The organism is Nonomuraea sp. NPDC049714 (assembly GCF_044465295.1).
In the GTDB taxonomy this organism is placed as follows: domain Bacteria; phylum Actinomycetota; class Actinomycetes; order Streptosporangiales; family Streptosporangiaceae; genus Nonomuraea.
This window is the reverse complement of record NZ_JBITLM010000011.1, coordinates 55566-166653: the sequence shown is the minus strand read 5'-3', so window position 1 is coordinate 166653 and position 111088 is coordinate 55566. Positions and strand designations below refer to the sequence as shown.

Sequence of the window (111088 nt, the reverse complement as noted above, 5' to 3'; positions counted from 1 at the left end):
TATCAGCGCCTGGAGGAGACCCCTCCCCAGCCGGCGACGGGCTTCACTCCCGCCGCGGGACTCCAGGATCCGCGGGCGGTGAGTCCCGAGGCCTGACGGGACGTTGAACGGGGTGGCGCGATCTCCTGGGTCCGGTGATCCGCGTCTACGCATGCGGTCGCCCGGCCGGTAGCCTGGAGCGGGTCCCTTGACCTGCCCAGATCGCGGGAGGCCGGCTGCGAGCTGAGTGCCGGGACGAGGCGGTGGAGATGACGAACGAGCGTCGGTCGGTTCTTCGCCGTGCCCTGCGCATTCTGGACATCTTCCAGGACGCCGAGGATGGCCTGAGCCTCTCCGAGATCAGCCGCCGGTCCGGCGTACCGCTCACCACGACCCATCGCATCGTCGGGGAGTTGCAGGAGTGGGGCGCGCTCGAACGCGATGACTCCGGTGACTACCGGATCGGGCTGCGGCTGTGGGAGGTGGCCGCCCTCTCACCCCGGTCCGTGGGGCTGCAGCGCATCGCTCTGCCGTTCATGCAGGATCTCTTCGAGACGGTGCACCGCGGCGTGCACCTCGCCGTCCGGGAGCAGGACCAGGTCGTGTTCGTCGAGCGGTTCGTCAGCCCGGAAGTGGCCAGTGATCGCCCTCGGGTGGGCGGACGTTATGCCCTCCACGCCACCGCGGTCGGGCTGGTGCTGCTCGCGCACGCGCCGCCCGAACTGCAGGAGGAGATCATCAGCGGGCCGCTGGTGGCGTTCACGTCACGGACCTACACGAGCGGGCGCGAACTGCGGCAGGTGCTCGCCGACGTCCGGCGGTCCGAATACGCGATCAGCGACCGGCAGATCAGCCCGAAGTACGCCTCGGTCGCCGCGCCCATCTACGGCCCCGACAACAGCGTCGTCGCGGCGCTCTCCCTCATCGTGCCGTACGTCGAGCCGCACGGGCCCAGCATCGCGCACTTGGTCCAGGCCACCGCGCGCGGGATCTCACGCGCTCTCGGAGCGCCTCCGAGGCAAAATCGCTCGCAGATACCTTCCGATATGCGGAAAGACGGGTAGTCGTTGCGGCGATGTGACGGGAGTCTCATTTTGGCCGGCTGGGGGGCTGTGAGCCGGCCGGATCAGATCTAGGAGTGGATCGTGCCCGTCACCGCGTTCACCTCGTCTTCCCTCACCCGTAGGTCCTTGTTCATGTTGACCGCTGCCGCGGCGGGCTCTTCCCTGCTGGCCGGGTGCGGCTCGGACGCCGCCACCACGGGCGGCGGCGGCAAGAAGACCACGTTCCTGAGCTACCTGCCGCTGGAAACCCTGTCGCTCACGCCCGAGTTGCTCGCGGTCTCGGGCGGCCACTTCGCCAAGCACGGGCTGGAGGTGACGCTGCAGCCGGTCAAGGGATCGCCGCAGGCCATGCAGACGCTGCTGGCGGGCACCGCGCCGATCACCCGCCTGGGGCAGATCGACGTCATGTCCGCGATCGCGGACACCGGCCAGCCGATGGTCAACATCGGCACGCTCACCCGGGCTTCGACCCTGCGCTTCGTGTACAGCAAGAAGAAACACCCGCTGGAGAAGCCCGAGGACTTCGTCGGTCAGACGATGGGTGTCCCGTCCGAGGGCGGGACCAGCGACAAGGTGGTCTCGCTCGTGCTGGCCGGCGCCGGACTCGACCCCGAGAAGACCAAGCGTCAGGTCGTCGGGCTCACCCCGGGGACGTTCAACCTGGTAGAGCAGGGCCGCATCGTCGGCTACGTGGTCAGCCTCGACACGGCCAACATCCTGGCCGCCCAGAACCCCGACGTCGGCGTCTTCGAGCCCGGCGAGTACGTCACCTGCGACTCGCAGGTCTACGTCACCACCAAGGACGCCGCGAAGAAGGACGCGGAGATCCTCAGGGCGTTCATGGCGGGCATCCACGACGCGCTGGCGGCGATCGTGGCCGACGACTCACTCGACGAGACCGTCAAGCAACTGCGCGGCACGTACTCCTTCTCCACCCTCGACGACGACAAAATCGCCAAGGCGAGCCTGACCATGCTGCGGAACGCCTGGACCGGCAAGGACCCGAGCAAGCCATTGCTCGTCACCGACGAGACGGTCTGGACGTCCGGCTACAAGGAGCTCACGGACGCCGGAGTCGTCAAGTCCGGCGGCGCCGCCGCCACCTGGTTCGACAACAGCCTCCTGCCCAAGACCTGAGCCGGACCGACCCAGACCTGGAGGAACCGGATGTCAACCCAGTGTGCATTTCCCCCACGGCTGCGCCCCGCCACCCCTGGTGCGGAGATACAGCCCTCAGCCGAGCCGTCCCCGGCGGCCGAACCCGACCTGATCGGGATCGGCCGATGACCCGGCGGCTGCGCAGCGAAGTCCCGGTCGGCAGCCCGCGCTGGGCCACCAGACGTGCGCAATGGCGCGCGCTCGGGCTGACCGACGACGATCTCACCAAGCCCAAGATCGCGATCGTGAACTCCTCGTCCGGGCTGGCTCCGTGCTTCAGCCACCTGGATCCCATCGCCGCCGCGGTCAAGCGATCGGTCGAGGCGGCGGGCGGTGTGGCGTTCGAGATCCGTACGGTCGCGCCGACGGACTTCATCATGAGCGCGGGCGCGGGCGGCGGTTATGTCCTGTCCAGCCGCGACCTGCTCGCCAACGACATCGAGGCCGTGGTCGAGGGCGCCCAGCTGGACGGCATGGTCTGCCTGGCCTCGTGCGACAAGACCACCCCCGGCCAGTTGATGGCCGCGGCCCGGCTCGACGTACCGGCCCTGATCCTCTCCTGCGGCTACCAGAGCTGCGGGGTGCTCGACACGGGGGAGCGGGTGGACATCGAGGAGGTCTTCCTGCGTGCGGGTGGGCTCAAGTTCGGCGGGATCACGTTCGACGGCCTGTGCGACCTGAGCGCACGCGCGATCACCGGGCCCGGCGTGTGCACCGGCATGGGCACCGCGAACTCCATGCACGTCGTCGCCGAGGCGCTCGGCATGACCCTGCCGGGCTCGGCGCCGGTACGGGCGAACAGCGAGCCGATGTGGCGGGCCGTCGAGGCGAGCGGCGAGGCGATCATCGGGGCGGTCCTCGCGGACCGCCGGCCGCGTTCGATCCTGACGCCTGCCGCGTTCGCGAACGCGGTGATGTCGGTGCTCGCGGTCAGCGGCTCGATCAACTGCGTCAAGCACTTGCAGGCGATCGCCCGCGAGGCGGACTCCGAGGTCGACGTATACCGACTTTTCGAGAATTATGCCGACACGATCCGGCCGCTGTCGGCCGTACGGCCGAACGGCGAGGACACCATCGAGGAGTTCGAGGACGCCGGCGGCGCCCTCGCGGTCCTCAAGCAGCTCGGCGACGCTCTCGTCGGTCAGGCGGTCACCGTCACCGGGGAGACGATGGGGGACAGGGTGGCCGGTGCGGTGGTGAAGGACGAGCGGATCATCCGGCCGCTGAGCGATCCGCGCGCCGGCCATCCGACCGTGGTGGTCGTACGCGGCTCGCTCGCACCCGACACGGCCATCGTGAAGCTGTCGGTCACCGAGGACCGGCCCCCGACGTTCGAGGGCGCCGCCCGCGTCTTCGACGACGCCCCGTCGGCGATCGCCGCCATCGAGGGCGGCGTGGTACGGCCCGGTGACGTCCTGGTCCTGCGCGGGGTCGGCCCGGTGGGTACACCCGGCATGGGCATGGCCTCCCAGACCGTCTTCGCGCTCAACGGGGCCGGCCTGACCGAACAGGTCGCCGTGGTGACCGACGGGCAACTGTCCGGGCTGGTCAACAAGGGCATCGTCGTCGGCGAGGTCTCGCCCGAGGGCGTACTGCCGGGTCCGCTCGGCGTGGTGGCGGACGGCGACAGGATCTCGATCGACCTGCACGCCCGCCGCGCCGACCTACTCGTCGACGACGCGGAACTGGCTCGGCGCCACGCGAAACGGGCCCGGCATCAGGTCCCTGGCGGGAAATCCGGATGGCTTCCCGTCTACGCGCGTTCGGTCGAGCCGCTTCCCCGCGGCGCGACGCTCCGTGGCAACGACCTCCCCACGACCCGACCCTGACCTGTCCACGCCGCGTCGAAACCTTCAGGAGAAGGAATGCCGCACGAGCTCACCGAGCTTAAGATCAACACTGTCACCAAGCCGGGCGGTGATCCGGCCGAGGAGCTGACCGCCGACGTCTGCGTCGTCGGGGCCGGCATCGCAGGCCTGTCCGCCGCCATTGAGGCGCGGCGGCTCGGCCGATCCGTCGTACTCGCCGACGCCCTGCCGGTTCTCGGCGGCCAGTGCGTGAACTCGCTCATCGGGCTGTTCTGCGGCGTGTACGGCAACGGACCGGAGTACCGGCAACTCACCCACGGGATCTTCGACCCGATGTTCGCGGACCTGGGCAGGACCGACGACATCCACTTCAACAAGGGCCACACGATCACCGTGGCGTACGACGAGGTGGTGCTCGGCCGGTGGGTCGAGAACCTGGTGCACTCCCTGGGCATCCAGGTCGTCCTCGGCGCGTCGGTGCTCAACGTCGACGCGAGTGACGGCCGGATCGACGCCACCACCTTCGCCACCCGGCACGGCCTGGTCCGCGTCCGGGCGGGCGGCTTCGTCGACGCCAGCGGCGACGCCTCGCTCACCTGGGAGGCCGGCCTGGCCTGCCGGGTCCCCGAGCGCACCGTCTGGGGTTCGCAGCAGATCCGGCTGGAGAACCTGCGCGAGGAGTTCAAGCCCGACCCCGCAGAACTGGTCGCCCGGGTCGAGGAGAAGGCGGCGGAGTACGGCCTGGTCCGGCGGGACGGCCTGGCGTTCTTCTTCCCCGGCCGGAACACGGCGGTGATGAACATGACGCACGTCGAGGCGCCGCTGGAGGCGGTCCGGGCGTCCAGGGCGCAGATCGAGGGACGGGCCCAGGCCGACCGCGTCGTGGAGTTCTTGCGCAAGGAGTTCCCGAAGGCGTTCGGCGCGGCGAAGGTGCGCACCTACGGCTTCCCCGGCCGTCGGCAGACCCGCTGGATCGCCGCCCTCCACCAGCTCTCGGCGGACGAGGTCCGCACCGGCTTCCGCTTCGAGGACGCGGTCGCCCGTACGGCCTGGCCCATCGAGTTGCACGACCGGGTCGAAGGATACGTGTGGGAGGTGTTCGACTCCGATCACGTCCATTACGTCCCGTTGCGCAGCCTGATCCCCCTGGGCGCGCACAACCTCGTCGCCGTGGGCCGCTGTGTGGACGGCGACGCCGCCGCCCTGTCGAGCGTCCGGGTGATGGGCCCCTGCGCGGCGACGGGACACGCCGCGGCGCACGTGCTCGACCTCGCCCGTGACGGCAGCGTCCAGGAGATCGACCGGGCCGAGCTGCGCGGACGACTGCACGACAACCTCGACGGTTAGGAGCGCACCGTGAGACTGGCGGACGATGAGAAGGCGATGCTGGACGGCGCCGAAGGGCCGGCGGTCGCCGCCGCGATGGACCTGTTGGTCCGGTACGGCGAGGCGCTCGGCGCCGAACGTCTCTGCGACATCCGCAACGTCGCCGGGACCATGACGCAGCCGTCGCCGGTGAAGGCCAAGCTGGTCCGCGAGGGCGGCTGGAACAAGGCGTTCTCGGTGCTCAACCTCGACAGCGACGACGACCTCGAGATCCCGCAGATGCGAGTGCCCACCTGCCAACTGCAGCAGGGGTTCGGCGAGGACGCGCTGGGGGTGGCGCCGTACCCGCCGAGCATGATCGAGCTCCAGGGGGACGCCGAGTCGTTCTACGGGGCGCACGGGGTCAACATCCTCGCCACCTGCACGCCGTACCAGGTGGGCAACCTCCCGGTGCGCGGCGAGCACTGCGCCTGGATGGAGTCGTCGGCGGTGGTCTACTGCAACTCCGTGCTCGGTGCCCGCACCAACTGCGAAGGCACGGCCTCGACGGGGGCGGCGAGCCTGACGGGAAAGATCCCCTGCTGGGGGAACCACCTGCCGGAGAACCGCCACGGCACCCACCTGATCGAGTCCGCCGTACCCGTCGACGGATTCCTCGACTGGGGCATGTTCGGCTACTTCGTCGGTGACATCGTGCAGGAGAACCGGCCGGTCGTCACCGGCCACCTCCGGCAGCCCGACCTGGCCGACCTCAAGCACTTCGGCGCGGCCACGGCCTCGTCGGGCGGCGTGGAGATCTATCACATCCCCGGCATCACGCCCGAGGCGGCGACGCTGGAGGCCGCGTTCGGCGGGCGCGCGATACCGGAGAAGATCGTGTACGGCGAGCGCGAGCGACGTGCGGTCTACCAGAGGCTGAACGACCAGGGCCAGTCCACCGACGTCGACTTCATCCTGCTCGGCTGCCCGCACGCCTCGCTCGACCAGATCGCCAGGGCGGCTCGCGCACTCGACGGCAAGAAGCTCAACCCGGGCACCGAGCTGTGGATGATGACCCCGCGTGCGCTGCGCAGCGTCGCGGACCGCAACGGATACACCGAGATCATCCACAAGGCGGGGGGCCGGCTGCTGACCGACTCGTGCCCGGCCATGTCCAAGTCCGCGCCCACCGGCACCCGGGTGTTCGCCACCGACTCGGCCAAGCAGGCGCACTACCTGCCGGCGATCCTCGGCATCGAGGCCTGGTACGGCACCCTGGAGGACTGCGTAGACGCGGCCGTCACCGGAACCTGGCGAGGGGAACTGCAATGATCATCGAGCTCCGAGGGCGCGGCATCGTGCCCGGCCATGCCGAGGGAGAGGCCCTGGTCTCGCACGAGACCATCTCAGGCTGGGGCGGCATCGACCCCGCCACCGGCACCGTCATCGAGCGCCGCCACGAACTGTACGGAGTTTGCTTCACCGGGAAGGTGCTGGTCTTCCCGGGCGCCAAGGGCTCCTCCGGATGGTCCGCCTTCTTCCAGAGCACCCGCCTGCTCGGCACCGCCCCGCTCGCGATGGTGTTCACCACGCTCTCCACCAAATCGGCGCTGGGCGCGGTCGTCACCCGGGTCCCGGCCGTCTCCGAGCTCGACCAAGATCCCGTGGAGGTCATCCACACCGGCGACCGGGTCACCGTCGACGCCTACCGGGGCATCGTCACGGTGGCGGGCCGGGTTCGTCGAGGAGCCGGAGATCGGACGGGCTGATGGTGGCGGTGGCCAGCAGCGTGGTGATCAGGTTGTGGTTGAGCGCGTTGCCCAGCGGCGGTGGGATCTCCTCCTCCCGAAGTCCGGGCACGTGGGCGCTGAGCCGCAGGCGTGTCCCGGTGACGATGTGGGCCGCCCGTTTGGCGGTCCACCGTTCTTCCGGACGGATGCGGCGGAGCTCGCGGAAGACCTGGTCCCAGCTCAGCGGCTGCGGCCAGGGCTCGGGCCGGAGGTAGCGCTGGCCCAGGCAGACCAGGACCAGCCGTTCGGTAGGGGTCAGGGGGTATCCCGCCGGTTCGCGGGTGTCGGCCTCTTGCCGGCTCTGCACGACCGGAGCCGCCGGCCTCATGACGATCCGTACTTCGAGCAAATGCTCTCGTTCGGGGGCGACGATGAACAGCGGTGTGTACGCCACGGGCAACGCCACGTGGTGCTGAGTGAGCACCAGCTGCCCTCCTGGAAGGCGGATCGGCAGGTGGCCGAGGTTGTGCAGCACCCACCGCCCGTCCTGGCGGCTGATGGACCCTTGCTGCCGGCTGACGTAGGGATCGTCGGGGGCGACGCAGACGTGGACGTCCGGCTCGCAACGCCCGAACACCACATCGAACCCGGCGTCGGGCGCGACGCGGATCCCGCCGTTGGTTCCCCGGACGTACAGGGTGCCCGGAACGGCCGGGTGGAGCCCGTCGGAGAGGTCGCCGAAGTCCTTCGGCAAGAAATCCACCTTGCTCGCACTCCTGCGCCTCGTCACCGCCATGCCGCGATCTTCTCCACCCGCCTCGGGGGAGTCAACCGCAAGAGATGTCATACACCCGTTACCCCTCAGTAGGGTTGTGGAAGATCTCCTGCACGGCATCACAATGGCGCATGGCTGACTTCACACCGCTCAGGCCCGGTGACCCTGAGCAGATGGGTGGCCTCGAACTCCTCGGCCGGTTGGGCCAGGGGGGCCAGGGCGTCGTCTACCTTGCCAGGACCCCCATGGACGTGCGCGTCGCCGTCAAGTGGCTGCATCCGTCCGAGGACGATGAGAGCGTCGAACGCTTCCTGCGGGAGGCGGAGGTCGCCCGGCGGGTGGCGCCGTTCTGCACCGCGACCGTCCTGAGCACGGGCGTCGAGCAGGGGCGGCCGTACATCGTCAGCGAGTACGTCGAGGGCCGCTCGTTGCAGCGGGTCGTCCGTGAGGACGGCCCCCTCGCGGGCGGGGACCTGGAGCGGCTGGCCATCGGCACCGCCACCGCGCTGGCCGCCATCCACGAGGCCGACGTGGTGCACCGGGACTTCAAGCCCGGCAACGTCATCATGGGCGCCGGCGGTCCGCGCGTGATCGACTTCGGCATCGCCCGCACGCTCGGCCCGGCCACCATGACCAGCAGCACGCAGATCGGGACGCCGGCGTACATGTCTCCCGAGCAGATCATGGGTCACGGCCTCGGCCCCGGGGCCGACATATTCTCCTGGGCCGGCACCATGGTCTTCGCCTCCTGCGGACAGGCGCCGTTCGGCAACGACGGGACAGCCGCCGTGATGCACCGGGTGCTCAACGATCAACCTGATCTGGGCTTGCTCGACGGACGGCTGGGCGACCTGGTGCGGCAGTGCCTGGACAGGGAGCCGAAGAACCGGCCGACGGCCATCGAGGTCATCACGCGCCTGGTGCGGAACCCGGAGTCAGGCACGGACCCGCTCGTGGCGGGAGCCGACCAGGCCACGCCGGACAGCGCTCCGCGTACCGGCCGGGCGAGGCCGTCACGCACGTCGTTGCTCGTCCTCGCCGGGACCACGATCACCGTGGCGGTCGTGGCGGCCGCGATGGCCGTTCCCGGCTGGCTGCGACCGCCCACGCAGGCCGCCGCCAAGCCGGCGGCCACGCCGTCGCGGGAGGCGACCGCGGCCCCGCGGATCACCCCCGTCAAGATCCCGCTCCCCGGCGGTGCGATCACCCTCTACGAGCGCCCGTCCGACCCGATCACGCTGACCGCGTACGAGGTCCACGACGACAAGCTCGACGACGACGTCGACTATGCCAGGCAGTCGTTACGGGGCGCATTCCACAAGTATCCGGATAACGTGGATTCGCTGGTCTCTCCCAACGGCCGCTATCTCGCAGGCCGGCCGGAAGACTACACCTCCGACGACTACGACTCGATCCTCATCACCGACCGGCAGGCCGGCTCGAGTTTCCGGGTCAAGACCGTACGCGAACCGATGGACACCAGCATCCGCGCCTGGTCGAAGGACAGCTCGAAGATCCTCCTCAACCTCAACCAGAAGACCGAGGACAAGCAGGGCAAGAACGTCTGGACCACCAGGGGCTTCGCCGTCCTGGATGTGGCCCGGGGCCAGGTCCGGGTGGTCGAGGTGGCCGACGACTCGATCCGGGACGGCGACTTCGGCTGGGACGGCGACGAACAAGGAGTGATCGCTGTCTCTGGGAAGGACGAGGTGCTGCGCTTCTTCGACGCCTCCGGCGACCGTACGCGAGACATCCCCGAGGTCGGACCGCTGGCGTCCGGCACCGTCGACCTCTTCTCACCCTCAGGCAAGATGTTCGTGACCGACTGCCCCGGCAAGGACGACAGCGATCACTGCATCTGGGACGCGGGCACCGGCAAGCGGCTGGACACCTTCTCCTCCGACTGCGACAAGGTGCTCGGCTGGTACGACGAATCGCACCTCTACTGCTGGGAGTACGACAACGGCGCCGACGACGAGGTTCGCGTCGTGGCCTTCGACGGCAAACTGGTGCACAGGCTGCTGGAGGCGGCGGACAAGCTCGAGGTCGCCCCTTACTTCACGATCAACCCCGCCCCTTCGTGATGCCCAGACCGTCTTTCTAGTGCGTGATCCTGATGACGGCCTTCTTCCCCTGGACCGCCAGGACCTCGAAGTCGAGGCCGTCGACGGTGCTGGGGCCTCCTTGGTCCGGCGTCTGCTCGGACATGGTCACCTGCATGCCGGACGCCGTGCCGGTGCTGAAGGTGACCGAGTCGTCCTCGACGGTGACCTTGACCGGCCACAGGCCCCACGTGTCGTTCAGCTTGATGGTCTGGCCGTCCGAGACGAGCACCTCACAACGCGCATCCCGGCAGGCCCGGAGCTTCGTGCCGTTCTTGGCCTTCGGGAGGGGTGTCGCCCGTGGCAGGGGAGTGGCCGGCGGAGAGCTCGCCGTAGGGGATGACGACGCCGGAGCGGCCGGTGACCTCGTCGGGGCGGCGGCGGGTGAGGCCGTCGGCTCCGCTCCGGAGCCGCAGCCGGCGATGAATCCGGAGAAGGCCACTGCGCCGATCACTGTCACCTGCTTGATCGATCTGCCTGGCATCGCGTCTCCCTCGCTCGCTCGGTACGTCGGCCACCCAGTATCGTGCCGAGGCTTCGGGACCCCTCCCGGCGCGATGCCGATAGAAAGGCCGCACATCTTTCGAAGGGGAAGACCATGTCCAGGATGACCATCACCGCCCTGACCCTCGCGTGCGCCATGGTCGTGACGCCTGTGGCGGCCGCTGCCCCGGCAGCCGCCACCGCCCAGCCCAGCTACCGCGGCTGCTACGACGGGAAGTGCAAGTTCACCTTCTCCGATTCCGTCAGCTTCCGCATCTCCAAGAAGCGCTACGGCTTCTCGAGGGTGTACGTGTCGAAGGAGTTCGTCGGCGGCATCTTCAACGCGGACATGGTCGTGGTGCGGGCACCCGGCCTGACCTCCTCGCTGGGCGAAGGCGCTCGGGGAAACATGCGCAGCAACGGCAAGAACACCCTCTCTTTCCGCGTACTGGCCATCACCGGCCAAGGGGCCACGATCCGTTTCACCGGATGAGCCCCGACCGTTAACGGGGTCAGAATGGGCCCCCCGCCAGCACTCGGTCTGCTCGCCGAGCGCCTGCGCGCCGATGCTCACCATCTGTCACCGGTCAGATTCCGTGATATTGGAGTTCGCCCTCGTGACCTCGCGCGGATGCGTCATGGGGTCGTGCCGGCGTGGTCCTGGTCGGCGAGGCCGGTCAGGACCGCGCTGGCCTGCCAGAGTCGCTCTTGCACGGCGGTGTCGTAGGACGGCTCGGGCGTGCGGCGTGGGCGCAGGTCGGCGAAGAACGCGCCGCTCACGTGCGCGACCTCGGGCGAGGTCGCCAGGTGTACGGCGGTGCGCGCGCCCTGGGCGGGGGTGAGCAGGAACGGCCGGGCCAGTGCGGCGATCGGTTTGAGCGCGCGGGGCACGCTGTCGGCGATGATGCCGGTGGCCACGATGCCCGGGTGCAGGGCGTTGACGGTGACTCCGGTGCCGCTCAGCCGCCTGGCCAGGGCGTATCCGCACATGACCATGGCGAGCTTGGCACTGCCGTAGGCGTGCATGGGCCGGTAGGCGCGCTCGGACTGCAGGTCGTCCAGATCGATGGTGGCCATGCGGCGCGGCCCGATCCGGTAGGCCCTGGTGTCGGAGATGGCGTCGGAGGCCACGTTCACCACGCGCGCGGGGGCGCCGGCGATCAGCCGGTCCAGGAGCAGGTTCGTCAGCATGAACCACGACAAGTGGTTGACCGCCAGGTGCAGCTCGATGCCGTCGACGCTGAGCCGGCGGTCGTGGAAGTGCGCTCCGGCGTTGTTGATGAGCACATGCAGGTGGGCGTGGCGTTCGCTGAAGGCCGCGGCCAGCTCGCGGATGGCTCGCTGGTCGGACAGGTCGGCTGCCATGGCGTGCACATCGGTGTTGCCGGTGGCCGCGGTGACCTGGTCGCGCAGCAGGCGGGCCGCCTGCATGCGGCGGCAGACGAGAACGACGGTGGCGCCGCGGCGGGCCAGCTCGGTGACGATCACCTGCCCCATCCCGCCTCCGGCGCCGGTGACCAGGCAGACCCTGCCCGCCATGGAGTCGAGGGACGGGCCGGTCATGCCGCGACCTTGAGGGCCTGGCCGACATGGGTGTCCTCGGCGGCGGCCCGCACCAGGAAGTCGGCCAGGTCGGCACGGGAGAGCCGCGAGGTCAGCGTGATCTTCAGCTCGGTGCCGATGCGATACCGGCCGGTGCGCGGGCCGTCGGTGAGCGCGGGCGGGCGTGCGATCGTCCAGCGGATGTCGCCCGCTTGGCGGATCAGTGTCTCCATCGCGTCTTTGTCGCGCATCCTGCCGCCCAGCAGGGTTCGCAGCGTGATGACGTACGGCGAGCAGTCACGGCTTTCGGCCGCCCCGTGAGCGCTCACCACGAGCAGCCGTGAGGTGGCCTTCGTACGCATGGCGGCCAGGATCGCACGGACCCCGTCGGTGCATGCCGGTGTCCCGGCCGAGCCCGCCAGCGTGCTGATCACCGCATCGCAGCCCTTCACCGTGGCGTCGACGGCATCCTGGTCGGCCAGCTCGCCGACGACGACGTGCAGGTGCTCGTGCGAGATCGGCAGGCGTGCACTGTCGCGGACCATGGCCCTCACCTCGTGCCCCGCTTCCAGGGCCCGCGCCAGGACCAGGCGGCCGGTGGCACCCGTCGCGCCGAACACGGCGATCTTCATGGCTGCTCCTCGCTCCTGAAGGTTGGACGCTCCAATCATCAGAGACAAAGATTGAATGTGTCAACCATTGGAGTTTCCTATTATCCTGGAGGCATGGAGGAAGCCGAGTCGCCGATCTATGACCTCATCGATCTCACCCTGGGCCTGGCCGAGCGCACCCATGCGCTCATCACCGAAGTCCTCGCCGAGCTCGACCTCACCCATGCCCTGGCCAACGCCATCTGGCAACTCGGCGGCACCCGCACCCCGCCCTCGATGCGCGAATTGGCTCGGGGCCTGCGCTGCGATCCCTCCACCGTCACCTTTCTGGCCGACCGGCTGGAACAACGCGGCCTGGTCACCAGGACCGTCGACCCCACCAACCGCCGCGTCAAGATCCTCGCCCTGACCGACAGCGGCCATCAAGCCAGGCGCCGCCTCGTCGAGGCCATGACCGCAGGCTCCCCCCTCGCCCGGCTCGCTCCCGACGAACAGCATTCGTTGCGCACCCTGCTGTCCAAGGCGATGGGCGACTGATCACGACCGCTCGGCCACATGACGCGATGAGCCGGCAGCGGTCGAGAGCCGCTCAGGACGAACGGCTCTCGACCACTCCCGCGTCGCGGCGCCTCCGGCGTTCCCCCAGCGGATCAGCACGGGGCTAGGGGAGGGTCCATTTCTGGTTGGCGCCGGTGTGGCAGGTCCACAGGTGTACGGGTGTGCTGTCGGCCGGGTTCACGCCGCTGACGTCCAGGCATTTGCCGGAGCTCGGGTTGAGCAGGGTTCCGTTGGCCTGCGGGGTCCAGGTCTGGGCGCCGCTTGCGTTGCACGTGTAGAGCTGGATCTTGGTGCCGTCGGCGGTGCCGGCGCCGGCCACGTCCAGGCACTTGCCCAGGGCTCGGAGGGTGCCGCCGTCCCGGGTCCAGCTCTGCGCCGCGCTCGCGTTGCAGGTGTAGAGCTGCACCTGTGTGCCGTCGGCGCTCGCGCCGCCGCGCACGTCCAGGCACTTGCCCGCCAGCCCCACCACCGGACCGGAGCCCGAGGACCTGGCGAAGGTGAAGTCGTCGACGTCGAACAGCCCGGAGCCGGTCCCCGTGAACGTCAGATAGACGTTGGCGGTGCCGGCCGGGACGTTCGACAGACTCGTCGAGACGTCCGCGAAGGTCGTCCAGCTTCCGGTGTTCGGCACCGCCACCGAGCCCAGGACCGGGCCGGTCGCGGAACCCGTACGGATCTGGATCGTGCCGCCCGGCCCGCCCGAGACCACGCGCGCCCTGAACGTGGTCGCGCCGTTCAGCGGGAGCTCGTTGTAGGCGGCCCAGTCACCGGGGTCGATGTGGCCGAGCGTCTGCCCGTTGTGCGCCCCCGCCTTGGTGAACGGCGCCACCCCGCTCTGCGCAGAATACGACTCCGCCTGCACCGCGCCGGTGGCGACCAGCTCCTTGATCCTGATGTTGCGGAACGACACCTCGTCGCCGTCACCGTGGTTCTGGATGCCGATGTGTCCGGCCAGGCCGCGCGCCGGGTCGGTGTTGGTGAAGTCGTTGATCTTGGTTCCGTTGAGGAAGACCTGGAGCCGTTCGCCCTCGACGAGGACCTCGTAGGCGTTCCACTCCGGCGGCGGGTTCAGCGCCGCGTCCCTGGCGGCGGCGTCGGGCCCCTTGAAGCCGTAGACGGAGCCGGTGGTGCGGTCGGGGGTGTCGGTCGCGTCGATCTGGATCTCGTAGCCGTTGTCCACGGCCGACCAGGGATCGCTCGACGGCGGGAAGCCGACGAAGACGCCGGAGTTGTCGTCGCCCGCCATCCGCCAGTCGAACTTCAGCGAGTACGACGAGAACTGCTTCACGTTGTACCAGAGCAGGCCGAGGCCGCCGGTCGAGGTCAGCGTGGCGTCGGCGTTGCTGAAGGAGCCCGGTCCGGCCTGCGACCAGCCGGAGGTGGAGCCGTTGTAGAGGGAGGTGTACCCGGACTCCGGCCGGCAGTCGGCCTTGGCTTGGCCGGCGGCGTACCGGATGCCGCCCAGAAGGTGGCCGCGGAAGGCGGGGTCGGTGTAGGAGGCCACGGTGTGCCCGCCGCCGGTGTAGAACGAGCGCCCGCCCTGGTAGGTCTTGCACCAGATGTGCGGATGGTCGGCTCCCATGCTGCCGCCCGAGTACGACGACTCGTCGAGGGTGGCGAGCACGCGTGCCGTGGAACGCGGGTTGGTGCGGTAGTTGTACCACTCGTCGGTGCGGGTCCAGGTCTGCGGCAGCGCGGCGGTGGCCGCGTGCCCCCGGTTCTCCACCTTGACGGCGGCCTGCTGGATGGCGGGGTGGGAGGCGAAGTAGGCGCCGACGAGCTCGCCGTAGAAGGGCCAGTCGTACTCGGTGTCGGCGGCGGCATGCACCCCGGCGAAGCCGCCGCCCCCGCGGATGTAGCTCTCGAAGGCACCCTGCTGGGTGTTGTCGAGCACGTCTCCGGTGGTGTTGAGGAAGACCACCGCCTCGTATCCGGCGAGGTTCGAGGCGGTGAAGGCCCCGGCGTCCTCGGTCGCGGTGACCGAGAAGCCGTTCGCCGCGCCCAGGTCGCGGATCGCCTGGACGCCCGCCGGGATGGCGTCGTGTCTGAAGCCCGCCGTCTTGGAGAAGACGAGCACGTCGAAGGGGGTGTCGGCGGCGACTGCCGGGCCCGCGGGTACGGAGCACCCGAGCACTACTGCGGCGACGACGGCTGTGCGAAGAATTCTGCCCATGTCACGCTCCCTTGGGGGAGCGGGGACGCCTGACGCGTCCCCGCCGGGTCGCTAGGTGAGGGTCCATTTCTGGTTGGCGCCGGTGTGGCAGGTCCACAGGTGTACGGGTGTGCTGTCGGCCGGGTTCACGCCGCTGACGTCCAGGCACTTGCCGGAGCTGGGATTGAGGATGGTGCCGTCGGTCTGCGGGGTCCAGGTCTGGGCGCCGCTTCCGTTGCAGGTGTAGAGCTGGATCTTGGTGCCGTCGGTGGTGCCGGCCCCGGCCACGTCCAGGCACTTGCCCAGGGCGCGCAGGGTGCCGCCGTCCCGGGTCCAGCTCTGCGCCGCGCTCGCGTTGCAGGTGTAGAGCTGCACCTGTGTGCCGTCGGCGCTCGTGCCGCCGCGCACGTCCAGGCACTTGCCCGCCAGCCCCACCACCGGGCCGCCCGTGACGAGGGTGAAGGCGTCCACGTCGAACAGCGCTCCGCCGGTTCCACCGGCGAAGGTGAGGTAGAGGGAGGTGGTCCCCGCGGGAGGGCTGGAGATCGCGCCGGTCACCTGGACGAAGTTCGCCCACCCGCCGGTCACCGGCACCGTCGCCGAGCCGAGCACCGCGCCGGTCGCGGAACCCGCCCGGATCTGCAGCGTGCCGCCCAGGCCGCCGGAGGAGACGCGGGCGGAGAACGTCTTCACATTGCTGATCTTGTAAGGGTCGAAGGAGATCCAGTCGCCGTTGTGGACGTCACCGACGGTCGCGCCGCCCTCCGCGCCGGACTTGGTGATCAGCGAGACGCCGGAGGACGTCTTGTAGTGCTCGGCCTGCCGGTGCTTGGGCTGGAGGATGACCTGCTCGTGGGTGGTGAGTCCGGCACTGTCGGCGTATTCGGCGTCGAAGACCGCGAAGATGTTGGCGGCCTCGTCGTGCTCGCCGTCCACGGGGACGAGGATCGCTCCCGAGCAGCCGTTCTGCGAGGTGATCTGATGGCCGTGGCTGTCGTGCCCGAGCACGTAGGTCATCTTCGCGCGGGCGCAGTCGGCCGCGCCGTCCTCCGGGTCGGAGGCCGAGATCTGGAACGGGACCACGTCGCCGAAGGCGAACAGCTGCCCGTTCGCGGGATTGGTCACGGTGACGGCCGGGGCGGTGTTGCCCACGCCCACCATCGCGTTCGCGCTGCCCGTGGCCCCCGTGGAGTCGCGTACCGTCAGGGTCGCCGTGTAGGTGCCGTTCGCGGTGTAGGTGTGCGTCGGGTTGGCCGCCGTCGAGGTGCCGCCGTCGCCGAACGTCCACGCGTACGTGATCGCGTCACCGTCGGGATCGCTCGTGCCCGCCGAGGAGAACGCCACCGTCAGGGGCGCCTGACCGGAGGTCGGCGTGGCGCTGGCGACCGCGACGGGAGCGCGGTTGCCGCCCGCGATGTAGTCGAACCTGTAGAGGGCCGAGTTGACGTCGCCGCTGAAGTAGCCGGTGCCGTAGTCCAGGACATACAGGGAGCCGTCCGGGCCGAAGGCCTGGTCCATGACCTGTTTGCCTGCCCATGGGAAGGTGTTGATCTCGCCGGGCGAGCCGTCGGCGGCGACGTGGATCGGCTTGATCCAGCCGCGGCCGAACTCGCCGGCGAAGAAGTGCCCTTCGAAGCTCTGCGGGAACTTGGTGGCCGACGGGTTCGCGGCGTTGTAGCGGTAGACCGGGCCGGCCATCGGCGACTCGGAGCCGCCGCCGAACTCCGGCGGGCTGCCCGCGTCACCCGCGTACCGGATCCAGGCGGGCTTGGCCGCCGGAAGGGTCGTCAGGCCGGTGTTGCGGAAGGAGTTGTTCGTCGGCCCGCCCGCGCAGTTGTACTTGGCCCCGCTGGTGTTCGTCGCGAAGTCCCACTCGTTGTAGGTCTCCGCCGAAGTGTTGGTCCCCGTGCAGTACGGCCAGCCGTAGTTGCCCGGCGCGGTGATCCGGTCGAACTCCACCTGGCCGCTCGGGCCCCGGGTGGCGCTGGACGAGCCGGCGTCCGGACCGTAGTCGCCGACGTACACGGCGCCCGTGGCCTTGTCCACGCTCATGCGGAACGGGTTGCGGAAGCCCATCGCGTAGATCTCCGGGCGGGTTCCCGTGGTTCCGGGCGCGAAGAGGTTGCCGGACGGGATCGCGTACGTGCCGTTCGCGTTCACCTTGATCCTGAGGATCTTACCCCGCAGGTCGTTGGTGTTGGCCGAGCTGCGCTGCGCGTCGTAGGCCGGGTTCTGGTTCGCGCGCTCGTCGATGGGCGAGTATCCGGCGGAGGCGAACGGGTTGGTGTCGTCCCCGGTGGACAGGTAGAGGTTGCCCGCCGCGTCGAAGTCGATGTCACCCCCGACGTGGCAGCAGATGCCCCGGTCGGCGGGCACGTCCAGCACGGTCACCTGGCTGGCCATGTTCACGGTGTGATCGGCGTTGAGCGTGAACCTGGCCAGCCGGTTGACGCCCTTCCACGCGGTCCAGTCCGTACCCGTGGTGGGGGCGTCGCCTGCCGGCGTGGACAGCGGAGGGGCGTAGTAGAGGTAGATGTGCCGGTTCGAGGCGAATCCGGGATCGACGCCGACGCCCTGCAGGCCCTCCTCATCGTGGGTGTACACGGGAATGGTGGCGATGACGGAGGTGTTGCCGGCGGTGTCGGTGCGCCGCAGCGTGCCGTCGCGGGCGGTGTGCAGCACCGACCGGTCGGGGAGCACCGCGAGCGACATCGGCTCGCCCATCTCGGCTACCCCCTTGGCGAGGGTCACCTGCTGGAAGTCGGCCGCGTTGATGGGATGAGCCTGGGCGGGGCCGGCGATCACGGTGAGCGAGGCGGCCACCAGCGTGAGCACGGCGGCGACTCGCATGCGTAAGCCTGAGGGCTTCGAGACTGGCATGGAGGAGATGTCCCTTCCTGACGGTGTGGCGCCAGGCGGAAGCGCAGTGCGGGCGCAAACGCTCGGGCCGAGGGGGGTGGGTCAGGGGGACGCGTGCGCCGACCGCGTCGATGGATGTGCTATGTCCCGGCGTGCCACCGCCGTCAGCTGAGGTGACGTCAACGTGTCACGCGGATCGGCGGGCGTCAAGACACGTGACCGCTCCCATTTCCATGATCACCGGAAGACAGATACGGCGATTCAGGTAGGGGCTTTTGCTTGACGATCGAAACAACTTCGTTCTACCATGCCGAAATATCGGCCTAATAGGTCGGAAATCATCCGAAAGGCTCACTTATGGTCGGGTAAGAAGCCTGCGGCGGTCAGCAGGTCTCCCTCACCGACCGGTGGAAAAGGATCGCCCCAGCTCTCGGGGCGCCCGTTGTTATTCCGCCGCCCGGTTCCCTTCGGTCCGGTCGCCGGTTCGTCCCGTCGCGCCGAGGCGGGGCGGGTCCGCGAGTGCCACCCGGGCAGCATGTCTGGGCGGCGGAGCATTTCCGCGTCCGGACAAGGGGCTCGTTTCCCAACCCAGGCGATGATCGGCATCTTGATGCCCCATCGCCGTCTGGTCCGCGACTGCGAGCACCTGCCGGCCAGTTCCGAGCTGCGAGCACCTGCCGTCCAGTTTCGAATCGCGGGTGCACTGGGCGATGACGGATGTGATGTCCCGCAGTTCTCACCCGTGGCCCCGTCCCGTCCTGGCGGCGGACATGAGCGGCCCCGACGCGCGGCGGCCCGACTGCTACGCCGAGCGATGGGTGCGGACCGTACAGGCCGAGTGCACCGACCGCATGCGGACCGTCGTACCGCAATGTTGCAGCTCTTCAGAGCAGGGCCGATCAGATTCGGTCGCGACGGACCTGCATGGAAAGTGCCGGCGGGACGGCGGTCCATGACGTCCATGCACCTGACCTCGACAGAAGCGGCGAAGCCGCATGTGATGCGCCCCTACCTGACTACTACAGATCGGTATGGGACCATTTTTGATCGTTCTAGTGTGAAATGTGATCGGCGCGCGACAGTAGTGTTACCGGCTTGTTATGTGGTCGTATCACTCTTTGATCACCTTCAGATTGTCCTGGTTCACCTCAGGAGAACAGATGCCCCTTTCGATCAGCCGCTCCATGCGAGCGGCCGCACTGGTCACGCCGGCCTGACCGCCACGGCACGCACCGGCGAAGAAGCAGGCACCTGACGCGATCGGCGTCTCGGCCCTGCCAACGCTCCACCGAACCAGGCCCCGGCACCACTCTCACATCGGCAAAGGAAGAGCTTTCCGAACGCCGACGGCACTTCCCGCCTCGACGTCGACCGTCAGCTGACATCACGCCGATGTGCCCGCGACGACACCGCCGTCCGGCGCCCGGGCACCACCGTGATTCCGTACCTGGAGTTTCAGTGGCGAAAAGTGCCGCTCGCGGCACCTCACGATCGCCACCACGTCGGCCATGCGCTTCCACCCCCCAACGGAGAGGTCCATGCAGACACTCATTCCGATACGCGCCGCAGCATCGGTGCTCGTGGCCATCCTCGTCTCGGCGTTATTCGTCGTGCCGCCCGCGCACGCGGCGCCGGCGAAGACCCCGCCCCTGTCGACGCCGTGGACGAGCCAGGCACTCGACGGAACTCCCCTCCCCGAGTACCCCCGGCCCCAGATGACCCGCCCCGACTGGATGAACCTCAACGGCGAATGGCAGCTGCGGCAGTCGGCGACGAACGACGCGCCGCAGTTCGGCGTCACGCTGCCGGAGCGCGTCAACGTGCCGTTCCCCGTCGAGTCGGCGCTGTCGGGCGTCATGCGCCCCATCAACGACAACCGCTACTACCTCTTCTACCGCCGGACGTTCACGGTGCCCCAGAACTGGGCCGGCCGCCGCATGCAGCTGCACTTCGGCGCCGTCGACTGGGAGGCGGCCGTGTACGTCAACGGCCGCCTGATGGGCACCCACCGCGGCGGGTACGACCGCTTCGAGTACGACGTCACCGACGCGCTCAACGGCGGCACCAACGAGCTGATCGTCAAGGTCTACGACCCCACCGACTCCGGCCACAACGGCAGCCACCCGGCCATCGGCAAGCAGACCCGCAGCCCGTCGGCCATCTTCTACACCCCCGTGTCCGGGATCTGGCAGACCGTGTGGCTGGAGCCGACGCCCACGTCCTCGATCTACAGCGTGGACACGTACCCGAACCTGAGCGACAACACCCTGCGGGTACGCGTCTTCACCCGGGGCAACGTCAGCGGCCACTCCGTCCTGGCCGAAGCGATGAACGGCACGACCGTCGTCGGCACCGCGACCGGCGGGTTCACCGACTTCAGCGTGCCGGTGCCGAACGCCCGCCGCTGGACCCCGGACGACCCGTTCCTGTACAACCTGCGCGTCTCGCTGCGCAACGGCTCCGGTCAGACGGTCGACCAGACCACGCACTACTTCGGCATGCGCGAGGTCGGCACCCGCGTCGTCAACGGGGTGCTGCGGCCGACGCTCAACGGCGAGTTCGTCTACCACCTCGGCACCCTCGACCAGGGCTACTGGCCCGACGGCCTCTACACCGCGCCCACCGACGCCGCGCTCGCCTTCGACCTGCAGAAGCACAAGGAGCTCGGCTTCAACATGGTGCGCAAGCACATCAAGGTGGAGCCCCAGCGGTGGTATTACCACGCCGACCGGCTCGGCCTGCTCGTGTGGCAGGACGTGCCGTCGATGCAGGCCTTCAGCCGCGACATCTCGGCCGCCCACGCCCAGCAGTTCGAGACCGAGGCGCGGGAGATCGTGGACGAGCACCGCAGTTCGCCGGCGGTCGTCGCCTACGTCCCGTTCAACGAGGGGTGGGGCGAGTGGAACCTCGCCGACACCCGCCGCGTCATCCAGAACGTCAAGAGCCAGGACCCGACCCGGCTGGTCAACGGGCACAGCGGCTTCAACTGCTGCGACTCCCTGGGCGACCCGGGCAACGGCGACATGGCCGACTGGCATGTGTACCCCGGTCCCGACGCGCCGTCGCCGTCCGCGACCCGGATCTCGATCCTGGGCGAGTTCGGCGGGCTTGGCCTGCGTACGCCGGGTCACGAGTACAGCCCGCACGGCGGCTTCTTCGCCTACGAGCAGCAGGCCAGCGCCGCCCAGCTCAACGACCGCTACACCGGCATGGTGCGTGATCTGCAGCAACTGGTCGCCAAGAAGGGCCTGAGCGGGTCGGTGTACACCGAGATCACCGACCTGGAGGGTGAGTACAACGGCCTCATGACCTACGACCGCCGGGTGCAGAAGGTCGACACGAACCAGGTGCGCGCCGCACATCAGAATCTGCTGGCCACGGCCAGGAACCAGAACGCGGCGCCGAACCTGATGCCGGGCCACGTCCGGTCGTTCCGCTCGACGACCTCCGGCTCCACCGACCGGTACCTGCGCCACGCGAACTCCGTCGCCCGTACGGACGTGATCGGCACGACGAGCCCGGACCTCGCCCGCCAGGACGCGTCGTTCCGCACGGTACCCGGCCTGGCGGACCCGCGCTGCTACTCGTTCGAGTCGGTCAACCTTCCGGGCCGCTACCTGCGGCATGCCAACTCGGTGGTGCGCATCGACGCCGACGCCGGAGGCCCGTTCGCGGCGGACGCCACCTGGTGCGCCCGTCCCGGACGGTCCGGGAGCGGCACGTCGTTCGAGTCGGCCAACTTCCCCGGCGCCTTCCTGCGGCACCACTCCGACAACGTCTACCTGGCCCGGCCCAGCGGTCCCAACCCGTTCGACGGCGGCGCCACCTTCGACGCCGACGCCACCTGGGACGTGAGCGGCGCCGCGTTGTGGCGCAGCGGTGTCGTCCTGCCGGTGGACGTTCGCCGGTCGCTGCAGGTGCAGACCCGGGGCTTCACCAACCGGTACCTGCGGCACGCCGACAGCCTGGCCGCCACGGAGGTCGTCGACGCCGGCAGCGCCGCGCTGCTGAAGAACGACGCCACGTGGACCGTCCGCCGCGGCCTGGCGGACTCCGGCTGCTACACCTTCGAGTCGGTCAACTTCCCGGGACGATACCTCCGCCACGCCGCCTCACGCGTCCGCATGGACCCGAACGACGGGAGCCCGCTGTTCGCCCAGGACGCGACATGGTGCGCCCGGCCCGGCCTGCAGGGCGGCGGTGTCACGCTGGAATCGATCAACTTCCCCGGCTCGTACCTGCGGCACTACGACAGCCAGGTGTGGTCGGCGAACGGCACCGGGGGCACGTGGAACCGTCCCCAGATGCTCACAGCGGACAGCACCTGGAACCTGACCACACCCTGGACGCCATGACGCGATGAACCGGCGCCGGTCGAGAGCCGTTCAAGATGAGCGGCTCTCGATCGCTCTCGCGTCGTGGTGTCTCCGGCGTTCGTCCCAGCGGATCAGCACGACCCCGTCGCTCGCGTGGGCCACCGGGAGGGATGTAGCAGGCCACGCCGAACTCCGGCGCGTTCGTCTTCCCGAGTACGACGGCCCCCGCGCGCCGGATCAGCCCGTCTTCGGTGGGCACGTGCCCGGCCAGGGGTGCGGAACCGTAGGACGTGGCGAGCCCGGCGGTCGCGTGGAGGTCCTTGATGCCGACCGGGATCCCACCGAGCGGGGTGTGCTCGTTTCGAGCCAACTGCTCGTCGGCCCGGTCGGCCTCGCGGAGGGCGAGCTCGGGGTCGACGGTGACGAACGCACCGAGCTCGCCGTCGAGCTCGGCGATCCGGTCCAGGTAGTGCTCGGTCAGCTCCCGCTGTGATGTCGTGGCTGCGCAGGGCACGCAGCTGTTCGGCGGCGGACAGGTCGTGCAGCCGGCTCATCGCGCTGCCGCCGGGGCCACGATGACCCGGTATGCCGAGCTCGCCACGGCGTCGAGGAAGCCGGCTGACGGGGGACGACGCCCGATGATCCGGCAGTGCATCAGCGGTCCTTCGAGCAGACCGCTGACCAGCTGAGGGTCCGGCAGCTCCGCGATCTCGCCACGTTCGACGGCCCGGCCCAGGGCCAACCGTAGCGAGCGTCCTCGATCCAGGCTCACGGTGCGGAAGACGGCCTCGGCGTCGGCGTCCTCGGCCAGATCGGCAAGCCAGCCGACCAGGCTGTCCATCCAGGGTGCCGACCACGACCGGGCGAGGTCGTCGACGTACACCCGGATGTCGGAGAGGAGCGAGCCGGTGTCGACGTCCGACACCGGCGGCAGGTGTGCGGCCAGGGTGTCGGCGACCAGGCGGGTCTTGGTGGGCCAGCGCCGGTAGACATCGCTGCGGTGCGCCCCGGCCCGGGCGGCGACCTGGGCGAGCGTCAGGGCCGCATAGCTGCCCTCGGTCAGCATGCCCCAGGCCGCCGCGAGCAGCCGGCGCTCCAGATCACGGTCGCGGGGTCGTCCCGGCATCGTTCGCTGCGCCCTCAATTCGCTACAGGTGTAGCGCTACATGGTGTAGCGCTACGTCATGTAGCGAATGTGGGCCGGAATTGAGTGCGTAGCAAGCCCGACCACGCGAGCAGAGCGGCATGGTTCGAGCGGGGCTTGAGGCTTTCCCGGCTACCGGCCCAGAACCGTCCGCGAAAGGCGGTGAAAAGTCTCCGGGCTCGGTTCAACGACAGTCTTGAAGTCATGAGTGCTGGTAACAACGAGCAGCCCGGCGCGGAATCAACACCCGCCCCGCCTGCCTGGCGGGAACTGCTGGGCCCCGAACATCTCGGAGCGGCGATCGTGCTGGCGGGCGGCGTGCTCGTCGGTGCGGTCAATATCTATCTGGCCGCTAGCCTGCTGCCGACCGCCGTGGCCGACATCGGCGGCGCCGGCTTCTACGCGTGGAATATGACGATCTACCTCGTCGCCATGGTGATCGCGACGATGCTGGTCAGCCGGCTCCTGGCCCGGTGGGGGAACGTCGGCGCCTACCGCCTCGGCTTCGCCGTCTTCCTGGTGGGCTCGCTGGCCTGTGCGGTGAGCCCGGCGATGCCGGTACTGCTGGCCGGCCGCGGCGTCCAGGGATTCGGGGCGGGGGTGCTGTCCGGGCTGGGGTTCGCCGTCATCCGCTCGGCCCTGCCGCGCCGACTGTGGACCCGCGGCAACGCCCTGATGTCGGCGATGTACGGCGTCGGCAACTTTGTCGGCCCGGCGCTCGGCGGCCTGTTCGCCCAGTTCGGCTCGTGGCGCCTGGCGTTCGTGGCGATGGCGGTGATCGCGGCGGCGTGCTGCGCGGTCGTGCCCCGGGTGCTGCCGCGCGGCGAACGCAGTGACGCGCGGGCGCCGGTCCCGGCCGTGTCGCTGCTGCTGGTCACGGCGGCCACCGCGGCTGTCAGCCTGGCCGGAGTGCTGTCCGGCACCCTGGCGATGGTGGGCGGCATCGTGGTGGCACTGCTCCTGGTGGCTGTCTTCGTCGCCTACGAGCGGCGCAGCGAGCTGCGGGTCTTCCCGCGTACGACCTACCAGGCCGGCTCACCACTGAAGTGGATCTACCTGACGCTCGGGCTCCTGGCCTTCGGCGTCGCGGTCGAGTCGTTCGTCCCGCTGTTCGGCCAGCAGTTGGGCGGGCTGCCCCCGCTCGCGGCCGGCCTGTTCGGGGCGGCCATCTCGCTCGGCTGGTCGCTGACCCAGCTCGGCAGCTCATCGGCCACCAGGGAGCGCACGGTACGCCGTTTGCGCATCGTCGGCCCGCTGCTCCTGGCGGCCGGCTTCCTCCTCCAGGGGCTGCTGCAGCGCGAGGACACGCCGATCTGGCTGGTGGTCATCTGGGTGCCGGTGTTGTTCATCGCGGGTTCCGGCATCGGCCTGGCCTACCCGCACCTGTCCGTGGCCGCCATGTCCAGCACCCAGGATCCGGAGGAAGGACGCAGGGCCGCCGCGGCGATCGCCACGGTGACGAGTCTGTCGATCGCGTTCGGCACGGCCGTGGCCGGAGCCCTGGTCAACCTCGGTGACCCGTCGATGCTCGACTCGGCACGGTACGTACTGTTCGGTTTCGCGATCATCTGCGCGATCGGCGCCGTCACCGCACGCGCGGCGAACCGTTCGAGCAGCCCGGGTTTCGGATCGCCTGGTCACCACGTGCCCGAGATCACCCGATGACCGTATCGACGCGAGGAGATTTCCATGACTGACGCCCTGCCAGAGATGCCGACCTTTCCGATGGCCCGCGCGACGGGGTGTCCCTTCGATCCGTCGCCGGAGTTGAGCCGACGACTCGAAGAAGCGCCGGTTTCACGAGTGAGACTGTGGGACGGCAGCACCCCGTGGATGGTCACCCGCCATGCGGATGTGCGTGCGCTGCTCGCCGATCCGCGGGTCAGCGTCGACGTGGCGCAACCCGGCTACCCGCACACCAACGCGGTGAGCAAGGCGCGCGACGCACACATGAAGACGCTGATGCAGATGGACGCGCCGGAGCACATCGCCCAGCGACGGCTCCTGACCCCGGACTTCACGGTCAGAAGGATGGAGGCGTTGCGGCCCCGGATCCAGCGGATCGTTGATGATCTCATCGATGAGATGCTCGCCGGCCCGAATCCGGTCGACCTGGTGGAGGCGTTCGCGCTGCCGGTTCCCTCGCTGGTGATCTGCGAACTGCTGGGCGCGCCCTATACCGCCCGCGACCTCTTCCACCGAGTGTCCCGCACGCTCGTCATGGACGAACCCGACCCCGAACAGGCCATGGCCGCCAGCGAGGAACTGAACGCCTACCTGGAGGAGTTGGTGGACGAGAAGAATGCCGAGCCGGGCGACGACGTGTTCAGCAGGCTGGCCGTCGAGCAGTACCGGACCGGCGCGATGACCCGGCGTGAGATCGCCACGGCCGGTCAACTCCTTCTGGTGGCCGGGCACGACACCACCGCGACCATGATCGCGCTGGGCACGACCGCATTGCTGGCGCACCCGGACCAGTTGAGCGCGGTCCGCGATGGCGGCGACCCCGCACGGGTGGCAGGCGCCGTCGAAGAGCTCCTGCGCTATCTGTCCATCACCCACACCGAGGCCCGCCGAGTCGCGCGGGAAGATCTCGAGATCGGCGGCCGGCTCATCCGCAAAGGCGACGGCATCATCGCGGTGAAGAGCATCGCCAACCGAGACCCCTCTGCCTTCCCCGACCCCGACACCCTCGATGTCCACCGCAGGGCCCGCCACCATGTCGCCTTCGGTTTCGGCGCCCACCAGTGTCTGGGCCAGCCACTCGCCCGAGTGGAACTGCAAGTCGTCTACAGCACCCTGTATCGACGCATCCCCACACTGGCCCTGGCCGTACCGCTGGAACAGCTGACCTTCAAGGAGAACGCGGTCTTCTACGGGGTCCGCGAACTACCCGTCACCTGGTAGATCACAAAGGAGAATCTCATGAAGATCACTATCGACCAAGACGCCTGCATCGGCTATCGCGGGGGTCTGGTCGGCCAGTGAAGCGGCACCCATCGCGGTGTTGAGACTGAAGGCGTCACCGACGGCTTCGATGAAATCTTCGCAGGCGACGACGTTCACGTGCTGAAGATCCCGCCCCATCGCTCGCGCGAACGCGTTCGCGCGAGCGATGGGTCCGCACCGCGCGCGGAGTGCGCCGACCGACTGCCGATCTTCGGCGAACGGCAGCTTCGCACCGTGCTGGACGAATACACCGATCATCACAATCGGCACAGGCCGCACCGCTCCCTCGGCCTTCGAGCTCCCACGAGTGGAACGACCGACCCACCGCTACGCCATCGCTCCGGTCCACCGCCACCCTGCCGGCCGGCGACGCCGGCAAGGCACTCCCATACCGGGGCGGGCCTTAGGGTGTGCCACATGAATACAACTACTCAGAGTAGTATTATGGGCACTCTCAGGTATGACTTGCCGGCTTCGCTGGTCGTGGTCCTCATCGCGGTGCCCCTGTCGCTGGGCATCGCCCTGGCAGCCGGGGCCCCGCTGGCGGCGGGCCTGGTCGCCGCCGCCGTGGGCGGCATCGTCGCCGGTTGGCTGGGCGGCTCGCCCGTCCAGGTGAGCGGTCCGACGGCGAGCCTGACCGTGGTCATCGCCGGCCTGGTGCACACCTACGGCTGGCGCGCCACCTGCGCCATCACCATCCTGGCCGGGGCCGTGCAGCTGGTGCTCGGCGTGTTCAAGGCAGCGCGCGCCGCGCTGGCCGTCTCGCCCGCGGTCGTCCACGGCATGCTGGCCGGCGTCGGCATCATCATCGCGCTGGCCCAGCTGCACGTGGTGCTGGGCGGCCGCCCTCAGCACTCGGCACTGGCCAACCTGACTCAGCTGCCCGGCCAGATCCTCGACCTGCACGGCCACAAAGTCATGGTCGGCGTGCTCACCGTCACCGTCCTGCTGCTCTGGGGCCGGCTGCCCAAGCACGTCAAAGCAGTTCCGGCGCCTCTGGCGGCGCTGCTCGTGGCCGCCGGCACCGCATGGGTGTTCGGCTGGAACGTCACCCGCATCGACCTGTCCGGCGCGATCACCGCGTGGGCGCCGCCGCAGCTGCCGCAGGGCGACTGGCACCACGTCGCCGGTGCGGCGCTGCTGATCGCACTGCTTGCCGGGGCGGAATCGCTGCTGTGCTGCGTGGCCACTGACAGCATGCACCCCGGCCGCCGCGCCGACCTGGACCGCGAGCTGTCCGGGCAGGGCGTGGCCAACGTGGTCAGCGGCTTCCTCGGCGGGCTTCCGGTGGCCGGCGTGATCGTCCGCAGTACCACCAACATCCGCGCGGGCGCGCGCAGCCACTGGTCGGCCATCCTGCACGGTGTCTGGGTCCTGCTGTTCGCGCTCTTCCTGGGCGGAACGATCCACTACATCCCGATGGAAGCGCTGGCGGCCCTGCTGGTCTTCATCGGCATCCGGACGATCAGCCTCGGCCACATCAGGAAGGTACACGGCCACAACGAGGTCCCCGTCTACGCGGTGACCATGGCCGGCGTGATCCTCATCGGCCTGGCCGAGGGCGTGCTGGCCGGGCTCGCCCTGGCCGCGCTGCTGGCACTGAGACGGCTGACCCGGGTGACCGTCGACAAGCGCGAGGAGCCCGATGGACGCCTGCACACCACGGTCTCCGGCTCGCTCACCTTCCTCGGCGTGCCCCGCCTGACCCAGGAACTGCGCGCCATCCCGGCCGGAGCCACCGTGGACCTCGACCTGAACATCGATTTCATGGACAACGCCGCCTTCGAGGCTCTGCACAACTGGCGGCAGGACCACGAGCAGCTGGGCGGTACGGTCACCATCGACGAACTCCACGACGAGTGGTACGCGCTGGCCGCCAGCGGTGCCCGCATGTCCCCCGCCAAGAGCCCGCCCAAGCCGGCCGGACGCTGGTGGCTGCCGTGGACCTACCGCGGGCGCCAGGACGCCGCCGCGACCGTCGTCGAGTGCCGGCTCGCCCAGGGCGCTGATGAGTTCCACCGCCGTACGGCGCCGCTGATGCGGCCTATCTTCGCCGAGCTGGCCGCCGGGCAGCAGCCCACTCACCTGTTCATCACCTGCGCCGACTCCAGGATCATGCCCAGCCTGATCACCTCCAGCGGCCCCGGCGACCTGTTCACCGTGCGCAACGTCGGCAACCTGGTGCCGTGCGCGGGCGCGGACCCCGGAGACGACTCGGTGGCCGCCGCCATCGAGTACGCCACCCGCGTCCTCGACGTCCACACCATTACGGTCTGCGGCCACTCCGGCTGCGGCGCGATGGCCGCCCTGCTCGGCGGCCCCGCGACCACGGCCGACCTGCCCCCGTTGCAGCGCTGGCTGCGGCACGGTGACGCGAGCTTGAGCAGGCTCGGTGACGAGCGCCCGGAGGACGCGCTCGACAGGCTGTGCCGGCTGAACGTCCAGCAGCAGCTCGACAACCTGAAGACCTACCGCAGGGTGAACGAGCAGGTCGATGCCGGGACGCTGAAGCTGGTAGGTCTGTACTTCGACATCTCATCCGCACGGGTGCACGTGGTCACGCCCACCGGGCCTGGACATCCGGGCGGGGATCGGCCCGCTACCCGCCACCGAGCCGAACGACGATCAGATGAAGCAGCGGCAACGCCATGAACAGCGATCATGCCCGTAAGAACAGGACTCCGAACACCAGGTCAGCGTCAACGGCCGACTTTCGGGCAGCCACGGGCCGCGCGGGGCAGACGGGCGTCGGCCCCGCGCGGCGTTCACACCAGCAGTTGTCGATCAGCGCGTCACAGTGCCCGCCGTGATCATCGTGGGGGCGTGGCGGGGACGCGGCGGGCGTCGCGCTGGTTGGCGTGCACGCTGGTGATCGTGACCGTGGCCAGGGTCGCGACGATGGCGCCGAGCGAGACCAGCGTGGGGATCTCTGGCACGGCCGGCCAGATGCCGTGTGCCCAGTGCAGGACGAGCTTGACCCCGATGAAGCCGAGGATGACGCCGAGCCCGTGGTTCAGGTGGCGCAGCTTGGCCAGGACGCCCTGCAGCACGAAGTACAGCGCGCGCAGGCCGAGCAGGGCGAAAGCGTTGGTGATGAAGACGAGGAACGGGTCCTCGGTGACGCCGTACACGGCGGGGACGGAGTCGACGGCGAACACGATGTCGGTGGCGAACACGGCAACGATCGCGAGTGCCAGCGGCGTCAGCGCGCGTCGGCCGCCCTCGAGGACCGTCAGGCGGGAGCCGTGGTAGTCGCCGGTGACGGGCATGAACCGGCGCAGCAGCCGGATCGACCGCATGGAGGAGATGTCGACCTCCTGCTCCCCGCCGCGCATCGCATCGCGCAGGATTCGCCACGCGGTGACGATGAGGATGCCGCCGAACAGCAGGAACGCCCATGTGCCGCTCTGCAGCACGGCCGCGCCGAGCGCGATGAAGATCGCTCGCAGCACCAGCGCCCCGACGATCCCGTACAGCAGCACCCGCTGGGCCAGCTCGTGGGGCACCGCGAAGGCTGACAGCAGCAGCATGAACACGAAGAGGTTGTCGACCGACAGCGACTTCTCCACCACGTACCCGGTGTAGAACTCGACCGCTACGCCGGCCCCGAACGCGTACCACGCGTACAGGCCGAAGAGCAGGGGAAGGGCCAGGTAGAAGACCGACCAGGCGACGGCCTCGCGCATGCGGACCGTGTGCGGGCGGCGGGTCATGACGAAATCCAGGACCAGCAGCAAAACGAGACCGGCGACAGTGATCGTCCACAGCGGCGCCGTGCCGATCGTCTCGATCTGGGCAGCCGACAGCAGGCCGGTGGGTGCGGGCATCGAACCTCCTCGAACGCGACAGTCGTCCGAGGTCTCCTTCACCCACCGGGGGCGGCCGCCCGGGGCCGAGGATTCGTCCGTATTGACCGGGCCGGCGCTTGGGAAGTACTCCCCTCGATCTTCCAGAGTAGGCGACATACCGGTGCGGCTCCAGCCCGGGGTTTGACGCCCGTGCGCGGCGAGCCGATAGTGGAGGGAGCACGGAGGGGAGTACCCGCCGTCCGACGTTCCAGCCGTCATCACGGCCTTCGCGCCTGGGAAGGCCCGGCGGGACGGCCCTCGCGCTCCGGCGGGCAGGGTGCGGGAAGACCTTCGTCCTCATGGCCATGCGTCCAAGTGAGGCCGAGGGAGAGTCCGCATGCCGATCGTCGTGTTCCTGGAAATCCTGCTGGGCGTCCTGCTGATCCTCTCCGCGCTCGTGACCGCCGCGGTGCTGTGGGCGCGGCCGTCGCGGCCGCCCGGCCCCTCTCGCGGGCAGCCGGTTGAGGACCGCCCCGACTGGCCGCCGAGCCGGGTGCCCTGACCCTGCCCTCATCCGCTACCTGGAGCACAGCCCGGCCGGGTGCCTGCTGAGGAGTCGGCGCGGTGTAGTTCGCCGACGAGTCCGGACGGGCTTGGGACTGCCCACAGGGCCGCACCTGGGCACTGGGAGGTCAGCTCCCGATCATGTGGTTGTTGGGCAAGGGCTCCCCGTAAGGGCGATCGGGAGACGTGCCCGAGTCTCACTCGAGGGGCAGGGGGCGGCGTGGCACGGGCGCAGTGTGGATGAGAGACGTGGTCGTGTGACCGTACGGGCGACCCGGCGGCCTAGCTCGGCGAAGCTGACTCTGGCGTCGACCTGCAGCTCGGCCAGAATACGAAGGTCAAGGGCGGCCATTCCCTTGGATTCGTATGCCCGCTCGGGTCTGATCCTTCGATTCGCCATTCTCCTGAAGTCGGACTGTCCACTCAGCCGGGGCAGGTCGAAGGCACCCGGGCCAAGCTGAATCGGCTGGTCGAGCAAGACCATCGGATCGCGGCGGCGGAACCGGCGAGCACCGTGTGCACGCCACAACAAGATCACCGCCCGGTTACGGGAAGCGGGCCGCCTGCTGAGCTACGGCGACCGTCACCTGCGCGCGGCACCTGGGTCCCGGACCGGGGCTTGAATCTCAAGTGGCTTGAGATTTCATAGTGGCCGTATGGACGACAACGAACTGTATCCCATAGGCTACGTGGCACGCCGCACCGGTCTGAATGTCAGTGCCATCCGGTACTACTCCGAGGCCGAAATCGTCGCGCCCACCCGCGTGACCGACGCGGGCCACCGGCTGTACGACATCCGCGCCATCGCGCGGCTGGAGCTCATCCGCACCCTCCGAGACCTGGACGCCGGCCTGGACGACATCCGCCGGCTGCTCGATGGCGAGACGTCGCTGCACGATCTCCTCGCGGCGCACCTGGAGATCGTCGAGCGTCAAGAGCGCGGCCTGCGGGCCAGGCGGGCCGTGCTGAGGACCCTGGTCAAGCAAGGCGGCACGGCCGATCAGGCGGAACTGATGCGCAAACTCGTCTCGATGCCCGATGAGGAGCGCGAGCGGCTCATCGACGACTTCTGGAACGACGTCGGCGAAGGTCTCGACGTGCCCTCCGGCTTCGTCGAGCGGTTGCGGACGATGCGGCCGCGCCTGCCGGAGGACCCCACGGTCACCCAGCTCGAAGCCTGGATCGAGCTGGCCGACCTGGTCCAGGGCGAGGAGTTCCGGAATACGGTCCGCTCCTACCTCCAGGACACCTACTCCACATTCCCGGGACGGGACATGGCCGCCACGCCGATCCAGAACTTCATTTACGGGACGGGGACAGCGATCATGGAGGAGATCATGGCGGCGTATCGTTCCGGGCTGCCGGCGGACTCTCCACGGGCACAGGAGCTGGTCGTACGCATGGCGGACGCGGCCGCCGGGGTCGCCGGCAGGCAGCCCACGGCCGAGTTACGTGAACGACTGGCCACGGCCTACCTCATGGCCGAGCAGTTCCAACGGGAAGAACCCGAGGAGACGACCCGGTACGACGTGACTCATGGCAGGTACCTGTCCCTGGTGGCCGTGATCAATGAGACCCCGCCCGATACGGGCGAGGAGTTCGCGGCGGTCTCGGCGTGGATGGCGGCGGCCCTTCGTGCTTCCGTCCGGCCGGGCGGGTGAACTCGGTACGCCGGAGGGGGAGACGGGCGTGGACGAGGATTCTCGCCTGTTTCCCTGTGGAAGAGTGACGAAGACGCCCTTACGCGCTATGCGGGCAAGCGACGGCAGTTCCTCGGTCGAAATGGCGAATCCCCTTGCGGTGGGATTCATCACCAAGCAGTACGCCCAGTCTGTCGCGGCCGAATTTCCCGAGACGGCGGAATCCATCGCCGCCTGGATCCGGGAGGCAGCTCGTGCGCGCGACTGGCGCAGAGTGGAGCGGCTCGCCGATCTTGCTGCCCTTCTCCAGGCACCAGGGCTCGGCGAGGTTCTCCGGGAAATCCTTGATGCGGATGTCCCTGGACTCAACAACGAAGACCTCGTCGACATCCTGGGTGATATCCAGGCGACGGACGCGGTCGCGTGCCTTTTCAGAGTGGCCGGACGCTCTGTGCAGACGGATGCGCCCGCGTACTGGCTGTGCCAGAAGGTGATTTTTTCGTTGGGGGCGATCGGCACGGTGGAGGCGCTCGACCGCGTTCGGGAGATGACGGCGCCGTCCTGGCCCGACGCTGTCCGATGGCACGCCGCATTCGAACTGGAGATAGAAGAGGAACTCGGCTTCGATGAGGATCGAATGCTGGGATGACGCGCGTATTCCGCCCATAGTGCCTCGGACCGTTGACCGGTTCGGGGCGCTATGGGCGCCTCCCGCTCTCCGAGACATTGTGTCAGCGCACAGTGAGCCCGGCAGGCCCACGGCCGGACTACGGCGTCGGGTCGCCGGTGAGAGCGGCGGTCACGGCGCCGATCAGGTGCTCCTCGACGTCACCGGCGCTCCTGCCCCGGTCGGCCGTCAGCTGCTCCCAGACGGGGATGGAGGTCATCGCCCACGCCAGGTCGGCGGCGACGTCCGGAGCCAGGCCGGGTCGCAGCCGCCCGGCGGCTCCCAGTCGGTGGGCGGCGACGAGGAAGCCCTCGTGGAGTTCGCCCATCCGGTCCGTCCAGGCCGCGGCGGCGTCGGGGTCGTCGCGGCGGGAGGCCAGCAGCACCGAGGCCACCGGGTGGATCGTCGCCACGTACCGCAACCAGACGCGCAGGAAGGCACGGAACGCCTCGACGGGCTCCTCCCCGGTCAGCGCCTTCTCGCAGCGCGAGCGGATCCCGTTCTGCTCGTCCATGTTCCGCACGACGGCCACCAGCAGGCTCGCCCGGGAGCTGAAGTGAAGGTAGACCGCCTGCCGGGAGATCCCCGCCGCGCGGGCCACCTCAGCCATCGAGACCTGGGGGCCCTGCTCGGTGATGAGCCGCCGGGCGGTCTCCAGGATGCCCGATCGCGTGCTTGACACGTGTCAAGCATAGCTCTAGCTTGACACGCGTCAAGCTGAGGCTCCCGAGGAGGCACCCGATGGACACCACCCACCCGGCGGCCGTCGCCGCGCTCACCGCGATGAGCGCGATCGGCGCCGGCGACCGGGACGCCTGGCTCGCCTGCTACGCGCCGGACGCCGTGCTTCACGACCCGGTCGGCGGCTCCCCCTTGGATCCCGACGCCACCGGGCTACGGGGGAGGGCCGCACTCGAACGCTTCTGGGAGCTCACCGTCGCCCCCAACGGGGTGCGCTTCGAGGTCACCGCGGTGCACCCCGCAGGGGATGAGGCGGCGGTCGTGGCCTCGGTCTCCGTCCGTTTCCCCACCGGCGCCTCCGTCGGCTACGACGGCGTCTTCGTCTACCGGATCGATGGCGACGGGCGGATCGCCTCGCTGCGCGCCTACTGGGACCTGGGCCCCGTCCTGTCCGCGCTCGGCGGCTGACCGGCGTGGCGGACGGCCCTGGACGACCGGGCCGGGGATCGGTCCCGACCGGAGCGGCTCGCCGACTTTTTCAGCGGCGGTCGGCGAAGCCTGTGCGGTAGGCGAAGACCACGGCTTGGACGCGGTCGCGTAGGTCCAGTTTGGTGAGGATCCGGGAGACGTAGGTTCGGACGGTCTCGAAGCTAATTGCCAGTTCCGCGGCTATCTCGGCGTTGGACAGGCCACGTGCGATCAGGCGCAGTACCTCGCGTTCGCGGGGGGCCAGGACGGCCAGCGGATCCTCGGCGGGGGTCGAGGTCGCCGGGCGGAGGCGGTCGGCGAAACGACCTATGAGGGTGCGGGTCACGGTGGGGGACAGCAGGGACTCGCCGCGGGCGACGGTGCGGACGCCGTTCACCAGCTCCAGCAGGGGAGAGTCATTCAAGAGGAAGCCGCTGGCTCCGGCGCGCAGGGCTTCGTAGACGTACTCGTCCACGTTGAACGTGGTCACCACCAGCACCTTCGGCGGCGCGACGACACCGGGGCCGGCGATGCGCCTCGTCACCTCGATGCCGTCCATCAGCGGCATGTGGATGTCCATGATCACCACGTCGGGCTTCAGGCCGGCGACCGCCTCGACCGCGGCCGGGCCGTCGGCGGCCACGCCGACCACCGCCATGTCCGGTTGCGCGTCCAACGCCGTCACGTAGCCGGTGCGGACGATCTCCTGGTCCTCGCAGATCATGACGCGGATGGTCATTCGGCACCGCCTACGGGGATCGACGCGTGTAGCCGGAAACCGCCGTCCGGTTGCTCGCCCGCGACCAGCTCGCCGCCCAGCGCGCCTATCCGGTCGCGCAGTCCGGCCAGGCCGCGACCGCCGGAGAGGTCGCTTCTGGCTCCGACGGAAACCGCGGCGGCGGCGTTCGTCACCTCGACCTCCACGCGATCGTCCCGGTAGCCGACCCGCACCGTGGTCGGGCGGCCTTCGGCGTACTTGACGGCGTTCGTCAGGCCCTCCTGCACCACCCGGTACACGGCCAGTCCCACGCCGACCGGGAGCGCGGGCTGGTCGCCGTCCTCCACAAGTTTGACCGGTTGGCCCCCGCTTCGGGTCTGTTCGACCAGATCTCGCACGCTTCCCACGACGGGTGTTGCCGACTCTCCGGTCGCCTCCAGCACGTCCAGGAGGTACCGCAGTTCGGCCAGGGCTCGACGGCCGGCGCCGCCGATCGTGGACAGTGCCGTGACCACGCGGTCCGGCGACGTGACCACGAACTGCGTGGCGTCGGCCTGCACGACGATGCCGGTGACGTGGTGGGTCACCACGTCGTGCAGCTCCCGCGCGATGCGCGCCCGCTCGGCGGCGGTCGCGGCCACGGCGGCGAGCCGCCGTCGCTCAGCCTCCTGGAGCCGCTGCCCGCGTACGAAGGCGCCGCCCACCCAGCACGCGGCGAAAAGCAGGTAGAACACCAGGAACTCGCTCAGCACAGCCGGTGAGCCGAGCAGGAGCATGGCCACGCACAGCACGACGTACGCGGCCGACGCCACGACGGCGATGACGCGCCGGTACCGCTCCTGGTGCGCGCCCACCGAGTACAGCGCGACGTATATCGTCACGGTGCCGAACTGCATCGGGTAGCCGAGCGTCTCGTGGACCACGAAAGCCGCGCCGTTGATCGCCAGACACGCGGCAGGCCACCGGGTACGTACGACGAGGGGCAGCGTCTGTGCCAGGACCAGGACGATCGTGAACGCGTCGGCCGGACGTCCTGGCAGGTTACCGAACTGGACGCTCATGATCGACAGCGCCGGCACGAACGCCAGCCCGGTGAACACAATGGCCAGCCACCGGTCCCACACCGCGGCGTCGTAGACGCGCCACACGTCCCGCAACCTTCGCGAGCGGTCGCTGACCCAGGTCCCCGACATGGCCCAGAGCCTAGCGATCTCTGATCGTCGATGCCGCCGCGTTTGTCCCCCATGCGAGCTACACGGAATGTCCCCAGCACAGTGATTCGGGACAGGGCCCGCAACTCCTACATTTCTTGCCAGCGGCCGGAACCACGGTCAACCACGAAGCCGGATCGCGGCACAACGAAAATTGGGAGAGCAGCACCATGGGAAGCACCATCCGCGTACGAATCGTCGTCGCCGGCACCCTGGCCGCGAGTGCGGTGACGGGGGCGGTGATCGGCGGGCAGCCGCAAAGCGCCAGTGCCGAAGCGACCGCCGGCCACGTCCAGACCTCGATCAAGTGGGGCGACTGTCCGAAACTCGCGCCGGGCGCCAAACGGGACCCCAGGCAAACCTGCGGCACGGTCAAGGTGCCTCTGGACTACCGCCGCCCCAACGGAGAGACCATCACCGTCGCGGTCTCCAAGATCGCCACCGCCAAGCCTGGCAAGAAGCGCGGCAACCTGCTGTTCAACCCGGGCGGCCCGGGACTGCAGGGCCTGGACATGCCCGGCCGGATGGCGCCGACGCTGCCGAAGTCAGTGCTGGACTCCTACGACCTGATCGGGTTCGACGCACGCGGTGTCGGCCACAGCACCCCGATGAGCTGCGGTCTGTCCGGCGCCGGCCTCCTCACCCTGTTCTCCTACCCCGACGCCCGCGGCTCGATCAAGGCCAACGTCACCGCCGCGCGCGCCGTCGCCAAGCAGTGCGCCACGGTCGGTGACAAGCTCCGGTTCTTCACCAGCGCGAACACCGCCCGCGACATGGATCGCATCCGCCAGGCGCTCGGCGCCCGGAAGATCTCCTACTGGGGCCAGTCCTTCGGCACCTACCTCGGCGCGGTCTACACCTCGCTGTTCCCCCGCAACACCGACCGGATGGTGCTGGAGGGCAACGTCGACCCGAGCAAGGCGTGGGCGAAGATGCTGAACACCTGGAACCAGGGCATGAACGACCGGTTCCCGGACGCGGCCCGCGTCGCCGCGGCGGACGACGCCGGCCTCGGGCTGGGCGGCACCGTCGACGAGGTCACCGACACCTTCCTCACGCTGGCCGACCGCCTCGACCGGAAACCGGCCACGGTGCCGGGCTCACCGGTGGCCATCAGCGGTGCGCTGCTGCGCGGCGTCACCTACCAGATGTTGCAGCACAACGAAACGCTCGCCCCGCTCACCCGGTTCTGGAAGGCGGCGGCCACCCTGTCCGCCGGCAAGGCCCCGACGGACGCGGACGCCGCCGTGCTCCGGCAGGTTTTCGCCGACACCCCGGCCACGCCGGGCGTGCCGGCGGACAACCAGGTCACCATGGCTCTGGCCATGATCTGCGGGGACACCACCTGGTCGCGCGACGTGGACTCCTACGCCAAGGCCACTGCGGCCGCCCGCGCGAAGTACCCGCTGAGCGCCGGCATGCCCAACAACATCACGCCGTGCGCGTTCTGGTCGAAGAAGCCGATCGAGCCGCTGGTCAAGGTCACCTCGCACGGTCCGCGTAACGTCCTGATCCTGCAGAACCGCCGCGACAACGCCACACCGTGGGCCGCCGGCCGGGGAATGCGTAAGGCACTGGGCGGCCGCGCCGGCTTCGTCGGCGCCGACCACGGCGGCCACTTCGCCTACGGCACCGGCTCGACCTGCGCCGACAAGGCCACCGTCGCGTTCCTGTCGAAGGGAACCCTGCCGGCCAAGGACCTCATCTGCGACGGACCTAAGGCCTGACCCTCAAGCCACGACCCCGCCCCCGGTCCACGACCGGGGGCTGAGCCGTGCCCGCAGCCGGGGCGAAGCCCATCGCGGCCCGGCGTACCCCAGCCCGCGGCCATAGAGGCGCTGGACCGGTCCTTCCCTGCCGCCGGCGCCGAACCGGGCTCGGCGTGGTAGGTCGCCAGCGACTGTTCCTGGTCGCCGGGGAGCGTGAAGGTCTCGTAGCGGAGCGTCAGCGCACCCGCCAGCGGGTGCGTCATCCGCATGCTGCCGTGTGACTTCTTCTTGACGTTGTGGGCCGCCCACAACGTCCGGAAGTCCTCGCCCGGTGCCGGCTCGGCTTGGCCAGGTGCAGCAGGTGCGCGTGCTCCGCGTCGGAGAGTTCAAGGACGCCGGAGATCGCGTTCAGCACCTCGACCGAGACATTGCGGGCGTTGCCCTGCTCCAAACGCGTGTAGTAGGCCACGGAGACCCCGGCGAGCTGTGCCAGCTCCTCCCGTCTCAGCCCCGGCACCCGGCGGCGCCGGTCGCGCCCGGAGAGCCCCACATCGGCCGGCTTCAGACGGGCCCTCCGGGTGCGCAGGAACTCGCTCAGTTCCGTGTGCGGGTCGAAGTGCCGCTCATGCCCGGCTCCCGAGCCGGGGCCCGGCACGGCTGCCGGGTGGGTGCGGCGGTCGGCGTGGATGGCCATGCCCTTCAGTATCGCCCCAGGTCATCGTGGCCGGAACCCGTCAGCCTGACCCTGCCGATGGTAGCCTGGCCGAACGTACGCAAAGTGAAGAGCTGGATAAACGCCGCACGGTCGGAGCAACCTGTTGGCTCACCGGAGAAATCGTCCGGGGCCACCCGACCGAGGAGCGACAGTTCATGACACCCGTCGCCGCTCACACCGCACCTGCGGTCAAGGCCCCCCGGAGCGCACCGCCGGCGAGCGCCGTCATCCCGAGGTCATCGGGCTCGACCTCGGTCGACGCCGCTCGTGCTGGGACCTACGAAGGGGTTGCGATATGTCCACACATCTCTCCACCTGGGAGTTGGCCTGCACGGTCAACGGGCGAGAGGTCGCTCTCGAGGTGGACCCGAGAGAGTCGCTGCTCGACGTGCTGCGTGAGCGGCTCACGCTGACCGGCACCAAGAAGGGCTGCGACCAGGGCCAGTGCGGCGCCTGTACGGTGCACGTGGACGGCCGGCGGGTGCTGTCCTGCCTGACGCCCGCGGTCCAGGTCGCCGGTCAGGCCGTCACCACCATCGAGGGCGTCATGGGAGAGGACGGCCGTCCGCACCTGCTCCAGCAGGCGTTCATCGACAACGACGCGTTGCAGTGCGGTTACTGCACGCCTGGCCAGATCATGTCCGGCATCGCCTGCATCGCCGAGGGCCACACCGAGACCGACGATGAGATCCGCGAATACCTCAGCGGCAACATCTGCCGCTGCGGCGCGTACGTGGGCATCGTCGCGGCGGTGCGACAGGCCGCGGACGCGACACGGAACGGGGCGTGATGTCATGCGCGCCTTCGCCTACGTGGCGCCGGAAACCGTGGACGACGCCCTGGACGCGCTCCGCACGGCCCGGCCCGGCACCAAGATCCTCGCTGGCGGCACAACCCTGTTCGACCTGATGAAACTCGACATCGAGACACCCCCCGCGGTCATCGACGTGCACCGGCTCGCCGAGCTGAACACCATCCATGTCGGCGAGCGGGAGCTGGTCTTCGGGTCCGGCGCGCGCATGGCCGACGTGGCCGACCACCCGGCGGTCAAGGCCGGCTACCCGGTCCTGGCCGAGTCGCTGTGGCGCGCCGCGTCGCAGCAACTGCGCAACATGGCGACCCTCGGCGGGAACCTGTTGCAGCGCACCCGCTGCGCCTACTTCCGTGGCGGTTCGGAATTCCCGTGCAACAAGCGCGAACCGGGCAGCGGCTGCGCGGCCATCGGCGGTCACGATCGTGGCCACGCCCTGTTCGGCGGCAGTGACTCGTGCATCGCCACCTACGCCGGCGACCTCCCCATCGCGCTGATCGCGTTCGACGCCGTCGTGGACGTCGTCGGCCCCGCCGGGGAACGCAGCCTGCCGATCGCGGAGCTGCACGTCGAACCCGGCGACGACCCGACCCGCGAACACGTGCTCGCCCCGGACGAACTCATCGTCCGCATCCGCGTGCCCGCCACTCCGGCCGGACGCGGATCCACCTATCTGAAGATCCGTGACCGCGAGTCCTACGCGTTCGCCCTCGTCGCAGCCGCCGTCGGACTGACCTTCGACGGCGACGGCGTTGTCAACGAGTGCCGGATCGGGCTCGGCGGCGTCGCCACCCGGCCGTGGCGGGCCGCCGAGGCCGAACGGAGCCTGCTCGGTCAGCGGCTGACTCCGCAGACCGCCCGCCACGCCGGTGAGGTCGCCTTCGCGGCGGCCCGGCCCGGCAGGTACAACGGCTTCCGCGTGGAACTGGGCATCCGCACGGTCGCCGACGCGCTGCGTATCGCAGGAGAGCGAGCCACCCCATGACTGTCACGAACACTTCCACCACACCGCCGCTGGACACCCGTCGCGTCGATGCCTACGAGAAGGTCACCGGCAAGGCTCGTTACAGCGCGGACCGCGTACCCGAGGGCGTCGCCTACGCCGCGTTCGCCACCGCGCGGATCGGCAAGGGCCGCATCGTGCGGATCGACACCTCGGCCGCCGCCGCCGTGCCCGGCGTGCTGCTGGTGGAGACCACGTTCGGCCCGGACGAACTGCGTGACGTCGGCTTCATCATGGCCGGCGGGCACGCTGTGCAGAGCCTGCAGCCGCTACGCGACGACCACGTCGCCTATCGAGGTCAGCCGATCGCCCTGATCGTCGCCGACAACCTGGTCGCCGCGACCGAGGCGGCGCAGCTGATCACGGCCGAGTACCGGCCGGAGCCGTTCACGGTGAAGATCGACGCCGAGGGCGCCGAGACCGTGGTGCAGGAGCAGGCGATCCCGCTGCCCGGACTGGCCGACATCAAGGTCGGCGACGCGGACGCGGCGTTCGAAGCCAGCCCGGTGCGGATCATCGGCACCTATGAACACCCCCCACAGCACCCGGTGCCGATGGAACCGTTCACGACCGTCGTACGCTGGGACGGCGACAGGCTCATCGTCAACGACAGCACCCAGAACGCGGACGCGATACGGTACGGCCTGGCCACGCAGCTCGGCCTGGATCCGGCCGACGTCGAGGTCACCACGCCCTACATCGGCGGCGGGTTCGGCAACAAGAACTCCCTGTACGGGCATATCGGGCCGATCGCCATCGCGTCCCGCCGGCTCGGCAGGCCGGTCAAGATGGCGCAGCCCAGGCCGCAGACCTTCCACACCGGCAGCTTCCGGCCGAACTCACTGCACACCGTACGCTTCGGCGCGGATGAGAACGGAAGGCTGCGCGCCGCGATCCACGAGGTCGACCAGCAGACCTCACGGCACGACCTGTTCCCGTGCGAGATCACCACGGTCTCGTCCCGGCTGTACGCGGTGCCCGCGTTCCGTGGCCGGCAACGCCTGGTGCGGACCGACGTGCAGACCCCCGGTTTCATGCGGGCCCCATGGGAGAGCCCGTCCATGTTCGCGTACGAGTCCGCGATGGACGAACTCGCCTACGCGACCGGTCTCGACCCGGTGGAGCTGCGGCTGGCCAACGACGCCGTGGCAGACCCGGTGACCGGTCTGCCGTTCTCCGGCCGGCACCTGGCCGAGTGCCTGCGCCGCGGCGCGGCCAGATTCGGCTGGGACGAACGCGATCCGGAGCCGGGATCGATGATCGCCGAGGACGGTTCGATCATCGGCTGGGGGGTGGCGGCCGGCTGCTATCCGGGCGGCATGGTGCCCGCCGTCGCGCACATCGCGGCGGCGGAGGACGGCACCGTCACCGTGGCCGTCGGCGGGCACGAGATGGGCCAGGGCATCCGCTCGGCCATCGCGCTGCTCGTCACACAGGACCTCGGCATACCGGTGAACAAGGTGATCGTGGAGGTCGGCGACACCCGACTGGCGCCGCAGCATCTCACCGCAGGCTCCTGGGGCACCGCGACCGCGCTGTCCGCCGTGCAGGCCGCCCTCGGCGAGCTGCGCAAGGCCCTGGACAACACCGAACCCGGCGACGTGGACATCCCTGCCGCTGTCCGCGGCACGGGCGAGCCGGTGGTGACGGCCGAGGCCACCACGCTCGCGCCCGGCCAGACCCCGCAGATCCTCGATCAGCTCGACAACGGCCTCCTCGCCTACGCCGGGCCGGTCTACCCCGAGTTCGTCACGTTCAGCTGGATCGCGCACTTCGTTGAGGTGCGGATCGAACCCACCACGCGACGCGTCCGGGTGCCGCGCGTGGTCAGCGTGGCCGACTGCGGCCGGGTGGCCAGCCCGGTCACCGCGACGAGCCAGGTCCAAGGGGCCGTCGTGTGGGGGATCAGCGCCGCACTGCGCGAGGAGAGCGACGTGGACGACCGCTTCGGCGGATTCCTCAACAACACGCTGGAGGAATACCCGGTCCCGGTCAACGCCGACATCCACCAGATCGAGGTCGAGTTCATCGACGAGCCCGACCTGCTGTTCAATCCACTCGGCGTGAAGGGGGTCGGCGAGGTCGGCATGGTCGGGGTGGCGGCGGCGGTCGCCAACGCCGTGCACCACGCGACCGGCCGGCGCATGCATCGGCTGCCGATCAGGTTGGAAGATGTCCTCTGAACAGCTGGCGACGTCGACGGCCGCACCATCCGCCCACGCGCTCGGCCACCGCCCGGCGATCAGCCGGCCGGACGCGCTCAGTCCGGCCGCGCTGGCCGATGCCAGACGGCACCAACCGCTGCGCGGCCTGATCGGCCTAGCCTTCGTCGTCCCCGTCACCGTACTGCTGTCCATCGGCGCGAACGGGGCCGGCCACTCGTTGATCCTGCTCGGACCGATCATCACGTTCGCGCTGCCGATCATGGCGATGATCGCGTTCTGGTGGGAGGACTGGCCCGGCGTGATGTTCCCGCGCCACTGGTCCGGCCTGTACGACACCGCGATCGTCGTGGCCGGCGGTGTCCTGCTGACCGTGCTCGGCCAACTCGTGGTCAACGGACCGGACCTGATCGGCGTGTTCGCACCGGACTCCGCCCATACCGGCACCTATCCGGCCACACTTCAGCTATCCGGCTGCATCTTCACGATCATGCTGCAACTGACTCTGGTCTGCGAACGCCGGCCGCTCGACGGTTTCGGCCGCATCCCGTCCGGCCTGGCCGCCCTGGTGCTGTGCTGGGCGCTCGGCCTGATCGCCTGGCTGGTCGCGGTGCGTTCACAGGCGATCGCGGGGGAGGAGTACGGTTCCTGGTTCGTGTCGATCGGCCTGTGGCAGATGATCTTCTACACTACGCTGCGCGGCTGGCCGTTCGCGCGGATCGAACGGAGGTGGTTGCGGCTCCTGCTCGGCAACGTGACCGTGATCGCCTGCGGGTGGGGAAGTTACCTGCTCGCCTCCGGCGGCCTCGGCTGGCCGGGCGCCCGCATCACCGCCGTGGCGGGCACCGGTATCGGGTGCGTCTTGCTGGTATCCATGCTTTTCGAGGCCTGGCCGGCGATCCGGGCGACCGACAGTCTCGCGCTGGGCCGCACCATCGCCGTGTCGGTCACGGTGATCCTCACCGCGCTGCTGGTCTGGTCGTTGCCGATGCTCGCCCACGCCCTGGGGGTGCCACCGGAGCACGAATGGGGCTGGACCACGCACGTCACGTTGAACTCGCTGAGCACCGTGGTGATCCTCCACGTCGCGGTGTGGCGACGGTGGCCGGCACGTATCTCCTCACCCGAGGACCCGTAACGTGTCGATCAGGAGCGCAGGGAACGGCAGGCCCCGCTGCCCGGGGGAGACGCCGGCGTGGCCGGAGAGTGACCTGGGGCCGAACGGCAGAGGGCAGGCCCGAGCTCCGCTACAGCGGGACGTACTGATCGACTAGGCTGCCGATCGTGTCCGCGCCTCCCCCGCTCACCGACCGCATGCGCGCCGAGGCACGTTCGATGCCCGGTCAGTGGCTGTACGCCATTGACCCGTTCTTCGACCCGGACGGCGCGGTCCCCCCGTACGGTGTGATCGGCGCGTGGCGGGTCGACGAGCGCGGCGAGACGAGCGAGGAGTTCACCCCCAACCCGAACTACCGGCCATCGCCCGTGTCACTGGGCTTCGGGGAGCCGGCCGACCCGCTCGAAGCCGCCGTCCAGCTGGCCGTAACCGGCTATTCGGACGGCGGAGACCTCATACCGCTCCTGCTGGAGTCGGAGGTCTTCGTAGGCGCAGGCGTCAAGGGGAAGATCCCGGTGTACGACACGGGAGTCGTCATGGCCTACACCTCGCAGGCCCATCTGCCGAAGAACCTTCCGGCCGAGATGTCGGACTGGCAGGTGCTGCGCGGCTCCGACCTGGTGGGCCTTATGCCCGAAGGTGTCGATCTCGTGCTCAACGCAGAGGGCCCCGCGGGCATCCGCATCCCCCGCCCGGACGGCCGCTGATCGGCCATGTCCCTTCAGCTGTCGCCGGAGTTGGCCGCTCCGCTCGCCTGGACCGGCTTGGCCGTCTGGCCGGACTCCGACGAAGACGCGATCCGTGCGGAGGGCGCGCGGTACGTGATGCTCTCGGCGCGGCTGAGGCAGTCCGCGCAGGACACGGAGGCTCATCAGAGCCACGCGTTGGAGCACAATTCCGGCGAGGGCGTGGACGCCTACCGCTCGTGGGCGGAGCGAAGCGCGCCGGCCGACCGGGCGAACCGGCTGGCCGACGCCCTCGAGCTGGTCGGCTTGGCCCTGCTGACCGCGGCGCTGATCGTGCTGCTGTGGAAGCTCGGGGTGATCGCCCAGCTCGTCGCGCTGCTGATCGCCGTCGCCAGCGCCATGGCCACGGTGGTGGTCTCCCCGGCGGCCTCGCTGGCGGCCGTCGCCGCGCGTACGGCCGCGACCCGTACCGCCCTGCGCAAGCTGCTGGACGACATCGCCCGCTTCTTCTCGCGCAGCGTGGTCGACCTGCTGAAGCGCGCGGTCATGCTCCTGCGCGTCGGCGTCGGCCGGCTGCGTGGCCGCCCGGCGGACTGGGACCCCCTCAAGGTCGCCGCGAACCGTCACGTCGACATTTCCGCGATTCGGCCCCGGCCGGGCTTTCGCGGTTCCCCCTTCTCCAGCGCGCGGCCGGTGTGGCGCCGGGACGACCGACCCGTCTACCGGTCCGACACCCGCCACCCCGACGAGATCTTCTCCCAGGGCTTGCAGCCAAGGAATCCCCTCAACACCGACCTGAACGGGTACGTCGCCTTCCTGGACGAGCGGGCGAGGAGCTCCGCCTTCGTCAGCACCAGCTACAAACCCACTATCCACCAGGAGTGGCACGAGTACGGGCGACAGGGATGGGTGTACGAGGTCAGCACGCCCGGCGGCACCGGCCTCCGGCTGCCGAACTCGAGTTACGACGAGGTCGTCTTTCCTGGTGGCGTCGCCCCGGATTACATCACGCGAGCCCGGCCGTACGAGGTGTCCCGGAAGGGGGAGACGACGGTGGGCGAGTGGCTGGATAATCCCCACGCGCGGCCCGGCTGACGGCCTCCGCGCCGAGTTGCTCGGCCCGGCGATACTCGACGTCCATCCGGCTCAGCGCCTGCTCGGTGTCCCCCAGGTCGGCCACGACCGACTCCAGCGACTCCAGCATCGCACCGACCGTCTGCACGAAGAGCCCGCCGACCAGCCCGCCGATGGGCCCAGCGCCGAACATGGCCGGCGAGCCGCCGACTTCGCCACTGCGTGCGGCGAGATCGTCCCGCGCCTGGCCGAGCCCGCCGGACGCCGTTCGCAGGGTGGACGGGCGGACGTCCAGGGGTTTCATCCGCGGCCCTCGGTCCGGCGGGCGAGATCGCCGATCTCCTGCATGAAGGCGTTCATCTTCCGCATGGACTCCTCCTGGACGCCCTCCAGCGCCCGGGCCAGTCCCGCCACGTCAACGTGTTCGTGCCTGGCCTCGAGGTTCGCGCGCAGGTCATCCAGCGCGGCGTTGACGGCGATCATGATCAAGTCGCACAGCTCGTGTGAGCCCATCCGCATGACTCGCGGATCGACCTGCAACGACGTGAGCCGGCACTCCGGGGAGACCCTCGCTGACACCCGCCCGTCCGCGGCCGTCCCCTCGCCACCGGAGAGTTCCTTCTCCGGCGGCGGCTCCTTTCCCAGCGCGTCGAGCCCGCGCCTGGCTTCGTCCAGGAACCGGTCGAAATCCTCGAAATCCACGGCCACGGGTCGAGAGAATAGGGATGGCGGCGTACGAGAAAGGGTCGTCCGGGTGAACGGCTCGTGAGTGGACCATGTCCAGGCCCCGCGCTCCCGCTGGAGACACGTGAGGGACGCATCATGGCGAACGCTGCGATCACGAGCGCTGCGATCACGGCGCTCCGGTGGGGCGAATGTCGAGATCATCTGCTGCGATCGAGTCGGCGGCCTATGCCGAGGGCATCGCCCGGGGCGCTCCGCACACGACCCAACTCGCGGACAGGTGGGACCACATCGCCACCCGACCCGCGAGCGGCATGCCGCCGTTCACGCCCTGCTCGAGCAAGGCCAAGGGCTGCGGGAGATCGCCCGCCTGCTGTCCCTGGGCCGCAACGCCGTCCGGCGCTTGATGACTCGACCGCAGAACCTTGGGAAACCGCAGGTCGAAATGGTAGGGCGCCGGCTCGAACCCGGAGCCTACGGATCGTCAGACGACCCGCAGGGTTGGACGCTGGTCCGATTCGCCCAGCAGCTCGCGGACCCGGGGGACGTGCCAGGCAAGCTGGGTGGCCAGTTTCGCCATGGTCAAACCGGTCTCGGCGATGGCCAGATCGAAAGCTTGGCGTAGCAGTACGGGTTGCTCGCCGGGGTAGTCGCTGATCGGCTCGGGGGCGAAGCCGGGCTGGTCGCGCAGGGTCTTGAGACGTTGGTAGGCGCGGCCGGCGGCGGAGTCGGAGATCAGACCGACCTCGCGGCAGCGGTACAGCAGGGAGTCGACCGACACGCCCCAGGTGTGCTTGAGCGCCACCAGGCGGCGTAGGTCCAGGCGGGTGGGCAGCTCGGGCAGGATGCTGTCCCTCGGGGTGAGGAACTCGGCGGCGAAGACGTCGGCCTCCCGCTCCTGCTGGGAGTCGCCGGAAGCGGCGTCGCCGTGCAGGACCAGGTGGCCCAGCTCGTGTGCCGCGGTGAAGCGGTATCGGTGGATGTCGTCGAACCGGTTGGCGGTCAGCACCACGATGGGCCGGGGCAGTTGCGAGGTGGAGAAGGCGTCCACGGTCGTGGCGTCCTCGTCGGGCGGCGGGAAGACCACGATGATGCCGTGGGCTTCCATGTGCCGCACGATGTGCGAGACCGGCCCGCTGCCCAGTCCCCAGAGGTGGCGCAGGGCGCGGGCGGCGAGAGCGGGCTCGCGCGGCACCTCGACGCCGGAGTGGACCTCGCCGCCGGAGAACCCTGGAAGGTCCACGTGCGGCAGCCGGACCTGTTTCTCCAGCGCGTAGGTGAGTTCCCAGACCTGTTCGACGAAGGCGACGGCTTTGGCGCGCTGGTGGGCGCGGGTGGAGCGCAGGCTGCGGAAGTGCGCCGTGGATCCGTCGAGCTTGCCGTGGGGGCGGCCGGTGAGGAAGAAGGCCGTCGGCACGCCGAGAGTGTCGGCGAGGCGGGGGATGAGGTCAGGTCGAGGACGGGTCATGCCGGTCTCGTACTGGCCGACCGCCGCGGGGGTCACCCCGATTTGCTCGGCCAGGTCCTTCTTGGTCATCGCCGCCAGATGTCGCGCCTGGGTGAGCCGGGCCGGGTCGAAGGCGTCGGCGACGGCCTGCGGGCTCGGCCCGCCGGGCATGGTGCCGATGGGGGTGAAGGGACGGGTGGGATCAGGGGTGCTCATTGTCGCCGGTGACCGCGGTTTCCTCGGGTGTCTCGCTGCTGACGGGGAAGATCGTGTCATTCTTCCGCTCGATCCGCGATCTGGCGTGCAACGCCAGGTCGGGCAGCGAGCCGTGGTCGAAGCGGGCCGCGGTGGCCGGCGGGGCGTGCCGTAGGGAGGCAGCGGGTCCGGCGGACAGGCCCGTCAGCGGGACCGGCTCGCAGTGCAGCCACCGGATCCGGCCGAACCCGTCGATCAGTTCGGCCTCACCCCAGTACAGCCGGATGAGGCCGGCCTGGGCGTTGCCGGCGTAGGCCACCGGGATCAGCCGGGTATCGGCGGGCAGCCGCTCCAGCTCGACCCGGACCGAGGCCCGCTCGGTCTCCTCCTGGGCTGACAGGTCGAGCTCTTCCTGGTGGTAGGAGACCGTAGGGCTGAAGCGATCGAACAGCTCGCGCACGAGCGCGGAGACGCGACCGTCGCTGACGCGGGCTTCGGTGATCGGTGTGCGGTCGTCCTTGGCATAGCGGAACGGCAGCAGCAGGTTGCCGTTCAGGATCACCAGGTGGTGCGGAGAGCCGTACGGCCGGATCATCTGGAAATCGGGCTCGTTGCGGAAGCCCTCGACGAGCGCCTCGTAGCGGCGGGTCATCAGGGCGCTGCCGTAGGCGAAGTTCTTGTCGCTGAGCGAGGAGCGCTGGGCGTCCTGGGCGTTGCCCACCGCTTCCAGCAGGGAGACGGCAAGCTGCCGGCGCACGGTGTCGGCACGCTCACCGAACCGCTCACGGGCCCAGCCTGACAAGGACGGTTCCGCGCTCATCTACCCCTCCATCCTGACTTCGTTCTCTTCCGTAAGATCGACGCAGGCACTTTACTTTTGTGCATCATACTCCCGATCCGAGCTGAGTTGATGTTGGTTCTCGTGTGCGAACCGCCGCCAGGTGGCGACTGGAGCGAGCCGGCCGGGCACGCCGTACTGCGTCCCCCTGACCTGCCCGGAGGTGCGACGGCGAGCGGCATGCCCCGGGTGACGGAAGCCAAGTGCCGCGGACCTATGGTGGATGGAGAGAGCGCCATCAAGCCGAGTCGGTGTCGCGGGGGAGGCTGCGATGAGAGAGCACTTCGTCTGGGTGACGACGCGTCGCATCAAGCCGGGCGCGTTGGAGGAGTTCGAACGGGCATGGCGCCCGGACCCGTATCCGGAGGGCCTGAGTCACGCCTATGCGTACTGGACCGAGGACGGGCAGGAAATCACCGGGGTGTCGTTCTGGGACACCAAGGAGGCGTGCGACTCCTGGCGGGCTTCCGAGGCCGAGACATCTCGGCGTGCGACCATGGCTCCTTACGTTCTGGAGGAGCGGGAAGACTTCTACCTCGGCCGCGAACTCGGCATTCCCGTACGGTAAGTCACGGGGCGGCCGGCGAATGGGTCGGTTGCTCCTAGTGTCATCCGCCCGAAATCGGCGATGAGGACTTCCCGGCTCCTGACGTCCCGGTCATGAGGATCAGGCCGGGCTCTGTGTGCATTCCTTCGGCGATCATCGCCGCCGGCCGGGCCGTGGCTCGGCCCCGTCCGTAGAACACCGCCGTCTAACGGTCGTCTCGACGTGACCGCGGATCCGCGGTACGGCCAGCATGCCTCCCGGTGCCGATCTCGTGCTGTGTGCTCGGTGCCGGGGGGAATGGGGGAATCGCGTACTGGTCGTACGGGACCGTCTCTGAGCCCCAAGCCGAGCGTGCGTCGTGGTCGCTTCAGTCACGGGTTCCCGCGGGGCGGCACGAACACGTACCAGGTCTTCTCCCCATCCACGCGAAGGTCGATCGGGGTCCAGGAAGTGAGGAAGGGGGCCGGAGGTCTGCGGGAGGTCGTGATCACACCGACCCAAGCGCGCCGTGCGATCGCGGCCCTGATCGAGGACGGTACGGATGACGTGCCCCCGTAGTGGCGGAAGACGCCGTGTGAGGAACATCTGGCCAGATAGCCGATCTGTACGGCGTCGTGGCCGTACAGGAAACACGGAGGGCGCATCCCCACCTGCTGGAGCCGGGCGGCGACCGCCGGCACGGCGGCGCGTGCGGCGTAGATCTGCTCGCCGTAGACGTGGACGGACCTGGCCTGGACAGCGAAGTAGCAGGCGACACCGGCGACGGCGAGCACCGCGGTGCCCCGCCGCCGGCACAGCCAGCCGATGCCCGCCGAGACGGGGAGAGCGAGCAGGGCGTAGGCGGGCAGCAGGAAGCGCGGAGCGGCGTAGCCGACGGTGAGGACGTAGGACAGGGCGAGTGACAGACCGCAGGCCAGGGCCGCCACGAGGGCACGACGCCGGGCCATCCATACGCCCAGTACCGCGAAGACCGGCACCGCCGCGAACCAGGCGACCTGCGTCAGCGGCAGCCCTCCGCATTCGACGCCGAAGCGGCACAGCAGAGGCCCGTCCAGCGCGCGCAGATGGTCGGGGAGGCTGAAGCGCAGCCCCGTCGCGTTCTCCGCCCCCGCCGCGTGCAGGCGCGCGAGCGGCCCCCCGAACCGCATGACCGCCTCGATCATCCACTCCGCCCACCCGATCGCGAGCCCGGCCACCGTGGCGAAGAGCAGCCGCGGGCTCCTGCGCACGATCCCGTACCCGACCAGCGGAAACGCCAGCCAGGTCGCATCCGAGGGGCGCATGAGCGAGGCGATCGCGAATGCCGCGACGATCCCGGCAGTGGCCAGGCGTGCCCTCGGACGCGCCTCCGCCAGGCAGGCCAGGCCCACCCCGGCGACGCCGCAATAGGCGACCCACATGTTCGGCATGGCCGCGTTGGCGTAGAACAGCGACAGCCACAGGGCGCCGAACAAGGCGGCGGCCATCGGTGCCACCGCTCCGGCCCGCAACCGGATCCACGGCAGGTAGGCCAGGAACAACGCGATTCCCGACAGGAGGCTGAGATAGACCCGGATGGCCGTCACCGAAGGGGTGACCAGCGCGACAGGAGCCACCAGGAGCTGAACCCCGCGGGCGCGTGGCGCTGTGAACTCGGCGGCGGGAACGCCGCGGGCCACCTGACTGATGTACACGCTCTCGTCCCATCCGAGCCCGATCCTCACCGTCAACGCCAGCTGAACCGCCGTGTAGCAGGCGGCCACCAGTCCCAGTGCCACGTACGAACGGACGGTGTTCCACGACCGCGGCCGACCGCTCCGCCAGGTGCTCGCCACACCGTGAGAGACGTCGGCCGTCCGGTGCGCGGCTGGGGAAGGTTCGGCCTCATCCATGCCTGCAACGCTACGAAGAGCCAGGTCAGAGGCTGTTCAGAGTACGGTTCGCGGCTGGCATCGAGGTGCCCCGGGATCGTCCGACCGCCGGCCGGTTCCGCGATGGCTTCGTCTGGATCGTCCCGCGTTTCGGTCCCACGATCAGCTGGGAGTTGCTGACCACGCTGGTCTTCGCCACCGTCTTGGCCGTGGCCAGGTCCTGGGGCCGTATCCGGGGCGGCCGGACTCCAGGCGATGCGTTCCGCCGTACTTCTGGGGGCCGGTGACGGACGCCAGGTGGGGTAGCGGAGCAGTGTGGGAACCGCGTCCGCCATCGTCACGGCCGAGCGCGCCGGTCTGGCGCGCCGCTGGGCGCCGCGCCTGCTGGCCGCGGTGGCCGGTGCGTGCCTGGCCCTTGCCTTTCCCGCCGTGAAGGCCTGGTGGTGGGCGTGGTTCGGCCTCGTGCCGTTCCTGCTCCTGGTGGCCACGGCGGGGACGTTCCGTGAGGCGGGGTGGCGGAGCTGGTGGGCGTCGGCGGGCTTCTTCGGGACGCTGCAGCACTGGGTGCTGCCGTTCCTGGGCGTGTTCTGGCCGCTGGCGGTGCTGGTCATCGGGCTGGTGTGGGTGCCGTTCGGGCTGGTCGCGTACGGGCTTCTGCGGCGTGGTTCCCCCGTCAGGGTGGGGGTGGCGCTGCTGGTGCTGCCCTCGGTGTGGGTGGTCGTTGAGGCGCTGCGTTCATGGCAGCACCTCGGCGGGGCTTGGGGGCTGCTCGGGTCGAGCCAGTGGCAGGTGCGGCCGGTGCTGGGGCTGGCCGCGCTCGGTGGCGTATGGCTGCTCAGCTTCACCCTGGTCGCGGTCAATGTCGGACTCGCGATCGCTGTGCTGCCGGACGCCGGCCGGCGGGCCCGGCTGGTCGGCGGGGGAGCCGCCGTCGCGCTGGCCACGCTCGCCGCGTGCTCCGGGCTGGTACGGCCCGAGCCCGTCATGACGGGTGTCATGCGCGTGGCGGGCGTGCAGCCGGGCCCCGTGCCCGGCGCGGAGCGGCGTGTGGCCGCGCACCTCCAGCTGACCGGCGAACTCACCGGCCGTGAACCCGATGTGGTGGTCTGGGGCCAGAGCAGCGTCGCCCTTGACCCCGGCCGGCGCCCGGACGTGGACCGCATGCTGCGCCGGGCAGCCGCCGAGGCGGGCGCCGACCTGCTGGTGAACGTGGACGCCACGGATTCTTCCGGCCGGATCGCCAAGTCGGCCTACCAGTACACGCCCGACGGGGTCGTGAACACGTACGTCAAGCAGCGACTGGCCCCGTTCGGGGAGTACATCCCGCTGCGGCCGGTGCTCGGCTGGATCGCGGGGCACACCGAGGCGGCGGAGAAGGACCGGATCACCGGTGCCGGGCCGGTCGTGTTCGAGGTGGCCGGCCGCCGGGTCGGGCCGCTGATCTCGTACGAGTCGACCTTTCCGGACCTGCGGCGCGGCCTGGCCCGCAGGGGCGTGGACGTGACGATCACGCAGGGGTCGCTCACGACCTTCCATGGGAGCTGGGCGCACGCGCAGCAGGCGAGCTTCGAGGCGCTGCGGGCGGTCGAGTCGGGCCGGCCGGCGGTGCTGATCGAGTTGGACGGCACCTCGGCGGCGTTCGACGCGCGCGGCGGGCGGCTGGCCTGGTTCCCGCCCGAGTACCGCGGCGCGTTCGTGGTGGACGTGCCGCTGTCCGTCGAGGAGACGCCGTACGTTCGGCTGGGCGACTGGGTGCTCGCCCTGGCCGGCGGGATCGCGCTCGGTGCCGCAGTCGCGGCAGCCGGCCGGCGGTGTTGTCCGATGCGACGGCGCTGGTGTCGCTGCCGTGTACCGAGCGATAATACGGCGGTCGATCAGTACCCAAACGAGTTAAATGGGATAGAAACGCCCGGTGGGCTTGTCAAGCACTTAATGAGTCGTTCGTAAGAGCGCCCCATTATCACCGACGCATGAAACGCATCACCATGACGGCCACTGTTTTCGCGCTCGCCGTCCTCACCGTCCTGCAGTCAGTTTCCGCACAGGTCATGCCCGCTTCCTCGACCACGGGGCGCGCCGGCGACGCGTCCTTCGGCGTCCCGGCGGCGATTCGCGCCGAGATGCTGGCGCAGCGGCCCGCCGCCGAGGTGGCGCACGAGATCAGAATGGCGGTGGAGAAGGAAGGTCGCACCGGGCTCGCCGGCATCGCTCTCGACGGAGCCGCGCTCGACGTCTGGTGGAAGGGCAAGCTCCCCGACCCGATCCGCAGGATCATCGACTCGGCGACGGACGTCAAGATCAGCGTGCACGGAGCCGCGTACTCACAGAACGACCTCACGAAGGCTGCGGCGGCTCTCGAGGCGGACATGCGCGACAACCCGCAGTCTTCTCTGCACTCCATCCGCTACCTCGTGGACGGCAGCGGCGTCACCGTCGAGACCACCGCCAAGGAAGCCGACATACGCGCGACGCTGGTCCGGCTGGCCGGCCGCCTCCCGGTCAAAGTGATCACTTCACCCGAATGGCGGGCCCACACCTGGCGGCAGGGCGACACGATGGATTTCTGGGGCGGCGGGAGGATCATCAACAAGACGGCCGGCTCGGGATGCAGCGCGGGGTTCGCGGTGGCGGGCGGCGCGGGCATGCTGACCGCCGGGCATTGCGGCCAACGGGGGAACGAGTTCACCAACGGCGACCTGTCCGTCACCTTCGGCTGGGCCAGGAACAAGCACACGGCCCACGACCTGCTGCTGATCCCCACGAACGCGGAAGGCCGGATCTACTTCGGCGATGCGGACGCGATCAAATCGGTGGAGATGTCCAAAGCCGTGGTCGGGTGGGACTGGGCCTGGCCCGGTGAACTCGTTTGCCAGTCCGGGGCCACCTCCGGCACCGTCTGCGGCACCCGCAACACCGATACCTACGCCATGTCGTACTGTCCCTCAAATATCCCCGGGCTCTGCCTCTCGGACATGATCCTCGGCGAGAACATCGCCAACGTGGTGGCCTCACGCCCCGGCGACAGTGGAGGCCCCGTATTCACCTTCGCCTCCGGCGAATCCGGCGAGCCCCGGGTGATCGCCAAGGGCATCGTGAGCGGCGGCAGCGGAAAGCGTCTGATCTACCAGGACTTCGGTACGGCCTGGCGTGACTTCGGCCTCGAACCCGCCATCGGCTGATCACCGTACGGCGGCACCCTGCAGGCCGGGCCGCAGAGCGGCGGCTACCAGATCAAGGCGCGGGTTCCGTGGACGACCAAGCGCAGGTACGCAGCAAGGTTCGGGATGCCGCAGATAGACGGCCTCGAAGTCACCTGGTGCGCGCGGGCGACGCCCTGCTCGCACCGGCGATCACACGCCGCCTGGTCGAGCGGTTCGCCCGCCGCGACGAGGCCAAACCAGCCGTACACCGGGACCTGTCGGAGCTGACACCCTGGGCAAGCTCGGCCACAGAGACCGGGTGCAGACCGGGTGCAGGCGGTCGTGCTCGCCTACGAGACCGGGTTGATCGCCCCAGGCTCGCCCGCCGACCGGCCGCCAGGGCAGATGTCCGGACCGTAAGAGCTGGTCGCTTGAGTCCCTCTCCCGCTCCAGTGCGATACCTAATCGCCGGTTCACCGACAGCCGACAAGACCTGAACGACTGTCCGCACCAACATGTCGGGCTGCGGGTCAGTGCGTGTTCATTCCACCAACTGCACGTGGAAGGGACAGCCGATGAGCCTCCTCATCGCGACTTGCCTCTTGCGCTGCCCGGTCCGGGCTGGTGACCGACATGGTGGAGAGCTTCATTTCGTGCGAGCACCCCCGATGAGATCGCTTCGGCCGTGCAGGGCGTCGGTCAGCATCGTGGTCAGGACGGCGACCAGCGCTTCCTCCAGATCGGCGGGCGAGATCGGCCGGAGGGTGTAGGCGTCCACGCGTTCGCCGAGCCGGTGAGTGATCCGCTCGATGACCCCGTTGAGCAGCGCGTCGCGGGTGCGGAAGTAGCGCGAGGTGGTGCCGGCCGGTACGGCGGCGACGGTATCGACGGCTCTGTGGGTTAGGCGGCGGCATGGTTTCCTTCCCTGTTGCTGTGGTCGGCCGGGCCACACCATTTCACCAGAGCCGCTTCGATACGGGTGTGATCCCCGGCCCAGGCCACGTAGCCGTCCGGGCGGACCAGCGTCGCCTCGGGTGTGGTGCCGCCAAGGGGTCTGGCGTGCCGGGCGGGTAGGCGAACTCCAGGCCGGACAGCCTGCCGAGGATGCGGCGGCGGCCGGGGGTGGTGTGGAGCAGGGTCGCCATGATGCGCCGGTTGATCTCCAGGCGCACGCGTGAACCGCTGAGCACCAGCCCGGTGAGGTGGTCGGTCATGGCCAGGACAGCCGAGCCGACGGGGTGCCGCTCGTCGTGGTACGTGTCGAGCAGCCAAGGTGGGGCCCAGCCGTGCAGAGTGGCGGCAAGCTTCCAGCCCAGGTTGATGGCGTCCTGGATGCCGGTGTTCATGCCCTGGCCGCCGATGGGCGAGTTCACATGGGCGGCGTCCCCGACCAGGAACACCCGCCCCGATCGGTAGCTGCGGGCCTGGCGGCGTTCGGCGGTGAAGCGGGAGAACCAGCGCGGCTCGCTCATGCCATAGTCGGTGCCGGCGATTTGCCGGAAGGCCTCGGGGATCTGGGCGAGGTCCCGGGTCCGCGGGCATGACCGGGGTTGGAGGATCTGTCGTTGGTGCGATGCTCCTCATGCCCGATCGGTGCGGCCCGGCGGGTTGCGCCGTGGTCTGATGATCACGTCCGGCACCGGCGGCGCGGGAAGGCGGTGCCCGTGGTAGCCCTCGACGCTTCCGAAGCGGTCCGAAGCGGCCTCCCAGTCCTGGCGGGCTCGCAGGAGCTCCTCGTGGTCGCGGACGACGAAGTTCCACCACATGACGATCTCCTCCTCGAACGGCGGGCCACCGAGCAGGATGGTGCGTGCCGGGCCGTCCGAGCGGTTCGTCACCGTCAGGATGCCGACGCCCGGCGCCACGTAGCCGAGCTCCCCCGGGGGGACCGCGGTACCGTCCAGGTGTACGTCACCGGCATCGACGAGCAGGCCGTGCTCGAATCCGGGGTCGATGGACAGCGTGACCGTGGCGTGCGGATCGAGGTCGACCTGCGCACCCAGCAGGGGTGTGAACGTCCGCACCGGAGAAGTCTCGCCTTCCACCGAGCCGAGGAAGACCCGCAGCTCGGCCCCGTCGATCCGCACGGGCTCCGGCACGTGGTGCTGGAAGTCACGCCCGGCTTCCCGGTCCGCGTCGGGCAGGGCCACCCACAACTGGACGCCGTGGAGGACCGTGGTGTCCGCAGTGGAGACCTCGGAGTGAGCGATGCCGTGGCCGCCGGTCATGAGATTGAGCTCTCCTGGACGGATGAGCGAGTGGGTGCCGAGGCTGTCGCGGTGCTCGATGGTGCCGCTGAAGAGCCAGCTCACCGTCTGCAGCCCGGTGTGCGGATGCGGCGGTAGGTCCATGCCGCCCGCCGGCACCTCGACCGGTCCGTAGTGGTCGGCGAAGCACCAGGCGCCGATCAGTGTCCGAGCCCGCTGGGGAATCGTGCGCCGCACCTGCAAGGCCCGCGGTCCGCCCAGGGGCACGTCGCGGGCCGAGAGCACCTCGACCCCGGTGGTGCTTCCGACCTGTGTCCTGGACCGCGTCACTTCCGAGGCCGCTTCTGGATTGCTCACTTGGACCACTCCACGATCGTGTTGTGCACGGCTGTCCGGGTCAGAAGTCGGAGCTCGGCGGCCTGGACGTTGGCGCCGAAGGCGGCGGTGCCCGGCTCGAGTCGGACACCCTCGGCGAGAGGTCCGATAGGCACGGGGTCGAAGCCCAGGTCGTCGACGAGCGCCGCGATCTCGGTGACGTCTGCCTCGCTGTCACCGGCGACCGCGATCGCCTTGCGGCCCGGTGTCCCGGCGGGCCGGCCCTCGTCCTCCAGGTCGTGGTACCCCATGTGGTTGAAGGCCTTGACGACGCGTGCCCCGTCGAGGAAATGCTGCACCTCCTCGCTGGAGGAGATGCCGGGCTCGAGGAACCGCTCGCGGGGCCCGTCGACCTCCCACCAGTGGTTCATGGTGTCGATGACGAGCTTGTGGCGCAGCTCGTCGGTCGGGAGCGCGCGGTACTTGCTGAGCGGAAGGGCGAGGATCACGACGTCGGCGTCCCGTACGGCTTCGACGGCCCAGACGGCGGTGGCGCCGGGCGTCAGGACGTCGATGGTGAGGGCGATCTTCGCGGGGTCCCCCGACCCCGCGACGAGTACTCGATACCCGGCGGCGAGAGCGAGGCGGGCCAGGACCGTGCCCACCTTGCCGGCCCCGAGGACGCCGATGGTGCGTACGGCGGTGCGCACCGTCATCGGGCCACCTCCAGCGTGCTGGGCTTCTCGGCGAGCAGCTCGCGCACCATCGGGATCACCTTGGTGCCGTACAGCTCGACGGCGCGCAGCCGGTCGCCGGCCGAGACGGTGCCGGCGGCGGAGTAGATCAGGTCGAAGCGCCCGACGTCGAGCGTGCGGATGGCACGGGCCATCCTGCGCGCGACGGTCTCGGGCGAACCGACGTAGAGGGAGCCGTGCTCGACGTCGGCCTCGAACTCCTCACGCCGCACAGGGGGCCAGCCGCGCAGGGCGCCGATGCGGTCGCGTACCTCCTTGTAGCCGGGCCAGAAAAGTCGCTTGGCCTCCTCGTCGGTCTGGGCAACGAAGCCGGGCGAGTGCATCCCGACCGGGTAGGCGGTGGTCTCCAGCTGTTCCGTGGCGCGCCGGTACAGGTCGACGTACGGGGCGAACCGGTCGGGCGCGCCGCCGATGATCGCGAGCATGAGCCGGAACCCGTACCGCGCGGTACGGATGACGGACTGGGGCGACCCGCCCACACCGACCCAGGTCGTCAGCCGCCCGGACTCCGTCTTGGGGAACACGTCGGCGTCCTTGAGCGCAGCGCGCGTGGTGCCCTCCCACGTGACCGGTCCCTCGTCCAGCAGCTTGTGGAACAGGTCGATCTTCTCTTCGAAGAGGATCTCGTAGTCAGCCAGGTCATACCCGAACAGCGGGAACGACTCGGTGAACGACCCGCGGCCCAGGATCACCTCGGCGCGTCCGTTCGACAGCGCGTCGACCGTGGCAAAACGCTGGAAGACGCGCACCGGGTCGTCGGAGGACAGGACTGTCACACCCGAGGCGAGGTGGATGCGCTCGGTCCTGGTGGCGATGCCGGCCAGCACCGTCTCGGGAGTGGAGATCGAGTACTCGGGGCGGTGGTGCTCACCGAGGGCGATGACGTCCACGCCGACCTGGTCGGCGAGCACCGCCTCGTCCACGACAGCGCGGATCGCCTGACCATGGGAGACGACGTTTCCCTGATCGTCGCGAGGTAGGTCACCGAAACTGTCGATACCGAACTGGACGGCGGTGCTGTCGATCATGGGTTCGCTCCTTGTGGGATCCGGGTCTCACCGTGAGGGGGATTGACGTGTCAATCCTTTAACGTGCAGAGTTGACGTGTCAATTCCCGGAGGTGCCATGGTTCAGAAGAAGCGCCGCACGATGCCCACGCGCGAGGAGCTGCGCATCTGGCGCAACTACATCGAGACCGCCGAAACCTTGCGCACCCTCCTGGAGGGACGGCTCCAGAGCGAGTCGTCCTTGTCCTCCGCTGACTATCGAGTGCTGCTCGTACTGAGCGAGGCGGATCGGAGGACGTTGCGCTCCTCCGAGCTGGCCCAACTGATCGGCTGGCAACGCAGCCGCCTGTCACACCACCTGGGGCGGATGGAGAAGCGCGGGCTCGTACGCCGAGCCCCGTGCCCCGACGACGTCCACGGCATCGACGTGCTGCTGACCGAGCTCGGAGCGGAGTCGTTCCGGCGCAGCTCGGTGCCGCACCTGCGTGACGTGCGTGAGCTCTTCGTCGACGCGCTCTCCCCGGAACAGCTGGTACAGGTCGACGAGTCCACTCAGGCGCTACGCCGACATCTCGGCCTCGAGCCGTAGCGCGTGCATCACGAGAAGGGAGCTTCCAGGACCATGCAGATGGGTCGCATCGTCGAGCATCGGGACGTCGTACAGGACCTCACCCCGACTGAGTCAACGGCCGGCGGTCACCCCATGGTGTGAACCCATATACGTCACTTCCCGAAACGAGAGGACCACAGCGATGAACGATCAGAACCAGCAAGAAGTGACCATCCGCGACAACCCCGACATGAGCCGCTTCGACGTCCTCGTCGAGGACACCCACGCCGGGTTCTCCGTGTACAAGGACTTCGGAGAGATACAGCGCATCTTCTACCACACGGTGATCTTCGATGAATTCGGAGGCCGCGGTCTCGCCGGCGCGCTCACTCGCACCGCACTGAAGACCAGCGTCCAAGCCGGATATCGCATCGTGGCGGTCTGCCCCTACGTCAAGAAGTGGCTCTCCACGCACCACGACTTCGACGATGCCACCGACCCCGTGAGCCGGGAGCACCTCCGCGCTTTGCGCTGAACCGTGCACGAGCGCGCACCATAGCCATCCGCCACGACGCCTCTCGCGCTTGCGACAGGAAGGATCCCGCGACGATGTCCGCACCCCCGCCCCCGGCGAGCAGGTTCCGCCTCATCCCGATGGCAGCCCGCGACCCTCACGAACCGGGCCGGTCGGCCAGCGTGCTCGAGCTGTTCTTCGACCTCGTCTTCGTCGTCGCAGTGAGCATCGCCTCCGTCCAGCTCCACCACGCCCTGACCGAGGGGCACGTGCTCGACGGCCTGGTCACGTACGGTCTGGTGTTCTTCGGGATCTGGTGGGCCTGGATGAACTTCACCTGGTTCGCCACGTCCTTCGACACCGATGACTGGCTCTACCGGGTGCTGACCATCGTCCAGATGGCCGGCGTGCTCGTGCTCGCCACCGGGATCGAGCCCGCCTTCACCGACGCGGACTACACCCTGCCGGTCCTCGGCTACGTGGTCATGCGCCTGGCCATGGTCGCCCAGTGGCTGCGCGCTTCACGCTCTGACGCGTCCATCCGCCGCACCGCCCAGGTCTACGCCGGGGGTATCGCGGCGGTCCAGGTCCTCTGGCTCCTGCAGCTCACGCTGCCCGACGTACCGGGCAGGATCACGCTGGTCCTGCTCATCGTCGTCGAGATCGCGATCCCGGTGATCGCCCAGAGACGCGGCGCCACCCCGTGGCACCCCCATCACATCACCGAGCGCTACGGCCTGTTCACGCTCATCCTGCTCGGCGAGAGCCTGCTCGCCTCATCCAACGCGTTCATCGAGGCCGTCCACGACACCGATGCCCTCGGGCCGCTGATCTCGATCGCCGCGCTCACGTTCGTCGTGACCGCCGCCCTGTGGTGGATCTACTTCTGGCCGCCCCACCACCGGTCCATCACCAGCTTCCGCGGATCGCTGCGCTACGGCTACGTCCACTACTTCGTGTTCGCCGCCGCCGGCGCGTTCTCCGCGGGCATCGAGGTCCAGATCGACGTTCTGACCGGGCACAGCGAGCTCAGCGACATGGTCGCCTCCTTCACCGTGACCATACCGATCGCGGTCTTCCTGGCAGGCATCTGGTGGATCGCGATCCGAGACCACGCCGACCCGCTCGTCAACGCCGTCGTCCCGCTGGCGGCGGTCCTTGTCCTGTGCGATCCGTTGATCCCCGTCCCCGTCACCCTGACCGCCGTGATCCTCGTACTCGTGATCGTTGTCCTGGTTCTGCACCCACCTGTGAGCTCACCGACCCCACCACCGCCAGATGCGACAGGCGCGCAGCCTCGCTCGACCATCGGACGGCCATCGCGACGCTGACGGCGGATCCGGCTCCTCAGCTCAGCCTCGGCTTCTGGTCTTGCGCGCTCATCACGCCGCCATTCAGCGGGCTCCAGCGGTGGGCAGGGCGTCCTGGCTCGACGCGCGCATGGGGGTGACTGCCGGCCCGTCGCGGCGGGTGCGGTACCAGACCGCCGCGGTGATGACCGCCAGCAGAACGACCGGGATCAGGTAGACGACGGAGCCGACACCGGACGAGCGGTCCGTCGAGGCGCCGAGGTCAGCGTGCAGCGCCAGCGCCAGCAGGAGCCCGAGGACGTTGTTGGCAGCGTGCAGTACGACTGCGGTCTCGATGCCGCCGGTGCGCCACGTGATGAGCGCGAACGCTACGCCGACAGCCAGGAACTGGAGGTTCAGCCAGACGTCGGTGGACAGGTGGATCGTGGCGAACAGGACGGCGGAGACGACGACGCCCAGGGTGAGAGCGGATCGCGGTCCGCGGCCCCAGCTCCCGGCGACCCGGAAGATCAGCCCACGGTAGCCGTACTCCTCGCCCGCGCTCTGCAGCGGAACGACGACGATCGTGACCGCGAACATCAACAGCAGGTCGGCAACCGCCCAGCTTCCCGCCGGGGATGGCTCCAGGGCGGCGAAAACCGTCATGTAGATCGCCCAGACCGGTGCAAGGAAGAGGATCGCGCGGCCGAGGACCGCGGGTCGGAACGCCCCGACGACGGAGTGGAGCGAACCGCCCTTGACGCCGTACAACCAGCGCTGGATGAGCATGCTCCAGGGGATCAGCAGCGCGGTGGAGGCATAGGTGGTGGCCATCGTGACCGGCGTGAACTCCGTACCGCTCGTCACGACGCTGTCCCGCCCGAGCAGGAGGTCGACCTGACCCCCGAGCTGGGCGAAGGCAACCCCGAAGCCCACCAGGCCGGCGTGCAGCAGCACTATCGCGAGGATGCCGCGGCCGATGCGGCGTTTCTCCTCCGCGAGCACCCGGTGATACGGCGCGCCTTCAGGGACCGATCCGGGCTGACCCTCCGAGCCGCCGGCGGACGAGGGTGCGGCGGACGAGGTCTCGGACAGGTGGGCCACGGTGTGTCTCCTCGAGAAGGCGTGCGTCAACAGGGTGTGCGCGGGGTAGGAGCAGCTGCTGGATCGAGCGATACGGCGCCGAACAGAGCGGGTTCTCAGCCGACGGCGTTCATGACGCCACTCGCGATCAGCGCGGTGAGCGTGGTCCAGGCGATGATCGCGAGTGCCTGCCAGATCAGGATGCGGGTCTTGCCGACGCCGGAGGCGGCGAGCATGGTGGCCGTGAAGTGCGTGGGCAGCAGCAGCGGTCCGAGCAGGCTGACGCCCGGTACGCCGTAGCGCTCGTAGGCGTGCTGGAACTTCGCGCGGCGCGCGGCGCGGCGAGAGCCGTCGGAGCGTTCGGCCGGCGTCGCCGCCAGGGTGGAGTCGCTGCCGGCCGGCATGCCGTCGCGCGCCAGGACCTTTTCGCGGCGGCGGGTCACGACGGCGTCGCGCGCACTGGAACTGAGCAGTACGAGCACGGCCACGCTGAGGAAGTTGCCGGTCATCGCGGCGATCGCGGCGACGACAGGCGGGATGCCGCCGATGATGCCGATCACGACGCCGCCCTCGCCCTCGATGAAGGGGATGGCGCCCGCGGCCGCGACGACGAGCGACTGGACGACGTCCGGCACCTGCCCGACGAGGTCCTGGAAGGTGTCGATGAGGCTCATGGTGTGCTCCCTGTCGGTGTGGGCGTCGGGGTGTCCTCCGTCCTGACTCCAGTCCACCGCTCGGGAACGCAGCTCAGAAGTGCCTCGCTGTCACCGCCTTCCGGGACCTTCGCACGCCGCATCCATGACATGTGTCATGCCGGTAGCTTGGGCGGATGAGCAGCCAGCCCGAGTCCGCTGCCGCCGTATCGGCGGCAGCGGAAGCCCGCACCGCGCTACGGCTCACCCGGAGCATCAGCGCGACCTGGTGGTATGTCGCACTGGCGGTCCTGCTCTTCGAGCCGGTCGTCGTCCTGCTCCTGGTGACCGCCCTCGTCGAGGGCGGGATCGGCGACCTCACGGCCGCCGCCGTCGGCGTCGGCGGGCTGCTGTGGTGGCTCGCGACGCTGCGCCCGCTGCTCGACTACCGGCATCGGACGGTTGACACGCCGCTGGTGAACTGGCGGCGCCACCTCGCGCCGCTCCTGATCGCGGCGGCCTACGGTCTCGCGGCCGGGCTCGTCACAGGCGTCTGGGTGGTGGGCGTCCTGCCCGTGATCCAGGTGCTCGTGCTGCTGAACTGGCCGCCGGGGGTACGCCTTCGCGTGGTGCTGGCGGCGACCGCCCTGCTCGTCGCGCTGGCAGCGATCGACGTCCGCCTCACCCTTGGACCGAGCGCCGACACGAACTGGTTCCAGCTGATCTCCCTGTCCGTAACCCTTCCGGCCATGACCGTCTCCTCGCTGTGGTGGTGGGACGTGCTCGTCGCCCTCGACCGGGCCCGGGCCTCGGAGGCGAAGCTCGCCGCGACCCAGGAGCGGCTACGGCTGGCGACGGACGTCCACGACCTGCAGGGGCACCACCTCCAGGTCATCGCCCTCCAGCTCGAGCTCGCCGAACGACTCATGCCCCGCGACCCCGAAGCGGGCATGGAACAGCTACGCGCCGCGCGCGCCAGCGTCGACGACGCACGGCAGGGCACTCGCGACCTGGCCACCCGGTTCCGCGCCGTCCCGCTGAGCGACGAGCTCGCCAACGCCGTCGACCTGCTGCGCGCCGCGGGCACGAAAGCCGAAGCCGTCGTCGATCCGGACGCGTCGCTGGCACCGGCGTCCGCCCTCGGACCCGTCATCCGGGAGACCACGACGAACGTGCTGCGCCACGGCGGCGGCCGGTGGGCCCGCCTGTCCCTCACCCGCTCGGACCGGTCGTGGCGCTACGAGATCTCCAACGACGTCGCTGACAGCGCACCGGAGAGCACAGGCGGCGGTGCCGGCCTGGAAGGACTCGCGCGACGCGCGGCCGGGGCAGGCGGAGACCTCGAAGCACGGCGCGAGGACGAGACATTCACCGTGGTCGTCACGGTCCCCGGCGAAGAAGTCCCTGCCGAAGGAAAGGTTGCCGGATGATCCGCGTGCTGCTCGCCGACGACGAGGGCATGATCCGCTCCGCACTGGCCGCGCTGTTGCGCCTGGAACCGGACATCGACGTCGTCGCCGAGTGCGCCGATGGCGCCGAAGCGGTCACCGCCGCCGAACGCCTCAAGCCCGACGTCTGCCTGCTCGACCTCGAGATGCCGCACCTGGACGGCGTCCAGGTCACCGAGAAGCTCAACCGCACCCTGGCCACCCGGTGCGTGATCGTCACCCGCCACGCCCGACCCGGCGTCCTGCGCCGAGCACTGGCCTCCGGAGCCGCCGGGTTCCTGCCCAAGTCCCGCTCCGCCGACGAGGTCGCGGCCGTCATCCGCCGCGTCGCCGCCGGGGGTCGGTACGTCGACCCCGAGATCGCCGCCGACGCGCTGAGCGACGAACGCTCACCACTGACCGACCGCGAGCTCGACGTACTCCGCGCCGCCCGGCACGGCGAGACCACCGGACAGATCGCCCGCACCCTGTCCCTCGCCCCCGGCACCGTCCGCAACCACATCTCCACTGTGCTGGGCAAGCTCGCCGTCGACACCCGCCAGCAGGCCGTAATCCTCGCGGAAGAGCGCGGCTGGATCTGATCGGCCCCGCGGCTCACCCCACGAGCGCGTCGAGTTCGGCGATCGGTTCGGGGGAGTCGCACGTCGCCGGCCGCGACGTTCTCCTCGAGGTGCGCGACCGACGACGTCCTGGGGGCGTCACCATGTTCTCGGCGCGGGCGAGCAACCAGGCGAGGGCCACCCGCGCCGGCGTCGCACCGGCTCGCTCCGCGATGCCGGCGAGCGGGCTGCCGGGCCGGAGGAGGGCTCCCATGTCCAGCGGCCACCAGGAGATGAACGGCAGACCTTCGCGCGTGCAGTAGTCGGGCACTGTCCCTGCCGATGATGCCATCCATGCAGGTCATCCTGCTTGTCTGACTGATCTCTTCGTGCGCCTGGGAGATCGAGACAAGGACGTCGAGATTCTTGCCTTGCGCCACCAGATCAGCGTTCTTGAACGGCAGCTCGGCGCGGACAGCAGGGCGAGATTCCCTCCCGAGGATCGCGCCTTCCTGGCCGCGCTATAAGTCCTCGCCGATGCCACTCCCGCTCGCAGCGGCGCAACACTCATACTGGACTCCACGGCCGTCGGTATGTGTCATTGAAGCTTGAGCGACTCGGGAAGCCGGGCGTCTGGCTCCGCGCCACCGCCGAGGGTGGCTGCTCACCTCACGGGGATGCCTCACCGGGAGATCAGGATCAGCCTGACTCCGCGAGCAGATGTACGACACCGGCCGGATTCTTGATCCAGTGGGTTCTGGAATCGAGGTTCTCCAGGGGCTCGACCTCGTCACACGGGTGGATACCGATGCCGGCCAGTTTGCTCGTCGCCGCGTCCAGGTCATCGGTGTGGAGCTGCAGCCACAGGTCGGGCTGGCTGTAGTTGTCGACGCAGTCGAGCCACAGCGTATTGGGACCGAACCGCACCGAATGAGTTCTCGAGACGGTCGGAGCGTAGGAGACGTCGTCCTCCTTGACGTCGAAGCCCAGAGTGTCGCGGTAGAAGGCCACGGTGGCCTCGTACTGTGCCTTGGGGATCTTCATGGCGATGTTCAGGCCGGCCGTGAATTCAGGCTTGTTCATTGTTGCGCGACTCCTTGGTTCGTGTCGGTGGCGTCGGTGTCAGTGGCGTCCAGTGCATGTTCCAGCGCGGCCAGCCGGTCATCCCACCTGTTGGCGAGCCTGGCCAGCCAAACCTGGGCCGTGCGGATAGCGGCTGGCTCCAACCGGTAGGGGTGGCGGCGGCCGACCGGTTCGCCGGTGCTGATCAGGCCCGCTTCGGCGAGCTGGCCGAGGTGCTTGGCGACCGCCTGGCGGCTGACCGGCAACCGCCGCGCCAGATCAGTGACGGTTGCGGGACCCGCGCGGGCGAGCTCCTCCAGCAGCGCCCGCCGCGTCGGATCGGTGAGCGCCGCGAACACCGCAACGGCCTGCCCCTCTGAATCAGGCGGCCGCATCGAGGTAGGTCTCCAGGTCGACGAGCTCCGTGTCCCATCCCTGACTGTTGGCCTTGTGGGCGGACCGGGCCACGTCGTCGGCGGCTTGGGCGAATCCGCTCTCCACCAGGCGCAGCCGAGTGCCGTCCGGTACCGGCTCCAGGGTGAAGTCCACAAGCGTCTGGGGTGCGTCATCCTCCGGCAGGCCCTCGATTCCCCACCTGAACGCGAAACGGCGTGGCGGGTCGACCACCATGATCGTGGCGACGGATTCCTCCCCGAGGTCGTCCCAACGGAAGAACGCTCGCCCGCCGGGCCGCAGATCTATCTCCGCCGCCGAGCCGAACCACCGCGAGAGCCCTTCCGCGGTGGTCAGCGCGGCCCACACCCGCTCGACGGGGTGCCGCAGCACCGCCACACGTTCGATCGCGTCCGAAACCATGCCCCACCCTTCTTCGCAACCTGTAGGTTGCCATCAATGGCAACCTACAGGTTGCAATCGTCGCCCGCAAGTCGCCGGCTCGAAGGGCGACTTACTACTGACGTGCCGAAGAGCATGAACCAACATGCGAGGGGCACCCCTGCGCGGAGCTTGAGCGGCCCAGAAATGTGACCAGCGGATATCGCTTGACGCGGGCGGTGAAGGTTGGCGTCGATACCACCGCCCCGGGGGATCCCCGAATCCTTGGCGCCATGAGGATTTCGACACAGACAGTAGGCGGCGAACACGATTTCCTGAACCCCGTCAGCTAAACGACCAAGGACGGGGAACCTCAATGTCGCTCGTACAACGTCTTCTCACCGCACTGGCGATCATCGTCGCCGGGCTCGCGACCGCGGTCCCGGCGAACGCCGCCTCGACCACGTCCGTCCATGTCAGCGGCAGCACGCTGTTCATCGTCGGGACGTCCGTCGGGGAGACTGTCAGGATCGACTTCCAGTTCGGGCTGCTCACGGTCGACTCCACCTCGGGGATCACCCCGGGAGCCGGGTGCTCCACCCAGGGGGCGAACGTGGTCTCGTGCTCGACGAACGTGCAGTTCATCGACGCGGGCATGATCGGGGGCAATGACACGGTCACCAACAACACCTCGTTGCAGTCGTCCGTTCTGGGCGGCAGCGGCTCCGACACCCTGAACGGGGGGTCCGGCCGGGACGGGTTCAACGGCGGTGCCGGGGACGACACCCTGATCGGCAACGGCGGGGTGGACGTCGCCAACGGGGTGGGCGGGTTCGACACCTGCGCCGCCGAGACCGAAAGCGGTTGTGAAGCCTGAGAAGGTGCCGGCTGGGGCGGATCGTCCGCCCCGGCCGGTTTCTCACCGTGATCGCCCAAGCCTGCCGCGACGACGAACGCCTCACCTTCACCTACGCCACCCCACCGGCGAGTCGGCCACCCGGCAGGTCGAACCGCACCGGCGGCGCCCGGGACGGCCCTGCATCCGTCGGCCGGTCAAGGCGCTGATCGTGCGGATGGCGCGGGAGAACCCGACCTGGGGGCACCGGAGTGCCGGGCAGTTCACCGCTGGAGCACTACAACACCGCCCGGCCGCACCGCAGTCTCCGACAGCTAGGCCCATCTCAGGCCGGAACCGGACCGCCATCCCCAGTCGACCTCGCCGCACACCAAGTCCACCGCCGGACCATCCTTGGCGGCCTCATCAACGAGATCTCGCCCACTACAAGGGCCATCGGCCGCATCAGGGTCGTGGCCAGCTGTCACCTGACCACGATGAGCACGTCGTGGTGTCGGGGGAAGGTCGGATCGAACGCCATAAGATACTCGGAGGAGCGATCAACGAGTATCACCGAGCAGCGTAGCCGTTCTAAAGAAGCACCAGCTCAAAGGGCGTACACGAAGTTTGAAGCGGTACGGGCCGGCAGCACATCGGCCAGCTCAGCGGTGGCCGCGATGGTTGTCCAGCACGATATCGGCCCTCGGCAGGGCGGATCCGCAGGCACCAGGAGCTCTGCGAAGTCGAGGGGCAAGTTCATCTACAACCCGCCATTTGAAAGTACTTTGAATGTCCGGATTCACATTTACAATATCGCGATCTATCGCTAATCTGCTGACCGACTCGCGTCGACGTGGCAGTTGGCGGAGTGTGTAGGGGAAATCAGCACGATGAAAGACTTGAATTCGCAGGGATTGGGGTATGCCTCAGGCCCATCGATGAACCACCCGGCTGTTACCGCAGATGTCGATCAGCTCCGCGAAATGTTAGAGCAGCATTACTCATCTTACTACCTTCGGATTATCAAGTCGCACCCGCACGGCGCTCGATACCGGCTTCTCCACCGGGGAAAGATCGCTCTGTACACCGCGTCATATGGGGCAGAGATTCGTACCGGTACGTCGGAGTCGTTTAACTTCTACGTGATCATGCCGTTGCGAGGGGCCGGCGAGGTGACGCTCAACGGGAGGGTCGTTACCGCACCGATCTCCCTCATAGGTCCCCAGCAGAAGATCGACATGCGGTGGAGCCTCGATCACGAAGTCATGCTGATGCAGATTCCGTCGGCACTCATGCAGGAGACGCTTGAGGCTTACCTGGGTGATCCTCCCAAGAAGCGACTGCGGTTCGAACCGGGGGTGGATGCCACCAGCGCGCTCGGTCACGCCCTGAGAATGCTGTCGTCGGTCGGTACGGTCGGTACGTTGCCCTTCGCGGCCTCGAAGCCGGCCGAGCATCACTTCGAGCAGTTCCTGCTGCACACCTTGCTCTCCTCCCAGTCCCACAATTACTCCCACGAACTCGGTGAGCCCTCCGCCTCGTGGACCCCTTCCGCTCTTCGGCGTGCGACCCGCTATTGCGAAGATCACGCTGGCGAACCGATCTGTCTTGGCGACATCGCCGCCGCGGCCAGGGTCAGCGTCCGCACTCTCCAACTCGGCTTCCGCGAGCATTTGCAGACCACCCCGATGGCCTATCTCCGGTCCGTACGGCTGGCTCACGCCCACGCCGATCTGGTCCGTATCGCCGAGACGGGCAGCCAGACAACCGTCACGGATGTGGCCCTCCGGTGGGGATTCACCCATCTCGGCCGTTTCGCGGCCCTGTACAGGCAGACCTACGGCCGGCCGCCGTCCAGCACCCGGCAAGGACACCGGTAAGCGTGGCAGCCGCTCCACCTGAGCAGGCCAGTTGGCCGGTGGTGACACGGAACACGGCGATCAGCGGCTTCTTCCGCCGTACACACGATCATGCCCTCAGCACATAGGCCTCCCGAACCGGCGACCCCAAACATTTTCCCTTTTTTTCGAATGGATCCTGCCGCATCGCCGGATGCCGGTTTGATTCGCGCATGAGATCTATCCGGCAGGGGGCCGTACTGGCCGCGGTCACGGTCATGACGGCGGTAGTCACTCCAGTGGCAGCGACGGCCGCGTCAAGCTCGTGCGAGGCGCCGCCACGCAGCAGCTCGGCCTACAACGACTTCGTGCTCACGTACAAGTCCGCATGCGCCACGAAGAAGAACTACTACCGGACGTTCCAGGACGTCACGGCGTCCGCTCTGGTCGACAAGCGCAACAGGCTGGCGGTCACGACGTCGACGGCGCTGGCCGGCGCGATCGCGTCGGTCAAGGTGAACAACAAGGAGTTCATCTCCAGCGGCGGCCACGGTGCCGCTTTCCAGTACGCCTTCCACGCCTGGCAGCAGGGTGAGGCGTCGACCGAGTGCTACAACCCCACGCAGGCCGGCACTCGCCTGGACGACGTAGGCCAGCCGCCGCCCTACCACGGTCCCAGCACCAGCGCGCTCTACACCATGGCCAGGTCCGGCAGCTCCATCCGCACGGCGGTGAGGCCCGCGATGTTCGTCACCCTCGCGGACACGAAACCGGGCTGGGGCAACTGCCGCAGCGCCGACCACCAGGACAAGCGCGTCCCGTTCACCATGGGCCTGTCGCCGTACTGGCTGCAGACCTCGATCGAGCTCGCCCCCGATCACGACGCGCCCACGCTGGAGAACGTCTTTCGCGCCGCCGCCACGATCACCTCGGACGACGAACGACACGATCACTTCGACGGCGTCCTCGTCGCCTACCTGCAACCGGACTTCACCAAGGTCTTCTCCTACAGCCCCGCCACCGGTCGCCTGTCGCCCAAGCCCGTGGACTCGCACACGAGCAAGGACCCCATGGTCCGTTGTACCGACGACGGCGACTACTGCCTCGGCATGTACGTCAAGCCCGACGTTCTCGGTGACAAGGCCTACTACTACACGATGACCCGCCCGCCCATGGACTACAACGGCCACTTCGGCGAGAACACCATCCAGGTCACCAGCCCCAGCGGAGCCATGGACAAGGGAGACAAGGTCACCTACGAAACCTACGTGGTCGTCGGCAACAAGAGCCGCGTCGAACACACCATGACCCAGCTCCACCGCGCCTTCAGGTAGCCGGCCCTCGGCCAGGGGGTCATACCGGCGCCGATGACGCCGCAGCCGTCGCGCCCCGCGCCCGGTGATCCGCCCAGCTGCGGCCTCTGTCAGCGGCGGAACAGCTCCAGCAAGTCCTCCGCTCGGCGGGTGCGGGTGATCCATACCTCGCGGCCCCTGCGCTCCCGCATGATCAGCCGTCCGGCGCCCAGCCGGTCGCAGTGGTACGTCAGGCCGCTGGGCGCGATCTGCAGGTCCGTGGCCAGCATGCTCATGGTCATGGGCTGTTCCAGGGCACAGAGCAGGTGTGCGCGGGCCGGGCCCAGGATCGCCGACAGCTCGTCCGCCGCGGGCGCGACGGGCTTTCGCCACAACGAGTCCGCGCCGGGCACCGGGTAGGCGATCCAGACGGCGTCCGGGCTGTCCAGGCTGACGATCACGGCGTCCTTGCCGGCCAACATGGGCACCAGAACGAGCTTCCTGTCGCCCAGCTCGAACGTGCTCGACTCCAGGTCGGAGATGAGCAGGCCGCGCTCGCCGTAGACGATGCGCTCGCTCAGCGCGCCCAGCAACAGCTCGTGGCCGCCTCGCACCGCCGCGACGCCCACCCGCTCGACCTCCCTGTCGAGTAGCGGGCGGGCGCGTTTCCACAGCGGTTCCGTGGTGTTCCAGACGTCGGCCAGGGCGCTGGCGTACCCGCGCAGCCAGTGCCCGGGCCGCTCTGCCGCCGAGCGCCAGTGCGACGGCGGCGTCCCCGGGCCGAACGCCTGCTCCAGATCCTTGATCAGAGCGTCGGGGGAGATGTCCTGCAGGGCGCTGACCTGCGACTGCACGGTTACATCGCCGTCGGTGGGGGAGCGCGGCACGATGCTGTCCGGCGCGATCGAGCTGCCGGGTACGGCCAGCGGGCGTACGGCGTCCTGGCCGAGCGGGCCGACCCGTGAGGCGATCGCCTCACGCCACATTTCGGGCAGGCCACGGCGGCGCCCCGCAAGGGCGTCGGCGATCACGGCGAGTGCGCTCAGATTGGGCGAGATCGAGATCTGGAGCTGTGGCGTGGAGCTCAACCGCAACTCGCTCCACACACTGCTCTTCGTAGCTATGTGGGTCCCCACAGGAAGGACTTTAGACAGAGGCCACATCTCCCTTGGAATGCTTCAGCGAAACTTGAAACGTCCGATGCAGACGGGTGACAGAGGGCGGCGGCGAGCGGAGGTTGCAGCGGAAATGGGACTACATGTCCCGGTTGTCCAGAAGAGTGATCCGCACGCTGTCACCATCGGCGACGGCCGCACCAGCAGTCGCCATCGCGAAACCGCAGCCCTCGACCAGAACGGTCATCACGGTCGCCACGATGCGCTTCCGAACCGGCATGGCGGGCATGTCGCGCGAAGAGGTCAGACGATCGTGTATTGCGCTGCCTGCAGCCGGTACATGGACGCGTACGGCCCGTCAGCCCGCATGAGCTCCGTGTGCCTCCCATGTTCGATGACCCGGCCGGAATCGAACACGTAGATGCGATCGGCCCGCGACACCGACGCCGGCCGGTGGGTCACGAGGATCACCGTCCGGCCGGCGGTCGCCAGCCCGGCGACCTGCTCGAAGATCTCGATCTCCGCCTTGGGGTCGAGCGCCGAGGTCGGCTCGTCGAAGACGACCACGGGCGCGTCCCTGAACCAGGCCCGGCCCAGGCCGATGCGCTGCCACTGACCCCCGGACAGCTCGGTCCCGCCCATGAACTCCCGCGCCAGCAGTGTCTCCCATCCAGCGGGCAGGGCGGCGACCACGGCGTCGCTCCCGCTGGCCACGCTCGCCCGCCACAGCCGCTCGCGGTCCCCGGCGTCGCCAGGACGGCCAAGAGTCACGTTGACGTGGGCGGTGGCCGGCCAGCGGGCGAAGTCCTGGGCGACCAGCGCCACGCGGTCGAACACCTCTCGCCGGCGCAGCCGCTCGATCGGGACACCGCCCCAGCTCACCTTCCCGGCAGCCGGGAGGTACAGGCCGCTGAGCAGCTTGGCCATCGTGCTCTTGCCTGAGCCGTTGGCGCCGACGAAGGCGACGATCTCGCCCGGCCGGCGGCGGCCGGGCGTTCCATGTCGCGCCCGAGGTGGCCGACGCCTGCCGCCGTCTGCTCGACGGCGGCCCGCTGCCCGTGGAGGCCTTGTCGGCGGATCCAGCCGACGGGGCCCGCATCGCGGAGGTCCTGCTCGGGCTCGGGTTGTGCACGATGTCACCGCACTGACAGCTGCGCCGGGACGCCGCCTGCCGATAATGCCATCCGCCCAGGTCATGTCGTTGCAGGTCTTCTCCTAGGGTGCGCGGTGTCCGGCGACCAGGAGAGAGAACAAGTACGGCATGATGATCGGGACGGGGAGATTCTCGCCCCGCGTCACCGGATAACCGTGCTTGAACGGCAGCTCGGCGCTGACACCAGGGTGAGACTCGCCTGCGAACAGGTCGCCAAGCTGATTGTCGAGGATGCCGGTGACCCAGAAGATCACATATCTTTTCTGTCCTTCAGGGTGCCTGAAGCTTCGCGCGCAAGCGTCAGGCATCCTGGAAGAGGTGGGGTCAGCGAAATCCTGCATGCGACCAGCGCGAGGGGGTGCGGCGACTGCGTCGATCCGAAGCAGTCACGTTCGTGCATGGGTTCGGACGAGGGCAACTGCTCAAGGGGTTGAGACGTGCCGTCAGTCGTCCCAGCCGCTGGCGTCGAGGAAGCCTTCCCAGGTGGTGTAGGGAACCTCAGGATGCCGCTGGTGCAGGATCTCGCCGGGCAGGGTCATGGGCGGTGCCTTGCGCGGGTCGGCGAGGGATTGCCTGATCATGGCGTCGGTCAAGGTACGGGCGCCGCCGTGGCGAGGATAAGCGGCGTGCACGCGTTCGGCATATCCGGCGGGCAGTTGGTCGGGGCCGCCGGTCAGGTCGATGCCGATGCCGTCCTGGGCGATCACGATCTCCGGCGGGCGGCGCCGCGCGAACACTGGCGACTGATGGAAGCCGAAGGAGGTGTGCAGGGCGATGCCGTCCCAGACGGTGTCGACGCGGCGGTCGGTGATGCCGTGCTGCTCCAGGAACCGGGCGGCGAAGTCGGCGCCGTCGAGTTCGAATCGCTGGCTGGTGGCGGCGCGTTCGGTCAGGCCCATGTCGTGCAGCACGCAGATGAGGAACATGACTTCGGCGTCGTAGTCCTGGCCTGGTCGGCGACCGGCCTGGGCGGCGGCTGCCCGGCCGAACAGGAAGCTGCGCAGGCTGTGGTTGCGCAGGTATGGCTGCTGCGTGTCCGTCACCAGTTGCCGGGCCGCACGGGCGATGCGCGTGGTGGGTAAGGAGAGGTCAGCGTGCTGATCCCCGGTGCCGTCGGCTGAAGCGGTGGGTGTACCGACCGCCAGACCCGCTACGCCGGCGAGGCCGGCTCCCAGCACTGTACGGCGGGGCAGGAATGAGCTCATACGGTCTCCTTGAGACGTCATTTGGTGAACGGGATGGCGTGGGAGGTGTGGAAGTGTTGGCGATAAGCGGTCGGCGTCGTGCCCAGAACCTGCAGGAACGTCCGGCGCATCGTCTCGTCCGACCCGAAACCACAACTGCGGGCGACCGAGGCCACGCCGGCGGCACTGGTCTCCAGGAGGACCTGCGCCGCCTCAACCCGGATCCGCTCGACGTACTGACCAGGGGTGAGCCCGACCTCGCGACGGAACAGCCGGGTCAGATGTCGCTCGCTCACCGCGGCACGGGCCGCCATCGAAGCGAGGGTGTGCTCTCCCGCCGGTTCGGCCGCGACCGCGTCCAGAAGCCGGCGCAACGCGGGATGGCGTGGCGTGGGGACGGCCCCGCGAACGCTGAATTGCGACTGGCCGCCCGGGCGTTGCAGGAACACGACCAGGTATTTGGCCACCGCCCGGGCGAGGTCCGGACCGTGGTCCTCCTCGACGAGTGCGAGCGCCAGATCGATTCCAGCGGTGACGCCGGCCGAGGTCACCACAGGCCCGTCACGAACGTAGATGGCATCGGGTTCCACGGCGACCCGCGGAAACCGGGACGCCAGGTCAGCGCTGGCGGCCCAGTGTGTCGTGGCCCGCCGCTCATCGAGTAGGCCCGCCTCCGCCAGCAGCAACGCTCCCGTGCACACCGATGCCACCCGGCGCGCACGATGGCTGATGTCGCGCAGCAGGTCCAGGAACGCCTCGCCGGGACGGTCACCATCGGGGTGCGCATAACCCGGTATGAGCAACGTGTCGACCGGTCCCTCAACGTCGTCCAAAGCCAGGTCGACCCCTAAAGGCACTCCGATGTCCGTACGCACGGACCGTCCATCGACCGAAGCGAGCCGTATCCGGTAACCGCCGGACCCGTGCAGAACCTGCACCGGTCCGGCCGCGTCCAGCAGCACCACCCCGTCATAGACGGCCACAACCACATCTCCCACGCCACCAGCCTTGTGGCTCGCCGGAGATGTCCACAAGGACCACTAGCCCACAGATCCGGACACGCGGTGAGCGCATGTCATGAAAGGGGATCTGGTTGCGACCCTCGTTCGGTGCCTTGTATCGGCGGGCGCGGCTTGAGCCGCCTGGGCGACCACCCCCTCGGCCACCAGGAAGTCGGACGGCTCGGTCCGGCTCCAGCGGGTGAAGGGCAGGCTGTGCTCGGTGGCTTGGACCTGGCGATCTCTTGATCTCCACGCGTCGCGGCAGGGTGAACTTCGGCCGGCGGCCGGGAGGTGTGCGCGCGAAGACCGGGAAGATGCGCTGGTCGCGCAACAAGTACAAGCGGTTACGGAGTCGGAAGAAGGCCCGAGCTCAGTGGGAAAGGGTCGTGAAGTTCTTCGCGCACTAGATCTGGGCGAGACGCCCGGGGCGACCCGACCGGTGGCACCCGCAAGAGAGCAGCTCACGGACCAGCGTCTCGCTCCACCACTGCTCAACGCGATCGGGCGACCAGTCGCGTTCGGCGGTGAACGTGGTGTAGACATCGATGCCGCACAGGCCCGCGTAGATATCGACGGCGTGCTGTACCTCCAGACCCGGGCGGAGGGTGCCAGCCGGCCAGGAAGAGAACACCGCCACCCGGGTCTCGTCGGCCCGCCTGCGGCCGTCGCGGTAGACCGCCGCCAACTCGGGCTCGGTGCGGCCGGCTTCGCGCAGCAGTGTGATGACGTCTCCGGCGCGCTCGTACAGCCGCCGGTCGTAGGCGGCCATCGCGGCCAGCTGCCGCTCAGGGCTCGCCCCCGCGGCTTCCAACTGCGTGACCTGCTGCGGCAGGTCGGCCGACAGGTCGGCGGCGTCGGCCAGTGCCCGGGTCAGCCCGGCCTTGTTCCCGTACACCGAGTAGATCGTCGGCACGGAGACACCCGCCTCGCGGGCCACGTCGCGCACGGTCGTCGCCGCCCAGCCGCGGGCGACGAAGAGCCGGCGCGCGGCCTGGGCGATCTCGGCCCGCGTGTCCAGTGCCTGCGCTGCGCGGCGCAGCGAGTCGTAGCGCCGTCGGCCCACTTCTGCACTCATGTTCTGCACCCTAAAGGGTTTACGCTGCTTATAATGAATATAAGGCACGCAAACAAGGAGGCTTCGCATGCGCTTCTCCCGGATCAGTGGCTTCGCCGCCATCGGCTTCGCCATCACGATCGTGGGCGGCAACCTGATCATGGCCCCCGCAGGTCTGCCACTGGCCGGCGCGGAGATGGCCGAGGTCGACGCGTTCTTCGCCGAGCACGGCGACTTGGTCGGTCTTGTGTCCGGGTTCCTCCCCGCCGCCTGGGTGCTGGCGACCCTGTTCGGTGCGGGCGCGGTCGCCGCGCTGTGGACATCTGAGCGCAAGCGCGGTGAGGCCTGGTCGCTGGTCGGCTTCGCCGGCCTGATCATGCAGAACATCACCTTCACCGGCGTCATCGCCGCTCGCCTCGCGCTGGCCAGGACGGCTCCGCACGACACCACCGCCACCACCGGACTCTGGGCGTTACATGACGCGCTGCTCACCCTCAACGGCACGTTCCTGGCAACCGCCCTCCTCGGCCTCTCCGTGGCCGGCCTACGCGCACAGTTCATCCGGCCATGGCACGGCGGGCTGGGCTTCCTGGCCGCCGCACTCCAATTCACCTCGGCCAGCCTCGCCTCCCTGGTCATCAAGGAGGAGAGCCCGCTCGGGCTCATCGGCCTCACCGGCTGGCTGATCTGGGTGGTCTGGATAGTTCTGTACGGCATCCGCCTGATCCGTACGACGGCGGCGTAGCCATCCGGCCCCGACGCCCGTGACGGGCCACGTTGTTCGTCGCGCCTGCGCATCCACCGCCCTGTCCCGCTCGGAAATACGGTTCCGTGCTATGAACTCGGGTTCCGGTGCATGATCAGGGCGGCGGCGCGCCGTCAGTTCGGTGGTCGGCCGCGGTGGGGTCACGCCGGACCGGCTTTGGCTTGCGGCCGTTGCCGAGACTGGTCCACCGCGGTGAGAACCGCGGTCATGGCGGCTGTCACCGTGGTCGTCACCGCGACCACCGTCGTCGGTGTCCTCAGTGTCGGCGGGATGCTCGTCCCCATCCGGCCGCCGGCTTCGCCCCCATCCGACGCTGGGACCGCCGGCGGGCGAGACACCAGGCGCCGCTTGAAGCCGCGGCTCAGAAGGTCCAGGACCTCCGGGGCGAGTGGCATGGCGTCGCGTGGACGCTCGTGGAGGCGGCGACGGCGATGCGCCCCGAGAACCTCATGTCGGCCGTCGACAAGGAGAACGCCCTCGCCCGTGCGCACGCGGCCTGCATCGGCCGGTGAGCAATTCGAGAGACAGCGGCATGCCTGCACTGTTACGAAGCCGATATTCGATGACTCAGTTTTCGGGCCACACCATGTCATGTTATGGGAAGCAATCGGCGAGGGAGAGAGCAAGTAAATGGCCGAATTGGTGATTGTGACAACCGGCGGTAGCCAGCAGGACTATCGGGCTTTTCGTAGCTTGCTCAGGAGAAGCGTCGAGAGCGTGCAGATACTCCCCGGCAGGAGACGTCTTCGGGCAGAGTTCGCTTCCGCAGACGACGTGAGCAACTTCATGCTTGTGCTCGTTACCTGGCTAGGTGCGCGACCTCAGATGGCATTCCATCTGATTACCGAAGGCGGGGAGATCGTCCTCGACGGCGACGCAAGCCCGACACTGGTGGCTGAAGCGGTGGGTGACCTTGTGGGGCAACGTCACGAGGCGGACGAGGTCCTTCCCTCAGGGGCCCTTGGTGCCCCTCGTGTCCGAAGTGAGATCGCCTGGCCTGGTCCAGTCCCCGTCGACAGCGTGATGAAGGCCGCGATCGGCCTGGCAATTCATGATCACCTCAAGCATGCCAGGGCAGCCTCAACGACGCTCGCACCGGTGACCATCTACCTCGACGACGCAGACGGCAGTTCGCGGGTCGAGCAAGCTGTCAGGGAGCTCGCCGCTGCCTTTGAGGCGGAGGCTGTGGACTGGGAACCGGCTATCCGCGGCTCTTGGTTCAGGAGGTTGTTCCTGCGCGGCAAGGAACTGGCGAACACACAGATCGCACAGGAGATCGGGAGTGAGGTCAGGCGAGCTGTCGAGCTGCACGGCCTGCATCTGGCGCAGGCCGAAGTCGACGAGAAGAAGGCTGCCGCTGTCAGCAATCTCATCCAGGCGCTCCCAGAGCAGGGCAGCGCGGCCATCATGATCGGCTCGATTTTGCTCCTGAAGGTGGAAGGTGCCCTTGTGGTGCGGGAACTCACCCAGAAGGAGCTCGCGCATCTGGAGCGTAATCCAGCGCTGTTCAAGGAGCCCACCGCGCTGCTCGCTGCCCTGCAGCACGCCTCATGCAACGCTCCTCAGGGTCTTGGAGATGCGCTGCGCGCTGGTCCGGGTTCGCTGGAACTACCGGAGTAGCGCGAGGCCCGGCAATTCCGCTGATGGATCACTCAGGCTGCCCGTGATCTCGCTCAGTCACCGGAGGCGGCGCCCGTGACCGGACGCCTGGCCTATCTGACCGTCACGAACAGCTTCGCTGCGCTGCGGTTGCTGTCGATGGGCGATCGGGACAAGGACGTCGAGATACTTACCCTGCGTCATCAGATGGCGATGCCAGCCTGTGGGGCTCAAGAACACGAATCATCGCCAGCGCTGTCCGGCACGCCCTACGCGAGTACGAACGGTTCCACAACCAGCACCGAGCCCACCAAGCCCTGAACCAGTCCGCCCCGCTGCGCACCGCCCCGGAAACGATCATGGACCCATGCCGCTTGACCTGCATGGATGGAATCTTCGGCAGGCGCACTGCCGGAGCTGGTCCATCGAACACAGCAAAACCCCAGATCAGCCCCTGTGACACAATATCCGGCACCCACAGCCGCCTTTCCGAGTGGAACAAGGCCGGCGTGGCAGCGCCTGCACGAGGTGCTGCTGGATCGGTTACGCGCTGCCGACGCTCTCGACTTCTCCCGCGCCGCGGTGGACTCCTCCCACATCAGAGCGCTGAAAGGGGGGCGCAGACCGGCCCGTCCCCGGTCGATCGAGGACGGGCCGGCAGCAAGCACCACCTGATCACCGACGCCACCGGCATCCCGCTCGCGGGCAGAACGCTAGGTCCCGGCCTGCACAAGGCACTGCGCGGGTAGTGGCTCTACATCGGCCCCGTAGGAACGATGTAGGGCAGGACAGAGGAGCGAGCGGTGTTACTGGCCGGTGACGGGGCCGGGCAGAGGCGGTCCCGTCGGGGCAGTGCGCCGGTGGCCAGGAAGGTGTTCATCGCCTCGTCGGCGCAGCCGCCCTGCCCTGCGACGCCGTGTCCGCCCTGGTCGACCGTGACCATGGAGGCCCGCCCGCCGAGTGTGGCGCGCAGGCCGCGTGCGCTCACCAGGGGCGTGGCCGGATCGCGGGTGTTCTGCAGGATCAGCACGTTGCGCGGTCCGTGGCCGGTGACCGTCACCGGCGGCTCCACGGGCCGGGTGGGCCAGGCTATGCATGGCCAGACGTTCGATGGCATGCCGGCCGTCGCGGGCCACGCCTGCTGATCGGCGGCGACCTGCCGGGCGTGCAACGCCACATCGCGTGGCCAGGCGACGTCTCCGCAGACCACCCCGTAGGAAGCGGCGAAGCGGTTGTCCGCCGGTACCCCCGCCGCCACGGCGCCACCGCCACTGATGGCACCACCGGCAACCAGCAGCCGGTTCAGTCGCGCGAGGATGTCGGCGTCCTGGGTGTCCAGTGTGTCCGCAGCGGGTTCGGACAGGACGTCCGCCAGCCCCTGCCAGGCTCCGGCCAGGATCGGAAAGGCGTCGTCGTGGTAGAGAAACCCCCGAGTGACCTCGCGCAGCATGTTGCCGTCGACCTCCGAGCCGTCCGGGTTCGGCAGGGGCCGCTCGTCCAGGGCCGTGGTCAGCCGGTCGTATGTGCGCTGTACCTCCTCTGGTGTCGCGCCGAGGCGGTAGACGGAGTCCCGCTCGGCGGCGAAGCGGAGGAAGTCGGGCAGTCGCAGCGCGACCGCCTCGTTCCAGGTCCGCCACAGGTCCCGCCACACCAGGCCCGGGTCGACGGCGCTGTCCAGTACGATCCGATCGCCGCGCCCCGGGAACAGCGAGATGTAGACGGCTCCCAGGTAAGTGCCGTAGGAGACGCCGAAGTAGGACAGTTTCGGCTCACCGAGCGCGGCTCGGATGCGGTCCATGTCCCGGGCCGTGTTGGCCGTAGTGATGAACGGGAGCAGGTCGCCGGAGTGCTCGGCGCACGCGGCCGCGGTGTCCCGTGCGAAGGTGAGGTTGCGCTCGATGCTGCCGTCCGGGGCCGGATAGGGCATCAGCAGCGTGGTCAGCCGCGTGGGGTCGAGCCCGCAGGTGACCGGGGTGCTGTGGCCGACCCCTCGCGGATCGAAGCCGATCAGGTCGTACCGCTCCAGAACCTCGGACGGCAGTCTGGCCGCCAGCCGGCTGGGCAGGTCCAGGCCGCTTCCACCCGGGCCGCCCGGGTTGGACAGCAGGATCCCGCGGCGTGACCCGGGTCGCGCTGTGCCGATCCGGGAGATCGCGATCTCGATGCTCCGTCCGCGCGGGGCGCGATAGTCCAGCGGCACCCGCAGCGTCCCGCACCGCTGACGTGGGTCGCGCAAGTCACCGGGTTTCGCCGGCGGGCACTCGCCCCAGACCGGAGCCTCGGCCACCGCCGCTTCCGGTGCGCCGATCCGAGGTCCGGCCGGTGTTGGCGTGCCCGCCGCCGCGGTAGTCATCATCGCCGCGGCGATGAACACGGTCAGCCTTGATCGCGGACTTAATCGCACTTGTATCTCCTTATAAAAGGGCAGGTTTTTTCTCAATACCAGAGAAACGGGGACTGCCGAGTGCACAAAAACCTGTCTATATCGCACAGCGGAACAAATGCCCCCAGTCGACGGGTGCCAGCAGCGCGACAATCGACTCCGGGACGCCCGCACTGAAATTTCAGCACTAGGGCTTGTATGGTTGACGCCTCGGCGAAGGGTAATCCCTGGAGGAAAGCGCGGATTCCCATTTGCACACGTCGGCAGCGAGACTGTCAATTTCAGGATTTTTGTGGACACATACGCCGACAGCCGACAGTCGGAGGCCGGCGCGCGGCGGGTGGCCGTGGGGAAAGCCTCTTACCGCAGCCGGAGGAAACGGAGGGGGCGGCTCGCCGGTAGCCGTTTATCACGCCTTCGCCACGCCGGGAGTGCGAACCTCTCGCAGGTCGGAAGGCACCGGCCCCGCCCACCATCCCAGTTACAGAACGCGTGACAGTGTGGCGACAGAGGTGGTCGCGAAGATTGCGAGCGCGGCGGAGGCGACAAGAACAGCAAGACGGCGCCGAACGACATCGGGACGCTTCGCGGATCTCATCTCTTCATATCTGACCCGGACGGGCGAAGGGTACGGTGATCGCTCGCGTAGCCCTCGCGCCCACAGCTGTGCGGGACTCCGCTGCGGTGTTCCCTAACCCCCGTAGCGGTAAGGGCCACGCCGGTGATGGAATCGCCAGCCATCACGACGGCGACGGCGCCAAGCCTGGCACGGCGACGACGGGAGCCGCGTCGCTCGCCGGTTACGGCATCAGAATGTGACGCATTTCGTTGCACTGTTCCTCCATTTTGTGAGTTCGTATTTGGGTGCTACCAGGAGGTCGTCCACACGCGGGGCCGAAGCACGAAGGGCCTCTGCGATCCACGCGTAAGGCACAGGCTCCTCGCCCGTACTGGGCGGGGTCTTGATCGCGACCACCAGGGACAGGCACCTGCCATGAGTGGCGTCGAACCGAGCCTCCTCCTGGAAGTCTTCGCGTCGAAGCTCCTCGACCATGAGGTAGGCGTGGGCAGCCGGTCACATGACTCAGCCGTGGACTGCCCGGCTCGATCCAGGCTTCGAGTTGGGTGGCGGTGGGTCCTCCGGCAGACGCGGTCGCATCGTCCGCAGCCGCTCGCGCTCCTCATCGGGCATCGAGACGAGTTGATACAGCTCGTTGTCGTCCACACCGCCACTATGGGATATCAAGTGACTTGAGACTCAAGCCCCCATCCGCCACCTGTCCTTGCAGCAGGCCAGTCCTCTGCGGGCACTACCGATCCGGTCGACGCCGACATCGAGGTTTCCCGGCGAGACCTGCTCGGCGGCCTCTTGCATGAGTACGCCCAGGTCGCATGAGGAGACACTCCCTCATCAACTGCGGCCTTTGCGAACGGCGAGCTCAGCGCCGACCTCGAGACCGGTTGGCTGATCGCGGCGACGATCGCTCTTGGGCACGCGGCTGATCAACATATCCACGACGGCGTAGTCGACTCACTCATCACAGCATCGCCTGCTGCACGGATCCGAGCGAACCTGACCAGCCGCCGAGCCTTCAAGCCACCGGACGGGCCACCGAAGGGCAGTCAGAGCGGCGGCGACGAAGGGCCTCGAACCCATCACACCGGGGGCGCACTCCCGTCACAGACCGATTCGCTCAGCCGGGTAAGACAACGACGTCTGGCGTAACTAAGGGAAGAGCCGGAGTTTCGTGTCGGCGAGCGACTGATACAGAGAGGCGTACCCAACCCATGAAGGCGATTGTGGTGACGGGCAGGAAGACCATCTGGCCTTCCTGCGGGCGCCCTTCCTGGAGGCCCGCGACCTGCTGCTGCGCAGGCGGACCGGCTGATCGGCGCGGCACGCCGGAGACGCATATCAACGCGGGCGCGATGCCGGCGCGACAGGTGGCGGGTTCCCGGGATCCACGGCTGTTGGGGCCAGCAGCCAGACCAGGGCGATCCGGCACACACGCAGGGGAAGCTCGTGACCGGTGGCACTGCCGGCGAGCGAGTGCCGATGCGCAAACTCGTCTCGATGCCCGATGAGGAGCGCGAGCGGCTCGTCGACGACTTCTGGAACGAGGTCGGCGAAGGCCTCGACGTACCCTCCGACTCGCCGCTCGTCTCGCCGGCGGCCAGATCACGCTCTGCCCCGCCCCGCCACGGCGCGAGCGTTCGCCGCCGCTGAGGACCCGCAGGTTGGCCCAGCCACGGCGCCCTCGCCGGCCACGGCGGCCAGCAGCGGGAACGCCGCCCTGGCGCAGAGGAAAGGACGAGTTCGGCGACTCGCCGTTGAGGATCTTGAAATGGGTGAGGACCTCCTGGCGTGGTGTGTATCGACCAAGAAACGCACCACCCGCCGGAGGTTCTCGTGCCCACCGTAACGCCCTGCTGACCGAACGAGGACGTCTTCGCCTGGCTCGCTGTGTCGTGGATGAGGGATGGCCGCTGCGGCGGGCCGCCGAGCGTTTCCAGGTCTCGCACACCACCGTGCGGCGCTGGGCCGAGCGCCGCACCGCCTTGCCGATCTGGCTGCACATGTACAACCATCACCGAGGACACACCGCACTGGACGGCCAACCACCCGCCAGCCGCGTCACCAACCTCATGAGACAGAACAACTAGCACAGGCAGCAGCCATCATCGATGGGAGCCGGGTCGAGCACACAACCCCGCCGTTCCTCGACGACATCCAAGACGCGGTGATCCGTGGCGTCCAGACTCGGCTTGGCTACGTCGACGGCGACGGCTCCGGAACAGAGCGGATTGTCCACGCGCTCGGCGTTGTCGCCAAAGGACCGACGTGGTACCTCGTCACTAACACTGACGCAGGTCGACGGACGTTCCGGATCGACCGCGTGTCATCCGTCGAGCCGACCGACGATCCCGTGCACCGACCCGAGGTTGGAGCTTCCACGATCGACGGCCGCATCGAGGTCGTGATCCGCGGCTACAACGAGTACGCGCTCGCGGGCGAGCTCGCCGGACTAGTCGAATGGCTCGAAGTGACCGACCCACCTGGTGAGCGGGACCACCTCACCTTGATCGGCAAGCGCTCATCGAGCGATACAGCTGAGACAGCCCCAACGATCCGCCATCCGGGACCTGTTGACCTGGGATATCGCGCCCGGAGGAGGTCAAATGGGAGATGAAGGGGGTAACCATGTCTGGACTGATCGTTGTAGGTGCCGACGGCTCGGTGGCCGCCACCGCCGCTGTGGCGTGGGCGGCCGATGACGCCCTCAGGATGCGTGCGCCGCTGCGCATCGTTACGGCGGTCCATCGCCGGCCGTATGACGCTTCGAGGCTCGCTGCCCCCGGCTTGCACGATGCCCTGACCGAGGCCGGGGGCGAAATCCTGGCGCAGGCCGAGGCCACCGTGCGTTCCCGGCAACCGGACGTCGAAGTCACCACCCAGCTCACCGAAGGCGACCCCGTGGCCGTGTTGCGCGACCAGGCCGAGGACGCCACCGAGATCGTCCTCGGCAGCGGAGGGCTCGGCGGGCACACCGGCACGGTGCTCGGTTCGGTGAGCATCCACGTGGCCGGGCACGTGCACTGCCCGGTCGTGGTGGTGTGCCCCGAACAGAATGTCCCGCATCGGGAGATCGTGGTGGGCATCGAGGACTCCGAAGCCGACGACGCCGCACTTGGCTACGGGTTCGAGCAGGCCAGGCTGCGCGGTAGCCGCCTGCGTGTGATCCACGCCTGGCAACTGCCGATTCATTCCTCCGGAATCTCCTACGACATGAACGAGGTCCGCGCCGCCCGGACCCAGGCCGTGGTGGACCGGCTCGCCCCGTGGCGCAAGCGGTACCCGCAGGTGCCCAACGTGGAGGATGTGCGCTGCGCCGATCCAGTCGAGGCCCTCGCCGACGCCTCCGCCCATTGCGACCTGATCGTGGTCGGCTCGCACGGGCGCGGTGCCATCCGTTCGATGCTGCTCGGCTCGGTCGGCCGCGGCGTTCTGCGCAACGCTTGCTGCGCTGTGGCGGTAGTCCGTACCTAGCTTGTCGCGGGTTAACTCGCCTGGGTCACGTTCCCGGCGTCCACGCCCTGGCGACGCTCGGATCGCGCAGGGTGGAAATGCGGAGATGAACCTCAGGTATCAGGCGCGGCTCGCGGCCGGTGCGACCGGCCAGCCATGTCGTCATCCTCAGCTGCCGCACCTTCGCCAGCGTGGCGAAACCTTCCCACTGCGTGATGTCGGCGCCGTATGCCTCAACGAAGGCGGCGTATTCGGCGGCGGTGTACCAGCTCACGACGTGGTAGTTCGCTACGACGACCAGGTCCCACTCGATGGGGCCGATGGCGAATCGTTCGAGGTCCAGCATGACGGTACGGTTGTCGGCGCTGCGGACGAGGTTCTTTCTGTGCGGGTCGCCATGGATGGCGCGCGGTGCATGAACGAAAGGCAGGGCATCGTACGCGGCCCGCAGCTCCTCCAAGAGGTCCAGCAGGAAGCGCTGGTCGCGCTCGTGAAGGCCGGTGGCGTCCCGGATGTGGGAGTCCTGGCGGTAGAACGGATCGAACATGGGCAGCATGCCGTCGGGCGGGGCGGGAAACGCATGCAGGTGCCGCAGTATCGCGCCGATGTCGGCCGGCCGCCCCTGCTGCAGAGCAGGGATCTCCTCCCAGAACGTGACCACCCGGCCGTCCGACAGCATCGGCTGGTCCACGACCACAGCCGATGGCCGGACCGCCGGCAGACCCTGCTCCGCTAGCCACTCGGCCACGCGAAGCTCCCGTCCAGCCATGGCCAGCGCCGTCATGCCCCACGCCACCCGGGCGACGACGCGTTCGAGCGGCAGCCTGAAGACGCCGTTGTCGCCCACGGGGCCGAGCAGCGTGGCACCCGACCAGTTCAGTCCCGTCTGCTCGCATGCGAGTTGGAGAGCGCGCAAAGCAGCCGCTGCGGTGAAGGACGCGGCCTGGCCATCGGTCGTCATGACGGAGGTTGAGGGGTGTGGGAGTTGGTCATCGCGTCCAGGATACGAGCGGGCCCATCGTCGAAGGCGGGGGAGGGACCTACTGGGTATGGCGTGCCGGACCCTGCCCCTGACCATCGGACGACATCCTCCAACACGACGGCCATGTCAGCCTCCGCCTCGGTGGCGCGAAGAGGAATCGGCCCCTGCGGAGCAGGACAGGGGCAGGCGATGCGCCGCCGAAGCCTGGCCCGGCGCGCCGCCGGACCCGTCCGTATCGCATGTGAGCACGCCCGCCATGCCAGCCGTCAGGCGCTCCCGTCCGGGGGGCCGGCGGTCGTGACGATGTCGCGATCGCGGGTCTCCGGGCCGAAAGCCAGTGCGATGAGCGTCACCACGGTCAGCGCCACCAGGTAGACCGCCACGGCCCACCAGTGCCCGGCCCAGGCGAGCAGGGCGGTGGCGACCAGGGGCAGGAATCCGCCGGCCAGCACCGAGCCCAGCTCGCGGGCGAACGCGAACCCGGACAGGCGGGTCCTGGTGTCGAACAGCTCCGCGAAGTACGCGGCCTGCGGGGCGAGCATGGCCGGGTAGAAGACGCCCAGCCCGACCGCGAAGCCGATCACGATCAGTGCCGGGGACAGGGTCTCCAGCAGCAGGAAGTACGGCGCCAGCCACAACACCGAGGCGATCGCGCCGCCCGCGTACACGGGCCTGCGGCCCACCCTGTCGGACAGCGCCGCCCACAGAGGAACCGCCACGACCTGCAACGCGGAGCCGATCACCACCGCCAGCAGAGTGAACGAGCGGTCGATGCCCAGCCGGTCCACCGCGTAAACCACGCCGAACACCGGGAACAGGTAGGCGAAGGAGTTCTCCGCGAAACGGGCGCCGATGACCACCAGGAAGCTGCGCGGGTGCTGCCGTAGCGCGGCCAGCACCGACCCCTTCGCGGCCGTCCCGGTCTTCTTCGCCTCCTCGAAGGCGGGTGTCTCATGGATGCGGCGCCGGATCAGGTAGCCGACCAGCAGGAGCAGCGCGCCCAGCAGGAACGGCACCCGCCAGCCCCACGAGCGGAACGCCGGTTCGGGGAGCAGCAGCATGAGCTGGAAGACGCCGGTGGACAGCAGGGTCGCCACCGCGAACCCGGTGGGCGCCCATGCGCCGGCGGCGCCGCGCCGCGACTGGTCGCCGTGCTCCACCGACAGCACGACCGCGCCCGCGTACTCGCCGCCCGCGGCGAAGCCCTGCACCAGCCGCAGCACGATCAGCAGCAGGGGCGCCCAGAAGCCGATCTGGTCGTAGGAGGGCAGGAAACCGATCAGCGTCGTGGCCGCGCCCATCAGCGTGATGGTCAGGACCAGCATCCGCTTGCGCCCGGCGCGGTCGCCCAGGTTGCCCAGGATGATGCCGCCGATCGGGCGGGCCATGAACCCGACGGCGTAGGTGGCGAACGCGGCCAGCGTGCCCACCAGCGGGTCGCCGGAGGGGAAGAACAGCTTGTTCAGGATGAGGGCGGCCGCCGTCCCGTAGATCAGGAAGTCGTACCACTCCAGGGTCGTGCCCACGAGGGCGGCGATGCCCGCGCGACGCGCTTGGCGCTTGTCGTGCGGGGTCGTGATTGTCACCATGGCCGTTTGTTCCTTAGGTGCTGGGGGGTTACTTGGCGGGGCGCCGGGTCACGGCGCCGCGCTGGATCGGGCCGACCAACTCGGCGTACTGGCCGAGCCATCCGCGCTCCGTCCCGGGCGCGTGGGAGGTGACGGGGCCCGCCTGGCGTACGGGGTCGGTGTCCACGGTGCGGGCGTCGAGGTCGATGGTGATGGGGTCGCCGTCGCGGACCCCGGCGAGCGGTCCGCCGTCGGCGGCCTCGGGCATGACCTGGCCGACGATCAGGCCGTGGTTGAGCCCTGACAGTTCGCCGTCGGTGACCACGGCCACCTGACCGCCGAGCCCGGCGCCGTTCAGGGCGGCGACGAAGTTGGCGGCGAAGACGGTGCCCGGACCGCCGCGTACGCCCATGCCGCGCAGCACGATCACCTGGCCCGGCCGGACAGTGCCGTCGCCCAGGCCCGCGATGGCCTCCCGCTCGCCGGCGAACACCTTGGCCGGGCCCTGGAATCTGCGCCTGGTCCCCGCGCCGACCCCGGCCAGCTTCACGATCGCGCCGTCGGGGGCCAGCGTGCCGCGCAGGATGAGCAGGCCCGGCTCGGGGGTGACCGGATCGTGCGGCTCACGCAGCACCATGCCGTCGGCGGGCCGGGCCACGGCGGCCAACTCCCCGACGGTCCGGCCGGAGACGGTGAGCGCGCCGGTGTGCAGGCGGGGCAGCAGCGTGCGCATGACGGTCTGTACGCCGCCCGCCTCGTCCAGGTCCCACACCTGATCCGGGCCGTTGGGCCGGATGGCGGCGAGTTGCACCGCGTCTCGTGCCCGCTCCTCGACCAGGTGGACGACGTCCAGGTCGAGGTCGGCCTCGGCGGCGATGGCGGCCAGGTGGCGCACGCAGTTGACCGATCCGCCGAGGGCGAGTGCGACCTCCACGGCGTTGCCGACCGCTTCGGCGGTCAGCACCTTACGGGCGCTCAGCCCTTCGTGCACCATCTCCACGATCCGCCGGCCCGCCTCCCGCGCCCGGGTCAGCATGCGCTCGGAGTTGGCCCGCGTCGGCGCCGAGCCCGGCATGGTCATGCCCAGGGCCTCGGCCAGGCAGTGCATGGTGTTGGCGGTCGCCAGCCCCGCGCAGACGCCCGGCCCGGTGATGCCGGCGTCGGCCAGCTCGCCCAGCTCCTGCACGGTCATGGTGCCGGCCGCGACGGCGCCCACCGACTCGTAGACAGTGTCGATGTCGACCGAGCAGCCCGCGAAGGTGCCGCCGCGCTGGTAGCCGCCGATCACCACGATGGACGGCAGGTCCAGCCGGGCCGCCGCCATCAGGTGGGCCGGGGTGGTCTTGTCACAGGAGGACAGGAACACCACCGCGTCCAGCACGGCTCCCTCGACCGCGGCCTCGACGTCGTTGACCACCAGGTCACGGGTGGGCATGAGGTAGCGGCCGTCACGGCCGGCGGTGGTGATGAAGTCGCTGGGGGCGGTGGTGCGGATCTCGAACGGCAGGCCGCCCGCCGCGCGTACGGCCTCGGCGACCAGGTCGGCCACGTCGTCGAGGTGGATGAAGCAGACCGAGAGCTTCGACGACGTGTTCACGATCGCGATCTTGGGCTTCTCCTGGTCCTCCAGGCTGATGCCCATGGCGCTCCACTGCGCCCGGCGCACCGCCCAACGCGAGGTGCCGGGGGTGAAGTTACTGCGCAGCGGGATCTTCGGGTGTTCGGTCACAGCGCGCTTCCGTTCTGTCTCATGGTGGATCGGACCCGCGCGCCTTCGACGCGGCGGTACGGTGTGCCCTCGTCGAGGGACAGGACAGTGGCCACCGCGGCGGCGTGGCCGTACTCGAAGCATTGGGCGGTCACCCGGGCCGAGGCGAGCGCTTCGTGCTGGGCGCTCAGGCAGCGCCCGGCCACGATGACGTTCTCGCCGGCCTCGGGGACCAGGGTGAGGTAGGGAACCTCGTAGTAGTCGTCGTCGAGCCAGTGCAGCCTGGGCCGCTCGCCGTCGTGCAGTTCGATCGGCCATGGGCTGCGCGCTATGCCGGAGGGGTCCTTGCGGCCGCTCACGACGGCGTCATTGGTCAGGGTGGCGGCGCCGGTGATCGTGCGGGTCTGCCGGACGCCCGCCTCCACGCCGGTGTCCACGACGTACGCGTCCTGGCAGCCGGGGAGGTCGCGGGCGATGAAGCGGGCGTACTCCCGGACCTGGCGCCGCCCGCGGATCTCGGCGTCGGTGAAGTCGGCGGGGTCGATCACGTTCAGCATCCGCCCGTCTGCGCCGGTCAGACGGGTCGCGTTGACCATGAGCTCGCCCGGGCGCGGGGTCGTGAAGATCCAGATCTTGTCCCGGGGGAGGTCGGCGCCGAGCTCTCTGGCCTGGCGGATGCGCTCGCTCACCCAGGGCGGGCTGATGGTGTCCTCGCCGTAGCCGGACAGGAAGGCGTCCACGTCCACGCCGCCGAGACGGAAGAACATGGTGGGGTTCTGGATCCGTCCTGCGTCGCCGAAGGTGTGCCGGCCGCCGGCGCGGGCCACCAGCGCGGCGTCGCCGGACGCGTCGATGGTGCGGGCGGCGTGCACGACACACGTCCCGGCGTTGGACGACAGCACCGCGCCCCGGTACGCATCGCCGTCCATCACCACACCGACGACCGAGGTGTGGAACAGCACGCGTACGCCGGCGGCGGCGAGCAGGGCGTCGGCCGTCTCCCGCCACACCAGCGGGTCGTGGGCGCTGGTCCAGGTCCTGCCGTAGCGCTGCGGCGGGGTCAGGCCGCCGCGTTCGGCCAGGCCCTGCCGGAAACGCTCGGTGAATCCCCAGACGACCTGCTCGGGCGATGAGCCGGCGCCGTTCGCGAGATACAGGCCGCACACGGTGCCGGACATGCCGGCCACGGCGGCGCCTCCCGCGAAGCCGTACTTCTCCACGAGCAGCACGCTCTTGCCGGCCTCCGCCGCCACCGTCGCCGCGGCCACGCCGGCCGCCCCTGCCCCGACCACGAGCACGTCCACCTCGGCCAGAACGGGGTAGTCGGCGTCGGGCGCCACCACGGCGGGCAATCGCCAATCGTCAACCGATATATTGGTCATATGCCGACGGTACATCACGACAGGGTATGATTGTCCAGTCCGAAATTTCTGCGGAAGACAACGAGGTCAGCGGATGCCTGAGCCGAACAAGACCACGCGGGCCTATGAGGCGATCGAGGGCATGATCACCTTCCAGGAGCTCGTGCCTGGATCGCTCATCTCCGAGGCCATGTTGATGGAACGCACCGGCCTGGGCCGCACGCCCGTGCGCGAGGCGCTGCAACGTCTGGCCCGGGAGCGCATGGTGGAGATCCACCCGAACCGGGGCGTGTTCGTCCCGCCCGCCTCAATCGAGGCCCAGCTCAAGTTGCTGGAGTTGCGGCGCAGCCTGGAAGCGCTGGCGGTCCGCCTCGCGACCCACCGGGCCCTGGCCGAGCAGAAGCGCCAGATGCAGGAGGTCATCGAGCATTTCCAGCACGGGGTGCCGGACGCGCGTGCCTTCGACGCGATACTGAAGCGGGCCCACGCCCTGATCGTGGAGGCCGCGCACAACGAATACCTGTCGGTGGCCATGGCTCCGCTGCAGGGGTTGTCGCGGCGGTTCTGGTTCGCGCACCTCCGCGATCCGGAGAGTGAACTGCGGGCGGCGTCACGGCTGCACGGGGACATCCTCGGTGCGATCTGCCACGGCGATGAGACGGAGGCGGTGACCGCCTCGACGCGGCTCAACGACTACCTGGTCGACTTCGCCTACGCCACCCTCAACCCTCCGGGCTAGTACGGTGACCGGCGACGCCCCCCGATATGGCGGGACGGTCAAGGGTCGGCCACAGGCGGAGGCGTGGATCTTTCTGGCGCTATGTGGCTCGTGTTCGCCGTGGCCAGGGTTTAGGTGTTAGCTCACTTCTCCAACACGCCCCTTCTCGCTGCCGGCGACGACGTTCGACGCGGCATTGGCGGCATTTGGTGAAGAGGTCGACGCAAGCGGGAGGCGATGGCCCTTCCGCCCGCTGGGCCGCTCGCGCGGGGCCTCGGCTCGGGCCTGGTTCCAGCACGAGCGGCAGAGACGATGCGCAGCAGGGCCGGCCGGCCACACCCGGCGCAGGGTCGCTCGTCACCGCAGTGCTTGTTGCGCCACAAGGTGCGGGCGGCGCAGCGTCACCCGTTCAAAATGCCCCAGGCCATGCAGTCGATGCAGCTGGCCGCGCTGCGGTCCGCGGAGTACGGCATCTCACGGAGGCGGGCAGCGAACGGCCGTCACGCTGGCGTGGTGTCACCACCGGCGCGTTCGAAGCCGCGGCGGCCCGGCCGGTCCGTCATGATCCCGATCTCTACAAGCAGCGCAACACGGTGGAACGGTGTGTCAATCGGATCAGAGAGTGCCGTGGACTGGCTTTCCGGTTCGACGAGACACCCAGCGGCTACCTGGCCGGCTTGCACATACGTGGAGCCATCATGTGGATCCGAAGCCTCCGGCCAGTTTGAAGATCCGAACTCCGTACAGGCTCACGCTGCTGCTCGGCCGCGCGTGCCCGATTGCCCTGCTCTTGCATTTGGTGGTGCCGGTCGGCGAGAAGTCATGGCTGCGGTTTCGAAGACATATCCGGTGCGGACCGAATACGGTGACCCATTGACGATCGCCCCGCCCGTAAGCCTCCCGGAGACTTTTCATGCGTACCGCAGCGGCAATCCTCTCCTTCGTGCTCGCCATCACCATCCTGCCCGCCCAGCCGGCCACCGCTGCCGTGTCGACCTCGCCGCTGCCGGGCGGCAGGACCACCTTTGTCGTCTCACAGGGTCATCTGAAGGCCGCCTCCCAGCAGAACTGGGTACGCCTGGGCAACTATCGCTTCGCCGCGAACGGCACGGTGAAGGCCGCCCTGTATCTGTGGTGGCAGCGGCATCCCAAGGCCAGACAGCGCACCGGTACCGTCCCCGATCCGAGCTGCACCACCAAGAAGGGCGGTGCTGTATCACGGCCCCGCGCCTGCGAGGTGCTCACCGCCGGGGGGTTCACCGGCGCCCCAGGGGAGAGCCGTACCGGGACGTACACCGTGGCGGGCGGCGTGCTCACCATCCGCTGGAAGATCGCCCAGACCTGGACGGAGCAGTGGTACGTACGGTCCTCGCCTGACGGCAAGCTGTCCCGCCTGGACCTCAAGCGGAGCACGCTGGCAACGCACGGGTACGGCTATGGCAGCAACGCCGCGATCAACACCCGGCGTGCGATGAGTTCGGTTAAGGCGTTCCCCGGCTCACTCAGGCAGGACCTGACGAGCTGGGCGGGCGGCAAGCTTGTCACCTCCGGCAATCAGCCGTTCGGCCACTCCGCCTTCCGCGCCTGCGCCGCCACCACCTCGTGCCTGACCTACCTGCAGCCGTCCTCGCGTGGCGCGTGCCAGAAGTCGGGCGGCTGCCCCAAGTACGGCGGCGGAACACGCCCCAACATCAGCTCCATCCAGTACTACCTCACGACGATCTCCAAGTCTGACCGCCGCGACACGCTGTGGCACTGGTGCACCTGTCTGGCGATGGAGCGCGGTGAGTTCTGCTACACCGGCAACTCCCACGTCAAACCGCTCATGCAGATCATCGACGACACGGGAGCCTTTCGCGGCTGGGTCGGTGCGGAAGCGTCCTTCTCGACCGGCGGCTCCCGGGCGGCGGACATGCTGGCAGTGCTGCGCATCTCCGACTTCCGCTGAGAGCGGTGGAGTCAACGTCGGCGCCGCGTCAGGCGGTGCGGCGGATGAGCAGGACGTGGTCGGTGACCTCGGCGGTGCGCCCGCCCGGTCCGGTCGCGATCCTGTGGGGCGTGTCAGCCCACACGCCATGCCGCCGGGTCCAGATCGATACCAGCAGCGACCTCTCGCGCGGCGTGGCGCAAGCGCGAGAGGTGGCTGGCGGGAGGGCACGGTGTAGTCAGTCTTCGCTTGCCGCCGAATCTGATCAGGGGTCATGCCGTTGTCCCCGGTCAGCATCGGGTGACGCGCGAGCCCGGCGGCGAAGGCTCGCCGGGTTGTGGGTATACCGCGCGTCAGGCCGGCGCTGGGCTGGTCGGTGCCGCCAGGTGCCGGGGATCGTCGCGGTGGAAAATCGCCAGGAGGGCGAACCAGACCAGGATCAGGATTCCGGCCGGGCGCAGGAATTCCTCAGCCAGATGGGTACCGACGAAGGAGTAGCCGGCGAGCCAGGCGCCGGTGATGACGCCGACCACACGAACCGGCCAGGAACGGCTGACCAGGGAACTCGCCACAATCCAGACGCCGGCGAGGACGTGGCCGCCGAGCCGGACCGCCCAAGCTGTGTCGTACTCGACTGCGTTGATCATCAGGATGCCGGCGAGTACGTCGAGCGCCACCCAGCCGTAGCCCGCGGCTTTGGCCCAGGGCGCCGCACCCAGGCGCGATACCAGAAAGAGGATCGAGAGGTGGAAGAAGACACCCAGGTATTCTCCCCACGCTACGTCTGGGTCCGAGAAGAAAGCGATCACGGCGGGGAGGAACAGGAGGAGGGGTAGTAGCGCCACCAGGCGCAGGCTGGCGTAGTGCCGCCGAGGATCGAGCATCGGAGACGTCCTTGTCCATCGAGCCGTTTGGTCGGGACGAACATTAGGAAGTAGGGTGTTGATATGTCAACCCTTGGGTCGGGTGAGGCGACCGAGCTGTGGCTGCGATGGAAACGCGCCCATGAGATGGTCCGTGCCGCGGTCATCGCCGAAACCACTGCGGCGTCCGGCGTCTCCGAGCCGGAACTGGGCGTCTTGGTCTGCCTGCACGAGTCCGGCGGGAGTCTGCGGCAAAACGCCCTCGCCGCCGCCCTCGGTTGGGATCGGACGCGGCTGTCGCACCTGCTGACCCGGATGACCAACCGCGGCTACGTGGCCCGCGACAAGGTTCCGAACGGGGTGGAGGTCGCGCTATGCCCGGCGGGCAGGCACGTGATCGACGCGACGTTGCCGACCCTGGAGATGGCCACCCGACGTCACCTGCTGGACCGGCTCGGCCCGGACAACGCCAAGACGCTCAAGGCCCTCATCGATCGCCTCCTGTCCGGCGAAGGAGTGGTAGCTGAGGCCGAGACCGGGGCATCCAATGCGGGGGCCAAGAGAGGCCCAGCGACAGATACTCAGCGTTACCTTGCGGCAGACCTGATCCCCTGACCCCTGCCCAGCGGCTACGGGGGGCGCAAACCGGTCGCCCGCGACGTTGAGCGCCACGGCGTTCCGCCCAGGTCATGACCCTTTAGGGCTTCCCCTAGGCTGTGCGAGCTCAAGTCATCAGAAGGGGAACGCGTGCGGCAGGGATGATCAGCCGTGCTCCTTCGCCTGGCCTACTTGACCGTCACGAACGCTTCTGCCGCGCTTCGGCTGCTGCCGATGGGCGATCGGGACAAGGATGTCGAGACACTTGCCCTGCGTCATCAGATCACCGTGCTGAAGCGGCAGCTCGGCGCTGATACCAGGGTGAGATTCACTCCAGAGGATCGAGCCTTTCTCGTCGCACTGCTGACCTCGCTGCCCCGCGAGATCCTGCGCCGGCTGCGGCTTCTCGTCCGCCCCATGACGCCCACCCACGGTCCGCTCCATCCGCGTTCTCATTCTGCGCCTGGTCCGGGAGAACCCTGGCTAGGGCTATCAGCGGGTGCACGGTGAACTCGCCACACTCGGCATCAAGGTCGCACCGTCCACGGCCTGGGAGATCAGGCAGGTCTTGATCCGGCGCCCGAGCGGGCGTCCAGCACCTGGGCCGACTTCCTGCGCTCGTGAGCCGACGCCCTGCCGGCTTGCGATTTCATCGAGACCGTCACGTTCAGTGGCCAGCGCCAGTACATCCTGGCTGTCATCGAGCACGCCACTCGGCGCGTCCGCGTGTTGGGCACCACCGCTCACCCGAGCGCGAACCGGGTGATCAAGGCGATGAAGAATCTCATGATGGATCTGGAAGACGCCGGCTGCCGGGCGCGATCCGAGACAGGGATGGGAAGTTCCCCGTCCAGATTCTCACTGACGCAGGCATCCAGACCGTACTCACCGGTATCCGGATACCCCGCATGAACTCCGTTATGGAACGCTGGGTGCAGTCCTGCCGCCACGAACTCCTCGACCGCTGCCTGATCTGGAACGAACGCCACCTGTGGCACGCCCTACGCGAGTACGAACACTTCTACAACCAGCATCGAGCCCATCAAGCCCTTGACCAAGCCGCCCCACTGCGCACCGTCCCGGAAACGGTCATGGACCCAGAGCGAATCACCGACCTGAACATAAGCCGACGAGACCGGCTCGGCGGTGTCCTCCACGAGTACTCACACGCCGCTTGAACCGCATGGATGGAATTCTCGGCAGGCGCAAAGACGAGCCGACTTGGACATGGCTTGAGCGTGCAGGCCGCCGTTGGCCGGCGACGTGACCAGGCGCACGCTGTCGCTACTGTACGCGCCCACCGTATTCCTCCACAGGGCACGCTGTGGGCCCGGTTCTCAGATATACCAGGAAACTGCCCGTGCGGTTTCCGAAAAAGCGCAGCAGGCTGTGAATAGTGGCATTATCATCAGAATCACCACACGGTCCGCCTGCTCAAGTCGAGAGATATCAATGTCGCACAAGGATAATGAAGAGTATTCGCATTTGCTGGCTTCGGTACGTGCGACGGTCGATTCGGTCAGGCGGAGTGGCGACCTCACATTGACGCTGCGGTCTGAAGTGACCGACGCCGCGACGCTTCTCGAGCTAATCCTCGGTGATTCCCAAGACCCGGAAGCCTGGAACACGCTCGGCTGGTTCTACTGGCATCGACATCTCGTCTCGCTCGATACCGAGCGCGACCAGGATGCGGCAATTGGGGCGTTCATCCGGGTAGGCGTCTTCGACGGGCCCGTAAACGCCCCCGACGAGGCCATGTCGCTCGTCGTGCAGCGTGTGGTGACCAATCTGCTGATCCTTCATCGATCGTTGCTGGAGTCCGTCGAATCGACGGGACAACTCGCCGCCGATGTGGTCACCGGATGGCGGTACGTTCTCTCGATCGCACCGATGGCGGATCCAGCTCGTGCCATGTACCTCTCGAATCTGGCCCTGGCGCTGGCGCTCTCTTTTGACCGGAGTGGCGCCAGATCGGATCTCGACGAGGCCATTGAGACAGGCCGGCGGGCATCTGAGGAAATGCTCGCGGATGATCCGCGTCGCGGAGCCACCCTCACCAATCTGGGGGCAGCCCTTCTCGATCGTTTCGACCTGCTCGGTCTCGACGCGGATCTTGACGAGTCCATCGAGGTGCAGAGCACAGCCGCTCACCTGGTAGCCGATGAAGATGTTCACCGGCGCGCGATATCCGCCAACATGGCAAATGCATTCGGCCTGCGTTTTGAACGGCGTGGCGACAGAGCCGATCTGGACAAAGCCATCGATTACGCCGAACGAGCAGTCTCGGCGGGAGGGCCGGACACCCCCGCCCTCTTCGAGGCGAAGACGAGCTTGGCCGCCGCGCTGACCAAGCGGTTCAGGGCAACCGGTCAAGAGCTCGATCTCCACCAGGCGATCGACATCATCCTCGACCAGCTCCACACGGCACCGGAAGACCATCCGGGTCGGGCCGCCAGTTTCTACAACCTGGGCTGGGCCTACCACGAGCTCTGGGAGAGCACTCAAGACCTGACTTGCCGGAGTCTGGCCGTGAAAGCATTCACGGACTGCCTGATGACGCCGTCGGTGGACACCGTCGCCCGGATCAACGCTGCCGTCACCGCGGCGAATCTCGTCGGTCACGACGATCCAGGTGAAGCGGCTCGTCTGATGGAGTCTGCGCTGCATCTGCTGCCGGCCGTGGCGCCCCGTCACTTGCCCCGCGCCGATCGGCAGCGTTCGGTAGCGCGCTTTCACCACCTGGGTCCCAAGGCAGCCGCCTATACTCTCTCCGACGCGAGCCTCTTCGATCGGCCCGGCGAGCAGGCGAGCCGGGCGCTGCGCCTGCTCGAACTCGGACGCGCGCCCCTGCTCAACCAGTCGCTGGACACCAGGGTCGACGTGAGACAACTGCGCTCGCTGGATGCCGATCTGGCCGAGAGGTTCCTGCGGCTCCGCCGTGAGCTCGACGTCGCCTCCAGTGCGGCATCGATCACTTTCGAACGGCACAGGCTGACCTCTGCATACGAAGCCACGCTCGAATCCATCAGATCGCTCGCGGGCTTCTCGGCGTTCATGCGAGCGACCGATCCCGACGAGAGGCTCGCCGTATCTCTGAAAGGTCCGGTGGCGGTCTTCAACATAACCGGCCATCGGTGTGATGCGCTGCTGCTCATGGCTGACGAGGTTCGTTCCGTGCGATTGGAACGATTGAATCAGGAAGATCTCGTCAACCGGATCGTCGCTTTCCGCCAGGCGTTGCGGGACAGCTCAGCCACCGAGCCCTACGTTCGTGCCGGCGCCGAAGACACGATAAGCGAGATCCTCGAATGGCTCTGGGATGTCGCCGCGGAGCCTGTTCTGGCCGCACTCGGCTTTCACGAGACCCCTCCGGAGGGTTCGAGTTGGCCGCGCATGTGGTGGGTGCCCGGCGGCCTGCTCGGGTTCCTTCCTTTTCAGGCGGCCGGCTATCACCGCCCGCTCGCGCAGGAGCAGCGTAGAACGGTGATCGACCGGGTGGTTTCCTCCACCGCCCCCTCGATCAGGGCCCTGTACTTCGCCCAGCAGAACGACTTCGCGCCGGAGGCTTCCGCCGAAGCATTGATCGTGGCCATGCCGCATACGCCAGGACACTCGAATCTCCCTTGCGCCGCCTCCGAGGCCGCAGCCGTCCAGAGGTACTTTCCGCGCGCGGTCGTCCTCGGCGCGGACGGCGGCGAAAGTGATCGGGCGCCGGCGACCAAGCCGAACATGCTGATGCGACTTCAGGGCTGCACTTTCCTGCACTTCGCCGGTCACTGCGTGAGCGACGTCGAGGATCCCTCGCTCAGCGCCCTTCTCCTGGAGGACCATCGCACTGATCCTCTCACCTTCGCCAGCCTGTCCGAGGTGGTCAGCGATGGCGCCTACCTGGCCTTTCTCTCAGGCTGTCAGACAGCGCTCCCAGAGATCAACGCACTGGCCCACGAGGCGATCCATCCGGCGACGGCGCTCCTGCTCACCGGATTTCCCCATGTCATCGGAACCCTCTGGGAGATCGACGATCGGCTGGCCTTCCGGTTCGCCGAGGAGTATTACGCAACGCTCCTCAGCAGGCTGCCGCCGGTGTCGCCGGCCCATGTCCTGCACGACGTGGTCCGTGCCAGCAGGGACAGCGCTCAGGGGAATTTCCCGTCCGTATGGGCGTCACACGTCCATGTGGGTGCGTGAGCGAACATTCAGCTGATTCGGCGACCGCCTGGGAGGTCAGATGCCGCCGACCACCGTTCAAGCCTTACTCATACTGATCGTTGTGGCCATCCCGGGAGTCGTCTACTACACGGTGCGCGACGCGTCCCTGGCCTCGTACCACGCGGAGAGAGACCTCGCGAGCAAGACTCTGCGTGCCATCACGGTCGGCCTCACCCTCGACGCGATCTATGTCCTCGCCTTCGGCCCGGCCCTGGCCGGCCTGGTCAAGAGCGCAGGCCTGGTGGGCCGGCTGGACCCTGCGGCGGATCCACGCCCCATCGCCGCTGCCGGTCTCGCGCTTCTCGTCATCGTCCCCGCGCTGGGGGCTGTGGCAGAGGCCCGGCTGGTCCGGCGCCGTGGCCGTGCTCGATACGATGCCACTCCGTCCGCCTGGGATCATCTGTTCCGCGACCGTGGTGGCTGCTTCATCCGGGTGAGAACCGGCGATGGCGCATGGGTGGGAGGCTGGTACGGGACCGGTTCCTACGCTTCCGCCTTCCCCCACGATCACGACCTCTACCTCACCTCGCAGTACCGCATGAACTCCGACGGGTCCTTCGGACCGCGAGTGAAGGGAACGGGCGGAGTCTTCGTGTCCGGTTCGGACATCCGCCTGCTTGAGGTCGTACATGCCCCTGAACAGCAGCCCTTGTCACCTGAGGAGGAGATCTGATGAGACACGAAGATGATCGCGGGAATCTCTTCGCCACCATTTCAGAGCTGCTGGAGGGGCCTCGAACCCCCCGCGGCTACCGTCCCGTGGACAACGCGGTCGAACCCGCCGATCCGCCGATCGGGTCGAGTGGGGTCTCCGGTTCGCCTCCTGACGAGGCAGAGGCTTCCGAGCCTCCACGCCCTTGAGCGGAAGGCGCCTGGACCAAGGCGGCCGCACGCGTTGCGACGGCCAGGTGCACGGCGACGCCGCGGGCCTGGGCGAGTCTCGTGATCTTGTCTACGGTGTACGCCGTCACCCGGCGTCTGTTGTCTTTGCCCGGGCTGCTGCTACGAAGGAGCGTCTCCAAGGAGGCGGAGCTGCTGGTGCTTCGGCATCAGAACGCGGTCCTGTGCCGTCAAGTCTCGCGGGTGCGCTACGAACCGGCTGACCGCCTGTGGCCGGCGGCGCTCTCGCGCTTGATACCCCGCTTCCGGTTGGGCGGAGATCATTCGCCGACGCCGGCCCGCACGTCATCAAGAGCCCCGCAAGCTCCGAAGGCGAACGCGCACGGCGAAAGGTCCATCGGCACCCTACGCCGTGAACTTCTGGACAGCACGCTCATCCTCAACGAGCACCATCTACGCCGCACCCTGACCCGCTACCTGGCGCACTACAACACGGCCCGACCTCACCGCGGCATCGGACAGCTGTCCCCATCGCAAGCCGAAACAGGACCGCCAAGCCCCATCGACCTGGCCGACCACGGTGTCCATCGCAAAGCCATCCTCGGCGGCCTCATCAATGAGTACCGGGTCGCCAGCCGATGGTCGGACGGCTGACACCACCCGAGAACCGGCAGGTCAGACCCCGCGTCCTATTTATGAGCCCCATACGTGCCGGCGAGCCAGGCGGTCTCGCCCTGGTGGAACGCGTCGAGCTCGGCCGGCCGGTCGTCGCCGAGCAGGTTCTGACTCACCGTCACGCCGCGGGTCGACTGGATCCAGGTGAGGAACCGGTAGGACGGCCGAAGCCCAGCGAGCTGGGCCACGTCCACCGGGAGCGCCTCACCCGCGTGGACGGGGCGCAGCTCGTCGCGCTCCATCAGGACCTCGAAGCTCATCAACTTCCACCGTCCTTCGTCCCGGACGGCACGTGAGAAGAACCGGCAGTAGGCGTGGAAGTCGACCTCCACTCCCTTCACCGTGGTCCGGTTGAAGATCTTCGCCGGGCTCTCGACGGTCGCCCGGTCGCCCTCGACCCGCGCGTAGGCGGGGAAGACCCAGTGCTTGCTGTTCCCGGTCCGCTCCATCCACGTCTTCGTCGCCTCGACGTAGGCCTCGCCGCCGCGTCCGTCGTACCACGTGGTCCGGACGTAGGCGTCGTCGTGGAAGCAGTCACGCATCACGTCGAAGAGTCGCTGGTCGCGGGCGAAGCGTTCCCGCCTCACCAGGTCGAAGAGCTCCTCGCGGTCCAGGAGGACTGCCAGCCGCTCGCTGTGGTCAGGGTTCGCCATGTCGTCCTCTCGTTCACTGCGGATAGCCGAGCACGGCCTTCACCTCGAGGTACTCCTCGAAGCCGAACCGCCCGAACTCTCGTCCGTTCCCGGACTGCTTGTAGCCGCCGAACGGCAGGCTGCGGTCGAACGGAGCGCCGTTGAGGTAGACGCGGCCCGCACGGATGCGGTTGGCGACCCTGCGGGCGCGGTCGGGGTCCTTCGACTGCACGAAGCCCGCCAGCCCGAACGGCGTGTCGTTCGCGATCTCGACGGCCTCGTCCTCGGTCTCGTAGAGCAGGATCGAGAGCACGGGGCCGAAGATCTCCTCGCGCGCGATCCGCATCTGCGGCGTGACGTCGCCGAACACGGTCGGCCGGACGTAGAACCCCTTGTCGAGCCCGTCGGGGCGCCCCGGGCCGCCGACCACGAGCGTCGCGCCCTCGTCGATCCCCGACTGCACGAGCGCGGTGATCTTCTCCAGCTGAGCCTGGCTCACCACGGGCCCCATCGTGGTCGACGGATCGGACGGGTCCCCGAGCCGGACCTCCTCGACCGCCCGTCGCGCAGCGGCGTACGCCTCGTCGCGCTGCGAGCGGTGCACGAGCATCCGCGTGGGCGACTGACAGTTCTGGCCGGCGTTGGTGAAGCACGAGTGCACCCCGGCGACGACCGCGGACTCCAGGTCCGCGTCGGGCAGGATGATGTTGGCCGACTTGCCACCGAGCTCGAGCGCGACGCGCTTCACCGTGTCGGCCGCGAGCTTGGAGACCCTGATGCCGGCACCGGTCGAGCCGGTGAGCGAGACCATGTCGATGTCGGGGTGCGCCGCGATGGCCTCACCGACCGTGGGACCGTCACCGTTGACGAGGTTGAACACGCCGGGCGGCAGCCCGGCGTCGTGGATGACCTCGGCGAGCACCATGGCGCTGAGCGGCGCGATCTCGCTCGGCTTGAGCACCACGGTGCATCCCGTGGCGAGGGCCGGGGCCACCTTCGACGCGACCTGGTTCAGCGGCCAGTTCCACGGCGTGATGAGACCGCAGACGCCGATCGGCTCGCGCCGCACGATCCCGGCTCCCATCTCCTCCTCGAAGCAGTAGTCCGCGAGCACGCGGGCCGCCTCCTCGAAGTGGAACAGCGCCACCGTGGCCTGGCGTTCCGTCGCGAACGTGATCGGCGACCCCATCTCGCGCGTCATCGTCCGGGCGATCTCGGGCAGCCGAGCCCGGAAGCCGGAGATGATCCGCTCGAGGTGCTCCAGCCGTTGTTCCACGCTGACGTGCGAGTACGTGGCGAAGGCCGCGCGCGCCGCCGCCACCGCGCGGTCGACGTCCTCGGCCGTCCCGAGGCTGATCGTCGCGAACGTCTGCTCGGTCGCGGGGTCGAGGACGCCCAAGGTCCGCGGCGCGGCCGGATCGACCCACGCACCCCCGATGTAGAACTGGTGCCTAGTGGACATGTCGCTCTCCAACCTCCTGACGAGCGTGGTCACGGTGCCGCCACGGTGAGCGGGACGTCGACGCGCGAGCGGAGCTCGTGGAACGAGATCCCCCACGTCTCCCGGACGAGGACCTGGTCCCCTCCGGTGATCTCGAACGTGGCGACGTCGGTATAGATCCGGTCCACGCACCGCAGCGCGGTGAGCGGATACGTGCATTCCCTGACGAGCTTCGGCTGGCCGGTCCTGGTGAACAGCGACATCAGCACGAAGACCTGCTTGGCGCCCACGGCGAGGTCCATCGCCCCGCCGACCGCCGGGATCGCGTCGGGCTCGCCGGTGTGCCAGTTGGCGAGATCCCCCGATGCCGAGACCTGGTAGGCGCCGAGGACGCACAGGTCGAGGTGGCCGCCTCGCATCATGGCGAACGAGTCGGCGTGGTGGAAGTACGCGGCGCCGGGCAGCTCGGTCACCGGGAACTTGCCGGCATTGATCAGGTCGGGATCGATCGCGTCGCCCGTCGCCGCCGGCCCCATGCCGAGCATGCCGTTCTCGGTGTGGAGGATGACCCCCGACTCCGGGTGGAGGTGGTCGCCGACGGTCGTGGGCTGACCAATGCCGAGGTTGACGTACGCCCCGCGGGGAATATCGCCCGCGAGCACCCGGGCCATCTCGTCCCGTCCGAGCGGGCCACGGTCGGTGTGCTCGACGATGCTCGGAGATACCACGCTCATGACGACACCTGCACGATCCGGTCGACGTAGATGCCTGGGGTGACCACGGCCTCAGGATCCAGCACTCCCGGCTCGACGACGTGCTGCACCTGCACGACGGTGGTCGTCGCGGCCGTCGCCATGACGGGAGCGAAGTTGCGTGCCGTCTTGCGGTAGACGAGGTTCCCGAGGGTGTCCGCGGTGTGGGCGCTGATGAGCGCGACGTCGGCGGCGATGGGCAGCTCGAGGACGTACGTCCGGCCGCCGATCTCGCGGGTCTCCTTTCCTTCCGTGAGGAGGGTCCCGACTCCGGTGGGGGAGTAGAACCCGCCGATCCCGGCTCCGGCGGCGCGCATGCGCTCGGCCAGGTTCCCCTGCGGCGCGACCTCGAGCTCGATCTTCCCGCTGCGGTACAGCTCGTCGAAGACCCAGGAGTCCGTCTGCCGGGGGAACGAGCACACGATCTTGCTCACCCGCCCGGCCGCGAGCAGCGCCGCGAGCCCGGTGTCCGCGTTGCCCGCGTTGTTCGACACGACGGTGAGGTCTCGCGCTCCCTGCCGGATCAACGCGTCGATCAGGTCGAACGGCAGGCCGACCGTGCCGAAGCCGCCGACCAGCACCGTCGAGCCGTCGGCGATGCCGCTGACCGCCTCGTCGACAGAGGTGCAGAGCAGCGTCATGCGACGTTCTCCAGCACGACCGCCAAGCCTTGACCCACACCGATGCAGATGGCTGCCACGCCCCATCGTTCACCGGACTCCACGAGCCGCGCCGCGAGGGTCCCGAGAATGCGCCCGCCCGAGGCACCCAGTGGGTGCCCGATGGCGATCGCCCCGCCCTTGGCGTTGACGACCTCGGCGTCCCGCAGCCCGAGCTCGAGCCAGGCGTCGACACAGGCGATCGACTGGACGGCGAACGCCTCGTTCAGCTCGACGGCGCCGATGTCGTCCCAGGTGATGCCCGCCCGCTCGAGCGCGTCGTTGGCGGCCTCGACCGGCGCGTAGCCGAACTGCCGCGGCTCCAGCGCCGCCCAGCCGCGACCGGCGATCCGCGCGACCGGGTCACGACCGATGGTCGCGGCCGCGCTCGCCGAGCCCAGCAGGACCGCGCTCGCGCCGTCGTTCAACGGTGAGCAGTTGCCGGCGGTGATCGTCCCGTCGGGCCGGAACGCCGGCTTCAGCCCTGCCAGCGCCTCGAGCGAGGTGTTGGCCCGGATGCTCTCGTCCTGGACCAGGTCGGTGCCGGGGACGGGCACCACGAGGTCGTCGTAGAAGCCCTTCTGCCACGCCTCCGCCGCGAGGCGGTGCGAGCGAGCGCCAAGCTCGTCCTGCCGCTCGCGCGAGATCGAGAACTTCTCCTGCAGCTGCTCGTTGCACTCGCCCAGCGAGGCCGTCCACTCGGCGGGCATCCGCTCGTTCACCAGACGCCAGCCCAGCGTCGTGGAGACGGCGGTGACGTCGCCTGCCGGGAACCGACGCGACGGCTTCGGCAGGACCCACGGCGCCCGCGTCATCGACTCCACGCCTCCGGCGATCGCGATCTCCGCGTCGTCGACCTCGATCATGCGTGAGGCCATCATGGCGGCGTCCAGCGACGAGCCGCAGAGCCGGTTCACCGTGGTGGCGGTCACCGAGACGGGCATGCCCGCCAGCAGCACGGCCATCCGGCCGACGTTGCGATTGTCCTCGCCGGCGCCGTTGGCGTTGCCCCAGAACACGTCGTCGACCAGGCCGGGATCCAGGCCCGGCGAGCGGTCGAGAAGTCCCTTCATCGCAGTCGCGGCCAGATCGTCGGTCCTCGTGTCGGCCAAGGCTCCGTTGAACCGGCCGAACGGGGTCCGGACCGACGCGTACACGAATGAGCTGCTCATCAGGTCGTCTCCACTTCCTGCCCCATCTCAGGAGGCGTCCTTCGCTTGCTTGCGGATGTCGTCGTAGGAGAAGTCGTTGATGGCGTCGAGAAGGTCGGTCGTGTAGATCTCCGTGGCCGGGAACGTCTTGCCCACGAGCCCGGCGGACGCCATGAACTCGACCATCCCGGTTGCCGCCTTCGGATCGATCCGGCCCCAGTCGTCGTCCTCGACCCCCTGGTCGGCCAGCCGGACCTGGAGGATCTTGACCTGGGACGCCATCGCGTCCTTCTCCGGTCCGGTGCCCCGGGTCTCCGGGTGGAGCTTCCACAGGTCGCGGATCGCGGCCTCGGGGTTGGCCTGGGCGAACGCGAAGCCCTTCGCGATGGCGCGACCGAACCGCTCCAGGACGTCCTTCCTCTCGTCGATCGTCTTCTGCGTCGCCGCAAACCCGCCGCCCCAGATGCTGGCGGTCTGGGGCACCGCCAACGGGGTGAGCGCGATCCCGGAGTCCTCGACGATCGCGTACTGGGTGTCCCAGAGGGCCAGCGCATCGACCTGGCCGCTCTTGATGGCGTTGATCTGCTGGGCGCCGGCACCGATCGGCACCAGGCCGGCGGCGTTCTCGCTCATCCCGTTGAGCTCCATCGCGGTCCGGGCGAACGTTCCGCCCGAGCTGGCCACCGCGGTCACCCCGATCTTCTTGCCCTCCAGGTCCGCGATGCTCCGCACATCCGAGCCCTGGGGCAGCTGCAGGCTGTAGATCCAGTGCGGGTAGTACGACGCGAAGTAGACCAGGTCCAGGTTCTTGGCGTGACCGATCGCGACCGGCTCACCGGTCATCAGTCCGATGTCGGCGCCGCCGGCGGCCAGCTGCTGCGCCGTCTGCGTGCCGGAGGGGAACAGCTGGACCTTGACGTCGAGCCCCTCGTCCTTGAAGTAGCCCTCGGCCTCGGGGACCACCAAGGTGGTGTAGCCGGAGTTCCAGCTGGGCGCGCTCAGGGCGAACGTGACGGTGTCGAGGTCGTCGCCGCCCGCCGAGTCGCCCCCCTCCGAACCGCATGCGCCCAGCGTTGCCACCACGAGGATGCCTGCGAACAGGCCGGTCAAGCTCTTGAGTCGTCTCGTCATCGTCGGTCATTCCCCATCAGAGCTCGTGATCGCGTCGGAAGTCGTCGTGTCGTGCCAGTGCGGGAGGACGTGCCGCCCGACGAGGTCGAGCGTGTGGCGGGCGACCTCCGGCGGCGTGCCGAACGGGGCGACCCGCAGCTGGACGGACGTGACCCCCGCCCGGACGTACCGGGCGATCGTCGCGTCGATCTCGTCGGGCGTGCCCACCATGGGGAGCTCGAGCTCAGCAGGGCCGTCCGCACCCATCCACAAGCCCCGCTCGGTGTAGTAGTCGGTCGCGGCCTTCAGGTGGCGCGCGCCGAGCTCGCGGGCGGTGGCGGCATCCTCGTGGACGACGCAGAACCTGGTGGTGGCGACCGCTCCCGTCGTCCCGCCCGGCCGTCCGCCGCGACACGACCAGTAGGCGGCCGACTGCTTGATCAACAGGTCGTCGCAGTAGTTCGTCGCGCCGTAGAATCCGTCGGCGAGCGTCGCGGCACGACGGGCCGAGGCAGCCACCTTGCCGCCCACCAGGATCTGCGGCCCGCCGCGCTGCACCGGGGGTGGGATCGCCACCGGCGAATCGGTACTCGCGTCGGCGGACCAGGCGTCGCGCAGCAGCTTCAGTGTGGCGTCGAAGGCCGCGCCGGCCGGACCTGACGCGGGCAGCCCGACCCGTTGGGCGACCTCCGGGCTGCCGAGCCCGAGGCCGAGGGTGAGCTTCCCGTCGCACAGCTGGTCGAGCAGCGCGGCCTCGTAGGCCAGCTTCTCCGGACTGTACGCGCGCAGGAGCAGCACCGCTGAGCCCAGCGCCAGGGACGTCCGTCCGGCCAGATGTCCCAGGACCATCAGGGCGGACGGGAGGTGGAACGGCTGAGCGGCCGAGTGATAGCTTTCCCCCACCCATGCGGAGTCGAAACCGTGCCGCTCCGCGCGGGCGAGCATCGTGACCGCGCGATCCACCTGCGGGCGGACCGGCTCCTGGGAGCTCAGGTCGAGCGCGACCCCCAACCGCATTCAGCCGGCGCTCTCTGCTTGCTTCATGACGTCGTCGTAGGAGAAGTCGTTGAACGCCTTGAACATCGCGTCGGTGTAGATCTCCTTCGCCGGGAACTTCTTGATCAGTCCGGCCGAGGCCATGAAGTCGAGCGAACGGGTGAACGCGGCCTCGTCGATCCGGCCGAGGGTCTTGTCGTCGAAGCCCTGTCCGTCCAGGCGGACCTGGAGGACCTTGACCCCGTCAGCCAGCGCCTTCTCCTCCGGGTCGGACCCGCGGGTCTCCGGGTGGAGCTTCCACAGGGCGCGGATCGCGGCCTCGGGGTTGGCCTTGGAGAAGACGAACGCCTTCGCCACCGCACGACCGAACCGTTCGAGGACGTCCTTCTTGGCATCGAGGTTCTTCCGGGTCGTCGCGAAGCCGCCGCCCCACGCGTCCGCCGTCTCCTTGACCGGAAGCGGCGTCAGGGTGACGCCGGCGTTCTTGACGCTCTGGTACTGGATGTCCCAGAGGGCCAGCGCATCGACCTGGCCGCCCTTGATGGCGTTGATCTGCTGGGCGCCGGCACCGATCGGCACCAGGCTGGCGGCGTTCTGGCTCATCCCGTTGAGCTCCATCGCGGTCCGGGCGAACGTTGCGCCGGAGCTCGCGACCGCGGAGACGCCGATCTTCTTGCCCTCCAGGTCGGCGATGCTCTTCACGTCCGAACCGTCCGGCACCTGCAGGCTGTAGATCCACTTCGCCCAGTAGGAGCCGAAGTAGGCCAGGTTCAGGTCCTTGTCGTGCCCGATGGCCACGGGCTCGACCGTCATGAGGCCGAGGTCGGCCCCGCCGGCGGCGACCTGCTGCGCTGCCTGGGTGGCCGACGGGAACAGGTTGGTCGTGACCTTCAGACCCTCCTCCTCGTAGAAGCCCTCGGCCTCCACGACGGCCATGACCGCGTAGCCGGCGTTCCAGCTCGGGGACGCCATCGCGAACGTCACCGACGTCAGCTTGCCGGACCCGGCCGAGTCGTCGGATCCGCTGTCGGAACCGCACGCGCTCAGCGTTGCGGCCGCGCACAGGACGGCGACCGCACCCCTCACGACCTTCATCGCTCGTCTGGTCTTCACGATGGAACCTTCTTCTTACTGGATGGGGAGTGGGTAGGTGTCTTCGTTGAGCACCCGGCCCGGCGTAAGGGAGAAGTCCAGACGCGGCGGACAGAAGATGTCGATCAGCTGGTTGGTCCCCGAACCAACAGCCTCGCTGGTGTGGATCATGGGCGGAGGGATCACGGCCACCGAAGGACTGCCGCACCGCAGGTGCCGGTCCTCGCGCCACTCGCTGCGACGCTTGGACCACGGGGTCCGCAGGTGGTGGACGTACTCCCCCTCCACGGCGAGCGAGCACTGCTCGAAGTCGTCGTGGTCGTGCGGCGAGAGGGTGTTCGGATCACGCGGACCGATCCTGGGCGCCAGGAAGTTGACCATGAAGGTGCTGCACCGCACGATCTGGCCCGGACGGACGGCGTCCTGCGTCACCTTCAGGTCGGCCAGTCGGTAGGGCCGGATGCGATAGCCCTCCGGCGGGTCCGGCCACGGCTCGAACGGCTTGGTGTTCGGGTGCGGCTCTGCGTACGAATCCCGATTGCGCGCCTTGTCCAGCAGGTCGGTGGACCGAGAGCTGAACAGCCGCACGACGGTGCAGTCGTCGACGCCGACGATCGCACTGCTGCCCGGTGGGACCATCACCACCGCCTTGCCCGAGACCGACTCGACCTCCCGCGACGCACGGACCTCGACGCTGCACTCCTCGTAGGGGAGGATCACGACGTACTCGTCCGGTTGATCATCCCGCTCCAGCACGTCGCCGGCGACCAGCGTCGTGTGGGCGAGCACGAAGTTGTGTCCGCGGAAGTACCACGTCGAGGATCCGCCAGGGGTCGTCTCGTCGGGATCGCCCGTACCGAGGTCGGAGAACTCCACGTCGGGCGGGGTGGCCAGGGTGGTCATCGTCTGTCCTCATCAGTCGTAGAGGGTCTGCTTGTGCGGCAGACTCGCTGGTTGGTAGCCGTCCGGCGGGTGAGCACTTGTGTGTCCTGGACTTCGAGTCCTGACGAAGACAGTGCCCCTGCTGGTTGGCCGGGAGAGTTGATCGTCCGCTAGGTGGGGACGCCGCCTACGCGGTGTCGGTCCGGGCTCTGGTCGCGGTCCTGGCCGTGCTCGGTGAGCAGGTCACAACCTTGCAGGGGCAGGTGGAGGAGTGTTCTGGCCAGCACCCGGCCGCTGAGATCATCGTCTCCCAGCCTGGGCTGGGAGCGATCCTCGATGCCCGGGTGCTCGCAGAGTTCGGCGATGACCGCGACCGCTACGCCAGCGCCAAGGCCCGCAAGAACTACGCCGGGACCAGTCCCGTCACGCGAGCCTCGGGCAAGAAGAGGAGCGTCCTGGCCCGGTTCGTGCACAACGACCGGCTCATCGACGCCCTGATGACCCAGGCTTCGATGGCGCAGCGCGTCTCGCCCGGCGCCCGCGCCCACTACGACAAGCGACGCGCTCGTGGAGTCGGCTACGACACCGCGCTGCGCCAACTGGCCAACCGGCTCGTCGGCATCCTGCACGGCTGCCTGAAAACCGGCACGCTCTACGACGCAGCAACCGCTTGGTCGCATCACGTCCAAAGTGCTACGGCTTGACATTCAAACTCCTGGGATGTCTTTCGGGTCGGCAGCAAGATGCCGGTTCAGTCGTCCAGGCCGAGCAGGAAGGCCGGGTTGTCGCAGAAGATCTGCCGCAGCGACCTCTCGTCCAGGCCGAGGTCCAACAGCGCGGTCGCGACGCGGATGTAGGAGTCCACCGGCAACGGCCGATCCTTCTGACCGAGGTCGGAGGCGATCACGGTGTGCTCCGGGCCGATCCTCTCGATCCAGTCCAGGAGAATCTTCGGGTCCCACTTCTTGGTCCCCTCGGGGTCGTAGAAGCCGGTCTCGTGTTCGATGAACGCTCCGTAGCCGACGAGCTCACGGCACTTCGCCTCGTCCGCACCGATGACGTAGTCGGGATGATTGAGCAGCATCCGGGTGACACCCTTGTCCTTGGCCGCGGCGAACAGCTGGGTGATCGACTCGGTCTCCATGTGACCGCCGGTCACCATCGCGCCGCTCTCCTTCACCAGGTCGAGCACCTCGTGGACCTGAGGGATGAGCTCACCGTCCTCCTGGTGGATGTCGACCCGGGACGACGGCACCTCGACGCTCGCCGTGGGGAAGCCGACGCCCTCCGGATGGCAGTCGATGTGCCGGCCGGCCGAGAACGTCGGAAACCACACGGCCCTGCCCCCCATGCGCAGTGACATGGCCACCGCCTGCGGGTTGATGCCGCCGACCATGCTGTTCAGGGTGATGCCGCCGAAGACCGGGGTGCTGATCTCCGCCAGCCGGTCGCTCATCGCGAGCAGGTCCATGACGGTGTTGTGGTGGTGGGACTTCACCAGCACGCCCCGCATGCCGAGCCGCTCGCCGTCCTTGCCGGCCTCGGCATGGTCGATGCGTCGGGGGAACGGGTTCGGGCCGGAATGGCAGTGCAGGTCAACGCAGCCGTTCAGCAGCTTGATGATGGCGGGTGTGGCAGTCACGAAGTCTCCAGGTGTCGGCGGCGTTCGCATCACAGACTGAGAGTTCGCTATCCGGTCTGTCAATAGGGCGCATTCGGAAAACGCTTCCGCGAATCCCCAGCAAAACCTTGCAGCGAGACGTAGGTCACGCTTACCCTCTGTCCGTACTGCGAACTATGCACACTCTTTTTGGACACTCAACGAGGCGGGGGCCGATGACGAAGCGCCAGGTCGACAAGCCGGTGACTGCTCGCGAGCAGGACATCCAGGCGGTGAGCCGGACCGCGCAGATCCTCGGACTGTTCGGTCCGGAGACTCCGGAGCTCTCCGTCGCGGAGACCACCCGCCGGCTCGGTCTGAACCGGACCACGGTGCACCGCTACTTCAGCTCGATGATCAGCTCCGGCCTGCTCGAGCGCGTGGAGGACTCCGCACTCGTCCGTCCCGGACGGTCGATCCTGCAGCTCGGCAGCTTCACGCTGGGACAGCAGCGCATCATGCAGATGGCGCCGGCCTACATGCGCGAGCTCACGCTCGAGATCAAGATCAGCACTGTGCTGTCGCTGTGGGGCACCTCCGGCCCGGTGGTCTCGCTGGTGGAGGAGGCCGACCATCCCACCGTGGTGACGGTG

At 68.8% G+C, this 111088-nt stretch carries 108 protein-coding genes and 3 pseudogenes (2 of these 111 only partly in view); 54 read left to right on the top strand and 57 right to left on the bottom strand.

Annotated elements, in window-relative coordinates; all coding sequences use genetic code 11:
- The 7 genes from ACIBQX_RS35965 to ACIBQX_RS35935 form a co-directional block, all read left to right on the top strand.
- Positions 1–96, top strand: the final stretch of a protein-coding gene (locus ACIBQX_RS35965; protein WP_397012549.1) for a LysR family transcriptional regulator. The gene continues 951 nt to the left of window position 1, outside the view; only the last 96 of its 1047 coding nucleotides appear in the window; its start codon lies off the left edge, out of view; its stop codon occupies positions 94–96.
- A gap of 152 nt (positions 97–248) precedes the next feature.
- Complete coding sequence (locus ACIBQX_RS35960; RefSeq protein ID WP_397012547.1) at positions 249–1043, top strand: IclR family transcriptional regulator; 795 nt, start codon at positions 249–251, stop codon at positions 1041–1043.
- Positions 1044–1175: 132 nt separating this feature from the next.
- Complete coding sequence (locus ACIBQX_RS35955) at positions 1176–2180, top strand: ABC transporter substrate-binding protein (RefSeq protein ID WP_397012545.1); 1005 nt, start codon at positions 1176–1178, stop codon at positions 2178–2180.
- Between the two features lie 146 nt (positions 2181–2326).
- Positions 2327–4030 (top strand): dihydroxy-acid dehydratase, encoded by a 1704-nt coding sequence (locus tag ACIBQX_RS35950; RefSeq protein WP_397012543.1) that lies wholly within the window; start codon positions 2327–2329, stop codon positions 4028–4030.
- 36 nt (positions 4031–4066) lie between these two features.
- Entirely contained in the window at positions 4067–5356 is a 1290-nt protein-coding gene (locus ACIBQX_RS35945; protein ID WP_397012541.1) for an FAD-dependent oxidoreductase, read from the top strand.
- 9 nt (positions 5357–5365) lie between these two features.
- Positions 5366–6646 carry an aconitase X gene (locus tag ACIBQX_RS35940; RefSeq protein ID WP_397012539.1) on the top strand — a complete coding sequence of 427 codons (1281 nt, stop codon included), beginning with the start codon at positions 5366–5368 and terminating at the stop codon, positions 6644–6646.
- A complete protein-coding gene (locus ACIBQX_RS35935) occupies positions 6643–7083 on the top strand; it encodes an aconitase X swivel domain-containing protein (RefSeq protein ID WP_397012537.1) in 441 nt (146 codons plus the stop codon). Before ACIBQX_RS35940 ends, ACIBQX_RS35935 begins: the two co-directional genes overlap by 4 nt.
- Here ACIBQX_RS35935 and ACIBQX_RS35930 read toward each other — a convergent pair.
- Positions 7034–7798: a hypothetical protein gene (locus ACIBQX_RS35930; RefSeq protein ID WP_397012535.1), complete on the bottom strand. Its 765-nt coding sequence runs from the start codon at positions 7796–7798 to the stop codon at positions 7034–7036. The genes ACIBQX_RS35935 and ACIBQX_RS35930 overlap by 50 nt on opposite strands.
- Positions 7799–7950: 152 nt before the next feature.
- Between ACIBQX_RS35930 and ACIBQX_RS35925 the strand changes: the two genes are divergently transcribed.
- Positions 7951–9903, top strand: coding sequence for a protein kinase (locus tag ACIBQX_RS35925; RefSeq protein WP_397012533.1), 1953 nt, complete (start codon positions 7951–7953; stop codon positions 9901–9903).
- Positions 9904–9919: 16 nt separating this feature from the next.
- On the opposite strand, the gene ACIBQX_RS35920 is transcribed toward ACIBQX_RS35925, so the two are convergent.
- Complete coding sequence (locus tag ACIBQX_RS35920) at positions 9920–10405, bottom strand: hypothetical protein (RefSeq protein ID WP_397012531.1); 486 nt, start codon at positions 10403–10405, stop codon at positions 9920–9922.
- Positions 10406–10519: 114 nt separating this feature from the next.
- Between ACIBQX_RS35920 and ACIBQX_RS35915 the strand changes: the two genes are divergently transcribed.
- On the top strand, positions 10520–10897 hold the full coding sequence (locus ACIBQX_RS35915; RefSeq protein WP_397012529.1) for a hypothetical protein: 378 nt from the start codon (positions 10520–10522) through the stop codon (positions 10895–10897).
- A 143-nt stretch (positions 10898–11040) separates the two neighbouring features.
- Here ACIBQX_RS35915 and ACIBQX_RS35910 read toward each other — a convergent pair whose 3' ends face one another.
- Positions 11041–11967, bottom strand: a complete 927-nt coding sequence (locus tag ACIBQX_RS35910; protein ID WP_397012527.1) for an SDR family oxidoreductase — start codon at positions 11965–11967, stop codon at positions 11041–11043.
- Positions 11964–12578, bottom strand: a complete 615-nt coding sequence (locus tag ACIBQX_RS35905; protein ID WP_397012525.1) for an NAD(P)-dependent oxidoreductase — start codon at positions 12576–12578, stop codon at positions 11964–11966. Before ACIBQX_RS35905 ends, ACIBQX_RS35910 begins: the two co-directional genes overlap by 4 nt.
- Before the next feature lie 93 nt (positions 12579–12671).
- Here ACIBQX_RS35905 and ACIBQX_RS35900 point away from each other — a divergent pair, with 93 nt between their 5' ends.
- On the top strand, positions 12672–13094 hold the full coding sequence (locus tag ACIBQX_RS35900) for a MarR family winged helix-turn-helix transcriptional regulator (RefSeq protein ID WP_397012523.1): 423 nt from the start codon (positions 12672–12674) through the stop codon (positions 13092–13094).
- Between the two features lie 124 nt (positions 13095–13218).
- Here ACIBQX_RS35900 and ACIBQX_RS35895 read toward each other — a convergent pair whose 3' ends face one another.
- Together ACIBQX_RS35895 and ACIBQX_RS35890 are read right to left on the bottom strand one after the other, a co-directional pair.
- Positions 13219–15288, bottom strand: coding sequence for a ThuA domain-containing protein (locus ACIBQX_RS35895; RefSeq protein ID WP_397012521.1), 2070 nt, complete (start codon positions 15286–15288; stop codon positions 13219–13221).
- A 51-nt stretch (positions 15289–15339) separates the two neighbouring features.
- Complete coding sequence (locus tag ACIBQX_RS35890) at positions 15340–18117, bottom strand: PQQ-dependent sugar dehydrogenase (protein ID WP_397012519.1); 2778 nt, start codon at positions 18115–18117, stop codon at positions 15340–15342.
- A 1547-nt stretch (positions 18118–19664) separates the two neighbouring features.
- Between ACIBQX_RS35890 and ACIBQX_RS35885 the strand changes: the two genes are divergently transcribed.
- Positions 19665–22481, top strand: coding sequence for an AbfB domain-containing protein (locus ACIBQX_RS35885; RefSeq protein ID WP_397012517.1), 2817 nt, complete (start codon positions 19665–19667; stop codon positions 22479–22481).
- Here the strand turns inward: ACIBQX_RS35885 and ACIBQX_RS35880 are convergent.
- Complete coding sequence (locus tag ACIBQX_RS35880) at positions 22435–22956, bottom strand: amidase family protein (RefSeq protein WP_397012515.1); 522 nt, start codon at positions 22954–22956, stop codon at positions 22435–22437. The genes ACIBQX_RS35885 and ACIBQX_RS35880 overlap by 47 nt on opposite strands.
- 36 nt (positions 22957–22992) lie before the next feature.
- Positions 22993–23568: a TetR/AcrR family transcriptional regulator gene (locus ACIBQX_RS35875; RefSeq protein WP_397012513.1), complete on the bottom strand. Its 576-nt coding sequence runs from the start codon at positions 23566–23568 to the stop codon at positions 22993–22995.
- Positions 23569–23790: 222 nt separating this feature from the next.
- Here ACIBQX_RS35875 and ACIBQX_RS35870 point away from each other — a divergent pair, with 222 nt between their 5' ends.
- Together ACIBQX_RS35870 and ACIBQX_RS35865 are read left to right on the top strand one after the other, a co-directional pair.
- Positions 23791–25251 carry an MFS transporter gene (locus tag ACIBQX_RS35870; protein ID WP_397012511.1) on the top strand — a complete coding sequence of 487 codons (1461 nt, stop codon included), beginning with the start codon at positions 23791–23793 and terminating at the stop codon, positions 25249–25251.
- A 138-nt stretch (positions 25252–25389) separates the two neighbouring features.
- On the top strand, positions 25390–26493 hold the full coding sequence (locus ACIBQX_RS35865) for a cytochrome P450 (protein WP_397012509.1): 1104 nt from the start codon (positions 25390–25392) through the stop codon (positions 26491–26493).
- On the opposite strand, the gene ACIBQX_RS35860 is transcribed toward ACIBQX_RS35865, so the two are convergent.
- Positions 26476–26805, bottom strand: a complete 330-nt coding sequence (locus tag ACIBQX_RS35860; RefSeq protein WP_397012507.1) for a hypothetical protein — start codon at positions 26803–26805, stop codon at positions 26476–26478. The two genes, ACIBQX_RS35865 and ACIBQX_RS35860, sit on opposite strands and share 18 nt — an antisense overlap.
- 174 nt (positions 26806–26979) lie before the next feature.
- Here ACIBQX_RS35860 and ACIBQX_RS35855 point away from each other — a divergent pair, with 174 nt between their 5' ends.
- Positions 26980–29187 (top strand): SulP family inorganic anion transporter, encoded by a 2208-nt coding sequence (locus ACIBQX_RS35855; protein WP_397012505.1) that lies wholly within the window; start codon positions 26980–26982, stop codon positions 29185–29187.
- Between the two features lie 158 nt (positions 29188–29345).
- Here the strand turns inward: ACIBQX_RS35855 and ACIBQX_RS35850 are convergent, their stop codons facing one another.
- Entirely contained in the window at positions 29346–30362 is a 1017-nt protein-coding gene (locus ACIBQX_RS35850) for a TerC/Alx family metal homeostasis membrane protein (protein WP_397012503.1), read from the bottom strand.
- 358 nt (positions 30363–30720) lie between these two features.
- Here ACIBQX_RS35850 and ACIBQX_RS35845 point away from each other — a divergent pair, with 358 nt between their 5' ends.
- Entirely contained in the window at positions 30721–30885 is a 165-nt protein-coding gene (locus ACIBQX_RS35845; RefSeq protein WP_397012501.1) for a hypothetical protein, read from the top strand.
- A 141-nt stretch (positions 30886–31026) separates the two neighbouring features.
- Here the strand turns inward: ACIBQX_RS35845 and ACIBQX_RS35840 are convergent, their stop codons facing one another.
- Complete coding sequence (locus ACIBQX_RS35840) at positions 31027–31239, bottom strand: AsnC family protein (RefSeq protein ID WP_397012888.1); 213 nt, start codon at positions 31237–31239, stop codon at positions 31027–31029.
- 304 nt (positions 31240–31543) lie between these two features.
- Here ACIBQX_RS35840 and ACIBQX_RS35835 point away from each other — a divergent pair, with 304 nt between their 5' ends.
- Together ACIBQX_RS35835 and ACIBQX_RS35830 are read left to right on the top strand one after the other, a co-directional pair.
- Complete coding sequence (locus tag ACIBQX_RS35835) at positions 31544–32548, top strand: MerR family transcriptional regulator (RefSeq protein WP_397012499.1); 1005 nt, start codon at positions 31544–31546, stop codon at positions 32546–32548.
- A gap of 28 nt (positions 32549–32576) precedes the next feature.
- Complete coding sequence (locus ACIBQX_RS35830) at positions 32577–33176, top strand: hypothetical protein (RefSeq protein ID WP_397012497.1); 600 nt, start codon at positions 32577–32579, stop codon at positions 33174–33176.
- A 118-nt stretch (positions 33177–33294) separates the two neighbouring features.
- On the opposite strand, the gene ACIBQX_RS35825 is transcribed toward ACIBQX_RS35830, so the two are convergent.
- A complete protein-coding gene (locus tag ACIBQX_RS35825; protein WP_397012495.1) occupies positions 33295–33876 on the bottom strand; it encodes a TetR/AcrR family transcriptional regulator in 582 nt (193 codons plus the stop codon).
- 59 nt (positions 33877–33935) lie between these two features.
- Here ACIBQX_RS35825 and ACIBQX_RS35820 point away from each other — a divergent pair, with 59 nt between their 5' ends.
- Entirely contained in the window at positions 33936–34343 is a 408-nt protein-coding gene (locus ACIBQX_RS35820) for a nuclear transport factor 2 family protein (RefSeq protein ID WP_397012494.1), read from the top strand.
- Positions 34344–34413: 70 nt separating this feature from the next.
- Here the strand turns inward: ACIBQX_RS35820 and ACIBQX_RS35815 are convergent, their stop codons facing one another.
- Together ACIBQX_RS35815 and ACIBQX_RS35810 are read right to left on the bottom strand one after the other, a co-directional pair.
- The gene (locus ACIBQX_RS35815; protein WP_397012492.1) at positions 34414–35082 is read right to left on the bottom strand and encodes a response regulator; all 669 of its coding nucleotides are present in this window, start codon (positions 35080–35082) and stop codon (positions 34414–34416) included.
- Entirely contained in the window at positions 35079–36254 is a 1176-nt protein-coding gene (locus tag ACIBQX_RS35810; RefSeq protein WP_397012490.1) for a sensor histidine kinase, read from the bottom strand. The genes ACIBQX_RS35815 and ACIBQX_RS35810 overlap by 4 nt, the downstream gene beginning before the upstream one ends.
- Positions 36255–36442: 188 nt before the next feature.
- On the opposite strand from ACIBQX_RS35810, the gene ACIBQX_RS35805 reads away from it, so the two are divergent.
- Positions 36443–37999, top strand: coding sequence for an alpha/beta hydrolase (locus tag ACIBQX_RS35805; protein ID WP_397012488.1), 1557 nt, complete (start codon positions 36443–36445; stop codon positions 37997–37999).
- Here the strand turns inward: ACIBQX_RS35805 and ACIBQX_RS35800 are convergent.
- Positions 37897–38250, bottom strand: coding sequence for a hypothetical protein (locus ACIBQX_RS35800; protein ID WP_397012486.1), 354 nt, complete (start codon positions 38248–38250; stop codon positions 37897–37899). The genes ACIBQX_RS35805 and ACIBQX_RS35800 overlap by 103 nt on opposite strands.
- Positions 38241–38675: a helix-turn-helix domain-containing protein gene (locus ACIBQX_RS35795; protein WP_397012484.1), complete on the bottom strand. Its 435-nt coding sequence runs from the start codon at positions 38673–38675 to the stop codon at positions 38241–38243. The genes ACIBQX_RS35800 and ACIBQX_RS35795 overlap by 10 nt, the downstream gene beginning before the upstream one ends.
- Before the next feature lie 316 nt (positions 38676–38991).
- Between ACIBQX_RS35795 and ACIBQX_RS35790 the strand changes: the two genes are divergently transcribed.
- The 6 genes from ACIBQX_RS35790 to ACIBQX_RS35765 all read left to right on the top strand — a co-directional run bounded on the left by ACIBQX_RS35790 (position 38992) and on the right by ACIBQX_RS35765 (position 45570).
- Positions 38992–39486: a (2Fe-2S)-binding protein gene (locus ACIBQX_RS35790; RefSeq protein ID WP_397012482.1), complete on the top strand. Its 495-nt coding sequence runs from the start codon at positions 38992–38994 to the stop codon at positions 39484–39486.
- A gap of 4 nt (positions 39487–39490) precedes the next feature.
- On the top strand, positions 39491–40492 hold the full coding sequence (locus ACIBQX_RS35785) for an FAD binding domain-containing protein (RefSeq protein ID WP_397012480.1): 1002 nt from the start codon (positions 39491–39493) through the stop codon (positions 40490–40492).
- Positions 40489–42693 carry a xanthine dehydrogenase family protein molybdopterin-binding subunit gene (locus tag ACIBQX_RS35780; protein ID WP_397012478.1) on the top strand — a complete coding sequence of 735 codons (2205 nt, stop codon included), beginning with the start codon at positions 40489–40491 and terminating at the stop codon, positions 42691–42693. Before ACIBQX_RS35785 ends, ACIBQX_RS35780 begins: the two co-directional genes overlap by 4 nt.
- Positions 42683–43810, top strand: coding sequence for a hypothetical protein (locus ACIBQX_RS35775; RefSeq protein WP_397012477.1), 1128 nt, complete (start codon positions 42683–42685; stop codon positions 43808–43810). Before ACIBQX_RS35780 ends, ACIBQX_RS35775 begins: the two co-directional genes overlap by 11 nt.
- A gap of 146 nt (positions 43811–43956) precedes the next feature.
- Positions 43957–44496: a type VII secretion system-associated protein gene (locus ACIBQX_RS35770; RefSeq protein ID WP_397012475.1), complete on the top strand. Its 540-nt coding sequence runs from the start codon at positions 43957–43959 to the stop codon at positions 44494–44496.
- Positions 44497–44502: 6 nt separating this feature from the next.
- Positions 44503–45570 (top strand): hypothetical protein, encoded by a 1068-nt coding sequence (locus ACIBQX_RS35765; RefSeq protein WP_397012473.1) that lies wholly within the window; start codon positions 44503–44505, stop codon positions 45568–45570.
- Here ACIBQX_RS35765 and ACIBQX_RS35760 read toward each other — a convergent pair.
- The 4 genes from ACIBQX_RS35760 to ACIBQX_RS35745 all read right to left on the bottom strand — a co-directional run bounded on the left by ACIBQX_RS35760 (position 45482) and on the right by ACIBQX_RS35745 (position 48695).
- On the bottom strand, positions 45482–45853 hold the full coding sequence (locus ACIBQX_RS35760; RefSeq protein WP_397012471.1) for a hypothetical protein: 372 nt from the start codon (positions 45851–45853) through the stop codon (positions 45482–45484). The genes ACIBQX_RS35765 and ACIBQX_RS35760 overlap by 89 nt on opposite strands.
- A complete protein-coding gene (locus tag ACIBQX_RS35755; protein WP_397012469.1) occupies positions 45850–46257 on the bottom strand; it encodes a YbaB/EbfC family nucleoid-associated protein in 408 nt (135 codons plus the stop codon). Before ACIBQX_RS35755 ends, ACIBQX_RS35760 begins: the two co-directional genes overlap by 4 nt.
- Positions 46258–46717: 460 nt before the next feature.
- Positions 46718–47896 carry a helix-turn-helix domain-containing protein gene (locus ACIBQX_RS35750; RefSeq protein ID WP_397012467.1) on the bottom strand — a complete coding sequence of 393 codons (1179 nt, stop codon included), beginning with the start codon at positions 47894–47896 and terminating at the stop codon, positions 46718–46720.
- Complete coding sequence (locus ACIBQX_RS35745) at positions 47883–48695, bottom strand: hypothetical protein (protein WP_397012466.1); 813 nt, start codon at positions 48693–48695, stop codon at positions 47883–47885. Before ACIBQX_RS35745 ends, ACIBQX_RS35750 begins: the two co-directional genes overlap by 14 nt.
- Positions 48696–48984: 289 nt before the next feature.
- Here ACIBQX_RS35745 and ACIBQX_RS35740 point away from each other — a divergent pair, with 289 nt between their 5' ends.
- Complete coding sequence (locus ACIBQX_RS35740) at positions 48985–49281, top strand: hypothetical protein (protein ID WP_397012464.1); 297 nt, start codon at positions 48985–48987, stop codon at positions 49279–49281.
- A 350-nt stretch (positions 49282–49631) separates the two neighbouring features.
- Here the strand turns inward: ACIBQX_RS35740 and ACIBQX_RS35735 are convergent, their stop codons facing one another.
- Positions 49632–51017 (bottom strand): hypothetical protein, encoded by a 1386-nt coding sequence (locus ACIBQX_RS35735; RefSeq protein WP_397012462.1) that lies wholly within the window; start codon positions 51015–51017, stop codon positions 49632–49634.
- A 408-nt stretch (positions 51018–51425) separates the two neighbouring features.
- On the opposite strand from ACIBQX_RS35735, the gene lnt reads away from it, so the two are divergent.
- Both lnt and ACIBQX_RS35725 read left to right on the top strand, forming a co-directional pair.
- Positions 51426–53057 carry an apolipoprotein N-acyltransferase gene (gene lnt / locus ACIBQX_RS35730; RefSeq protein WP_397012460.1) on the top strand — a complete coding sequence of 544 codons (1632 nt, stop codon included), beginning with the start codon at positions 51426–51428 and terminating at the stop codon, positions 53055–53057.
- Positions 53058–53080: 23 nt separating this feature from the next.
- Positions 53081–54289 (top strand): hypothetical protein, encoded by a 1209-nt coding sequence (locus ACIBQX_RS35725; protein WP_397012459.1) that lies wholly within the window; start codon positions 53081–53083, stop codon positions 54287–54289.
- A 607-nt stretch (positions 54290–54896) separates the two neighbouring features.
- Here ACIBQX_RS35725 and ACIBQX_RS35720 read toward each other — a convergent pair.
- The 6 genes and pseudogenes from ACIBQX_RS35720 to ACIBQX_RS35695 form a co-directional block, all read right to left on the bottom strand.
- Complete coding sequence (locus ACIBQX_RS35720) at positions 54897–55205, bottom strand: TetR/AcrR family transcriptional regulator (RefSeq protein WP_397012896.1); 309 nt, start codon at positions 55203–55205, stop codon at positions 54897–54899.
- Positions 55151–55522 carry a hypothetical protein gene (locus tag ACIBQX_RS35715; RefSeq protein ID WP_397012457.1) on the bottom strand — a complete coding sequence of 124 codons (372 nt, stop codon included), beginning with the start codon at positions 55520–55522 and terminating at the stop codon, positions 55151–55153. Before ACIBQX_RS35715 ends, ACIBQX_RS35720 begins: the two co-directional genes overlap by 55 nt.
- Positions 55477–55809, bottom strand: a pseudogene (locus tag ACIBQX_RS35710) (FAD-dependent monooxygenase); the annotation flags it as partial. The gene ACIBQX_RS35715 and the pseudogene ACIBQX_RS35710, both read right to left, overlap by 46 nt.
- A gap of 21 nt (positions 55810–55830) precedes the next feature.
- Positions 55831–56814 (bottom strand): pirin family protein, encoded by a 984-nt coding sequence (locus ACIBQX_RS35705; RefSeq protein ID WP_397012455.1) that lies wholly within the window; start codon positions 56812–56814, stop codon positions 55831–55833.
- Entirely contained in the window at positions 56811–57488 is a 678-nt protein-coding gene (locus ACIBQX_RS35700; RefSeq protein WP_397012453.1) for an NADPH-dependent F420 reductase, read from the bottom strand. Before ACIBQX_RS35700 ends, ACIBQX_RS35705 begins: the two co-directional genes overlap by 4 nt.
- The gene (locus ACIBQX_RS35695) at positions 57485–58555 is read right to left on the bottom strand and encodes an LLM class flavin-dependent oxidoreductase (RefSeq protein WP_397012451.1); all 1071 of its coding nucleotides are present in this window, start codon (positions 58553–58555) and stop codon (positions 57485–57487) included. The genes ACIBQX_RS35700 and ACIBQX_RS35695 overlap by 4 nt, the downstream gene beginning before the upstream one ends.
- Before the next feature lie 97 nt (positions 58556–58652).
- On the opposite strand from ACIBQX_RS35695, the gene ACIBQX_RS35690 reads away from it, so the two are divergent.
- From ACIBQX_RS35690 to ACIBQX_RS35680, 3 genes are all read left to right on the top strand, one after another.
- Entirely contained in the window at positions 58653–59123 is a 471-nt protein-coding gene (locus ACIBQX_RS35690; protein ID WP_397012449.1) for a MarR family winged helix-turn-helix transcriptional regulator, read from the top strand.
- Positions 59124–59286: 163 nt separating this feature from the next.
- Positions 59287–59619 (top strand): GNAT family N-acetyltransferase, encoded by a 333-nt coding sequence (locus ACIBQX_RS35685; protein ID WP_397012447.1) that lies wholly within the window; start codon positions 59287–59289, stop codon positions 59617–59619.
- 74 nt (positions 59620–59693) lie between these two features.
- Positions 59694–60929 (top strand): low temperature requirement protein A, encoded by a 1236-nt coding sequence (locus tag ACIBQX_RS35680; protein ID WP_397012445.1) that lies wholly within the window; start codon positions 59694–59696, stop codon positions 60927–60929.
- 63 nt (positions 60930–60992) lie between these two features.
- Here ACIBQX_RS35680 and ACIBQX_RS35675 read toward each other — a convergent pair whose 3' ends face one another.
- Positions 60993–61991 carry a lysostaphin resistance A-like protein gene (locus ACIBQX_RS35675; RefSeq protein ID WP_397012443.1) on the bottom strand — a complete coding sequence of 333 codons (999 nt, stop codon included), beginning with the start codon at positions 61989–61991 and terminating at the stop codon, positions 60993–60995.
- Positions 61992–62086: 95 nt separating this feature from the next.
- Positions 62087–62644 carry a hypothetical protein gene (locus tag ACIBQX_RS35670; protein WP_397012441.1) on the bottom strand — a complete coding sequence of 186 codons (558 nt, stop codon included), beginning with the start codon at positions 62642–62644 and terminating at the stop codon, positions 62087–62089.
- A 155-nt stretch (positions 62645–62799) separates the two neighbouring features.
- On the opposite strand from ACIBQX_RS35670, the gene ACIBQX_RS35665 reads away from it, so the two are divergent.
- Both ACIBQX_RS35665 and ACIBQX_RS35660 read left to right on the top strand, forming a co-directional pair.
- Complete coding sequence (locus ACIBQX_RS35665; protein ID WP_397012439.1) at positions 62800–64032, top strand: sensor histidine kinase; 1233 nt, start codon at positions 62800–62802, stop codon at positions 64030–64032.
- Positions 64029–64631 (top strand): response regulator, encoded by a 603-nt coding sequence (locus ACIBQX_RS35660; protein WP_397012437.1) that lies wholly within the window; start codon positions 64029–64031, stop codon positions 64629–64631. The genes ACIBQX_RS35665 and ACIBQX_RS35660 overlap by 4 nt, the downstream gene beginning before the upstream one ends.
- A 13-nt stretch (positions 64632–64644) precedes the next feature.
- On the opposite strand, the gene ACIBQX_RS35655 is transcribed toward ACIBQX_RS35660, so the two are convergent.
- The 4 genes from ACIBQX_RS35655 to ACIBQX_RS35640 form a co-directional block, all read right to left on the bottom strand.
- Positions 64645–64941 carry a hypothetical protein gene (locus ACIBQX_RS35655; RefSeq protein ID WP_397012435.1) on the bottom strand — a complete coding sequence of 99 codons (297 nt, stop codon included), beginning with the start codon at positions 64939–64941 and terminating at the stop codon, positions 64645–64647.
- 347 nt (positions 64942–65288) lie between these two features.
- Positions 65289–65672 carry a VOC family protein gene (locus ACIBQX_RS35650; RefSeq protein ID WP_397012433.1) on the bottom strand — a complete coding sequence of 128 codons (384 nt, stop codon included), beginning with the start codon at positions 65670–65672 and terminating at the stop codon, positions 65289–65291.
- Entirely contained in the window at positions 65669–66046 is a 378-nt protein-coding gene (locus ACIBQX_RS35645) for an ArsR/SmtB family transcription factor (RefSeq protein WP_397012431.1), read from the bottom strand. Before ACIBQX_RS35645 ends, ACIBQX_RS35650 begins: the two co-directional genes overlap by 4 nt.
- Entirely contained in the window at positions 66033–66467 is a 435-nt protein-coding gene (locus tag ACIBQX_RS35640; protein WP_397012429.1) for an SRPBCC domain-containing protein, read from the bottom strand. The genes ACIBQX_RS35645 and ACIBQX_RS35640 overlap by 14 nt, the downstream gene beginning before the upstream one ends.
- A gap of 334 nt (positions 66468–66801) precedes the next feature.
- On the opposite strand from ACIBQX_RS35640, the gene ACIBQX_RS35635 reads away from it, so the two are divergent.
- The 3 genes from ACIBQX_RS35635 (at position 66802) to ACIBQX_RS35625 (ending at position 70432) form a co-directional block, all read left to right on the top strand.
- Positions 66802–67302, top strand: coding sequence for a hypothetical protein (locus ACIBQX_RS35635; protein WP_397012427.1), 501 nt, complete (start codon positions 66802–66804; stop codon positions 67300–67302).
- Positions 67303–68150: 848 nt separating this feature from the next.
- Positions 68151–69140, top strand: coding sequence for an AraC family transcriptional regulator (locus ACIBQX_RS35630; protein WP_397012425.1), 990 nt, complete (start codon positions 68151–68153; stop codon positions 69138–69140).
- Between the two features lie 191 nt (positions 69141–69331).
- Entirely contained in the window at positions 69332–70432 is a 1101-nt protein-coding gene (locus ACIBQX_RS35625) for a hypothetical protein (protein WP_397012423.1), read from the top strand.
- Positions 70433–70521: 89 nt separating this feature from the next.
- Here ACIBQX_RS35625 and ACIBQX_RS35620 read toward each other — a convergent pair whose 3' ends face one another.
- The 3 genes from ACIBQX_RS35620 to ACIBQX_RS35610 all read right to left on the bottom strand — a co-directional run bounded on the left by ACIBQX_RS35620 (position 70522) and on the right by ACIBQX_RS35610 (position 72474).
- Positions 70522–71526, bottom strand: a complete 1005-nt coding sequence (locus ACIBQX_RS35620; protein WP_397012421.1) for an ArsR/SmtB family transcription factor — start codon at positions 71524–71526, stop codon at positions 70522–70524.
- Between the two features lie 118 nt (positions 71527–71644).
- Complete coding sequence (locus tag ACIBQX_RS35615) at positions 71645–71785, bottom strand: hypothetical protein (RefSeq protein ID WP_397012419.1); 141 nt, start codon at positions 71783–71785, stop codon at positions 71645–71647.
- A gap of 23 nt (positions 71786–71808) precedes the next feature.
- Positions 71809–72474, bottom strand: coding sequence for an ATP-binding cassette domain-containing protein (locus ACIBQX_RS35610; protein WP_397012886.1), 666 nt, complete (start codon positions 72472–72474; stop codon positions 71809–71811).
- Between the two features lie 44 nt (positions 72475–72518).
- Here ACIBQX_RS35610 and ACIBQX_RS35605 point away from each other — a divergent pair, with 44 nt between their 5' ends.
- The gene (locus ACIBQX_RS35605; protein WP_397012895.1) at positions 72519–72653 is read left to right on the top strand and encodes a hypothetical protein; all 135 of its coding nucleotides are present in this window, start codon (positions 72519–72521) and stop codon (positions 72651–72653) included.
- A 67-nt stretch (positions 72654–72720) separates the two neighbouring features.
- On the opposite strand, the gene ACIBQX_RS35600 is transcribed toward ACIBQX_RS35605, so the two are convergent.
- The 4 genes from ACIBQX_RS35600 to ACIBQX_RS35585 all read right to left on the bottom strand — a co-directional run bounded on the left by ACIBQX_RS35600 (position 72721) and on the right by ACIBQX_RS35585 (position 75918).
- Positions 72721–72912: a hypothetical protein gene (locus ACIBQX_RS35600; protein ID WP_397012417.1), complete on the bottom strand. Its 192-nt coding sequence runs from the start codon at positions 72910–72912 to the stop codon at positions 72721–72723.
- A gap of 189 nt (positions 72913–73101) precedes the next feature.
- Positions 73102–73863, bottom strand: a complete 762-nt coding sequence (locus tag ACIBQX_RS35595; RefSeq protein ID WP_397012415.1) for a hypothetical protein — start codon at positions 73861–73863, stop codon at positions 73102–73104.
- 17 nt (positions 73864–73880) lie between these two features.
- The gene (locus ACIBQX_RS35590) at positions 73881–74825 is read right to left on the bottom strand and encodes a GlxA family transcriptional regulator (protein WP_397012413.1); all 945 of its coding nucleotides are present in this window, start codon (positions 74823–74825) and stop codon (positions 73881–73883) included.
- A 421-nt stretch (positions 74826–75246) separates the two neighbouring features.
- Entirely contained in the window at positions 75247–75918 is a 672-nt protein-coding gene (locus ACIBQX_RS35585) for a TetR/AcrR family transcriptional regulator (RefSeq protein ID WP_397012411.1), read from the bottom strand.
- A 67-nt stretch (positions 75919–75985) separates the two neighbouring features.
- Between ACIBQX_RS35585 and ACIBQX_RS35580 the strand changes: the two genes are divergently transcribed.
- From ACIBQX_RS35580 to ACIBQX_RS35565, 4 genes and pseudogenes are all read left to right on the top strand, one after another.
- The gene (locus ACIBQX_RS35580; RefSeq protein WP_397012409.1) at positions 75986–76642 is read left to right on the top strand and encodes a hypothetical protein; all 657 of its coding nucleotides are present in this window, start codon (positions 75986–75988) and stop codon (positions 76640–76642) included.
- A 651-nt stretch (positions 76643–77293) separates the two neighbouring features.
- Positions 77294–78283 (top strand): hypothetical protein, encoded by a 990-nt coding sequence (locus ACIBQX_RS35575; protein ID WP_397012407.1) that lies wholly within the window; start codon positions 77294–77296, stop codon positions 78281–78283.
- Positions 78284–78358: 75 nt separating this feature from the next.
- Positions 78359–78583, top strand: a complete 225-nt coding sequence (locus ACIBQX_RS35570) for a hypothetical protein (protein WP_397012405.1) — start codon at positions 78359–78361, stop codon at positions 78581–78583.
- A gap of 161 nt (positions 78584–78744) precedes the next feature.
- Positions 78745–78966 (top strand): annotated as a pseudogene (locus ACIBQX_RS35565) (IS5/IS1182 family transposase); the annotation flags it as partial.
- A 50-nt stretch (positions 78967–79016) separates the two neighbouring features.
- On the opposite strand, the gene ACIBQX_RS35560 reads toward ACIBQX_RS35565, so the two are convergent.
- A complete protein-coding gene (locus ACIBQX_RS35560) occupies positions 79017–80666 on the bottom strand; it encodes an alpha/beta hydrolase (RefSeq protein WP_397012403.1) in 1650 nt (549 codons plus the stop codon).
- A gap of 2002 nt (positions 80667–82668) precedes the next feature.
- Here ACIBQX_RS35560 and ACIBQX_RS35555 point away from each other — a divergent pair.
- The 4 genes and pseudogenes from ACIBQX_RS35555 to ACIBQX_RS35540 all read left to right on the top strand — a co-directional run bounded on the left by ACIBQX_RS35555 (position 82669) and on the right by ACIBQX_RS35540 (position 84693).
- On the top strand, positions 82669–82872 hold the full coding sequence (locus tag ACIBQX_RS35555) for a hypothetical protein (RefSeq protein WP_397012894.1): 204 nt from the start codon (positions 82669–82671) through the stop codon (positions 82870–82872).
- Positions 82873–83015: 143 nt separating this feature from the next.
- Positions 83016–83195 (top strand): annotated as a pseudogene (locus tag ACIBQX_RS35550) (helix-turn-helix domain-containing protein); the annotation flags it as partial.
- Positions 83126–83836 carry a helix-turn-helix transcriptional regulator gene (locus ACIBQX_RS35545; protein WP_397012401.1) on the top strand — a complete coding sequence of 237 codons (711 nt, stop codon included), beginning with the start codon at positions 83126–83128 and terminating at the stop codon, positions 83834–83836. The pseudogene ACIBQX_RS35550 and the gene ACIBQX_RS35545, both read left to right, overlap by 70 nt.
- On the top strand, positions 83833–84693 hold the full coding sequence (locus ACIBQX_RS35540; RefSeq protein WP_397012399.1) for a universal stress protein: 861 nt from the start codon (positions 83833–83835) through the stop codon (positions 84691–84693). Before ACIBQX_RS35545 ends, ACIBQX_RS35540 begins: the two co-directional genes overlap by 4 nt.
- Positions 84694–84718: 25 nt before the next feature.
- On the opposite strand, the gene ACIBQX_RS35535 is transcribed toward ACIBQX_RS35540, so the two are convergent.
- The 4 genes from ACIBQX_RS35535 to ACIBQX_RS35520 all read right to left on the bottom strand — a co-directional run bounded on the left by ACIBQX_RS35535 (position 84719) and on the right by ACIBQX_RS35520 (position 90312).
- Complete coding sequence (locus ACIBQX_RS35535; protein ID WP_397012398.1) at positions 84719–85633, bottom strand: phosphotransferase family protein; 915 nt, start codon at positions 85631–85633, stop codon at positions 84719–84721.
- 287 nt (positions 85634–85920) lie between these two features.
- Positions 85921–87243, bottom strand: a complete 1323-nt coding sequence (locus ACIBQX_RS35530; protein ID WP_397012396.1) for an MFS transporter — start codon at positions 87241–87243, stop codon at positions 85921–85923.
- Positions 87244–87271: 28 nt separating this feature from the next.
- A complete protein-coding gene (locus ACIBQX_RS35525) occupies positions 87272–88951 on the bottom strand; it encodes a dihydroxy-acid dehydratase (protein WP_397012394.1) in 1680 nt (559 codons plus the stop codon).
- Positions 88948–90312 carry an FAD-dependent oxidoreductase gene (locus ACIBQX_RS35520; protein ID WP_397012392.1) on the bottom strand — a complete coding sequence of 455 codons (1365 nt, stop codon included), beginning with the start codon at positions 90310–90312 and terminating at the stop codon, positions 88948–88950. The genes ACIBQX_RS35525 and ACIBQX_RS35520 overlap by 4 nt, the downstream gene beginning before the upstream one ends.
- Positions 90313–90385: 73 nt before the next feature.
- On the opposite strand from ACIBQX_RS35520, the gene ACIBQX_RS35515 reads away from it, so the two are divergent.
- Entirely contained in the window at positions 90386–91030 is a 645-nt protein-coding gene (locus ACIBQX_RS35515; protein ID WP_397012390.1) for a GntR family transcriptional regulator, read from the top strand.
- Between the two features lie 892 nt (positions 91031–91922).
- Positions 91923–92957, top strand: a complete 1035-nt coding sequence (locus ACIBQX_RS35510) for a hypothetical protein (RefSeq protein ID WP_397012389.1) — start codon at positions 91923–91925, stop codon at positions 92955–92957.
- Positions 92958–93289: 332 nt separating this feature from the next.
- Here the strand turns inward: ACIBQX_RS35510 and ACIBQX_RS35505 are convergent, their stop codons facing one another.
- Entirely contained in the window at positions 93290–93820 is a 531-nt protein-coding gene (locus ACIBQX_RS35505) for a hypothetical protein (protein WP_397012387.1), read from the bottom strand.
- A gap of 63 nt (positions 93821–93883) precedes the next feature.
- On the opposite strand from ACIBQX_RS35505, the gene ACIBQX_RS35500 reads away from it, so the two are divergent.
- Entirely contained in the window at positions 93884–94414 is a 531-nt protein-coding gene (locus ACIBQX_RS35500) for a MarR family winged helix-turn-helix transcriptional regulator (protein ID WP_397012385.1), read from the top strand.
- Positions 94415–94561: 147 nt separating this feature from the next.
- On the opposite strand, the gene ACIBQX_RS35495 is transcribed toward ACIBQX_RS35500, so the two are convergent.
- Positions 94562–94840: a hypothetical protein gene (locus ACIBQX_RS35495; RefSeq protein WP_397012383.1), complete on the bottom strand. Its 279-nt coding sequence runs from the start codon at positions 94838–94840 to the stop codon at positions 94562–94564.
- Positions 94841–95304: 464 nt separating this feature from the next.
- Between ACIBQX_RS35495 and ACIBQX_RS35490 the strand changes: the two genes are divergently transcribed.
- From ACIBQX_RS35490 to ACIBQX_RS35475, 4 genes are all read left to right on the top strand, one after another.
- Entirely contained in the window at positions 95305–95574 is a 270-nt protein-coding gene (locus ACIBQX_RS35490; RefSeq protein ID WP_397012381.1) for a hypothetical protein, read from the top strand.
- Positions 95575–95848: 274 nt separating this feature from the next.
- Positions 95849–98584, top strand: coding sequence for a CHAT domain-containing protein (locus ACIBQX_RS35485; RefSeq protein WP_397012379.1), 2736 nt, complete (start codon positions 95849–95851; stop codon positions 98582–98584).
- A 40-nt stretch (positions 98585–98624) separates the two neighbouring features.
- Entirely contained in the window at positions 98625–99278 is a 654-nt protein-coding gene (locus ACIBQX_RS35480) for a DUF6338 family protein (protein ID WP_397012377.1), read from the top strand.
- Positions 99279–99562: 284 nt separating this feature from the next.
- Positions 99563–100099, top strand: a complete 537-nt coding sequence (locus ACIBQX_RS35475; protein WP_397012375.1) for an integrase core domain-containing protein — start codon at positions 99563–99565, stop codon at positions 100097–100099.
- A gap of 35 nt (positions 100100–100134) precedes the next feature.
- Here ACIBQX_RS35475 and ACIBQX_RS35470 read toward each other — a convergent pair whose 3' ends face one another.
- The 9 genes from ACIBQX_RS35470 to ACIBQX_RS35430 are packed head-to-tail and all read right to left on the bottom strand — an operon-like array spanning position 100135 to position 108856.
- On the bottom strand, positions 100135–100773 hold the full coding sequence (locus tag ACIBQX_RS35470; RefSeq protein WP_397012373.1) for a nuclear transport factor 2 family protein: 639 nt from the start codon (positions 100771–100773) through the stop codon (positions 100135–100137).
- 13 nt (positions 100774–100786) lie between these two features.
- A complete protein-coding gene (locus tag ACIBQX_RS35465) occupies positions 100787–102214 on the bottom strand; it encodes an aldehyde dehydrogenase family protein (protein WP_397012371.1) in 1428 nt (475 codons plus the stop codon).
- Between the two features lie 29 nt (positions 102215–102243).
- Complete coding sequence (locus ACIBQX_RS35460) at positions 102244–102927, bottom strand: 3-oxoacid CoA-transferase subunit B (protein WP_397012369.1); 684 nt, start codon at positions 102925–102927, stop codon at positions 102244–102246.
- The gene (locus tag ACIBQX_RS35455; RefSeq protein ID WP_397012367.1) at positions 102924–103586 is read right to left on the bottom strand and encodes a 3-oxoacid CoA-transferase subunit A; all 663 of its coding nucleotides are present in this window, start codon (positions 103584–103586) and stop codon (positions 102924–102926) included. The genes ACIBQX_RS35460 and ACIBQX_RS35455 overlap by 4 nt, the downstream gene beginning before the upstream one ends.
- The gene (locus ACIBQX_RS35450; RefSeq protein WP_397012365.1) at positions 103583–104776 is read right to left on the bottom strand and encodes a thiolase family protein; all 1194 of its coding nucleotides are present in this window, start codon (positions 104774–104776) and stop codon (positions 103583–103585) included. The genes ACIBQX_RS35455 and ACIBQX_RS35450 overlap by 4 nt, the downstream gene beginning before the upstream one ends.
- Positions 104777–104803: 27 nt before the next feature.
- Positions 104804–105886 (bottom strand): ABC transporter substrate-binding protein, encoded by a 1083-nt coding sequence (locus ACIBQX_RS35445; protein ID WP_397012363.1) that lies wholly within the window; start codon positions 105884–105886, stop codon positions 104804–104806.
- Between the two features lie 6 nt (positions 105887–105892).
- Complete coding sequence (locus ACIBQX_RS35440) at positions 105893–106882, bottom strand: LLM class flavin-dependent oxidoreductase (RefSeq protein ID WP_397012361.1); 990 nt, start codon at positions 106880–106882, stop codon at positions 105893–105895.
- Positions 106883–107974, bottom strand: a complete 1092-nt coding sequence (locus ACIBQX_RS35435) for an ABC transporter substrate-binding protein (RefSeq protein ID WP_397012359.1) — start codon at positions 107972–107974, stop codon at positions 106883–106885.
- A gap of 15 nt (positions 107975–107989) precedes the next feature.
- Positions 107990–108856 (bottom strand): hypothetical protein, encoded by an 867-nt coding sequence (locus tag ACIBQX_RS35430; RefSeq protein WP_397012357.1) that lies wholly within the window; start codon positions 108854–108856, stop codon positions 107990–107992.
- A 173-nt stretch (positions 108857–109029) separates the two neighbouring features.
- Here ACIBQX_RS35430 and ACIBQX_RS35425 point away from each other — a divergent pair, with 173 nt between their 5' ends.
- Positions 109030–109539, top strand: a complete 510-nt coding sequence (locus ACIBQX_RS35425; protein WP_397012355.1) for a transposase — start codon at positions 109030–109032, stop codon at positions 109537–109539.
- A gap of 47 nt (positions 109540–109586) precedes the next feature.
- Here the strand turns inward: ACIBQX_RS35425 and ACIBQX_RS35420 are convergent, their stop codons facing one another.
- Positions 109587–110477 (bottom strand): DUF6282 family protein, encoded by an 891-nt coding sequence (locus ACIBQX_RS35420; RefSeq protein ID WP_397012353.1) that lies wholly within the window; start codon positions 110475–110477, stop codon positions 109587–109589.
- Positions 110478–110671: 194 nt separating this feature from the next.
- On the opposite strand from ACIBQX_RS35420, the gene ACIBQX_RS35415 reads away from it, so the two are divergent.
- Positions 110672–111088, top strand: the 5' portion of a protein-coding gene (locus tag ACIBQX_RS35415; RefSeq protein WP_397012351.1) for an IclR family transcriptional regulator. 363 nt of this gene lie beyond the right edge of the window; the window shows 417 of its 780 coding nt (coding positions 1–417); it begins with the start codon at positions 110672–110674; its stop codon lies off the right edge, out of view.

What these genes read in the sequence shown, in the direction of transcription:
- ACIBQX_RS35950 (WP_397012543.1), top strand. Translation starts at nt 2,327, where the DNA reads ATGACCCGGCGGCTGCGCAGCGAAGTCCCGGTCGGCAGCCCGCGCTGG.
- ACIBQX_RS35430 (WP_397012357.1), bottom strand. Translation starts at nt 108,856, where the DNA reads ATGACCACCCTGGCCACCCCGCCCGACGTGGAGTTCTCCGACCTCGGT.
- ACIBQX_RS35480 (WP_397012377.1), top strand. Translation starts at nt 98,625, where the DNA reads ATGCCGCCGACCACCGTTCAAGCCTTACTCATACTGATCGTTGTGGCC.
- ACIBQX_RS35580 (WP_397012409.1), top strand. Translation starts at nt 75,986, where the DNA reads ATGCGCTTCTCCCGGATCAGTGGCTTCGCCGCCATCGGCTTCGCCATC.
- ACIBQX_RS35535 (WP_397012398.1), bottom strand. Translation starts at nt 85,633, where the DNA reads ATGACGACCGATGGCCAGGCCGCGTCCTTCACCGCAGCGGCTGCTTTG.
- ACIBQX_RS35790 (WP_397012482.1), top strand. Translation starts at nt 38,992, where the DNA reads ATGTCCACACATCTCTCCACCTGGGAGTTGGCCTGCACGGTCAACGGG.
- ACIBQX_RS35500 (WP_397012385.1), top strand. Translation starts at nt 93,884, where the DNA reads ATGTCAACCCTTGGGTCGGGTGAGGCGACCGAGCTGTGGCTGCGATGG.
- ACIBQX_RS35665 (WP_397012439.1), top strand. Translation starts at nt 62,800, where the DNA reads ATGAGCAGCCAGCCCGAGTCCGCTGCCGCCGTATCGGCGGCAGCGGAA.
- ACIBQX_RS35820 (WP_397012494.1), top strand. Translation starts at nt 33,936, where the DNA reads ATGGACACCACCCACCCGGCGGCCGTCGCCGCGCTCACCGCGATGAGC.
- ACIBQX_RS35655 (WP_397012435.1), bottom strand. Translation starts at nt 64,941, where the DNA reads ATGGCATCATCGGCAGGGACAGTGCCCGACTACTGCACGCGCGAAGGT.
- ACIBQX_RS35685 (WP_397012447.1), top strand. Translation starts at nt 59,287, where the DNA reads ATGAACGATCAGAACCAGCAAGAAGTGACCATCCGCGACAACCCCGAC.
- ACIBQX_RS35935 (WP_397012537.1), top strand. Translation starts at nt 6,643, where the DNA reads ATGATCATCGAGCTCCGAGGGCGCGGCATCGTGCCCGGCCATGCCGAG.
- ACIBQX_RS35505 (WP_397012387.1), bottom strand. Translation starts at nt 93,820, where the DNA reads ATGCTCGATCCTCGGCGGCACTACGCCAGCCTGCGCCTGGTGGCGCTA.
- ACIBQX_RS35900 (WP_397012523.1), top strand. Translation starts at nt 12,672, where the DNA reads ATGGAGGAAGCCGAGTCGCCGATCTATGACCTCATCGATCTCACCCTG.
- ACIBQX_RS35955 (WP_397012545.1), top strand. Translation starts at nt 1,176, where the DNA reads ATGTTGACCGCTGCCGCGGCGGGCTCTTCCCTGCTGGCCGGGTGCGGC.
- ACIBQX_RS35645 (WP_397012431.1), bottom strand. Translation starts at nt 66,046, where the DNA reads ATGCGGCCGCCTGATTCAGAGGGGCAGGCCGTTGCGGTGTTCGCGGCG.
- ACIBQX_RS35890 (WP_397012519.1), bottom strand. Translation starts at nt 18,117, where the DNA reads ATGCGAGTCGCCGCCGTGCTCACGCTGGTGGCCGCCTCGCTCACCGTG.
- ACIBQX_RS35680 (WP_397012445.1), top strand. Translation starts at nt 59,694, where the DNA reads ATGTCCGCACCCCCGCCCCCGGCGAGCAGGTTCCGCCTCATCCCGATG.
- ACIBQX_RS35640 (WP_397012429.1), bottom strand. Translation starts at nt 66,467, where the DNA reads ATGGTTTCGGACGCGATCGAACGTGTGGCGGTGCTGCGGCACCCCGTC.
- ACIBQX_RS35530 (WP_397012396.1), bottom strand. Translation starts at nt 87,243, where the DNA reads ATGGTGACAATCACGACCCCGCACGACAAGCGCCAAGCGCGTCGCGCG.
- ACIBQX_RS35695 (WP_397012451.1), bottom strand. Translation starts at nt 58,555, where the DNA reads ATGATCGACAGCACCGCCGTCCAGTTCGGTATCGACAGTTTCGGTGAC.
- ACIBQX_RS35745 (WP_397012466.1), bottom strand. Translation starts at nt 48,695, where the DNA reads ATGAGCGCGGAACCGTCCTTGTCAGGCTGGGCCCGTGAGCGGTTCGGT.
- ACIBQX_RS35925 (WP_397012533.1), top strand. Translation starts at nt 7,951, where the DNA reads ATGGCTGACTTCACACCGCTCAGGCCCGGTGACCCTGAGCAGATGGGT.
- ACIBQX_RS35455 (WP_397012367.1), bottom strand. Translation starts at nt 103,586, where the DNA reads ATGACGCTGCTCTGCACCTCTGTCGACGAGGCGGTCAGCGGCATCGCC.
- ACIBQX_RS35835 (WP_397012499.1), top strand. Translation starts at nt 31,544, where the DNA reads ATGGACGACAACGAACTGTATCCCATAGGCTACGTGGCACGCCGCACC.
- ACIBQX_RS35660 (WP_397012437.1), top strand. Translation starts at nt 64,029, where the DNA reads ATGATCCGCGTGCTGCTCGCCGACGACGAGGGCATGATCCGCTCCGCA.
- ACIBQX_RS35615 (WP_397012419.1), bottom strand. Translation starts at nt 71,785, where the DNA reads ATGCCGGTTCGGAAGCGCATCGTGGCGACCGTGATGACCGTTCTGGTC.
- ACIBQX_RS35515 (WP_397012390.1), top strand. Translation starts at nt 90,386, where the DNA reads ATGCCTGAGCCGAACAAGACCACGCGGGCCTATGAGGCGATCGAGGGC.
- ACIBQX_RS35885 (WP_397012517.1), top strand. Translation starts at nt 19,665, where the DNA reads ATGCAGACACTCATTCCGATACGCGCCGCAGCATCGGTGCTCGTGGCC.
- ACIBQX_RS35595 (WP_397012415.1), bottom strand. Translation starts at nt 73,863, where the DNA reads ATGAGCTCATTCCTGCCCCGCCGTACAGTGCTGGGAGCCGGCCTCGCC.
- ACIBQX_RS35650 (WP_397012433.1), bottom strand. Translation starts at nt 65,672, where the DNA reads ATGAACAAGCCTGAATTCACGGCCGGCCTGAACATCGCCATGAAGATC.
- ACIBQX_RS35840 (WP_397012888.1), bottom strand. Translation starts at nt 31,239, where the DNA reads ATGGCCGCCCTTGACCTTCGTATTCTGGCCGAGCTGCAGGTCGACGCC.
- ACIBQX_RS35795 (WP_397012484.1), bottom strand. Translation starts at nt 38,675, where the DNA reads ATGGCCATCCACGCCGACCGCCGCACCCACCCGGCAGCCGTGCCGGGC.
- ACIBQX_RS35545 (WP_397012401.1), top strand. Translation starts at nt 83,126, where the DNA reads ATGGCCGCTGCGGCGGGCCGCCGAGCGTTTCCAGGTCTCGCACACCAC.
- ACIBQX_RS35850 (WP_397012503.1), bottom strand. Translation starts at nt 30,362, where the DNA reads ATGCCCGCACCCACCGGCCTGCTGTCGGCTGCCCAGATCGAGACGATC.
- ACIBQX_RS35740 (WP_397012464.1), top strand. Translation starts at nt 48,985, where the DNA reads ATGAGAGAGCACTTCGTCTGGGTGACGACGCGTCGCATCAAGCCGGGC.
- ACIBQX_RS35585 (WP_397012411.1), bottom strand. Translation starts at nt 75,918, where the DNA reads ATGAGTGCAGAAGTGGGCCGACGGCGCTACGACTCGCTGCGCCGCGCA.
- ACIBQX_RS35905 (WP_397012525.1), bottom strand. Translation starts at nt 12,578, where the DNA reads ATGAAGATCGCCGTGTTCGGCGCGACGGGTGCCACCGGCCGCCTGGTC.
- ACIBQX_RS35445 (WP_397012363.1), bottom strand. Translation starts at nt 105,886, where the DNA reads ATGACGAGACGACTCAAGAGCTTGACCGGCCTGTTCGCAGGCATCCTC.
- ACIBQX_RS35805 (WP_397012488.1), top strand. Translation starts at nt 36,443, where the DNA reads ATGGGAAGCACCATCCGCGTACGAATCGTCGTCGCCGGCACCCTGGCC.
- ACIBQX_RS35720 (WP_397012896.1), bottom strand. Translation starts at nt 55,205, where the DNA reads ATGGTGTGGCCCGGCCGACCACAGCAACAGGGAAGGAAACCATGCCGC.
- ACIBQX_RS35910 (WP_397012527.1), bottom strand. Translation starts at nt 11,967, where the DNA reads ATGACCGGCCCGTCCCTCGACTCCATGGCGGGCAGGGTCTGCCTGGTC.
- ACIBQX_RS35450 (WP_397012365.1), bottom strand. Translation starts at nt 104,776, where the DNA reads ATGAGCAGCTCATTCGTGTACGCGTCGGTCCGGACCCCGTTCGGCCGG.
- ACIBQX_RS35800 (WP_397012486.1), bottom strand. Translation starts at nt 38,250, where the DNA reads ATGCGGATGACGCACCCGCTGGCGGGTGCGCTGACGCTCCGCTACGAG.
- ACIBQX_RS35510 (WP_397012389.1), top strand. Translation starts at nt 91,923, where the DNA reads ATGCGTACCGCAGCGGCAATCCTCTCCTTCGTGCTCGCCATCACCATC.
- ACIBQX_RS35440 (WP_397012361.1), bottom strand. Translation starts at nt 106,882, where the DNA reads ATGCGGTTGGGGGTCGCGCTCGACCTGAGCTCCCAGGAGCCGGTCCGC.
- ACIBQX_RS35490 (WP_397012381.1), top strand. Translation starts at nt 95,305, where the DNA reads ATGAACTCCGTTATGGAACGCTGGGTGCAGTCCTGCCGCCACGAACTC.
- ACIBQX_RS35915 (WP_397012529.1), top strand. Translation starts at nt 10,520, where the DNA reads ATGTCCAGGATGACCATCACCGCCCTGACCCTCGCGTGCGCCATGGTC.
- ACIBQX_RS35700 (WP_397012453.1), bottom strand. Translation starts at nt 57,488, where the DNA reads ATGACGGTGCGCACCGCCGTACGCACCATCGGCGTCCTCGGGGCCGGC.
- ACIBQX_RS35920 (WP_397012531.1), bottom strand. Translation starts at nt 10,405, where the DNA reads ATGCCAGGCAGATCGATCAAGCAGGTGACAGTGATCGGCGCAGTGGCC.
- ACIBQX_RS35540 (WP_397012399.1), top strand. Translation starts at nt 83,833, where the DNA reads ATGAAGGGGGTAACCATGTCTGGACTGATCGTTGTAGGTGCCGACGGC.
- ACIBQX_RS35760 (WP_397012471.1), bottom strand. Translation starts at nt 45,853, where the DNA reads ATGAAACCCCTGGACGTCCGCCCGTCCACCCTGCGAACGGCGTCCGGC.
- ACIBQX_RS35485 (WP_397012379.1), top strand. Translation starts at nt 95,849, where the DNA reads ATGTCGCACAAGGATAATGAAGAGTATTCGCATTTGCTGGCTTCGGTA.
- ACIBQX_RS35460 (WP_397012369.1), bottom strand. Translation starts at nt 102,927, where the DNA reads ATGAGCGTGGTATCTCCGAGCATCGTCGAGCACACCGACCGTGGCCCG.
- ACIBQX_RS35750 (WP_397012467.1), bottom strand. Translation starts at nt 47,896, where the DNA reads ATGAGCACCCCTGATCCCACCCGTCCCTTCACCCCCATCGGCACCATG.
- ACIBQX_RS35520 (WP_397012392.1), bottom strand. Translation starts at nt 90,312, where the DNA reads ATGACCAATATATCGGTTGACGATTGGCGATTGCCCGCCGTGGTGGCG.
- ACIBQX_RS35875 (WP_397012513.1), bottom strand. Translation starts at nt 23,568, where the DNA reads ATGCCGGGACGACCCCGCGACCGTGATCTGGAGCGCCGGCTGCTCGCG.
- ACIBQX_RS35810 (WP_397012490.1), bottom strand. Translation starts at nt 36,254, where the DNA reads ATGTCGGGGACCTGGGTCAGCGACCGCTCGCGAAGGTTGCGGGACGTG.
- ACIBQX_RS35780 (WP_397012478.1), top strand. Translation starts at nt 40,489, where the DNA reads ATGACTGTCACGAACACTTCCACCACACCGCCGCTGGACACCCGTCGC.
- ACIBQX_RS35765 (WP_397012473.1), top strand. Translation starts at nt 44,503, where the DNA reads ATGTCCCTTCAGCTGTCGCCGGAGTTGGCCGCTCCGCTCGCCTGGACC.
- ACIBQX_RS35465 (WP_397012371.1), bottom strand. Translation starts at nt 102,214, where the DNA reads ATGTCCACTAGGCACCAGTTCTACATCGGGGGTGCGTGGGTCGATCCG.
- ACIBQX_RS35670 (WP_397012441.1), bottom strand. Translation starts at nt 62,644, where the DNA reads ATGAGCCTCATCGACACCTTCCAGGACCTCGTCGGGCAGGTGCCGGAC.
- ACIBQX_RS35690 (WP_397012449.1), top strand. Translation starts at nt 58,653, where the DNA reads ATGGTTCAGAAGAAGCGCCGCACGATGCCCACGCGCGAGGAGCTGCGC.
- ACIBQX_RS35725 (WP_397012459.1), top strand. Translation starts at nt 53,081, where the DNA reads ATGAAACGCATCACCATGACGGCCACTGTTTTCGCGCTCGCCGTCCTC.
- ACIBQX_RS35895 (WP_397012521.1), bottom strand. Translation starts at nt 15,288, where the DNA reads ATGGGCAGAATTCTTCGCACAGCCGTCGTCGCCGCAGTAGTGCTCGGG.
- ACIBQX_RS35775 (WP_397012477.1), top strand. Translation starts at nt 42,683, where the DNA reads ATGTCCTCTGAACAGCTGGCGACGTCGACGGCCGCACCATCCGCCCAC.
- ACIBQX_RS35630 (WP_397012425.1), top strand. Translation starts at nt 68,151, where the DNA reads ATGAAAGACTTGAATTCGCAGGGATTGGGGTATGCCTCAGGCCCATCG.
- ACIBQX_RS35815 (WP_397012492.1), bottom strand. Translation starts at nt 35,082, where the DNA reads ATGACCATCCGCGTCATGATCTGCGAGGACCAGGAGATCGTCCGCACC.
- ACIBQX_RS35960 (WP_397012547.1), top strand. Translation starts at nt 249, where the DNA reads ATGACGAACGAGCGTCGGTCGGTTCTTCGCCGTGCCCTGCGCATTCTG.
- ACIBQX_RS35625 (WP_397012423.1), top strand. Translation starts at nt 69,332, where the DNA reads ATGAGATCTATCCGGCAGGGGGCCGTACTGGCCGCGGTCACGGTCATG.
- ACIBQX_RS35845 (WP_397012501.1), top strand. Translation starts at nt 30,721, where the DNA reads ATGCCGATCGTCGTGTTCCTGGAAATCCTGCTGGGCGTCCTGCTGATC.
- ACIBQX_RS35470 (WP_397012373.1), bottom strand. Translation starts at nt 100,773, where the DNA reads ATGGCGAACCCTGACCACAGCGAGCGGCTGGCAGTCCTCCTGGACCGC.
- ACIBQX_RS35855 (WP_397012505.1), top strand. Translation starts at nt 26,980, where the DNA reads ATGGGCACTCTCAGGTATGACTTGCCGGCTTCGCTGGTCGTGGTCCTC.
- ACIBQX_RS35945 (WP_397012541.1), top strand. Translation starts at nt 4,067, where the DNA reads ATGCCGCACGAGCTCACCGAGCTTAAGATCAACACTGTCACCAAGCCG.
- ACIBQX_RS35495 (WP_397012383.1), bottom strand. Translation starts at nt 94,840, where the DNA reads ATGGAGCGGACCGTGGGTGGGCGTCATGGGGCGGACGAGAAGCCGCAG.
- ACIBQX_RS35575 (WP_397012407.1), top strand. Translation starts at nt 77,294, where the DNA reads ATGGCCGAATTGGTGATTGTGACAACCGGCGGTAGCCAGCAGGACTAT.
- ACIBQX_RS35785 (WP_397012480.1), top strand. Translation starts at nt 39,491, where the DNA reads ATGCGCGCCTTCGCCTACGTGGCGCCGGAAACCGTGGACGACGCCCTG.
- ACIBQX_RS35870 (WP_397012511.1), top strand. Translation starts at nt 23,791, where the DNA reads ATGAGTGCTGGTAACAACGAGCAGCCCGGCGCGGAATCAACACCCGCC.
- ACIBQX_RS35635 (WP_397012427.1), top strand. Translation starts at nt 66,802, where the DNA reads ATGTCGCTCGTACAACGTCTTCTCACCGCACTGGCGATCATCGTCGCC.